This is a genomic window from Nocardioides sp. YIM 152588, assembly GCF_040191335.1.
In the GTDB taxonomy this organism is placed as follows: domain Bacteria; phylum Actinomycetota; class Actinomycetes; order Propionibacteriales; family Nocardioidaceae; genus Nocardioides.
Window position 1 is genome coordinate 1 of sequence record NZ_JBEGDJ010000005.1, and the last position, 109853, is coordinate 109853.

Annotated in this window: 110 protein-coding genes and 1 pseudogene (1 of these 111 running past the window's edge); 43 read left to right on the plus strand and 68 right to left on the minus strand. The window is 73.4% G+C overall.

Translation table 11 applies throughout. The features are described from left to right. The 4 genes from ABLM29_RS04295 to ABLM29_RS04310 all read right to left on the minus strand — a co-directional run. Positions 1-1187, minus strand: a 1187-nt coding sequence (locus ABLM29_RS04295) for a hypothetical protein (RefSeq protein ID WP_349712617.1), incomplete at its 3' end; no start/stop codon positions are given. Between the two features lie 108 nt (positions 1188-1295). Continuing rightward, positions 1296-2234, minus strand: a complete 939-nt coding sequence (locus ABLM29_RS04300) for a carbohydrate kinase family protein (RefSeq protein WP_349712618.1) — start codon at positions 2232-2234, stop codon at positions 1296-1298. A 459-nt stretch (positions 2235-2693) separates the two neighbouring features. Then, positions 2694-3125 carry a hypothetical protein gene (locus ABLM29_RS04305; RefSeq protein ID WP_349712619.1) on the minus strand — a complete coding sequence of 144 codons (432 nt, stop codon included), beginning with the start codon at positions 3123-3125 and terminating at the stop codon, positions 2694-2696. A gap of 113 nt (positions 3126-3238) precedes the next feature. Further along, positions 3239-3820 (minus strand): TetR/AcrR family transcriptional regulator, encoded by a 582-nt coding sequence (locus tag ABLM29_RS04310; protein ID WP_349712620.1) that lies wholly within the window; start codon positions 3818-3820, stop codon positions 3239-3241. Positions 3821-4037: 217 nt separating this feature from the next. Between ABLM29_RS04310 and ABLM29_RS04315 the strand changes: the two genes are divergently transcribed. The 4 genes from ABLM29_RS04315 to ABLM29_RS04330 are packed head-to-tail and all read left to right on the plus strand — an operon-like array spanning position 4038 to position 8782. After that, complete coding sequence (locus tag ABLM29_RS04315) at positions 4038-5540, plus strand: FAD-dependent monooxygenase (protein WP_349712622.1); 1503 nt, start codon at positions 4038-4040, stop codon at positions 5538-5540. Positions 5541-5596: 56 nt separating this feature from the next. Beyond that, positions 5597-6733: an alpha/beta hydrolase gene (locus ABLM29_RS04320; protein ID WP_349712623.1), complete on the plus strand. Its 1137-nt coding sequence runs from the start codon at positions 5597-5599 to the stop codon at positions 6731-6733. Between the two features lies 1 nt (position 6734). Beyond that, positions 6735-7541, plus strand: coding sequence for an amidohydrolase family protein (locus tag ABLM29_RS04325; RefSeq protein ID WP_349712624.1), 807 nt, complete (start codon positions 6735-6737; stop codon positions 7539-7541). Next, positions 7532-8782: an MFS transporter gene (locus ABLM29_RS04330; protein ID WP_349712625.1), complete on the plus strand. Its 1251-nt coding sequence runs from the start codon at positions 7532-7534 to the stop codon at positions 8780-8782. The genes ABLM29_RS04325 and ABLM29_RS04330 overlap by 10 nt, the downstream gene beginning before the upstream one ends. Positions 8783-8850: 68 nt before the next feature. Here ABLM29_RS04330 and ABLM29_RS04335 read toward each other — a convergent pair whose 3' ends face one another. From ABLM29_RS04335 to ABLM29_RS04350, 4 genes are all read right to left on the minus strand, one after another. Continuing rightward, entirely contained in the window at positions 8851-9714 is an 864-nt protein-coding gene (locus tag ABLM29_RS04335; protein WP_349712626.1) for a GIY-YIG nuclease family protein, read from the minus strand. A 142-nt stretch (positions 9715-9856) separates the two neighbouring features. Then, entirely contained in the window at positions 9857-10459 is a 603-nt protein-coding gene (locus ABLM29_RS04340; RefSeq protein ID WP_349712628.1) for a GIY-YIG nuclease family protein, read from the minus strand. A gap of 137 nt (positions 10460-10596) precedes the next feature. Then, positions 10597-11232, minus strand: coding sequence for an SHOCT domain-containing protein (locus tag ABLM29_RS04345; protein ID WP_349712629.1), 636 nt, complete (start codon positions 11230-11232; stop codon positions 10597-10599). A gap of 188 nt (positions 11233-11420) precedes the next feature. Further along, positions 11421-12698, minus strand: a complete 1278-nt coding sequence (locus ABLM29_RS04350) for an HNH endonuclease signature motif containing protein (RefSeq protein ID WP_349712630.1) — start codon at positions 12696-12698, stop codon at positions 11421-11423. Positions 12699-12848: 150 nt separating this feature from the next. Between ABLM29_RS04350 and ABLM29_RS04355 the strand changes: the two genes are divergently transcribed. Further along, a complete protein-coding gene (locus tag ABLM29_RS04355) occupies positions 12849-14456 on the plus strand; it encodes an AMP-binding protein (RefSeq protein WP_349712632.1) in 1608 nt (535 codons plus the stop codon). Between the two features lie 57 nt (positions 14457-14513). After that, entirely contained in the window at positions 14514-15167 is a 654-nt protein-coding gene (locus tag ABLM29_RS04360; RefSeq protein WP_349712633.1) for an HAD family hydrolase, read from the plus strand. A 22-nt stretch (positions 15168-15189) separates the two neighbouring features. Here ABLM29_RS04360 and ABLM29_RS04365 read toward each other — a convergent pair whose 3' ends face one another. The 3 genes and pseudogenes from ABLM29_RS04365 to ABLM29_RS04370 form a co-directional block, all read right to left on the minus strand. Then, complete coding sequence (locus ABLM29_RS04365) at positions 15190-15999, minus strand: PASTA domain-containing protein (RefSeq protein WP_349712635.1); 810 nt, start codon at positions 15997-15999, stop codon at positions 15190-15192. Between the two features lie 84 nt (positions 16000-16083). Further along, a pseudogene (locus ABLM29_RS22305) lies at positions 16084-16188 on the minus strand (DUF2510 domain-containing protein); the annotation flags it as partial. Beyond that, positions 16188-17366, minus strand: a complete 1179-nt coding sequence (locus ABLM29_RS04370; RefSeq protein WP_349712636.1) for a DUF4236 domain-containing protein — start codon at positions 17364-17366, stop codon at positions 16188-16190. The gene ABLM29_RS04370 and the pseudogene ABLM29_RS22305, both read right to left, overlap by 1 nt. 422 nt (positions 17367-17788) lie before the next feature. Between ABLM29_RS04370 and ABLM29_RS04375 the strand changes: the two genes are divergently transcribed. Further along, positions 17789-19219 (plus strand): NAD(P)-binding protein, encoded by a 1431-nt coding sequence (locus ABLM29_RS04375; RefSeq protein ID WP_349712637.1) that lies wholly within the window; start codon positions 17789-17791, stop codon positions 19217-19219. On the opposite strand, the gene ABLM29_RS04380 is transcribed toward ABLM29_RS04375, so the two are convergent. Together ABLM29_RS04380 and ABLM29_RS04385 are read right to left on the minus strand one after the other, a co-directional pair. After that, on the minus strand, positions 19203-20534 hold the full coding sequence (locus ABLM29_RS04380) for a DUF2254 domain-containing protein (RefSeq protein ID WP_349712638.1): 1332 nt from the start codon (positions 20532-20534) through the stop codon (positions 19203-19205). The two genes, ABLM29_RS04375 and ABLM29_RS04380, sit on opposite strands and share 17 nt — an antisense overlap. 35 nt (positions 20535-20569) lie before the next feature. After that, positions 20570-21466 (minus strand): DICT sensory domain-containing protein, encoded by an 897-nt coding sequence (locus ABLM29_RS04385; RefSeq protein WP_349712639.1) that lies wholly within the window; start codon positions 21464-21466, stop codon positions 20570-20572. A 56-nt stretch (positions 21467-21522) separates the two neighbouring features. Between ABLM29_RS04385 and ABLM29_RS04390 the strand changes: the two genes are divergently transcribed. Together ABLM29_RS04390 and ABLM29_RS04395 are read left to right on the plus strand one after the other, a co-directional pair. Further along, a complete protein-coding gene (locus tag ABLM29_RS04390) occupies positions 21523-21771 on the plus strand; it encodes a hypothetical protein (RefSeq protein ID WP_349712641.1) in 249 nt (82 codons plus the stop codon). 7 nt (positions 21772-21778) lie between these two features. Then, entirely contained in the window at positions 21779-22615 is an 837-nt protein-coding gene (locus ABLM29_RS04395) for an FHA domain-containing protein (protein WP_349712642.1), read from the plus strand. 121 nt (positions 22616-22736) lie between these two features. Here ABLM29_RS04395 and ABLM29_RS04400 read toward each other — a convergent pair whose 3' ends face one another. Next, on the minus strand, positions 22737-23627 hold the full coding sequence (locus tag ABLM29_RS04400; RefSeq protein ID WP_349712644.1) for a LysR family transcriptional regulator: 891 nt from the start codon (positions 23625-23627) through the stop codon (positions 22737-22739). Between the two features lie 70 nt (positions 23628-23697). Between ABLM29_RS04400 and gabT the strand changes: the two genes are divergently transcribed. The 8 genes from gabT (at position 23698) to ABLM29_RS04440 (ending at position 31046) form a co-directional block, all read left to right on the plus strand. Continuing rightward, entirely contained in the window at positions 23698-25044 is a 1347-nt protein-coding gene (gabT, locus tag ABLM29_RS04405; RefSeq protein ID WP_349712645.1) for a 4-aminobutyrate--2-oxoglutarate transaminase, read from the plus strand. Continuing rightward, the gene (locus ABLM29_RS04410) at positions 25041-26312 is read left to right on the plus strand and encodes a Glu/Leu/Phe/Val family dehydrogenase (protein ID WP_349712646.1); all 1272 of its coding nucleotides are present in this window, start codon (positions 25041-25043) and stop codon (positions 26310-26312) included. Before gabT ends, ABLM29_RS04410 begins: the two co-directional genes overlap by 4 nt. A gap of 23 nt (positions 26313-26335) precedes the next feature. Then, positions 26336-27712, plus strand: coding sequence for an NAD-dependent succinate-semialdehyde dehydrogenase (locus ABLM29_RS04415; protein WP_349712817.1), 1377 nt, complete (start codon positions 26336-26338; stop codon positions 27710-27712). A 172-nt stretch (positions 27713-27884) separates the two neighbouring features. Continuing rightward, entirely contained in the window at positions 27885-29426 is a 1542-nt protein-coding gene (locus ABLM29_RS04420) for a sodium-dependent transporter (RefSeq protein WP_349712647.1), read from the plus strand. After that, positions 29423-29551 (plus strand): methionine/alanine import family NSS transporter small subunit, encoded by a 129-nt coding sequence (locus ABLM29_RS04425; protein ID WP_349712648.1) that lies wholly within the window; start codon positions 29423-29425, stop codon positions 29549-29551. Before ABLM29_RS04420 ends, ABLM29_RS04425 begins: the two co-directional genes overlap by 4 nt. Next, positions 29548-29967, plus strand: coding sequence for a nuclear transport factor 2 family protein (locus ABLM29_RS04430; RefSeq protein WP_349712650.1), 420 nt, complete (start codon positions 29548-29550; stop codon positions 29965-29967). The genes ABLM29_RS04425 and ABLM29_RS04430 overlap by 4 nt, the downstream gene beginning before the upstream one ends. 29 nt (positions 29968-29996) lie before the next feature. After that, positions 29997-30326, plus strand: a complete 330-nt coding sequence (locus ABLM29_RS04435; protein WP_349712652.1) for a hypothetical protein — start codon at positions 29997-29999, stop codon at positions 30324-30326. 12 nt (positions 30327-30338) lie between these two features. Beyond that, the gene (locus tag ABLM29_RS04440) at positions 30339-31046 is read left to right on the plus strand and encodes a DUF4386 domain-containing protein (protein WP_349712654.1); all 708 of its coding nucleotides are present in this window, start codon (positions 30339-30341) and stop codon (positions 31044-31046) included. 17 nt (positions 31047-31063) lie between these two features. Here ABLM29_RS04440 and ABLM29_RS04445 read toward each other — a convergent pair whose 3' ends face one another. Further along, positions 31064-31750 carry a potassium channel family protein gene (locus tag ABLM29_RS04445; protein ID WP_349712656.1) on the minus strand — a complete coding sequence of 229 codons (687 nt, stop codon included), beginning with the start codon at positions 31748-31750 and terminating at the stop codon, positions 31064-31066. A 67-nt stretch (positions 31751-31817) separates the two neighbouring features. Beyond that, complete coding sequence (locus ABLM29_RS04450; RefSeq protein WP_349712658.1) at positions 31818-32642, minus strand: helix-turn-helix domain-containing protein; 825 nt, start codon at positions 32640-32642, stop codon at positions 31818-31820. A 132-nt stretch (positions 32643-32774) separates the two neighbouring features. Here ABLM29_RS04450 and ABLM29_RS04455 point away from each other — a divergent pair, with 132 nt between their 5' ends. Beyond that, entirely contained in the window at positions 32775-33197 is a 423-nt protein-coding gene (locus ABLM29_RS04455; protein ID WP_349712660.1) for a hypothetical protein, read from the plus strand. Between the two features lie 9 nt (positions 33198-33206). On the opposite strand, the gene ABLM29_RS04460 is transcribed toward ABLM29_RS04455, so the two are convergent. Beyond that, on the minus strand, positions 33207-33575 hold the full coding sequence (locus tag ABLM29_RS04460; protein ID WP_349712662.1) for a VOC family protein: 369 nt from the start codon (positions 33573-33575) through the stop codon (positions 33207-33209). Positions 33576-33656: 81 nt separating this feature from the next. On the opposite strand from ABLM29_RS04460, the gene ABLM29_RS04465 reads away from it, so the two are divergent. The 6 genes from ABLM29_RS04465 (at position 33657) to ABLM29_RS04490 (ending at position 38291) form a co-directional block, all read left to right on the plus strand. Next, on the plus strand, positions 33657-34142 hold the full coding sequence (locus ABLM29_RS04465; RefSeq protein WP_349712664.1) for a methyltransferase family protein: 486 nt from the start codon (positions 33657-33659) through the stop codon (positions 34140-34142). Between the two features lie 131 nt (positions 34143-34273). Beyond that, entirely contained in the window at positions 34274-35170 is an 897-nt protein-coding gene (phnD, locus tag ABLM29_RS04470) for a phosphate/phosphite/phosphonate ABC transporter substrate-binding protein (RefSeq protein WP_349712665.1), read from the plus strand. A gap of 5 nt (positions 35171-35175) precedes the next feature. Further along, positions 35176-36012 (plus strand): phosphonate ABC transporter ATP-binding protein, encoded by an 837-nt coding sequence (locus ABLM29_RS04475; RefSeq protein WP_349712666.1) that lies wholly within the window; start codon positions 35176-35178, stop codon positions 36010-36012. Next, a complete protein-coding gene (gene phnE, locus ABLM29_RS04480; RefSeq protein ID WP_349712667.1) occupies positions 35996-36856 on the plus strand; it encodes a phosphonate ABC transporter, permease protein PhnE in 861 nt (286 codons plus the stop codon). Before ABLM29_RS04475 ends, phnE begins: the two co-directional genes overlap by 17 nt. 47 nt (positions 36857-36903) lie before the next feature. After that, positions 36904-37671, plus strand: coding sequence for a tyrosine-protein phosphatase (locus tag ABLM29_RS04485; RefSeq protein WP_349712669.1), 768 nt, complete (start codon positions 36904-36906; stop codon positions 37669-37671). Then, complete coding sequence (locus tag ABLM29_RS04490; protein ID WP_349712670.1) at positions 37668-38291, plus strand: TetR-like C-terminal domain-containing protein; 624 nt, start codon at positions 37668-37670, stop codon at positions 38289-38291. The genes ABLM29_RS04485 and ABLM29_RS04490 overlap by 4 nt, the downstream gene beginning before the upstream one ends. Positions 38292-38402: 111 nt before the next feature. Here the strand turns inward: ABLM29_RS04490 and ABLM29_RS04495 are convergent, their stop codons facing one another. After that, positions 38403-39092: a PaaI family thioesterase gene (locus ABLM29_RS04495; protein ID WP_349712671.1), complete on the minus strand. Its 690-nt coding sequence runs from the start codon at positions 39090-39092 to the stop codon at positions 38403-38405. A 182-nt stretch (positions 39093-39274) separates the two neighbouring features. Beyond that, complete coding sequence (locus ABLM29_RS04500; protein ID WP_349712672.1) at positions 39275-39796, minus strand: DoxX family protein; 522 nt, start codon at positions 39794-39796, stop codon at positions 39275-39277. A 129-nt stretch (positions 39797-39925) separates the two neighbouring features. On the opposite strand from ABLM29_RS04500, the gene ABLM29_RS04505 reads away from it, so the two are divergent. The 3 genes from ABLM29_RS04505 (at position 39926) to ABLM29_RS04515 (ending at position 42821) form a co-directional block, all read left to right on the plus strand. Beyond that, positions 39926-41410 (plus strand): class I adenylate-forming enzyme family protein, encoded by a 1485-nt coding sequence (locus tag ABLM29_RS04505; protein ID WP_349712674.1) that lies wholly within the window; start codon positions 39926-39928, stop codon positions 41408-41410. A 118-nt stretch (positions 41411-41528) separates the two neighbouring features. Beyond that, a complete protein-coding gene (locus tag ABLM29_RS04510) occupies positions 41529-41921 on the plus strand; it encodes an ArsR/SmtB family transcription factor (RefSeq protein ID WP_349712675.1) in 393 nt (130 codons plus the stop codon). Between the two features lie 105 nt (positions 41922-42026). Further along, positions 42027-42821: an enoyl-CoA hydratase/isomerase family protein gene (locus ABLM29_RS04515; RefSeq protein ID WP_349712676.1), complete on the plus strand. Its 795-nt coding sequence runs from the start codon at positions 42027-42029 to the stop codon at positions 42819-42821. Between the two features lie 47 nt (positions 42822-42868). On the opposite strand, the gene ABLM29_RS04520 is transcribed toward ABLM29_RS04515, so the two are convergent. From ABLM29_RS04520 to ABLM29_RS04535, 4 genes are all read right to left on the minus strand, one after another. Then, complete coding sequence (locus ABLM29_RS04520) at positions 42869-43534, minus strand: hypothetical protein (RefSeq protein WP_349712678.1); 666 nt, start codon at positions 43532-43534, stop codon at positions 42869-42871. A gap of 143 nt (positions 43535-43677) precedes the next feature. Next, positions 43678-44718, minus strand: coding sequence for a LacI family DNA-binding transcriptional regulator (locus ABLM29_RS04525; RefSeq protein WP_349712679.1), 1041 nt, complete (start codon positions 44716-44718; stop codon positions 43678-43680). A 131-nt stretch (positions 44719-44849) separates the two neighbouring features. Then, a complete protein-coding gene (locus ABLM29_RS04530; protein ID WP_349712681.1) occupies positions 44850-46076 on the minus strand; it encodes a CaiB/BaiF CoA transferase family protein in 1227 nt (408 codons plus the stop codon). A gap of 73 nt (positions 46077-46149) precedes the next feature. Then, positions 46150-46446: a hypothetical protein gene (locus ABLM29_RS04535; protein ID WP_349712683.1), complete on the minus strand. Its 297-nt coding sequence runs from the start codon at positions 46444-46446 to the stop codon at positions 46150-46152. 178 nt (positions 46447-46624) lie between these two features. Between ABLM29_RS04535 and ABLM29_RS04540 the strand changes: the two genes are divergently transcribed. Beyond that, a complete protein-coding gene (locus tag ABLM29_RS04540; RefSeq protein ID WP_349712684.1) occupies positions 46625-48055 on the plus strand; it encodes a carboxyl transferase domain-containing protein in 1431 nt (476 codons plus the stop codon). Here the strand turns inward: ABLM29_RS04540 and ABLM29_RS04545 are convergent. Then, positions 48039-48800 carry a FadR/GntR family transcriptional regulator gene (locus ABLM29_RS04545; RefSeq protein WP_349712686.1) on the minus strand — a complete coding sequence of 254 codons (762 nt, stop codon included), beginning with the start codon at positions 48798-48800 and terminating at the stop codon, positions 48039-48041. The two genes, ABLM29_RS04540 and ABLM29_RS04545, sit on opposite strands and share 17 nt — an antisense overlap. A gap of 116 nt (positions 48801-48916) precedes the next feature. Between ABLM29_RS04545 and ABLM29_RS04550 the strand changes: the two genes are divergently transcribed. Genes ABLM29_RS04550 through ABLM29_RS04560 form a run of 3 tightly spaced genes read left to right on the plus strand, consistent with a single transcriptional unit; the run spans position 48917 to position 52387 of the window. Next, positions 48917-49738, plus strand: coding sequence for an SDR family NAD(P)-dependent oxidoreductase (locus ABLM29_RS04550; protein ID WP_349712687.1), 822 nt, complete (start codon positions 48917-48919; stop codon positions 49736-49738). Between the two features lie 10 nt (positions 49739-49748). Next, entirely contained in the window at positions 49749-50990 is a 1242-nt protein-coding gene (locus tag ABLM29_RS04555) for a CoA transferase (RefSeq protein ID WP_502889165.1), read from the plus strand. Further along, the gene (locus ABLM29_RS04560; protein WP_349712690.1) at positions 50987-52387 is read left to right on the plus strand and encodes an amidohydrolase family protein; all 1401 of its coding nucleotides are present in this window, start codon (positions 50987-50989) and stop codon (positions 52385-52387) included. The genes ABLM29_RS04555 and ABLM29_RS04560 overlap by 4 nt, the downstream gene beginning before the upstream one ends. 26 nt (positions 52388-52413) lie before the next feature. Here ABLM29_RS04560 and ABLM29_RS04565 read toward each other — a convergent pair whose 3' ends face one another. Both ABLM29_RS04565 and ABLM29_RS04570 read right to left on the minus strand, forming a co-directional pair. Continuing rightward, complete coding sequence (locus ABLM29_RS04565; protein ID WP_349712692.1) at positions 52414-53655, minus strand: acyl-CoA dehydrogenase family protein; 1242 nt, start codon at positions 53653-53655, stop codon at positions 52414-52416. A 23-nt stretch (positions 53656-53678) separates the two neighbouring features. Beyond that, positions 53679-54809, minus strand: coding sequence for an acyl-CoA dehydrogenase family protein (locus tag ABLM29_RS04570; RefSeq protein ID WP_349712693.1), 1131 nt, complete (start codon positions 54807-54809; stop codon positions 53679-53681). 129 nt (positions 54810-54938) lie between these two features. Here ABLM29_RS04570 and ABLM29_RS04575 point away from each other — a divergent pair, with 129 nt between their 5' ends. Then, positions 54939-55841 (plus strand): AAA family ATPase, encoded by a 903-nt coding sequence (locus ABLM29_RS04575; RefSeq protein WP_349712695.1) that lies wholly within the window; start codon positions 54939-54941, stop codon positions 55839-55841. Positions 55842-55858: 17 nt separating this feature from the next. Here ABLM29_RS04575 and ABLM29_RS04580 read toward each other — a convergent pair whose 3' ends face one another. Next, positions 55859-56539, minus strand: coding sequence for an alpha/beta fold hydrolase (locus ABLM29_RS04580; protein WP_349712697.1), 681 nt, complete (start codon positions 56537-56539; stop codon positions 55859-55861). A 50-nt stretch (positions 56540-56589) separates the two neighbouring features. On the opposite strand from ABLM29_RS04580, the gene ABLM29_RS04585 reads away from it, so the two are divergent. From ABLM29_RS04585 to ABLM29_RS04595, 3 genes are read left to right on the plus strand one after another with little or no spacing between them, the layout of a single operon-like run. Further along, complete coding sequence (locus ABLM29_RS04585) at positions 56590-57948, plus strand: VWA domain-containing protein (RefSeq protein WP_349712698.1); 1359 nt, start codon at positions 56590-56592, stop codon at positions 57946-57948. Between the two features lie 44 nt (positions 57949-57992). Then, a complete protein-coding gene (locus ABLM29_RS04590; protein WP_349712700.1) occupies positions 57993-58529 on the plus strand; it encodes an FAS1-like dehydratase domain-containing protein in 537 nt (178 codons plus the stop codon). A 12-nt stretch (positions 58530-58541) separates the two neighbouring features. Next, a complete protein-coding gene (locus ABLM29_RS04595; RefSeq protein ID WP_349712702.1) occupies positions 58542-58991 on the plus strand; it encodes a hotdog family protein in 450 nt (149 codons plus the stop codon). 96 nt (positions 58992-59087) lie between these two features. Here the strand turns inward: ABLM29_RS04595 and ABLM29_RS04600 are convergent, their stop codons facing one another. The 3 genes from ABLM29_RS04600 to ABLM29_RS04610 form a co-directional block, all read right to left on the minus strand. Continuing rightward, positions 59088-60023, minus strand: a complete 936-nt coding sequence (locus ABLM29_RS04600; protein WP_349712704.1) for a VOC family protein — start codon at positions 60021-60023, stop codon at positions 59088-59090. Continuing rightward, positions 60020-60880 (minus strand): 3-hydroxyacyl-CoA dehydrogenase family protein, encoded by an 861-nt coding sequence (locus ABLM29_RS04605; protein ID WP_349712705.1) that lies wholly within the window; start codon positions 60878-60880, stop codon positions 60020-60022. Before ABLM29_RS04605 ends, ABLM29_RS04600 begins: the two co-directional genes overlap by 4 nt. Positions 60881-61013: 133 nt before the next feature. Beyond that, positions 61014-62186: a thiolase family protein gene (locus tag ABLM29_RS04610; protein WP_349712707.1), complete on the minus strand. Its 1173-nt coding sequence runs from the start codon at positions 62184-62186 to the stop codon at positions 61014-61016. 119 nt (positions 62187-62305) lie between these two features. Between ABLM29_RS04610 and ABLM29_RS04615 the strand changes: the two genes are divergently transcribed. Continuing rightward, positions 62306-63088: an SDR family NAD(P)-dependent oxidoreductase gene (locus ABLM29_RS04615; protein ID WP_349712708.1), complete on the plus strand. Its 783-nt coding sequence runs from the start codon at positions 62306-62308 to the stop codon at positions 63086-63088. Positions 63089-63133: 45 nt separating this feature from the next. Here ABLM29_RS04615 and ABLM29_RS04620 read toward each other — a convergent pair whose 3' ends face one another. The 5 genes from ABLM29_RS04620 to ABLM29_RS04640 form a co-directional block, all read right to left on the minus strand. Next, positions 63134-64141, minus strand: a complete 1008-nt coding sequence (locus ABLM29_RS04620) for a DUF2889 domain-containing protein (RefSeq protein WP_349712710.1) — start codon at positions 64139-64141, stop codon at positions 63134-63136. Continuing rightward, positions 64138-65205, minus strand: coding sequence for an enoyl-CoA hydratase/isomerase family protein (locus ABLM29_RS04625; RefSeq protein ID WP_349712712.1), 1068 nt, complete (start codon positions 65203-65205; stop codon positions 64138-64140). The genes ABLM29_RS04620 and ABLM29_RS04625 overlap by 4 nt, the downstream gene beginning before the upstream one ends. A gap of 11 nt (positions 65206-65216) precedes the next feature. Further along, entirely contained in the window at positions 65217-66041 is an 825-nt protein-coding gene (locus ABLM29_RS04630) for an NAD(P)-dependent oxidoreductase (RefSeq protein WP_349712713.1), read from the minus strand. A gap of 98 nt (positions 66042-66139) precedes the next feature. Continuing rightward, positions 66140-67270, minus strand: coding sequence for an amidohydrolase family protein (locus ABLM29_RS04635; protein ID WP_349712714.1), 1131 nt, complete (start codon positions 67268-67270; stop codon positions 66140-66142). Between the two features lie 65 nt (positions 67271-67335). Then, positions 67336-68214 carry an NAD(P)-dependent oxidoreductase gene (locus tag ABLM29_RS04640; protein ID WP_349712715.1) on the minus strand — a complete coding sequence of 293 codons (879 nt, stop codon included), beginning with the start codon at positions 68212-68214 and terminating at the stop codon, positions 67336-67338. Positions 68215-68452: 238 nt separating this feature from the next. Between ABLM29_RS04640 and ABLM29_RS04645 the strand changes: the two genes are divergently transcribed. The 3 genes from ABLM29_RS04645 to ABLM29_RS04655 all read left to right on the plus strand — a co-directional run bounded on the left by ABLM29_RS04645 (position 68453) and on the right by ABLM29_RS04655 (position 71950). Beyond that, entirely contained in the window at positions 68453-70384 is a 1932-nt protein-coding gene (locus tag ABLM29_RS04645; protein WP_349712717.1) for a 2-oxoacid:acceptor oxidoreductase subunit alpha, read from the plus strand. Further along, entirely contained in the window at positions 70381-71463 is a 1083-nt protein-coding gene (locus ABLM29_RS04650) for a 2-oxoacid:ferredoxin oxidoreductase subunit beta (RefSeq protein ID WP_349712718.1), read from the plus strand. The genes ABLM29_RS04645 and ABLM29_RS04650 overlap by 4 nt, the downstream gene beginning before the upstream one ends. A 91-nt stretch (positions 71464-71554) precedes the next feature. Next, positions 71555-71950: an ArsR/SmtB family transcription factor gene (locus ABLM29_RS04655; protein ID WP_349712720.1), complete on the plus strand. Its 396-nt coding sequence runs from the start codon at positions 71555-71557 to the stop codon at positions 71948-71950. A 15-nt stretch (positions 71951-71965) separates the two neighbouring features. On the opposite strand, the gene ABLM29_RS04660 is transcribed toward ABLM29_RS04655, so the two are convergent. From ABLM29_RS04660 to ABLM29_RS04680, 5 genes are all read right to left on the minus strand, one after another. Then, entirely contained in the window at positions 71966-72997 is a 1032-nt protein-coding gene (locus tag ABLM29_RS04660; protein WP_349712722.1) for a substrate-binding domain-containing protein, read from the minus strand. Between the two features lie 86 nt (positions 72998-73083). Continuing rightward, positions 73084-74088, minus strand: a complete 1005-nt coding sequence (locus ABLM29_RS04665) for an alpha/beta fold hydrolase (protein WP_349712724.1) — start codon at positions 74086-74088, stop codon at positions 73084-73086. 75 nt (positions 74089-74163) lie between these two features. Continuing rightward, positions 74164-74880, minus strand: coding sequence for an ABC transporter ATP-binding protein (locus ABLM29_RS04670; protein WP_349712726.1), 717 nt, complete (start codon positions 74878-74880; stop codon positions 74164-74166). Continuing rightward, the gene (locus tag ABLM29_RS04675) at positions 74877-75725 is read right to left on the minus strand and encodes an ABC transporter ATP-binding protein (RefSeq protein ID WP_349712727.1); all 849 of its coding nucleotides are present in this window, start codon (positions 75723-75725) and stop codon (positions 74877-74879) included. The genes ABLM29_RS04670 and ABLM29_RS04675 overlap by 4 nt, the downstream gene beginning before the upstream one ends. Positions 75726-75798: 73 nt before the next feature. Then, on the minus strand, positions 75799-77772 hold the full coding sequence (locus ABLM29_RS04680) for an ABC transporter permease subunit (protein WP_349712728.1): 1974 nt from the start codon (positions 77770-77772) through the stop codon (positions 75799-75801). Between the two features lie 287 nt (positions 77773-78059). Between ABLM29_RS04680 and ABLM29_RS04685 the strand changes: the two genes are divergently transcribed. Continuing rightward, positions 78060-79277, plus strand: coding sequence for an ABC transporter substrate-binding protein (locus ABLM29_RS04685; RefSeq protein WP_349712729.1), 1218 nt, complete (start codon positions 78060-78062; stop codon positions 79275-79277). A 79-nt stretch (positions 79278-79356) separates the two neighbouring features. Then, the gene (locus tag ABLM29_RS04690; RefSeq protein ID WP_349712731.1) at positions 79357-79581 is read left to right on the plus strand and encodes a hypothetical protein; all 225 of its coding nucleotides are present in this window, start codon (positions 79357-79359) and stop codon (positions 79579-79581) included. A gap of 78 nt (positions 79582-79659) precedes the next feature. Here the strand turns inward: ABLM29_RS04690 and ABLM29_RS04695 are convergent, their stop codons facing one another. The 8 genes from ABLM29_RS04695 to fdxA form a co-directional block, all read right to left on the minus strand. Further along, on the minus strand, positions 79660-80859 hold the full coding sequence (locus ABLM29_RS04695; RefSeq protein WP_349712732.1) for an NAD(P)/FAD-dependent oxidoreductase: 1200 nt from the start codon (positions 80857-80859) through the stop codon (positions 79660-79662). A 70-nt stretch (positions 80860-80929) separates the two neighbouring features. Then, positions 80930-82384 carry an NAD-dependent succinate-semialdehyde dehydrogenase gene (locus ABLM29_RS04700; RefSeq protein ID WP_349712819.1) on the minus strand — a complete coding sequence of 485 codons (1455 nt, stop codon included), beginning with the start codon at positions 82382-82384 and terminating at the stop codon, positions 80930-80932. Positions 82385-82398: 14 nt separating this feature from the next. After that, on the minus strand, positions 82399-84063 hold the full coding sequence (locus tag ABLM29_RS04705) for a thiolase C-terminal domain-containing protein (protein WP_349712734.1): 1665 nt from the start codon (positions 84061-84063) through the stop codon (positions 82399-82401). A 95-nt stretch (positions 84064-84158) separates the two neighbouring features. Next, positions 84159-85538, minus strand: coding sequence for a cytochrome P450 (locus ABLM29_RS04710; protein WP_349712736.1), 1380 nt, complete (start codon positions 85536-85538; stop codon positions 84159-84161). Between the two features lie 49 nt (positions 85539-85587). Continuing rightward, entirely contained in the window at positions 85588-85773 is a 186-nt protein-coding gene (locus ABLM29_RS04715; protein ID WP_349712738.1) for a ferredoxin, read from the minus strand. A gap of 23 nt (positions 85774-85796) precedes the next feature. Continuing rightward, positions 85797-86660, minus strand: coding sequence for a mycofactocin-coupled SDR family oxidoreductase (locus ABLM29_RS04720; protein WP_349712740.1), 864 nt, complete (start codon positions 86658-86660; stop codon positions 85797-85799). 66 nt (positions 86661-86726) lie between these two features. Beyond that, positions 86727-88190, minus strand: coding sequence for an aldehyde dehydrogenase family protein (locus tag ABLM29_RS04725; RefSeq protein ID WP_349712741.1), 1464 nt, complete (start codon positions 88188-88190; stop codon positions 86727-86729). 130 nt (positions 88191-88320) lie between these two features. Then, positions 88321-88644: a ferredoxin gene (gene fdxA / locus ABLM29_RS04730; RefSeq protein WP_349712743.1), complete on the minus strand. Its 324-nt coding sequence runs from the start codon at positions 88642-88644 to the stop codon at positions 88321-88323. Positions 88645-88805: 161 nt separating this feature from the next. Here fdxA and ABLM29_RS04735 point away from each other — a divergent pair, with 161 nt between their 5' ends. Continuing rightward, entirely contained in the window at positions 88806-90365 is a 1560-nt protein-coding gene (locus ABLM29_RS04735) for an MFS transporter (RefSeq protein WP_349712744.1), read from the plus strand. Between the two features lie 55 nt (positions 90366-90420). On the opposite strand, the gene ABLM29_RS04740 is transcribed toward ABLM29_RS04735, so the two are convergent. From ABLM29_RS04740 to mftA, 9 genes are all read right to left on the minus strand, one after another. After that, the gene (locus tag ABLM29_RS04740; protein ID WP_349712745.1) at positions 90421-92022 is read right to left on the minus strand and encodes a GMC family oxidoreductase; all 1602 of its coding nucleotides are present in this window, start codon (positions 92020-92022) and stop codon (positions 90421-90423) included. A gap of 121 nt (positions 92023-92143) precedes the next feature. Next, positions 92144-93796, minus strand: coding sequence for an FAD-binding protein (locus ABLM29_RS04745; protein ID WP_349712747.1), 1653 nt, complete (start codon positions 93794-93796; stop codon positions 92144-92146). Between the two features lie 64 nt (positions 93797-93860). Further along, entirely contained in the window at positions 93861-95321 is a 1461-nt protein-coding gene (mftF, locus tag ABLM29_RS04750) for a mycofactocin biosynthesis glycosyltransferase MftF (RefSeq protein ID WP_349712748.1), read from the minus strand. Then, positions 95318-96118, minus strand: a complete 801-nt coding sequence (locus ABLM29_RS04755; protein WP_349712749.1) for a mycofactocin-coupled SDR family oxidoreductase — start codon at positions 96116-96118, stop codon at positions 95318-95320. Before ABLM29_RS04755 ends, mftF begins: the two co-directional genes overlap by 4 nt. Further along, the gene (mftE, locus tag ABLM29_RS04760) at positions 96115-96834 is read right to left on the minus strand and encodes a mycofactocin biosynthesis peptidyl-dipeptidase MftE (protein WP_349712750.1); all 720 of its coding nucleotides are present in this window, start codon (positions 96832-96834) and stop codon (positions 96115-96117) included. The genes ABLM29_RS04755 and mftE overlap by 4 nt, the downstream gene beginning before the upstream one ends. Before the next feature lie 5 nt (positions 96835-96839). Next, positions 96840-98084 carry a pre-mycofactocin synthase MftD gene (mftD, locus tag ABLM29_RS04765; protein ID WP_349712751.1) on the minus strand — a complete coding sequence of 415 codons (1245 nt, stop codon included), beginning with the start codon at positions 98082-98084 and terminating at the stop codon, positions 96840-96842. Further along, the gene (gene mftC, locus ABLM29_RS04770) at positions 98081-99328 is read right to left on the minus strand and encodes a mycofactocin radical SAM maturase (protein WP_349712753.1); all 1248 of its coding nucleotides are present in this window, start codon (positions 99326-99328) and stop codon (positions 98081-98083) included. The genes mftD and mftC overlap by 4 nt, the downstream gene beginning before the upstream one ends. Continuing rightward, positions 99325-99615 carry a mycofactocin biosynthesis chaperone MftB gene (gene mftB / locus ABLM29_RS04775; protein ID WP_349712755.1) on the minus strand — a complete coding sequence of 97 codons (291 nt, stop codon included), beginning with the start codon at positions 99613-99615 and terminating at the stop codon, positions 99325-99327. The genes mftC and mftB overlap by 4 nt, the downstream gene beginning before the upstream one ends. Beyond that, on the minus strand, positions 99615-99728 hold the full coding sequence (mftA, locus tag ABLM29_RS04780; protein ID WP_349712756.1) for a mycofactocin precursor MftA: 114 nt from the start codon (positions 99726-99728) through the stop codon (positions 99615-99617). The genes mftB and mftA overlap by 1 nt, the downstream gene beginning before the upstream one ends. 109 nt (positions 99729-99837) lie before the next feature. Here mftA and mftR point away from each other — a divergent pair, with 109 nt between their 5' ends. After that, positions 99838-100434 carry a mycofactocin system transcriptional regulator MftR gene (gene mftR / locus ABLM29_RS04785; RefSeq protein ID WP_349712758.1) on the plus strand — a complete coding sequence of 199 codons (597 nt, stop codon included), beginning with the start codon at positions 99838-99840 and terminating at the stop codon, positions 100432-100434. A 23-nt stretch (positions 100435-100457) separates the two neighbouring features. On the opposite strand, the gene ABLM29_RS04790 is transcribed toward mftR, so the two are convergent. The 11 genes from ABLM29_RS04790 to ABLM29_RS04840 form a co-directional block, all read right to left on the minus strand. Further along, entirely contained in the window at positions 100458-100991 is a 534-nt protein-coding gene (locus ABLM29_RS04790) for a glutathione peroxidase (RefSeq protein WP_349712759.1), read from the minus strand. Between the two features lie 100 nt (positions 100992-101091). After that, entirely contained in the window at positions 101092-102180 is a 1089-nt protein-coding gene (locus ABLM29_RS04795; protein WP_349712760.1) for an NAD(P)-dependent alcohol dehydrogenase, read from the minus strand. After that, positions 102177-102389: a ferredoxin gene (locus tag ABLM29_RS04800; protein ID WP_349712761.1), complete on the minus strand. Its 213-nt coding sequence runs from the start codon at positions 102387-102389 to the stop codon at positions 102177-102179. Before ABLM29_RS04800 ends, ABLM29_RS04795 begins: the two co-directional genes overlap by 4 nt. A 40-nt stretch (positions 102390-102429) precedes the next feature. Further along, positions 102430-103701: a cytochrome P450 gene (locus ABLM29_RS04805; RefSeq protein WP_349712762.1), complete on the minus strand. Its 1272-nt coding sequence runs from the start codon at positions 103699-103701 to the stop codon at positions 102430-102432. Positions 103702-103731: 30 nt separating this feature from the next. Beyond that, a complete protein-coding gene (locus tag ABLM29_RS04810) occupies positions 103732-105297 on the minus strand; it encodes an aldehyde dehydrogenase family protein (RefSeq protein ID WP_502889168.1) in 1566 nt (521 codons plus the stop codon). 100 nt (positions 105298-105397) lie between these two features. Continuing rightward, entirely contained in the window at positions 105398-105595 is a 198-nt protein-coding gene (locus tag ABLM29_RS04815; protein WP_349712765.1) for a ferredoxin, read from the minus strand. After that, positions 105592-106800 (minus strand): NAD(P)/FAD-dependent oxidoreductase, encoded by a 1209-nt coding sequence (locus ABLM29_RS04820; RefSeq protein ID WP_349712766.1) that lies wholly within the window; start codon positions 106798-106800, stop codon positions 105592-105594. The genes ABLM29_RS04815 and ABLM29_RS04820 overlap by 4 nt, the downstream gene beginning before the upstream one ends. A gap of 3 nt (positions 106801-106803) precedes the next feature. Continuing rightward, positions 106804-108030, minus strand: coding sequence for a cytochrome P450 (locus tag ABLM29_RS04825; RefSeq protein WP_349712768.1), 1227 nt, complete (start codon positions 108028-108030; stop codon positions 106804-106806). A 31-nt stretch (positions 108031-108061) separates the two neighbouring features. Beyond that, positions 108062-108568 (minus strand): HtaA domain-containing protein, encoded by a 507-nt coding sequence (locus tag ABLM29_RS04830; RefSeq protein ID WP_349712769.1) that lies wholly within the window; start codon positions 108566-108568, stop codon positions 108062-108064. 7 nt (positions 108569-108575) lie between these two features. Then, a complete protein-coding gene (locus tag ABLM29_RS04835) occupies positions 108576-109127 on the minus strand; it encodes a hypothetical protein (RefSeq protein ID WP_349712771.1) in 552 nt (183 codons plus the stop codon). Positions 109128-109275: 148 nt separating this feature from the next. Further along, on the minus strand, positions 109276-109853 hold the 3' portion of the coding sequence (locus ABLM29_RS04840; RefSeq protein ID WP_349712773.1) for a TetR/AcrR family transcriptional regulator. 67 nt of this gene lie beyond the right edge of the window; the window shows 578 of its 645 coding nt (coding positions 68-645); the start codon falls outside the window, past its right edge — the gene reads right to left on this strand; the stop codon is at positions 109276-109278.

The following is a 109853-nucleotide window of genomic DNA, read 5'->3' on the forward strand; positions in this document are numbered from 1 at the left end:
GGGGGCGGCGGCGCGCCCGGCACGGCGGGCTCGGGGAACGCGTCCGCGCGCTCCTCCCACCGGTCCGGAGGGGGCGGTGGCGCGGGCGCGGACGGCTCGGGCGCCGTCGGCTCCGGCTCGAGCTCCAGCTCCTCGGCGATGCCCAGGACGTCGCGGGCGAGGTTCCGCACGGCGTCGCCGTACGTCGCGAAGGAGACGCCGATCTCCACCGTGCCCACCGTGCTCGGCTCGGGCTCGGTCCCCCAGGTGAGGGTCAGCCGCCACCGGGGCGCGGCCGGCGGTGGAGCTGGTTCGGGTCCGGCCTGCTCGCCCGCCTGTCCGGCCTGCTCGCCCGCCCCTCCGGTCGGCGGTGCCGGCTCCGCGCGCCGGTGCAGGCGGGGCCGCTGGTCCGGGGTGAGCACACGCAGGAACGGCTGCGCCGGGGGCGCGAGCGGGTCGGTGGCGATCAGCAGCAGGAACGGCGGCAGGTCGACCGGCGGTGCCGAGCCGTTCGCCGCCGCCAGCAGGCCGCCGCGGAAGCCGAGCGCGTCGGCGCTGCGCCGCCCGAGGTCCAGGCAGGCGGGGCCGGCGTCGAGCAGCTGGCCCTCGGCGGTCCCGGTGATGTAGGCGCGGCGGAGGGCGTGCAGCAGCCGGCGCGGGTGCGGATGGGTGGCGCTGCAGGCGGTGAGGTGCGCCCAGACGGCGGCCTGCTGACGGGTGAGGGTCTCCGCGGGCGGCGGCTCGAAGACGTGCGCGGGTTCGGCCCACAACCGGACCAGCCCCTCCCCGACCTGCCACAGCGGCCCGTCGCGCCGCCCCTCCACGACCGTGCCGCTGAACGGCGCCCGCAGCCACGCGTGGCCGCCGCGCTCGGTGGCCACCTCGGCCAGCAGGTCCCCGGCGACCACGTCGGCGCCCGGCCGCGCGACCCGCGCCACCACGGTGACGGAGCGGGACCCGTCGGGCAGCTCGGGGATGGTGACGGTGACCGGGTCGGGCGCATCCTCGTCGAACGCGCCGTGCGCGACGTACCGCCACGGGTCGGTGGCGCCGGCCGCGCTCGCCCGGACGGACCGGGGGCTCCACTCCAGCAGCGCGGGCAGCGCGCCGCCCGGCTCCGCGGCGCGCGCCGCGGGCACCGGGACCATCTGCGCCGGTGGCTGGGTACGCCCCGACCGGTGGCGCTGGCGGTGCCGCCGCAAGGCCATCCTGGGCTCCTCCCCTGGTCCGATCGGTCGGCCGACACCCAAGCCGACGCCGCTGTCCGGGCGGTTGCTTTGCGGCGAGGTATGCCCGAATTTCGGTGACGGGCGCGGTCACCCGGTCCCGGGCGGCGTGGCCGCGCGGAGGTCGCGCTCCAGGGCCGCCACCTCGTCGCGGCCGGGCAGCCCGAGCCCGAGCCGGCTGACCGAGATCGCGGAGGCGGCGTTGGCGAACCGGGCGGCCTCCTCCCACCCCCGCCCCTCCAGGCGGGCGACCGCTAGCGCGGCCATGAACACGTCGCCCGCGCCGGTCTCGTCCGCGACCTCGACGGACGCGGTCGGCACCTCCCGCAGCCCGTCGTCGTCGAGCAGCAGGGCACCGGACTCCGACGTCTTGAGCAGCACCCGACGGGCGCCGGCGGCCCGCAGCTCGCGCGCCGCGGTGGCGCGCCACAGCCGGGAGGTGTCGGCGCGCCCCGTGAGCAGGGCGGCCTCGTCGAGGTCGGGCGTGACCACGTCGGCGGCGGCGAGGTGGTCACGGCGTACCCGGTCCGGCGGGGCGGGGTCGAGGAAGAGCGGTACGCCGCGGGCGCTCAGCGCCGTGGCCAGCGCGGAGAGCGTCGCGGGGTGGACCTCGGCCTGGGCGACCACGATGTCGTCGGCGGTGAGGCCGGCGACGTGCGGCGCGACGTCGTCCCAGGCGAGGCTCTCATTGGCGCCGGGCGAGAAGACCAGCGACCGGTGCTTGCCGTGCTGGAGGTCGATCGCCACGAAGCCGGTCGGCTGCTCGGGCGTCACGATCACCCCGGACGCGTCGACCCCGTCGCCGGCGACCGCGTCGAGGCAGTGCCGCCCGAAGTCGTCGTCGCCGACCCGCGCGACCAGGGTGACCTCCGCGCCCAGGCGCACAGCCGCGCGGGCCACGTTGCCACCCTTGCCACCGGGTTGGACGAGGTGGCGCTCGGCCACCAGCGGCGCCTGCCCGCCCGACTCCCGCAGCCCGAACAGGTGCAGGTCCATGTTCAGCCCACCGACGACCACCACCCTGCCCATCTCCGGACACCTCCTGCTCCGTGGTTACCACTCGGCCCGCGTCCGGGACAGGGCCGTCGGGCCCGGCATCGACAGCCACCGGGCCGCGGCCGAGTGTTCGACGATGGCGTCCTACGCCGCCGGACGACCCGACCGCGGGCTCGGGCGCGCTGGTGCACCGCCGTCGACCCGCGTCGAAGCGCCCACTTTGCTGCGGCCCGGGCGGTGCGACGTCACATGGATATCCGCCCCAGATCGGCCATTTCGGGGCGGATATCCATGTGACGTGACCTCGCCGGTCGTCTCAGGCGCCCGCGTCGAACCGCCGCGTGCGAGCGCACCCTCCCCCGCCCTGCCGCGAGGTGTTCCCCAGATTGAACCGCCGGACGGGTCCTTCGGGACGCGACATCGCCGTCGGCGATGAGCCCGACGGCGTGGGCACGATGGAGGCGGGACGACCGCGCGACGCGGACCGCCTCATCAGCCGTGACCGAGAGAGATCTTGATGGCGACAACCAGCATGCCGCCGGCCGCGGTCCCGACACACGTGATCCAGGTCGAGCGGGTGACCGGCCGACGGAGGTAGCGACTCACGAAGACACCGGTCAGCCCGATCCGAGCGATGCAGAAGAGCTCGGCAGCGCGGAGCGCGAGCGTCGGCCCCAGCACGTCCCACCGGGCCGCGAGCAGGATCAGCAGCGGCACGGCGGTAGCGGACAGGATGGGCAGGCTGTCGCGGAGCATCCTGAAGGGCGGTACGTCATCCGGGGTGTCGGCGGACTCGACCTGCGAGCCGACGATGTCGGCGAAGAGGTGGGCGATGAAGGTGGAAGCCCCGATGCCCGCGACGACCAGCACCGCCTCACCTCCGGCCACCGCGTCCACGGGCAGGGCCAGGAGTGTCGCGAGCACGAGCACCGTTCCGTAGATGTACGCCGCAAGCTGACGGGCGGCGTGCTCCGGCGCAGGGCGCTGGAGCCGCGACGGACGCCGACGCACCCGACCCTGACTCGACCTGGGCATGGTCAGCGGCCGGCGTCCGGGCTCGCGCGTCGCCGGCCCCGGAGTCCGTCGAGCATCAGGTCGAGGCCGTAGCGGAACTCCTCGCCCAGGTCGACCGAGCCGACGAGCCCAGCCTGCCGGCTCCTCTCGCCCTCGGGTCTCGCGCCGGCCGCGTCCTCGCCAGGCACTTGTACGCCGAAGCCGAGGACGTACCGCGCCAGGGTGGCGTAGGTCCGCACCGCGTCCACAGGGTCGAAGCCGTTGGCAGTGAGGACCGCGAGGCTACGTTCGCGAAGGCGCAGTGCGTGCGGCCCGGTCGGCAGCTCGCTGAGCAGCAGCGGCGAGACGTTCCGGTGACCCTCGAGGACCTTGAACATGGCCTCGGCGATGTGTCGCAGGGCGGCGTCCCAGGTCGCGTGCGCGAGGACGTCCTCATCGAGGTCGACCTCGGCGAACAGTGCGTCCACAACCGCACGGGTGAGCTCCGCACGCCCGGAGAAGTGGCGGTAGAGGGTGGCGGTGCTGCTTCTCAGCCGGGTCGCCAGCGAGCGCAGGGTCAACGCCTCGGCGCCGTCCTCGTCGACCATCTCCAGAGCGGTGCCCACGATCCGGTCGAGCGGGATCGGGGGCCTGCCCGGGCCCCGCCCGGCAGCGGGTCGGCCTTCGGCTGCTGGTTGCGACACGCCGCCAGTATGCCGACTGACGGCGTGCGGCTGGCCCCGTCTCCACATAACGGATACATTGTAGTCGGTATTGGTCGTCGTGGACCGCGAGCGTGCGCGACGACCGGTTGCGACCCGCTCGCTCGACCGGAGGTCCCCCGTGTCCACCACTTCTTCGACCGTTCTCGTCGTCGGCGCCGGCCCGGCCGGGCTCACCGTGGCCTGCGACCTGCTGCGCCGCGGCATCGACGTGCGCGTGGTCGGTGCCGCGCCCGGCGTCTTCGGCGGCTCGCGCGCCAAGGGGATCCAGCCACGCACCGTTGAGGTGCTCGACGACCTCGGCGTCCTCGAGGACCTGTCCCAGCACGCCACGACGTACCCGAAGCTCGGGCTCCACCTCGGGCCGATCACGGTGAAGCGCACGATGATCGCGCTGCACGAGGCCAGCGAGGACGTGCCGCACGCCAACACGCTGCTGGTCGGCCAGTACGACACCGACGCCGCCCTGTTCCGTCGGCTCGAGGCGCTCGGTGGCCGGGTCGAGTTCGACACCCGGCTGACGTCGCTCACCCAGGCCGAGAACGGGGTGACCGCGGTCCTCGACGGGCCCGCGGGCACCGTGGAGGCGCACGCCGACTACCTGGTCGGCGCCGACGGCGGCGCGAGCACCGTGCGCAAGTCGCTCGCCATCCCGTTCGAGGGGACCACCGATGAGGCCGACCGGATGATCGTCGCCGACCTGGTGTTGACCGGGCTGTCGCGCGACCTGTGGCACGTGTGGCCGGGCCTCGGTGGCCGGTTCATGGCGCTGTGCCCCATGCCGGGCGGCGAGCTGTTCCAGCTGATGCTGAAGCTCAAGCCCGGCGACGCGGCGGAGGCGACGCCCGAGGCGCTGACCACCCTGATCCACGCCTACCGCAGCGCCCGGTCGGTGCAGGTCTCGAAGGTCCGCTGGTCCTCGGTATGGCGGCCGAACATCCGCCTGGCCCAGCGCTACCGCGACGGCCGGGTGTTCCTGGTCGGAGACGCCGCCCACGTCCACCCGCCGACCGGCGCGCAGGGCCTCAACACCGGCGTCCAGGACGCCTACAACCTCGGCTGGAAGCTCGGCCAGGTGATCGCCGGCGCGCCCGAGGCCCTGCTCGACACCTACGAGGACGAGCGGCAGCCGGTCGCCGCCGGCGTACTGGGGTTGGCCAGCAAGCTCTACGAGAGCACCCGGACCCGCCCGGCCGCGGCGATGAAGCGCGGCGACCAGGAACGGCAGCTCTCGCTGAGCTACCGCGGCGGCCCCTTGGCCCTCGGCGTGGCCGACGACGCCGCCGGTGTCCGTGCCGGCGACCGGGCACCGAACGTGGAGTGGACCGACCCCGAGGCCGGCCCCCAGCACCTGATCGACCGGCAGCGGGGACCGCACTTCACGCTGCTCGCGATCGGCGACGAGGCGGTCGCCGGTCTCACGGACATCACCTGGCCCGACTCCGGCGCGGCGCTGCACACCGTCGCGATCCCCGACGCCGCAGCGGCCCACGTGGCACAGGCGTACGGGACCACGGCGCCCGCGCAGATCCTGATCCGCCCCGACGGCTACCTCGCCTACGCGACGACCGACGGATGGGGCGAGGCCCTCGCGGCTTTCGCCGGTGGGGCGCTGCCCGCGTAGCCGCTTCGCCATCCCCCATCAGCCCATCAGCCCATCAGCCTGAGGAGCACCCACCGGTGACCAAGCCCGCATCCGTCCAGACCCGTCAGTTCGTCGGCCGCCAGCCCGAGACCGAGGAAGCCCTGGCCGGCCTCCCGGAGATCTCCCAGGCGGCGCTGCGCCAGTTCTCCACCGAACGCACGATGGCCTACGGAGTCGACTACAGCGACGTCGTCGAGCTCCGCGGACGCGTGGTCGCCGGGGAGGACTGGCAGGAGGTGGCGCTCGACCTCGCGGCCACCTGCCTCGAGCACGCAGAGGGCGCCGCCGCGCCCACCCGCGTCCCCAACCTCCGTCGGGCCTCCGCGCTGCTGCGGATGAGCCAGATGATGAAGCTGAGCGACACCGACGACCGTCGCGCCACGTTCGCCCGCGCCGCCGACCTCTACCAGGAGGCGGCCGCGCTGGCCCGCGACCGCGAGCGGGTGACCATCCAGGCCCCCGGCGGCGTTCCAATGGCCGGCTGGTGGCTCTCGGGCGGCCCGTCCCCGCGCGGCGCGGTGATCGTGATCGGCGGCGTCGAGGGCTGGGCCATGGACTTCGAGTCCTCCGGGCTCGCGATGGCCGCCCGCGGCCTCGACGTGCTCCTGCTCGACGCACCCGGACAGGGCGAGACCCGGTTCACCCACCACCACTACCTGACCACCGACTGGCCGCGCGCGTTCGACGCCGCGGTCGACCACGTCGCCGAGCGCTGCGCCGGGCTCCCGATCGGGATCGTGGGCCACAGCATGGGCGGCGGGATCGCGATGGCCGCGACCGCACGCGACCCCCGCATCCGGGCCTGCGTCAGCAACGGCGGCCTCGTCTACCCCGGCCTCGTGCCGGCCAGTGTCGGGACCTTCTTCACCAAGATGGTCGCCTTCTGCGGCACCGAGGACCCCGAGCACTCGACGCCGGTGTGGGCGAGCGTCGACCCCACCGCGAGCGGCCCCAACGCCGGCTATCCCCTCCTGGTCGTCCACGGCGGCCAGGACCCGATGATCTCCGACGACCTCTCGAACCTGCTGCTGGACCTGGCGCCGACCGAGGCGAAGGAGATGGTCGTCTTCTCCGACGGCAACCACTGCGTCTACAACCACCTCCAGGACCGCGACATCCTCATCGGCGACTGGATGACCGCGCGACTCGCCGCGACCGGACAGGAGGCGTGAGATGCGGATCATCGACGCCCAGATCCACCTCTGGGCGGGCCCCGACGCACCCCCGCACCACACCCGGGCACCGTTCACCATCGATGACGCCCTGGCGGCGATGAACGAAGCCGGCATCGACCGCGCCGTCAACTGCCCAGCGGTGTGGGACGCCGACGCGAACGCCTACGCCGCGCTGGCCGCCACTGATCATCCGGACCGATTCGCCACGATGGCCTGGTTCCCGCTCGGCCCCGGCGGGGACCGGTCGCTGGTCGAGTCGGCGATGAGCGCGCCAGGCGCGGTCGGCCTGCGGTTCCTGCTCGTCGACCCCGCCGACGTCGCTCGCGCCGCCGACGGCGGCCTGGACTGGCTCTGGCGCGCCGCCGACGACCGCGAGCTCCCCGTGGCGCTGATGGTGCTGCCCGACGACCTTCCGGTGATCGGCACGCTCGCCGCCCGGTTCCCCCGGATGCGGCTGACCGTGGACCACCTCGGCGCGCTGCCGTGGCTCCGGCTGCCCGAGGCGATGGCCCACCTCGCCGCGCTGCTGGACCTCGCCCGACACCCCAACGTCGCCGTCAAGGCCACCGGCATCCCCGGCATGGCCACCGATCCCTTTCCGTTCCCCTCCACCCACGACACCCTGCGCCGGGTGGTCGACGCGTACGGCCCCGACCGGGTGTTCTGGGGCACCGACATCACCCGGATGCCGTGCACCTGGGCGGAGTGCGTGACTGCGTTCACCGAGCACCTCCCCTGGCTCACCGGGCGCGACCTCGAGCTCGTGATGGGCGACGCCGCCGCGGCCTGGCTCCGATGGCCCTGACCGACCCCCGGCGCAGCTCGCAGGACGGACCGACCCACGGCCGGGCGGTGCGGAACCTCGCCCTCGCGCTGCTGGCTCTCGCAGCGATCGAGACGCTCGCACTCTCCCTGCGCGCCGGCGTCGGCAGCCTGGGCGCGCTCCTCCCCGTCCTGCGCGACGACCTCGGACTCGGCCCCGCGGCCGTCGGTCTCCTGACCGCCCTGCCGACCCTCTGCTTCGCGGCGATCGGGCTCGGCGCGGGGCGGCTGATCCTGCGGTACGGCGCGCACGCCACGACGCTGCTCGTGCTCGGCACACTCGCTCTCGGCATGGTCGCTCGCGCGCTGACCGACTCGCCGACGGCGTTCATCCTCGCCACCGCTGTGGCGATGGCCGGCGCCGCCGTGGGCAACGTGGTCCTGCCGACCCTGGCCAAGCTCCACTTCCCCCACCGCGTCGTCGCGGTCAGCGCCCTGTACAGCGTCGCCATCAACCTCGGGGCCACCATCGCGGCCGCCGCCGCCGTACCGATCAGCACGCTCGCCGGATGGCGCACCGGGCTGGGCATCTGGGCCGCACTGCCCGTCTTCAGCCTGCTGCTGTGGATGCCGGTCGTCGCCCGCCGGCGCCACGGAGCACGGGCGCCGGACGCGAGCACCACCGACACCCCCGGAGCAGTTGTCGCGCGGACCCGGCTCGGCTGGGCAATGGCGCTGTGCTTCGGCGCCCAAGCAGCCCAGGCCTACGTGCAGTTCGGATGGTGGAGCACGATCATCACCGACGCCGGCGGCGACCCCGCACACGCCGGCGCCCTGCTCGCCGTCATCGCCGGCCTGAGCATCCCGATCACCCTGGCCCTACCCGCCCTCATGCGGCGCACGCACCGATCGGCCGCGCTGCCCATCGCCTTCGCCGCCCTCACCGTGCTCGGCTGGCTCGGCGTGCTCCTCGCGCCACTCACGCTGCACGGGTGGCCCTGGGCGATCCTCCTCGGCCTCGGATCGGGCGCCTTCGCCTGGACCCTGGTCATGATCGGCGTCCGCAGCCCTACGCCGGCCGATGCCGGACGGCTCTCCGCCTTCGCCCAAGGCATCGGCTACCTGCTCGCCAGCGCCGCCACCTTCGCGACCGGGCTCCTCCACGCTGCGACCGGCTCCTGGACGCCGTCGCTCCTCCTGGTCCTCGGACTCGCGGTCCTCATCGGTGCCGCCGGCACCGCGGTGGCCAGGCTGCCCGCCGTCACCAGGGGTGGGTGCAGCTGAGTCCGGCTCGCGGGACTCCGACCTACCTGCGTCGAACCGCCGCGATCCGGCACGTGCCGCAGGTCTCCTCAGTTCTCGTTCAGCCCATGACTGCGGGAGTCGAGGGCGTCCTTGTAGTGCTTCTCGACGGCGTTGATGTCGGCCTCCGCTGAGGATGGGTCGAGGACCCGCAGAACCGAGTAGCGGAACTTGGTCGCGTCGCGGAGCTTCAGGCCGACGTTTCCCCCATGACCGTTGGTGGCGTATGAGGTCCAGCGCTGTAGCAGAGTCTCGTGTCCATCGGCCTTTCCGACGTAGTGGCGTCCGTCCGAGGTGTCGGTGATCAGGTAGATCCCGATCACCGAGGACAGCGCCGTTCGCCACGCCGCATAGAGCGGTTCCCGGACGACGGCTTGGAGGCGCTCGTGGTCAATAACGAGGTGGTCGAAACCAGGGAACGGCTCGGGTTCGACATCGGCGATGTCGAGGACGGGGTAGTTCGCGACCGTTGTGCCATGGACCCACCACGCACGAGGCGAGCCCCACTGGACGACACACCGGCCCATGAGGTCGGGCAGCAGGTCGAGATCCCTCAGGCCGAAGGTCCGACGCGATTCGCTGGGCGGAGCCTCGCCCAGGTTCTCCACGATCCGCCACAGACGTGCTCGGTTTCCCTGCCCCGGCAGCAGGACCACCCAATACCGGGGCGGCTTCTTGGCGAAGCCGGTGAGGCTCTGTGTGCTGGTGTAGGCGAGGATCTCGTCGTCGGTCGAGTCGGCATGGATACCGGGGTCCCCGTCCTTGTGGATCTTCACGTAGGCGTGCCGGATCGCCATCATGTCGTTGAGCGGAATGCCCGTCTTGGCGAGGGCGTCGCCGAGGGTGAACGTCGCGATTGCAGGCAGTTTCGGGTCGGTGATCTCGACTGAACCGGCCTCGTCGCTGATAGTCATCCGGCCATCATGTACCGGCTCCTCGCTTCCAGGCGCTCGAAACGAACGACTGCCGCCGGCGTCGCGTGAGTCGCAGCTCACGCCCCACGAACGAGTGCTCTCTTGGTCCGGCGCTCTGCCTTCGACCGCGTGCAGATCACCACTACTCGCCCGAATACGCGGGCGCACTTGTGTCAGCGGCCCAGACCCTCGATGCCTCCGCCAGTGCACGTCGCGCTTCGCGCAACCGCTCACGCGGCTCGCCGACCTTGTCGAGGTTCAAGGGTGGACGGAGGCTCACCAGCACCGCTGTCTCAACATCGCCAAGCACGACGTCCGTGGGCTTCTGCCACGTCGCGAGCGTCAAGCGATCCTCCATCCACGCAGTCAGCCGCACGTCGCTCTCGGGATCGAGCGCGTAGTTGGCGCTACCGTCAGGCCGCAACCGGTTCCGCGGCACGGCCACGAGTCCAAGTCGATCCACGAGCAGCGCGGCGAGACTGCGCCGCACGGTGGATGAGCCAGTCTTTCCCGTAGAGAAATGCGTGCCGACATCCCGCCCGTTCAGGCTCTTCTCGGCCTTACCGATATACAGCGGCTGTCCGTCGAAGACCGGAGACAGACCGAGCTCAGCCCATGCCCGTTCGTCACCATAGAAGGCGTAAAGGCCCGGCGACGCCGGCACAACCCTGGCAGCATCGCCGCGGTCGTATCGGTCGCCCGCGAGATCTGCAAGTGCCCGAGCGACAGCTGACTCCAGTGACATTGAGACATCATGACCTCATCCAGCGAACCTCGGCCACGGCCGCCGGCGAGTGCGTCGATCCGCGAGTAACGCCCGGAATGTGGCGTTATGGGCACCCTGTAGTCAACTGAAGGAGTTCGAGGCGCAGCCCACTCGTCCTAAAGGCGACCGAGCAGCTCGGCCTTCTTGTCCGAGAACTCCGCGTCGGTGAGGATGCCTTGGGCGTGAAGCGACGCCAGTTTGGCGATCTGCGCGGTGACGTCCACCTCCGCGCCATCCACCATGGGCGCGGTCTGATTGCCCTTCGCCAGGACGGCCGAGGCCATACCCATGAACTTTTCGGCCGCGCCTTGACGTGCTGCCGGCTCCGGTTTCAACAGCCCTGCCGTGACGACCTTGCGATCCACCAGCATGACGGAGAAGACCATGAACTGCTTCTGGGGTAGCTCCAGGATTGACTGCTTGGCATCGGCCCAGTGGATCCGCACGATGTGCCCGGTGCTCAGCGCCGCCTCGACGCCCGCCCCCACGGACTTGCCTACCCTCCCCGGGAAAGCCACGCGCGCCGCCGCTTGACCGATGGCCGCGATGACGCTGGCCTTCGACTCAAGTTCCTCCCACTCCCGGACCGTTTCGGCGTTGATCCGGTGCCGTTTGAACGGGTTCGAACGGTGCTGGATCGTAAGGTCTCCATGCTTCGCAAACGGGGTGGCCCCACCGGAGACGATCGTGCCGGTCGAGAGGTGACCTCCAACCACCCGCCCTTGGCCCGACAGTTCCTGGAAGAGTGCCATGCAGGGACCTTAGAACACTGCCCCGACCGATCAGGCGAAGATACCGCCAGCACGTCAGCCTGCGATTCACGACGGAAAGTGGTGACACACGCGTCGATCCGCCGCGTGTGACTCGACCCCACAAACCCTGACGAGCACTGCGGTCGGGAAGGGCGGCACCAAGAGGTGACGTCGAAGGCGGGCGGAGATCAGCGCCGTCGGTGGTAGCGGTGGTCGCCGTTCGGCAGCCGGTCGGTCTCGTACGCCGGGTCGTGGGCCCGGTGGTGGTGGAACCCGCAGAGCAGGACGGCGTTGGCCAGGTCCGTGCCGCCGCCGTGGGACCACGGGACGTCGTGGTGGGCGTCGCACCAGGTGGCGGGGACGGTGCAGCCCTCCGCGCGGCAGGTGGTGTCACGCAGCCTCAGTGCCTTGCGCTGGGCTGCACTGAAGAGGCGCTGCCCGCGGCCCAGGTCCAGCACCTCCGACCTGCCGCCGAGGACCGCGGGAACGATCTTGGCGGTGCACGCCAGGCGGCGGGCGTGGGCGGCAGAGATGCGTCCGGTGCCGTCGGCGGTCCCGGAGTCGAGGAGGCCGGCGGCGCCGAGCCGCTTCTCGAGCTGGTCCAGCGGAACGGTGACCATGACGGTGGTGGCGTCGCCGCCGTGGTCCGGCAGCGTGCTGGGGTCGAGGCGGTCGAGCAGGGTGCAGAAGGCGTGCCCCAGCACCCGGTGCCGGGGCAGCCGCTCGACCTCGGGCGCGGTGGTCCGGGGCGAGGTGAGGGCGTCGAGGTAGGTCGCCAGCCTCGTCGCGGTGGCGTCGGGGAGGGTCATGGTGACCCGGGTGGCGCCGTCGCCGAGCGGCTTGATCCGCACCGACAAGGCGGCCTGGGCGTGGGTCTCCTCGGCGTGGAGGCGGCGGGCCTCCTCGTCCTCGGCGACCTCGGGGGCGACCACGTCCAGCACCCGCCGGCCCAGGACGCGCAGGTGCTGGGGCAGCATCCCGAGCCCGCCGCACTCGGCGGCGTCGCCGGTCCCGAGGGCGACCAGCCGCGCCTCCGCATCACCCCGGACCGCCGCGCCGACCCGCTCGGGCAGGGCGTCCAGCGCCTGCACCACGACCTTCGCCTGGTCCAGCGACAACCGTCCCGCGGCCATCGCGGAGCCCACGTTCGGCCAGCGCTGGTCGATCGCCCCCGCCACCCGGGCCTCGCCGCGGAGCCGGGCGACCTCCAGGTTCGTCCGGTGGGCCAGCCACCCGGCCACGTCCCGCGCGCCGTGGGCATCCGCGACATCGCCGGCGGCGGCCATCGTCCGCAGCCTCAGCTCGGCGACCTGGGCCTCCAACGCGACCAGCTCGGTGAGCACGGCTTCCTTCTCCCCCGCCCCCAGGAAGGCGGCCTGCGCATCCGCCACCCCGGCCAGCGCCGCGCGCGCGTCCGCCACGGCGCGGGTGATCCGGTGCGGGACGGGACCGGGGAGCAGGGTCATCGCAGGCCTTCGGGAGCGGTTCGGCGTACGCCGATTCTACGCGACAAGCGAACTGGTGTTCGATAACCAGAATGGGTGAGGTGGCGGCCTTGGACGAGCACCACCGCCCCCACCATTGACACCCGTGGCGCCGCGGCCGAGTGTTCGAGGATGGAGTCCTACGCCGCCGGAGACACCCACCCACCGCTGCTCGAGGAGACCATCGGCGCGAACCTCGAACGCACCGTCGCCGCCCACCCCGACCGCGAGGCGCTGGTCGAGGTCGCCTCGGGGCGCCGGTGGACCTGGGCCGAGCTCGACCGCGCGGTCGACGACCTGGCGATCGGCCTGGTCCGGGCCGGGATCGGCAAGGGCGACCGGGTCGGCATCTGGTCGCCGAACTGCGCGGAGTGGACGATCACCCAGTACGCGACGGCCAAGATCGGCGCGATCCTGGTCAACATCAACCCGGCGTACCGGACCCACGAGCTGGCCTACGCCCTCAACCAGTCGGGCACCCGCCTGCTGATCTCGGCGCCGGCGTTCAAGACCAGCGACTACCGGTCGATGGTCGAGGAGGTCATCGACGACACCCCGGTCGAGCGGGTCCTCTACCTGGGCTCGCCGGAGTGGGCCGACCACAACGTCCACGACCCCGGCGTCACGCTGCTCGACGTGCTGACCTGGACGGTGGAGGCGACCGACCCGATCAACATCCAGTACACCTCGGGCACCACCGGCTACCCGAAGGGCGCCACCCTCAGCCACCGCAACATCCTCAACAACGGCTACTTCACCACCGAGCTGATCGGGTTCACCGAGGAGGACCGGCTGTGCATCCCGGTGCCCTTCTACCACTGCTTCGGGATGGTGATGGGCAACCTCGGCTGCACCACCCACGGCGCGACGATGGTCATCCCGGCGCCGGGGTTCGACCCGGAGGTCACGCTGCGCGCGATCGCCGCCGAGCGGTGCACCGCCGTGTACGGCGTACCGACGATGTTCATCGCGATGCAGAACCACCCGACGTTCGCCGAGCACGACCTCTCCTCGCTGCGCACGGGGATCATGGCCGGCTCGATCTGCCCGGTGGAGGTGATGAAGCGCTGCGTCGACGACATGCACATGGCCGAGGTGTCGATCGCCTACGGGATGACCGAGACCTCGCCGGTGTCGTGCCAGACCCGCGTCGACGACGACCTCGAGCGCCGCACCGCGACCATCGGCCGGGTGCACCCGCACGTCGAGATCAAGGTCGTCGACCCCGTGACCGGCGCGGCCGTGGAGCGGGGCGAGGCGGGCGAGTTCTGCACCCGCGGCTACTCGGTGATGCTCGGCTACTGGAACGACCCGGAGAAGACGAGTGAGGCGATCGACGCGGACGGCTGGATGCACACGGGCGACCTGGCGGTGATGCGCGAGGACGGCTACTGCACGATCGTGGGCCGGATCAAGGACATGGTCATCCGCGGCGGCGAGAACATCTACCCGCGCGAGATCGAGGAGTTCCTCTACGGCCACCCCGACATCGAGGACGTCCAGGTGATCGGCGTGCCCGACGAGAAGTACGGCGAGGAGCTCTGCGCCTGGGTGCGGCTGCGCGCCGGGGCCGAGCCCCTGGACGCCGACGCCGTGCGCGCGTTCGCGACCGGCAAGCTGGCGCACTACAAGATCCCCCGCTACGTGATGGTGGTCGAGGACTTCCCGATGACCGTCACCGGCAAGATCCGCAAGGTGCAGATGCGCGAGGAGTCGGCGAAGGCGCTCGGGCTGGACTGATCGGGCCTGGCCGGGCTGGTCCCGGCGGCCGCACGGTCGCCGCCTACCCTGGAGGGCGTGGCAGACGGGCTGGTGGTCGGTTTCGACCTGGACATGACGCTGATCGACACCGCCCCGGGGTTCCGCGACGTGCTCGTCGCGCTGGGCGCCGAGCTGGGCGTCGACTTCCCCGTCGCGGAGATGACCGCGAGGCTGGGCCCGCCGCTGGACATGCTGCTCGAGCCGTACCTGGAGGCCGACGCGATCGCGGCGGCCGGCGACCGGTTCCGCGCCCTCTACCCCGACCACGCCATCGCCGGCACGCCCGCCTTCGGCGGCGCCCACGAGGCCCTCGCCGCGGTCCGGCGCAACGGCGGCCGGGTGCTGGTGGTGACGGGCAAGTACGGCCCCAACGCCCAGCTCCACCTCGACCACCTGGCGCTCGACCACGACCACCTCGAGGGCTGGGTGTGGGGCGTCGGCAAGGCCGACGTGCTGCGCCGCGAGGGCGCCAGCGTCTACGTCGGCGACCACGTCCACGACGTCGAGGGGGCGCTGGCCGCCGGCGTCACCAGCGTCTCCGTGCTGACCGGCGGCTGCACCCGCGCCGAGCTCGAGGCGGCCGGCACGCACGTGGTGCTGGAGAGCCTGCACGAGTTCCCGGCGTGGCTGGAGGAGTTCGTGCGGGAGGAAGCACCGGGCAGGACGGACCCGTCCGAGCGCTCGACGTGATGCCCAGGCACGTTGGTCGAGGTCAGTCGCAGCCGATCCCGTCGCCGTCCCGATCGAGGTCGTAGATGTCCGGGCCGTCGACCCGCACCGTCCCCGTGTAGGCCGGACCGTTGCCCGAACCACCCGCGCAGTCGTAGTCCGAGGCCGGAGGAAGACAGGGGGAGTATCCAGGCGTGCAGTTCTGGGGCTCGGGCTCGGGCTCGGGCGCCGGCGGCGGTTCATGCAGGTCGGAGACGACCACCTTCACCAGCGTGCCGGGGCGCACCTGCTTGCCGGCCACCGGCGACTGGCTCAGCGCCACGTTGTCGCGTCCGCTGGTGGTGCGTCGTTGCGTCACCCGTGTCGCGAACCCGGCGCGCTTCAACTGGCTGAGGGCGTTGGCCCGACCGAGCCCGACGACGTCGGGGACGCTCGGCAGCGGCGCCGCGACCCAGAGCTGGACGGAAGCGCCGGGGGCTACCTCCGATGCCTCGGCAGGCTGGATCCTCAGGATGGTGCCCGCGGGCTTCCGCGACGGCACCTTCTCTGCCACCACATCTCCCAGGCCGTCCGCTCCGAGCACCTCCTTCGCCTTCTTGAGGGTGAGGCCGGTGACCACCGGGACGGTCACGGTGGTGGGTGCGGTCGGTGTCGGCGGCGCGGAGGTCGTAGGCACCTCGGCCGGAGTCACGACAGAGTCCGCTGCGACCGGCGTGGGCTCCTCCTCGGACGGGACCGCCAGCGCCAGGCCCCACAGGGCGAGCGCCACGATCGTGACCCATGCCTTCGTCGTGGTGCTGGAGGCTGCTCGGCGCCACAGCCCGACGAGGCCGATCGGCAGGCACAGCAGCATCCCCGGGATGATGGCCCACCACCGCTGCCACCACGGCAGTGTGCGTCCACGTATCGCGGTCGGCGCCTCGAAACCCGGGGGCATCGGGCGGGACTCCCCCACCCAGGCCTGCCCGTCCCAGTACCTGGTCCGCAGGCGGTCCGTCGGGTCCGGGTACCAGCCCGCCGGGGCTCCGCGATCCTCCTGCATCAGCGTGCACGCCCTCCCAGGTCGTCGTCCGTCATCAGGTCGGTGAGGTCGATGAGATCGATCACGGCCGCGACGGCCGGCTCGGCCCGGAGATCGAGCGGCGCGAGCGCCCGCGTCACGCCCTTCCGCCGCAGCACCGTCTCGAACGAACAGTCGTTGAGCGCCGTGAGGGCGTCGATCCCCCTCCATGGCCGGGCGTCGACGGCCGACTTCCGGAAAGCCGCAGCCATCAACACCTCCGGCGGCCCATCCGGTGCGACGGCCCGCACCGCGACGATCCGCACAGCGTCGAGGAACGGCACCACCGCGAAGGCCTCCCGGGCGGTGAGCAGCACGTGTCCGCACACCAGAGACGTGTAGATGGCTGCCGCCTCGGTCTTCGACACCTTCTTGAGCGACAGGTTCCCGGCGGAGGTCGTGGTCGGCCGTCGATCGGGTACGACCTCGGGCCCAGGCACCCGCACGACGATGGACGCCTCGGCATGCTCGACCCCGACCGGCGCCGCGGGCGCCTCGTTGTCCTCGAAGGCGCGAGCCAGCGCCGCGAGCACCACATCGGGCTCGCACTCCGACAGCAGGCCCCAGGTCTCGTCGAGAGACGACTGCTCCTCGTACATCCCCTCCACGGCCGCCGCGACGGCTTCGGCGTGCTCCGACTCGGCCGCTCGGACGGCCGACGCCACAGCCGCCCGGCGCGCGGACAGGTCGAACACGGAGACGCCGGCCAGCGTCGCCTTCCGGTGGCGCCGTAGCAGGGACCAGTAGTCAACCGGGGCCGGCGGAGGGGCGAGCGGGCGCCGGCTGGGTTCGAACGTCACGTCGTTGAGGCCGGCGATCGCCTGGAGTTGAGAGGCCAGGCGCTGCGCCTCCGCCTCCTTGTCCGCGGCTGCCGCTCCCGGCGCCGCCCGGCCGGCCGGCGAAGTCGCGCGCCGTCGCGAGGACGATCCGGAGAGGGATGTGTAGTACGTGAACGGCCCGGCTCCGGTGGAGACACCCGGTCTGCCACTGCCGACGTGCAGGCGCGCCGCGCGCGGTCCGAGGCTGGTCCGCAGGCCGCGGCGCGATGCCCGCACGCTGACGCCTGGCGCGACCCTGAAGCGGAATCCCGCGCTCCCCACAAGCCGCCCCTCACGCTCGTCCGCGAGCGGCCGGCCGGCCACTCCCACGACCACTCCCACGGCCGCCTCCCGCCCACACCGTAGGCAGGCGCGGCGGCTCTGTCAGGACTTTGCAGATCGAGCCGGTACCCCCGCGCCGGTCTCCTGTCTCCTCGTTGTCTCCCCCTCGTCTCCCGATCCTCTCCAAGCGCTGCCCGGCGCCCGGCGGTTGGCTGAGGGGGTCGTCGCAGGAGCGTCGACCTGACGAAGGGGACAACCATGACCGTGGAGAGGCCGGCGCGACCGGACCGACCGACTCCCGCCGATCGGGATGCCGGCTGGCGGCACCACCGGCGCGTCGTCGAGCACCACCTGATCGACCACCACCAGGAGGGCCGGGCGACGGGTGTCCACCACCAGCCCGCGGCGCTAGCCTGGCCGGGAGCCGACTCCCGGCCGCACCGGCACCCCGCCCACGCGGCCGCGTCCGGAGGTGAGCGGCGATGAGGCGCGTCGAGACCGACTACCTGGTCGTCGGAGCCGGGATGGCAGGGATGGGGTTCGTCGACGAGCTCCTCGAGGTCTCCGACGCCGACGTCCTGATGATCGACCGCCGGCACGCGCCCGGCGGGCACTGGAACGACGCCTACCCGTTCGTGCGGCTGCACCAGCCCTCGGGCTGGTACGGCGTGGGCTCGGCCGTGCTCGGCGAGGACCGGATCGCGACGGACGGCCCGGAGGCCGGGCACTACACGCGCGTCAGCGGCGTCGAGATCCAGGCGTACTTCGCGGAGCGGATGCGCGACCGGTTCCTGCCGTCGGGGCGGGTGCGGTTCCTGCCCAAGACCGACTACCTCGGCGGCACGCCCGACGAGCGGGGCGGCGTGCACCGGATCCGGTCGCTCTTCGGCGGCGAGGAGACCGAGGTGGTGGTGCGCAAGCGGCTGGTCGACGCGACCTGGACCTCCTCGCGGGTGCCGCAGACCTTCCCGCCCCCGTTCGAGGTGGCCGACGGCGTACGGGTGGTCACGCCGACCGAGCTGACCCGACTCGGCTTCGGCGGGGAGGACACCGGCGACGGGCCGGTCGACGGGGTGACGATCGTCGGCACCGGCAAGACCGCCTTCGACACCGGCGTGTGGCTGCTGGAGCAGGGCTGCCCGCCCGAGTCGATCACCTGGATCCGGACCCGCGACGCGTGGCTCAACAACGTCCACTTCATGCAGCCCGGCAAGCTCTCGGACCTCACCGTCGAGGGGACGGTCGCCTTCCTGGAGGCGCTCGCCGCGCACGACACCCTCGACGAGGTGCTGGCCGAGGTGGAGCGCCGCGAGGTGATCCTGCGGATCGACCCCGACGTGGAGCCGACCATCTTCCGCGGGCCGACGATCAGCACCTACGAGGTCGACCAGCTGCGTCGCATCGACGACGTCGTCCGCCTCGGCCGGGTGCTGCGGATCGAGCCGGACCGGATCGTGCTGGAGCGCGGGGAGGTCCCGACCACCCCCGGCCAGGTGCACGTCCACTGCGCGGCGCCGGGCCTGCCGGAGCGCCCTCCGGTGCCGATCTTCGCCGACGGCCGGATCACCGTGCAGTACCTGACCCGGGCGAGCATGCCGCTCAGCAGCGGCGCGATCGCGCGCACGGAGGCCCTCGACCTCACCGACGAGGAGCGCAACGCGCTCTGCCCGGCGAACTTCATGGACCAGACCCCCCTCGGGTACCTCCAGATGCTGCTGCGCGGGCTGGCCACCGAGGGCACCTGGCGCGGGCACCCCGGCCTCAAGGACTGGTTCGCCACGACCCGGGTCAACGCCACCCGGTCACGGCCCGACGAGGACCGCGACCCGGCGCGGCAGGCGCTCTACGGGCGGCTGCTGGAGGCGATCGAGCCGGCGTACGCGACCCTGGAGCGGCTCACGCCGGCTCCGTGAGGCGCCCCTCGACCACCCGGAACAGCTCGTCGAGGCGGTGCCGCTCCTCGGGGTCGAAGTCCTGCGCGGCCGCGGTCGCGCGCAGGCGCCGCAGCTGGTCGTGGACCACGGGGCGGTCGTCCTCCGCGGCCCGGTGGCCCAGGCTCAGCAGCACCTGCCCGATCGCCGCGAGCAGCTGGGGGTCGGCGGCGCCGTACCGCCGCGGCTGCTCGATGCCGAGCTCGACGTAGCCGGCGAGGTCCGGCTGCAGCAGGGCGACCCGGGCGCGGTCCTCGTCGTCGCGGAGCACCGCGGGCCCGAGCTCGCGGTCGGTGAGCTCGCAGAGCAGCGCGGAGACGTGGCCCAGCGCGTGGACCGCCGTCGTCGGGTCGTTGATGCCCGGGGAGAGCGCCTTGTTCGCGACGTCGGCGAGCTGGCGCAGGCCGTAGCCGACGTCCTGGGCGGCGGTGCGCTCCGGGCCGGTGTGCAGGCACCCCGCGACGCGGTCGGCGATCCGCGCGGCGTCCTCGTCGCCGAACGCGCCCCCGCGCGCCGGCCACACCCGGCCGAGCGGCGTGCCCACCACCAGGAAGCTGCCCGGGTGCACGTCGAGCGCGACCTGCGCGTCCTCCTCGACGGCGACCCCGAGCAGCGACTCGCGGTCGACCCGGGTCAGGAAGCCGCCCTCGCGGACGAGGAGGGGCCGCACCTCCCCCACCGGGGCCGCGAAGGGCTGCAGCGGTGCGGCGTCGGGGTCCCGCTCGGGCAGCGCCGCGCGCAGCGTCGCGGAGGCGTCGCGGTGCACGTTGGCCAGCATGGTCTCGACCCGCAGCTCGCGGACCAGGTGCGCCAGGAACAGCACCAGCGTCAGCACGCTGGCCAGCGCCAGGACGAACGCGACCGACACCGCGAGATGGGGCACCACCCCCTGCCCGCCGTCGTCGATGCGGACCGCGCGCATCACGGTGAGCGCGTAGGTGAACGTGCCGAGGAAGGTCGCGAGCGTCGCCTGCACGACCTGGTCGCGGACGAAGGTCCGGAGCAGGCGCGGCGAGAACTGGCTGCTGGCCAGCTGCAGCGCCACCACCGTCAACGAGAAGGTCAGGGCGGTGACCGAGACCAGGGACGACGCGATCACGCCGAGCAGGGAGAGCGCCGCGTCCGCGTCGCCACCGAACAGCCAGCCGCCGGTCGTGCCGCCGATCTCGGGGTCGAGCGCGGCGTCGACCTCGGGCAGCCCGAAGCCGAGCGCGGCGGCGGCGACCACCGCGATGGTGGGCACGGGCCAGAGCCGGGCCTGGACGGCGTCGCGGGTCGTGGCCAACCAGGTGCTCATGGGCACACCCAACCAGAGCGCTCCCCGGACGGGTCTCAGGCGCCCCCGTAGCGGTCGACGTAGGAGAGCACGCGCCCGAGCATCGCGCTGACGGCGGTCAGGTCGGCGGCGCCCGGGGCAGGCTCGTCCGCCAGCGCGTACGACGCGGGTGCCGCCTCGGCCGCACCGGCGGCGCGGGCGATGCCGGCACAGGCGCGCGCGGCATCGCGCACGGCCACCGGGTCGATGGTCAGGATCGACTCGAAGACCCGCTCCCGGTCCGGGACCCGCTGCTGCCCGGGCAGCTCCCACGCGCTCAGCGCGGCCGGCAGGTCCACGGAGTCGCAGACCACGGCCCACTCCCGGACCAGCGGCTCGTCCGGCGGCAACGGCACCAGCACCGGCCCGCGGGGACCGTGGTCGCCCGTGGTCGGCCGGTCGAGGTCGGAGAACTCGGCGAACGCGAAGGCCGCCTGCGAGACCAGGGCGAGCTCGCGCCAGCGCTCGTGCGCGGCCTCGTAGTAGCGCTCCTGCTGGAACGCGCCGAAGAGCAGCGCCCGCTCGGCCTTGGCGCAGAACTCGTCCTCGATCGCCCAGGAGAGCGCGAGCAGCGTCCCCTTGCGGAGCCGTTGGACGGGGACGTGCGGGTGGCGGCGCCGCAGCTCGGCGTAGACCGACGGCACCCCCGGCGCGTCCTCCGCGAGCGCGTCCGCGATCGCCACGTCCAGCCGCACGCCGGCGTCGCGGCGGCGTACCACCCGGTCCACGGCGGCGACGTCGGCCTCGAGGTAGCGGCGGTGGCCGCTGTCCAGGCGCTGCGGCCGCGGGAACCCGTGCCGCTGCTCCCAGACCCGCAGGGTGGCCGGGCTGACCCCGGTGCGCTCGGCGAGCGCACCGATCGTCAGCAGCTCGTCGCCCTCGACCCCTTGCAAAAATGTCGACTCCGTGTTCATGCTTGAAAGCATATTCCTAGACAGAGTGTTTAGGAATACCCACCAAGGAGGCAGTCATGGCGATCAGCACGCAGTCCGTGGACGGCAGCGCGGGAGAGGTGGTGGACTGGACGGACCTCGGGCAGCGGATGTGGTCCTTCCTCACCGGCCGCGAGGCGGCGATCCACTACCAGTTCGCCGACATGGCGATCGAGGTGCCGCGCGACACCGGGGCCAACGCACCGCGCGCCACCTGGAAGCTCAACGGCACCCTGACCGTGACCACGACCGACGCCGGCGCCCCGGTGCCGCCGAACGCCGGCTGAGGCGATCATGGACCTCGAGGTCTCGGCCGACCTCCGCTTCGACCTCGACGTCGAGGGCGGGCCGGCCGTCCACGGTCGGCTGACCGGCGAGGCCAGCCGACTGGTCCTGGAGATCGACCGCCCCGGCGCGCTGGCCGGCGGGCGCGACGCCCCCGCGGTACGCGCGCTCGCCGAGGGCCTGGCCGCGCAGGGGGTGGCGATCCGTGTGGTCAGCGGGGGCCGGCACCTGGTCTCGATCGGCGCGGTCTCAGCGCCCTGGTGGCAGCGCCGGGTGACCGGCTCGCGGCGGATCCGGATCGGCAGCCTGCGCGGCGCGCTCACGTCCGCGCGGGCGCGGACGCGCGAGACGCAGCCCGCCCTCCCGGACGCCGCGCTCGCTCCCCCGGCCACCCTGTGGCCGCCGGCGCCGACGTTCCAGCGCCGGCCCCGGCGCCGCGTCACCACCACCCACGACCCCGCCGGCGGCGGCGGCCCGCGCCTGGTCCCGGCGGTCGAGACGGTCCTCCCCGGTGCCCGCCAGCCGGTCTTCTGGCTGGCCGACCGGGTCACGATCGGCTCCGGCGAGGGCGCCGACATCCGCCTGCCCGGGCTCGAGGAGGTGCACGCGGTGATCGAGCACGACGGGCGCGACGAGTACGTCGTCACCGCGGTCGCCGGCGTCACCCGGGTGCACGGCGCCCCGGTCGAGCGGGCCCTGCTGCGCACCGGCGCCCGGCTCGAGGTGGGCGACCACCGGCTCGTCTACTACCGGGAGGAGTACGCCGACCACGGCCGCCCCTACGGCGGGCGCCTCGGCGGGGAGGCCGGGTACCAGCGGCCGCAGCCGCCCCGCGAGGCCAGGTGACCCCGCCACTCGACGCATGCCCCGGAGCGCGAGTCGGCAGAAGCTGACGCCGCGCCGCCGAGTCGGCAGAAAGTTTCTGCCGACTCGCGCCGAACGGGTGACAGCTTGTGCCGACTCGGGCCTATCCCGAGGCGGGCGGCGAGTAGCGCCGCGCCACCCAGGCGTTGACCCGGCCGGCCAGCGCCTCCAGGGTCGGCGCGGCCACCGACGAGCCGTCCCAGGCGACGACCAGGCGGATGGCCAGCCGGCGGCCGCCGACGTCGATGCCCAGCGGCACCAGGTCGAACCGGGCGTCGTCGGAGACCACGGCGACGCCGCGGCCCGACGCCGCCAGCGCCTGGGCGATGGTGCCGTTGGCGGCCTCCACCAGGGTCGAGTACGACGTCCCGGCGGCCGCCACCGCGCGCTCCAGCGACTCGCGGGACGTGAAGGCGGGCGGCAGCCCGATCAGCGGCCGCTCCAGCAGCTCCTCCAGCCGCACGGAGCGCCGCCCGACCCAGGGATCGTCCGCGGGCACGTAGGCCCACACCGGGAACGTGGCCAGCGTCCGGGAGACCAGCGGCGGCTGGGGCCGCTGCATGCCGATCGCGAGGTCGGCGCCGGCGCGCAGCATCGCCTCCACCGTTGGCCCGTCCGCCACCCGTACGTCGACGACCGGGTCCTCGGGGGACATGGTGGCCACGAACGGCGAGACGATGTCGGTCAGCGTCGCGGTCGGTGCGGCGATGGTGACCCGCTCGACCCGGCCGCGCGCGTGCAGGTGCGCGGCGCGCTCGAGGGCGTCCGCGGAGGCGAGCAGCTCCCGCGCGGCGGGGAGCAGCGCGAGCCCGGTGCGGTTGAGCGCCAGGCGCCCCGGGCCGCGGTCGAAGAGCTGCACGCCGAGGTCGTGCTCGAGCTGGCGCAGCTGGCGGGAGAGGGCCGGCTGGGCGACGTGGACCCGCGCCGCGGCGGCGCTCACGCTCCCCTCCTCCGCGGTGGCCACGAAGTACTCGACGTGCCGCAGCTGCATCATGCCCTCCAGGCATAGGAATCGGACCTTTTGAGTCTTGGACAGCATAAGCCGGGCGGGTGAGACTTCTGCTATGAGCAGCACCACCCTTGAGCAGCGCACCGCCGTCGAGCAGCGACGGATCGTCAACGAGATCCCCGGCCCGCGCTCGCGCGAGCTGATGGCCCGCAAGCAGGGCGCCGTCGCCGCCGGCGTGGGCACCACCATGCCGGTCTTCGCGGTGGCCGCCGACGGCGGCATCGTCGTGGACGTCGACGGCAACCAGCTGATCGACCTCGGCTCCGGCATCGCCGTGACCACCGTCGGCGCCAGCGCGCCGCGCGTGGTCGCCGCGGTCCAGGAGCAGGTCGCGGCCTTCACCCACACCTGCTTCATGGTGACGCCCTACGAGGCCTACGTCGGCGTCGCCGAGGCGCTCAACCGCCTCACCCCCGGCGACCACGACAAGCGCACCGCGCTGTTCAACTCCGGCGCCGAGGCCGTCGAGAACGCCGTCAAGATCGCCCGGTCCTACACCGGCCGCCAGTCGGTCGTGGTCTTCGACCACGCCTACCACGGCCGCACCAACCTCACGATGGCGATGACCGCCAAGTCGATGCCGTACAAGCACGGCTTCGGCCCGTTCGCCTCCGAGGTCTACCGCGCTCCGCTCTCCTACCCCTTCCGCGACTCAGGCGTCGACGGCGCCGCCGCCGCGGCCCGGGCCATCGACGTGATCGAGAAGCAGGTCGGCGCCACCAACCTGGCCGCCGTCGTGATCGAGCCGATCCAGGGCGAGGGCGGCTTCATCGAGCCGGCCGAGGGCTTCCTCCCGGCGCTCGCCGCCTGGTGCCGCGAGAACGGCGTCGTCTTCGTCGCCGACGAGGTGCAGACCGGCTTCGCCCGCACCGGCGACATGTTCGCCTGCGACCGCGAGGGCGTCGTCCCCGACGTCATCGTCACCGCCAAGGGCATCGCCGGCGGCCTGCCGCTGTCCGCGGTGACCGGCCGCGCCGAGATCATGGACGCCCCGCACGCGGGCGGCCTCGGCGGCACCTACGGCGGCAACCCGCTGGCCTGCGCCGCCGCGCTGGCCGCGATCGAGACCATCGAGGCCGACGGCCTGGTCGCCCGCGCCCGCGAGATCGAGGACCTGATGCTGGGCCGCCTGCGCGCCCTGCAGGCCGCCGACGCCCGCGTCGGCGACGTCCGCGGCCGGGGCGCGATGATCGCCGTCGAGCTGGTGAAGGCCGGCACCACCGAGCCCGACGCGGCGCTGACCAACGCCGTCGCCGCGGCCGGCCGCGCGCAGGGCCTGATCGTGCTCACCTGCGGCACCTACGGCAACGTGCTCCGCTTCCTGCCGCCGCTGACGATCACCGGCGAGCTCCTCACCGAGGCCCTCGACCTCCTCGACGGCATCTTCGCGAGCACGAGGTGACGGCCGTCGCCCAGCCCGCGGTCGCCACCCGCGGGCCGCTCGACGACGCCCACGAGCAGCTCGCCGACGCCTGCCGCGTCCTCGGGTACGACGAGGGCACGATGAAGATGCTGGCCGCGCCCCGCCGCGAGGTCACCGTCTCCATCCCGCTGCGCCGCGACAACGGCGACATCGAGGTGCTGACCGGCCACCGGGTGCAGCACAACCTGTCCCGCGGCCCCGCCAAGGGCGGCCTGCGGTTCAGCCCGCACGTGGACCTCGACGAGGTGCGCGCGCTGGCGATGTGGATGTCGTGGAAGTGCGCCCTGATGGACCTGCCCTACGGCGGCGCCAAGGGCGGCGTGACCATCGACCCGGCGGGGTACTCCGAGGCCGAGCTCGAGCGCGTCACCCGCCGCTACACCTCCGAGATCCTCCCGGTCATCGGCCCCAACAAGGACATCCCGGCCCCCGACATCGGGACCGACGAGCGGACCATGGCCTGGATGATGGACACCGTCTCGGTGGCCAGCGGCTACACCGTGCTCGGCACGGTGACCGGCAAGCCCGTCAGCCTCGGCGGCTCGCTCGGCCGGGCCAGCGCCACCTCGCTGGGCGTCGCCCAGATCGCGTTCGCGGCGCTGAACCACCTCGGCATGGCGTACGACGCGACCACGGCCGCCGTCCAGGGCTTCGGCAAGGTGGGACGCGGCGCCGCCCGCTTCCTGCACCTGGCCGGGATCCGGGTGCTGGCCGTCAGCGACGCGTTCGGCGGGGTGTGGAACCCGGCCGGCCTGGACATCCCCGCGCTCGAGGCCCACGTGGACGGGACCGGCAGCGTGGTCGGGTTCACCGGCGCGCAGCCGATCGACAACGCGGCTCTGCTGACCGCCGAGGTCGACCTGCTGGTGCCGGCGGCCGTCGAGGGCGTGCTGCACGAGGGCAACGCCGGCGACGTCCGGGCGCGCCTGATCGTGGAGGGCGCCAACGGCCCGACCACGACCGCGGCGGACGCGATCCTCGCCGAGCGCGGCGTGCTCGTGGTCCCCGACATCCTGGCCAACGCCGGCGGTGTGGTCGTCTCCTACTTCGAGTGGGTGCAGGCCAACCAGGCGTACTGGTGGAGCGAGGCCGAGGTCGAGGCCCGGCTCGCCGACCGGATGACCAGCGCCTGGCACCAGGTGCTCGCCGAGGCGGAGGCGCTGGAGCTGTCGCTCCGTGCCGCCGCCACCTGCCTCGCGGTGCGCCGCGTCGCCGAGGCCCACCGACAGAGAGGGCTCTACCCGTGAGCGACACCCCCACCCCGACCGACATGTTCGACGTGCTCGACCCCGCCTCCCTCGAGGTCGTCGCCCAGGTCCCCGACCACGGCGTCGACGAGGCCCGGGCCGCGGTCGACCGCGCCAGCGCGGCGTTCGAGGAGTGGTCGCGGACCTCCCCGCGGCACCGCTCCGACGTGCTCCGCCGCGCGCACGAGTACATGCTGCGCGACAAGGACGAGCTGGCCGCGCTGATCGCCCGCGAGAACGGCAAGTCGCTGGCCGACGCGGCCGGCGAGGTCGTCTACGCCGCGGAGTTCTTCCGCTGGTTCTCCGAGGAGGCCGTCCGCCCCGGCGGCGAGTACGGCGAGGCGCCGGCCGGCGGCACGCGGACCCTGGTCTCGCACCGCCCGGTGGGCGTGGCCGCCCTGGTGACGCCGTGGAACTTCCCGGCCGCGATGGCGACCCGCAAGATCGGCCCGGCCCTGGCCGCCGGCTGCACCGCGGTGCTCAAGCCGGCCGCGGAGACCCCGCTGACCGCGCTCGCGGTGGCCCGGATCCTGGTCGAGGCCGGCGTGCCCGAGGGTGCGGTCGAGGTGGTCACCACCACCGACGCGCCCGGCGTGGTCACCGCCTGGCTGACCGACGACCGCGTCCGCAAGGTGTCGTTCACCGGCTCCACCGGCGTCGGCCGCGCGCTGCTGCACCAGGCCGCCGACCGGGTGCTCAACGCCTCGATGGAGCTGGGCGGCAACGCCCCGGTCGTGATCACCGAGGACGCCGACCTCGACGAGGCCGTCGCCGGCACGATGATCGCGAAGTTCCGCGGCGGCGGGCAGGCCTGCACCGCGGCCAACCGGATCTACGTGCACCAGTCCGTCGCGTTCGACTTCGTGGCCAAGCTCGGCGCCGAGGTCGAGAAGCTCGTCGTCGGCCCGGCCGCCGACGGCGCGGCCATCGGCCCGCTGATCAGCGCCGCCGCGGTGGAGCGGGTCAGCCGCGTGGTCGAGCAGGCGGTCGCCGAGGGCGCCCGCATCTCGCACCAGGCCGCGCTCCCCGACGCCGAGGGCTACTTCTTCCCGCCGACGGTGCTGGCCGACGTCGCGCCCGACGCCAGCATCCTCAAGGACGAGATCTTCGGCCCCGTCGCGCCGATCGTGGTGTGGTCCGACGAGGACGAGCTCGTCCGGCTGGCCAACGACACCGAGTACGGGCTGGCGGCGTACGTCTTCGCCGGCGAGCTCGGCCGCGCGATCCGGCTCAGCGAGCGGATCGACGCCGGCATGATCGGCGTCAACCGCGGCCTGGTCTCCGACCCGTCCGCGCCGTTCGGCGGCGTGAAGCAGAGCGGCCTGGGCCGCGAGGGCGCCCGCGAGGGCCTGCGCGAGTTCCAGGAGACGCAGTACCTGAGCGTCGACTGGCCGGCCTGACCCCCGGCACCACCCCGGACGCACCCACGTCAGTCACCCCGGGTGCCGCGAGGCCCGGGCAGGCATCCCGCCTGCCCGGGCCTCGTCGCACCTCCACACCCTTGCCGCCGGGCCGCCGGTGCACTAGTAGTGGAGGGACGGCACCGCGGTGCCGGACGAGGGAGGCGAGCCCATGGCAGAGCAGACCCCGACCGCCGACAGCGACGACGCCGTCCGCGGGTCCTTCGCCTCGCGCCGGGTGTTCATCCTGGCCGCCATCGGCTCGGCCGTCGGCCTGGGCAACATCTGGCGGTTCCCCTACGTCGCCTACGAGAACGGCGGCGGGGCGTTCGTCATCCCCTACCTGGTCGCGCTGCTGACCGCGGGCCTGCCGTTCCTGCTGATGGACTACGGCATCGGTCACCGCTACCGCGGCTCCGCCCCGCTGTCGTTCCGCCGGATGCACCGCGGCGGCGAGGTGCTCGGCTGGTGGCAGGTCGGGATCTGCGCGGTGATCGCGGTCTACTACGCGGTGATCATCGCCTGGGCGGTGCGCTACACGTTCTTCAGCATCGACCACACCTGGGGCGACGACCCGGCCGGGTTCTTCTTCGGCGACTTCCTCCACGTGGCCGAGAGCCCGAGCATCGGCCTGGACTTCGTGGCCGGGGTCTTCTGGCCGCTGCTGCTGGTCTGGATCGCGGTGATCGCGATCATGGTCGCCGGCGTCCAGCGCGGCATCGGCGCGATCGCGGTGATCTTCATCCCGGTGCTGGTGATCGCGTTCGTGGTGCTGGTGGTGCGGGCGCTCTTCCTGCCCGGCGCCGGCGAGGGGCTCGACGCCCTCTTCGCCCCCGACTGGGGCGCCCTGGGCGACACCTCGGTGTGGGCCGCCGCCTTCGGGCAGATCTTCTTCTCGCTCTCCGTCGGCTTCGGCATCATGATCACCTACGCCTCCTACGTCGGCCGGCGCACCGACATGACCGGCTCCGGCCTGGTGGTGGGCTTCTCCAACTCGGCCTTCGAGCTGCTCGCCGGGATCGGCGTCTTCGCCGCCCTCGGCTTCCTGGCGCAGGCCAACGGGGTGGCGGTCGACGAGGTCGCCAGCGACGGCCTCGGGCTGGCGTTCATCGCGTTCCCCACGATCATCTCCGAGGCGCCGGCGGGCGCCCTGATCGGCGTTCTCTTCTTCGGCTGCCTCGTGCTGGCCGGGGTGACGTCGCTGGTCAGCGTCATCGAGGTGGTGATCTCCGCGGTGCGCGACAAGCTCGCGCTGACCCGGGCGGCGGCCTCGCTGCTCGTCGGCCTCCCCACCGCCGCGGTCAGCGTGATCTTCTTCGCCACCACCACCGGCGTACCGGTCCTGGACACCGCCGACTACTTCATCAACCGGTTCGGCATCCTGCTGGTGGCGGTCTGCAGCATGCTCGCGGTGGCCTGGTGGTTCCGCGACCTCCACACGATCCGGCTCCACCTCAACGAGTTCGGCTCGTTCCCCCTCGGCAACTGGTGGTCCGCGCTGGTCGCGTTCATCACCCCGGTGGTGCTGGTCTACGTCCTCGTCCAGGAGCTGATCGACGCCCTCGACGAGCCGTACGGCGGCTACCCCGACTGGCTGCTCGGCTGGTTCGGCTGGGGCTCGGCGATCGGCGTCGTCCTCGTCGCCGTCGTCATCTCGCTCCTGCCCTGGAGCGGGCGGACCAGCCTCGACGTACCGGAGGAGGTGCACCGATGAGCGGGACCGCGGTGGCGATGATGATCGTGGCGATGCTGGTGATCTGGGGCGGCCTGGCCCTGGCGATCATCAACGTGATGCGTGCCGACCGGCAGGAGCCGCGGCGCACGATGCGCGACCTGTGACCGCCACGGGCGCGACCGGACCCGCCGAGGTGGTGCGGGCCTTCTACGCCGCCATCGAGGCGGGCCGCCACGGCGAGGACCTCGCCGGGTTCCTGGCCCCGGACGCCCGCACCGTGGAGCGTCCGAACGCGCTGGTCCCCGGCGGGCGGGTGAGCGGCCGCGCGGAGATGCTGGCCGCCTCCACGGCGGGCGCCGGCCTGCTGGCCGGACAGCGGTACGACGTGGCGTCGGTCGTCGAGTCCGGCGACCTCGTGGTCACCCGCCTCCGGTGGACGGGGGTCGTGGCCCGCAGCGTCGGCCCGTTCGCCGAGGGCCAGACCCTCACCGCCCAGATCGCCCAGTTCGTACGCGTCACCGGCGGGCTGATCAGCGAGATCGAGACCTACGACTGCTACGAGCCGTTCGACGGCGGGTGACCACCGCGGCGGCGTGCAAGGATGGCGGCATGGCCGCCCGACCGCGCGACATCCCGGATCTCTACCTCGCCCCGGTCGCCCTCGATCTGGACGAGCGACTGGCTCAGTTCGAAGGTCGGACCGACGACGAGATCAGCCACGACCTGGTGCTCGCCACCAACCGCGAGCCGCGGGGCACCGGCGAGCGCGCCGAGCTCGCGCTCGAGGCGGTGACGCACCTGGTCGACACCCACGGCTGGGAGGTCGGCTGGTGCCCGCGGGGCCTCAGGATGAGCCACGACGAGAACGAGCTGGTGCTCGGCGTGCCCGAGAGCCTGCGGCGCTACCTCGCCGACCCGGCCGCCGACGCGGGGCGCTAGGGCAGCGGCCGGATGCACGGCGAGACGGCCACCGCGCGCGCGACGGGAGCCTGGTACCTGGGGCTCGCCGTCACCGGCATGCTCGGCTTCCTGCTGGTGCGCCCGGAGATCTGGATCGACGGTGACCCCGCGGCCACGCTGGACCACCTCCAGGAACGGGAGTCCCTCGCGCGCCTGGGCGTCGCGCTCGAGATGGGCATCGTGCTCACCCAGGCGATGGCGGCGGTCTGGTTCTACAAGCTCTACCGCAACGTGAACCAGGTCGCGGGCGTGGCCGTCGCTGCGTTCGGGCTGGTCAACGCGGTGGCGATCATGGCCAGCGCCGTCTTCATGGCGACCGCCCTCGCCGTCGCCGCCGACCCCTCGCTGGCACCGGCGGGCGACGCCGCGGCGACCGTCGGGCTTCTCCATCGACTGAGCACGGACAGCTGGGGCGTCGGCGCGCTCTTCTTCGGTCTCTGGCTCATCCCGATGGGCTGGGGCGCGATCACCAGCGGCCGCTTCCCGGTCGTGCTCGGCTGGATCCTGGTGGCCGGCGGCCTCGGCTACGTGCTCAGCGCCTTCGCGGGCTACGGCCTCGCGGATGCCCCGGGCTGGCTGGTGGACGTCCTCGCGTTCCCCGCGACGATCGGCGAGTTCTGGATCCTCGGCTACCTCCTGGTCCGCGGCATCCGGCCTCAGGCCGGCGCGACGCCGGCGCGCGGCGGCATCAGCGGGTGACGCCGGTCCGCGACCACCTACGACGGGTCGTCGTCGGCGGACGGCACCGGGAACCGGGAGACGATGAGCGCGACGAAGACCACCAGGTAGACCTGCCCCACCAGCGCCTCGGAGACGAGCAGGAGCCGGCCGAGGTCGGTGGTCGCGGTGAAGTCGCCGTAGCCCAGCGTCGTGATGGTCTCCAGGCTCACGTAGGTGTAGACCGTCGTCGGCACCTCCTCCCCGAAGAGGTGCCCGGGCGTGACCGCGTCGAGCGCCTGGAGGATCAGCGAGTAGGCGACGGCGATCTGCACGTACGCCGCGACGGCACCCAGGATCGTCGCGACCGTCACGCGGCGGTGCTGCAGGACGCGGCGCGCGACGGCGATCGGGACGAGGGCGGCCGTGACCAGCCACAGGAACCCGACGTTCGTGGCCGGGTCGACGTCGGGAGAGACGTACGTGATCGCCACCAGCCCCGCGTTGCTGACCAGCGAGACGAGCACGACGACATCGGCGACGCGGCACCACCGCTTCCGCACCCCGCCGGCACGGACCGCCAGCACCAGCGCGAGCCCGCTGATGGACCACGAGACCAGCGCCCCGAGTGCGTGGTCCCGGACGTCGATCAACCCCTGGGCGCAGACCGTCGCCAGCACCACGATCAGGACCGCGCCGAAGCGGTCGAGGTAGCGGTACTCGGGCGGGGCTGCGGCGGTGGGCACGGTGCTCTCCTCGGACGGTGGACCGGTCGGCGGCCGGGCCCACGAGCGTGCCGCGGGCGCCACCACCCTAGGGCGACCTCCCCGCGAGGAGCTCGAAGAACCGGCGGCTCGCCTCGTCGGCCGGGTGGACCAGCTCGATGCGCAGCTCGTCGAGGGTGATGTCCGTCGGCGCGCCGAACTGCGCGACGACCGAGATCGTGCGGACCAGGTCGTCGCCGACCCGGAAGACCGGGCAGAGCACCCGGGGCGAGACGTCGCGGGTGGGTCGCGGCAGGTCGCCGGCCGCGTCCAGCGCGAGGTCGGCGAGCGCCGCCAGCTGCTCGTCGTGCGGGAACCGCGCCACCTCCGCCCGCAGCCGGGCGATCCCGACCCACGCGATGTCCGCCCAGTTGTCGATGAGCTCGCGCCACGCGCCGGCGTAGGTCAGGCGGACCACGTTGCGCTCGTCGGTGCCCTCGAGGAACCGCGCCGCGGCACGGTTGGTCCGGACGATGTCCCAGTGACCGTCGACGGCGTACGCCGGGAACGGCTCGTGGCTCTCCAGCATCCGGTCCACGACGTACCGGAACGCGGCCATCTCCTCGGAGTCGAGCGCGGACTCGGGGAAGGCGGGCGCGAGCCCCGCGGCCGCGAAGAGCTGGTTCCGCTCCCGCAGCGACAGGTCGAGCGCCTCGGCGAGCCGGCCGACCATCCCGCGGCTGGGCCGGGAGCGGCCGGTCTCCAGGAACGAGACGTGGCGCGACGTGGTCTCGGTGGCCACCGAGAGGGCGAGCTGGCTCAGGCCGCGCGTGGTCCGCCAGCGACGCAGGGCCGCCCCGAAGGGGGTCGTCTGCGGGGTCGCCCGCGGAGCCGGGGCGGGCGCCCGGCGTCGGTCGATCCCGTCGACGCTCACCCGTCCATCGTGGCGCACGGTGCGGGGCCGGACCATTCCCTCCGCGGGAATCGACCCGCGGCGGCGCCGGGCGCTTCAGTGGCGACCGGGCCGGGCAGCCGCCACGGCCGAGCCGGAGAACGGAGCAGCCCGATGTCCACCACCACGCGCACCACCACGAGCACCACCGTCCAGGCCGCCGGGCGGCGGACCCGGTTGGACCGCCTGGTCGCCGTCAACGCCGCCTTCTCCGGCGCGACCGGCGCGACGCTCGCCGCGGGCGGCAGCTGGTGGGCCGACCAGCTGGGCGGTCCCGCGCCCGTCGTGGTCACCGCGGTGGGCCTCGGACTGGTCGGGTACGCACTGCTCCTGGCGTGGGCGTCGGGCCGCGGCCTCACCGCCGAGGCCGGACGGGCGATCGCGGCGCTGGACGCCGCCTGGGTCGCGGGCACGGCCGTGCTGCTCGGGATCGCCGGCACGTCGTTCACCGGTCCAGGGCTGGCGGCCACGGTCGCGACCGGCGGGGTCGTCGGTCTCCTCGGCGTGCTCCAGTGGCGGGCGGCCGGGCGGCGGTGACGGCCGCCCTCACTCCTGGAGCGACAGCACGTTCCCGTCGGGGTCGGCGAACCAGGCGATCCGGGTGCCGCCCGGCGCCGTCCAGATGCCCCGCTCGTCCTGCCCCAGCCCGTCGTACCGCCGGAGCTCGACGCCGGCCGCCACGAGCCGGTCGACGGCGTCCTCGATGCCCTCGACCTCCCAGCCGTGCACGGTGTACGGCGCCGGGGCGACCTCACCGGCGTGGGTGATCCGCAGCTGCGACGTGGCGGTGCGGTGCACCAGGGCGAACGGGCGCGCGTCCTCCAGGGTCAGGCCGAGCACGCCCCCGTAGAACCGCTCGGCCGCGTCCAGGTCGCTCACCCCGAGGAATCCGACCTGTCGGCTCTCGTCGAGCATCCGCGCCTCCCCATCGCCGTCGCGTACCCGCCCCACGATGCCGGGCCGGGCACTGTCGGTCCACCCACCGACACTGGGGAGATGGCGCACGACACCGACCACCGGGGCGGCGGGGAGACCGTCGCGTTCCGCCTGTGGCCGCCCGTCGCGGTCGGCGCGCCGCTGCTCGCCGGCTGGCTGGCCACGCTGGCGTGGGGCGACCCGGTCGCGCTCGGTCCTTGGCGGCTCCCGCTCGGCTGGGCGTTGCTGGCGGCGTTCGCGGGGTGGAACGGCTGGTCGCTGTGGCTGTTCCGGCGCCACCGGACCGGGCTGCTGCCGGGTCAGCGGACCAGCGCGATGATCGAGGAGGGGCCCTACCGGCTCTCCCGCAACCCGTTGTACGTCGGCATGCTCGCCCTCTACCTCGCCCTGGCCCTGCTCGCCCCCACGCTGTGGGGCCTGGCGCTGTTCCCGGCCGCGGTGGCGCTGGTCCGCTGGGGCGCGATCGGGCCCGAGGAGAGGTTCCTGCGGGAGCGGTTCGGGGCGCCGTACGAGGCCTACGCAGACCGGGTGCGCCGCTGGCTGTGACCCGGCCCACCCCGGGAACCCGTTTGTTCACCGGGCATTTCGATACGAGTGCGGCGGTCTCGTAAATATCCTTCACCGGGGTTCACTTTCCTTCTCGTCGTCATCCCGACGACCAGAAGGAACCTCTGTTGATGTCCCCGCTCCGCCGCTCGCTCGCTGCCGCCGCCGTGCTCGCGATCGCCGCCTCCGCCGCCTCCGCCTGCTCCTCCTCCGAGGCCGCGGAGGACGACGGCACCATCGTCTTCGCCTCCACGCCGCTGAGCGACGACCCGACCGTCGAGAACCCCGTCGACGCCTTCGTCGACCTGCTCGGCGAGGCGACCGGCCGCGAGGTCGAGGTCATCGACGTGCCCGACTACCTGAGCGTCGTCGAGGCGATCCGCTCCGACCACGTCGACATCGGCATCATGAGCGGCTTCCCGTCCGCGCTGGCCGTCAGCACGGGCGAGGTCGACGCCCTCGTCGCCTGGCCCGGCAACGGCGACCCGGTCTCGACCTGCATGGTCCTCACCGACTCGCCGTACGAGGAGGCCGCCGACTTCGAGGGCGCGACCATCGCGATGGCCGACCCGGCCAGCAGCTCCGGCTACTTCATGCCCGTGCAGCTGCTCGACGCCGCGGGCCTGACCAAGGACGAGGACTACGAGGTCGTCTTCGCCGGCGGCCACGACGCCGCGATGGTGGCGCTGAAGAAGGGCGACGTGGACGCCGCCTGCACCTCCACGATGCTGCCGCCGCTCTCGATCGAGTGGGGCATCTTCGAGGAGGGCGAGTTCCGCACCGTCGGCGCGAGCGACGCGATGTCGGTCTCGATGAGCGTGCTCGGCAGCCAGGAGCTCGACGAGGAGACCCGCGCGCTGCTCGAGGAGGCCATCCCCGAGGTCTTCTCCGAGGAGAACGCCGACCGCCTGGGCGTGCTGATGGAGGGCATGACCGAGGGCCCGGTCGTCTCCCCCGGCGCCGACATGTTCACCCCGATGATCGACGTCGCCGCCATCTCCGGCGCCGACCTCTCGGACCTCGAGTGAGCGTCATGAACCCGCCCGCCCCCACCACGAGCGCGCACACCACGAGCGCGCCGAGCGGCGGCCACGCTCCGGAGGCGCAGGCGCCGCTGGTCCGCGTGCGCGGGCTCGAGGTCGCCTACGACACCACCCCGGTGCTGCACGGGGTCGACGTCGACCTGCGCCCCGGCGAGGTGGTCGCCCTGCTCGGTGCCTCCGGCTCGGGCAAGTCGACGCTGATGCGGTCGCTGACCGGCTTCGCGCCGATCACCGCCGGCACCGCGGAGGTGGCCGGCCGCGACGTCACCGCCGCGCGCGGCCGCGAGCTGCGCGCCCTGCGGGCCGACGTCGGCCAGGTCTTCCAGCAGTTCAACCTCACCCCGCGCCTCTCGGTGCTGACCAACGTGCTCGCCGGCTCGCTGCACCGCTCCGCGGCCTCGACGTGGTTCGGCCAGTTCCCGGCCGCCGAGCGCAAGCGGGCGCTGGAGCTGCTCGACCGCGTCGGCATCGCCCACAAGGCGATGGCGCCGGCGCGCTCGCTCAGCGGCGGCCAGCAGCAGCGCGTCGCGATCGCCCGGGCCCTGATGCAGCGGCCGCGGGTGATCCTCGCCGACGAGCCGGTCGCCTCGCTGGACCCGCGGCTGGCCGACTCCGTGCTCGGCCTGCTGCGCGGCATCGCCCAGGAGGACGGGATCCCCGTCCTGGTCAGCCTGCACGTGCTCGACCTCGCCGTCGCCCACAGCGACTGGATCGTCGGGCTGCGCGACGGCCGGGTGCTGCTCTCCGGCGCCCCGGCCGACCTGGCCCGCACCGACCTCGACGCCCTGTACTCCGGAAAGGAGGACGTCGATGTCGACGCTCTCTGACCTCGACCCGCGCCCGCGCACCGCCGAGCCGCCCCGGACCGGGGAGACGCTGCCGCCGGCCGAGCGGCACCGGCTCGAGCGCACCGTGCTGTGGCCCCGCGGCCGCACCCTCATCACGCTGCCGCTGCTGATCGGCGTGCTGTGGTGGTCCTCGAAGGGCGCGGAGTTCGCCCCGACCGAGCTCGGCGAGGGCATGGTCAACATCGGCGAGTACCTCTCCCGGCTGTGGCCGCCGGACTTCTCCGAGCTCGGCACCATCGTCCGGCTGCTGATCGAGACCCTGCAGATGGCGATCGTCGGCACCCTGCTGGGCGGCGTCCTCGCGCTGCTCGTCGCGTTCGCCGCGACCGCCACCCTGGCGCCGCGCTGGGTCTACTACCCGGCGCGCTGGACCATGAACGTGATCCGCTCGATCCCCGAGCTGGTCTTCGCGCTGATGTTCGTCTCCGCGGTCGGCCTGGGCCCGTTCGCCGGCATCCTGGCGATGACGCTGGCCTCGATCGGCTCGATCGGCAAGGTGTACGCCGAGGCGATGGAGTCGGTCGACCAGGGCCCGCTGACCGCGCTCCGCTCCGTCGGCGCCTCGCCGCGGCAGGTGATCCAGTTCGGCGTCCTGCCGCAGGCGGCGCCGCTGCTGGTCTCCTACACGCTGCTGCTCTTCGAGGGCAACGTCCGCGGCGCGACCATCTTCGGCCTCGTCGGCGCCGGCGGCATCGGCCTGGAGCTGACCACCGCCATGCGCATGTACGACTACGGCCACCTCAGCGCCATCGTCATCAGCATCATCGTGCTGGTCACGGTCATCGACCAGTGCAGCGCGCTCATCCGGCGGCGGCTCACGTGAACGCCCCGACCGCCCCCGCCACCGCTTCCCTCCACGAAGGACCCACCGTGACCACCCAGGCAACCCAGGCCACCCACCCGCTCGCCAACCTCCGCGACCTCGGCGGCATCCCCGTCGACGGCGGCCGCGTGCGCACCGGCGTCCTCCTCCGCAGCGACGACGTCGCGCTCATCGACGCCGACGGCGCCGAGGCGCTCGTCGCCGAGGGCCTCTCCCTGATCCTCGACCTGCGCTCCGGGGACGAGCTGGCCGCCACCGGCCGCGGCGTCCTCGAAGCCCACCCGGTCGAGCACCGGCACCTGCCGCTGATGGGCGACGTCACCCAGCCCGCCGCGGACGTGCGCGCCCTGTTCGTCGACGTGGCCGACCCGCTGGCCGCCATGGGCGAGATGTACGCCGGCATGCTGCGCACCCGCGCCGAGCAGTTCGTCCTCGGCCTGACCGCCATCGCCGACGGCACCGGCGGCGCGCTCTTCCACTGCGCGGCGGGCAAGGACCGCACCGGCGTCTTCGCCGCGACCGTGCTGTCGCTGCTCGGCGCCGCGGAGGAGGACATCGTCGCCGACTACGCCCGCACCACCGAGGCGCTGGAGGGGATCATGGCGCGGATGAACCGCGACCACCCGGCGGGCGGCGCGGCCGACGCGTGGAAGGACGTCCCGGCGGTGCTGATGACCGCGGACCCCGGCACGATGCGCGCGATGCTGGCGACCATCGCCGAGGAGTTCGGCTCGATCCGCGCGCTGCTCGACGCCGCCGGCTACGACGACGCGCTCCACGCCCGCCTGCGCGAGCGGCTGGTGGAGCCGGCGTGACCTCGCCGGTCAGCACCCCCGCCGCGGCCGGCCGGCGCCCCGGCCGGCCGCGGCAGGAGGACATCGAGGAGCGGGCGATCGCCGCGACCCTCGCCCTGGTCGACGCCGGGGAGGCGATCACGCTGAACCGCGTGGTCGCCACCAGCGGCGTCAGCCGGGCGGCGGTCTACCGCCGCTGGCCCTCGCTGACCGCCCTCCTCGCCGCGGCGCTCGACCACGGCCGCACGACGCCGGACGTCGCCCCGGGCGGGTCGCTGCGCGAGCGCCTGCTCGGCACCTACCTGACCGGGGCGAGCGAGGCGCTGCGGGACTACCCGGACGGCCGCTTCCGGCGCCGCCTGGCGCTCGGCCTGGCGGACCGGGAGCTGCAGACGACGTACTGGGAGAGCCACGCCCACCGGCGCCGCGAGCCGGTCACCGCGCTGCTCCGCGACGGCGTCGCCCGCGGGGAGCTGCGCGCCGACCTCGACGTGGAGGCGGCGATCGACCTGATCAACGGCGTCTTCTACTACCAGGTCGTGGTCCGCGGCGACTCGGTCACCGATCCGTCCGTCCAGGCGCGGTGCGCCGCGGCGCTCGACGTCGTGTGGCGCGGGATCGTCGCGCCCGGCACCGCCTGAGGGGCGGGCGCACAGGCTCATCGTCACATCCGGATTGGCCCCATTCTGGGCCGAAAAGGGGCCAATCCGGATGTGACGAGGGGGACGACCGGCCTGCGCCAGTCGACGGAGTCAGTCCAGCGAACCGACGCCGGGCGGGGCGGCGTCGCCCTGCGCCCACCGCGGCACGATGAACAGGCCCTGCGCCTCGATGGCCGGGGCCGCGCCCGCCTCGGGATCGCCCGGTCCGATCTGGGCGAGGACCGTGATCTTGCGGCCGGCCTCCTCCTCGATCCAGGCCCGCAGCCACACGGGGCCGAGCGGCAGCGGGGTCGCGTAGCGCAGGGTCAGGGTGCCGGTCACGGTCATCCGGGTGTGCCCCGCGCTCGCGGTCTCCCCCATCAGGTGGTCCAGCATCAGCGCCGAGACGCCGCCGTGCACGCAGCCCGGCGGTCCCTCGTACGCCGCCCCGAGCTCGGCGTCGGTGCGGACCACGCCGTCCTCGCCGCGCGCCAGCCGCAGCGGCGGCGCGACCGCGTTGCGCACGCCGACCACGGCGTTGCCCCAGTTCCACGAGCGGCCCTCGTGATTGAAGTGGATGCCGGCCGGGCCCGCCTTCGCCTCCTCAGCGAGCAGCTCCTCGGCACGCCGCACCAGCGCCCGCGCCTCCTCGACCCGCCCCGCGTCGACCTCGGTACGGATGACGACGTCGACCAGCCGGCGTACGTCGTCGGCGAGGCCGCCGTAGAGCCGCTCGGCCGCCTCGACCTCGGCGGTGGACAGGCTGGACGCGACGAACGACCCCAACGAAAGACCAGACACCTGTCCAGCCTACGGGGTCGTCGCGCTCGCGTTCGCCGGTCGCCGCACGCGGGGTGTCCCGCTCACGACACAGGACCGGCCTCCGAGCGGAGCCCCCGCTCACCGCGTGGCGGTCACTCCGCCGACGGCATGCCCACGGCGTGGAAGGTCGAGATCGGCCGCGGAGCCGCGGCCCCGAAGGGCTAGGCGGACGTCGCCACGTCCGCCGCCGGCTCGCGCACCGGCCGCCAGGTGGCGGCCAGGAGGCCGAGGGCGGAGAGCACGCCGACGCCGACGGCCACCGCGCCGCCCGCCCAGCCGTCGAGGACGATGCCGGCCGCGGCGTCCAGCGACAGCTCGCCGGGGCCGACGACGGCCAGCGACGCCGCCACCACCGCGAGGACCAGCACGTACTCGTAGCCCTCCTTGAACACGAAGAAGCCGTTCGGGCGGTGTGCCAGCAGGCCCGCCACGAGCATCACGCTCACCACCGCCGCGCAGGCCAGCGGCGTCAGCAGGCCGAGGATCAGCAGCGTGCCGGCGCCGATCTCGGTGACCACGCTCGCCCAGGCCTGCAGGCGGCCGTGGCGCAGGCCGAGGCCCTCGAACCAGCCCGCGGTCCCGGCGATCTTCCCGCCACCGCGCCAGTGGTTGTAGCCATGGGCGATCATCGTCACCCCGACCACGACCCTGATCGCGAGGAGCCCGGCGTCGACAGCATCCATGTGTGAGCCCTCCCAGTGCGCGCCGGAACGGCGCTTGCCTAATGATGCAATTAGTTTACTATATGACCTGTTAAGGACAAGAGGTCCGGGCACGCCCGACGCCCGGACGCCCGACCGAGGGGATGCGCCGTGGATCTGTTGACCCTGCTCGAGATGACCAGCTCCGGCATGGAGGACCGCGTCCTGCTCGGCACCCGCGAGCACGGGATGACCGGCGGCGAGCTGCGCGAGCGGAGCCTCGCGGCGGGCGCGATCCTGGAGTCGCACGGCGTCGAGAAGCTGCTCTACCTCGGCGGCAACGGGCCGGCCTTCGCCGTCTCCCTCTTCGGGGCCGCGGCCGCCCACGTGCCCTTCCTGCCGATCAACTACCGGCTCAGCGACGAGCAGCTGGTCGACATCGTCGCCCGGCACCCCGGCCTGATCGTGGCCGACGACGTCGAGCGCGCCGCCACCCTCGGCGACGTCCCGGTGATCAGCACCGACGACATCCTGAGCTGGACCGCCGACAGCACCCCGGCCGAGCCCGTGCCCGCGGACCCGGGGTCGATCGCGGTGCTGCTGATGACCAGCGGCACCACCGCCGCCCCCAAGAGCGCGGTGCTGCGGCACCACCACCTGACGTCGTACGTCTTCGGGTCGGTGGAGTTCGCCTCGGCGGAGGAGAGCGACGCCACGATCGTCAGCGTCCCGCCGTACCACATCGCCGCGGTGGCGAACCTGCTGTCGAACCTGTTCGCGGGGCGCCGGGTCGTCTACCTCGACCGGTTCACCCCCGAGGAGTGGCTCGATGTGGTCGAGCACGAGGGGATCACCAACGCGATGCTGGTGCCGACGATGCTCGCCCGCATCGTCCGCGTGCTCGAGGAGTCCGGACGCAAGGGCCCCGAGACCCTGCGCGGCCTCTCGTACGGCGGCGCCAAGGTCGCCCCGACCATCCTGGAGTCGGCCCTGCGACTCTTCCCCGAGACCGGGTTCGTCAACGCCTACGGGCTGACCGAGACCTCCTCCTCCATCACCGTGCTGGGCCCCGAGGACCACCGCGCGGCGCTGGCCGCGACCGACCCGGAGGTGCGGGTGCGGATCGGCTCGGTGGGCCGCCCGCTGCCCGGCATCGAGATCGAGGTCCGCGACGCGCTCGGCGCCGCCGTCCCGGCCGGCGTGGCGGGCGAGATCCACGTCCGCGGCGCCCAGGTCGCCGGCGAGTACCTCGAGGCCGGCACGCTGGGCGAGGACGGGTGGTTCCCGACCCGCGACCGCGGTCACCTCGACGCCGAGGGGTACCTGTTCGTCGAGGGCCGCGCGGACGACACGATCATCCGCGGCGGCGAGAACATCGCGCCCGCCGAGATCGAGGACGTGGTGACCCGCCACGAGGCCGTCCTCGACTGCGCGGTGGCGGGCGTGCCGGACGAGGAGTGGGGCCAGGTGATCGCCGCCTTCGTGGTGCTGCGGGAGGGCCACGACCTCACCGCGGAGGACCTCCGCGGCTACGTGCGGGAGCACCTGCGGGGGCCCAAGACGCCGGACCTGGTCTCGTTCCTCCCCGAGCTGCCGACGACCCCGACCGGCAAGGTGCTGCGCCGGGAGCTGGTGGCCACCGCGACCGCGGGCTGACCCCACGACGGCGCCACGCCGTCGTTTCCAATTGTTTACATCCTTTGCAGGATCGTCGCGTCTCGCTATCCTCGGCCCAGCACCCAACCCCGGGTGCGCGCGAACCGAGGAGCGAGGCGTGAGCGGCGAGTCGTCCGGCACCACCGAGGTGTTCAAGGCGCTCGGCGACCCCATCCGCTGGTCGATCGTCGCGCAGATGGCCGAGGCCGGGGAGCTCGCGGCGAGCACGCTCGAGGAGACGCTGCCGATCTCGAAGCCGACCATCTCCTACCACGTCAAGGTGCTCACCCAGGCGGGTCTGGTCGCCGTGCAGAAGCGCGGCCGCAACTACTTCTACTCGCTGCGGGGCGAGGTGCTGCGCGAGACGCTCGGCGCGCTGTCGGGCCTGCTGCCCGGCGAGGCGCCCGAGCGCTCCCCGATCGCCGCCCTGCCGGTGGCCGCGCCGGCACCCTCCGCGACCTACGAGGCGCGCGACCTCAAGGCGGCCTCCGGAGATCTTCCGACCTGGTGACGCGCGACGCCGCACGCCGTCGTACGGCAGCGACGGAGCACCCAGCCCTGACGCCGGTCCCGCGGACCAGACCCGCGGCCCCGGCCTGAGCACGAGGAGGACGAGATGGCGACGGACACCGGACAGCCGGTGCTGCTCACCGAGCCCAGCCCCGGGGTGCGGCTGCTGACGCTCAACCGCCCGGGCATCCGCAACGCGATGACCGCGGAGCTCACCGCCGCCTGGGACGAGGCGCTGGCCACCGTCCGGGCCGACCCCGACGCCCGCTGCCTGGTGGTCACCGGCACCGGGACGTCGTTCTGCGCGGGCGCCGACCTCTCCTGGCTCGACCAGGCCGAGGACGACGCCACGATCGACCGGCTCCGCGAGCGGATGCTGCCCTTCTACCGGAGCTGGCTCGCGCCGCGGGAGCTGCGGATCCCCGTGATCGCCGCCGTGAACGGCCCGACCGTCGGCGCCGGCGTCTGCCTCGCGCTCGCCTGCGACCTGCGCGTGGCCGGCCCCTCGGCCCGGTTCAGCACGCCGTTCGTCTACCTCGGCACGCACGGCGGCATGGGGGCCACCTGGCTGCTGCCGGAGGCGATCGGCGTCCCCCGGGCGCGGGACATGCTCTTCACCGGCCGGGAGCTCTCGGCGCAGGAGGCGCTCTCCTGGGGCCTGGTCGGCGAGGTCGCCGACCCGGTCCTCGACCGCAGCCTCGCCCTCGCCGCCCGGATCGCCGCGGCCGGCCCGATCGCGGTCCGGCTGACGAAGACGGGCCTGGCGCAGTCCGCGGCGGGCCTCGAGGCCTCGCTGCAGTGGGAGGCGATGGCGCAGCCGGTCACGATGACCACCGCGGACATCCACGAGGGCATCGCGGCCGTGCGCCAGGGCCGCAGCCCGCGGTTCTCCGGGCGCTGAGTCCCGGTCCGAGGCAGAGCCGTTCCACCCTCAGCGTGGATCCAGGCTCACACCACGAGCGACAGCGTCTCCTCCGGCGCACCGAGGGCGCGGCGGCCGCCGCCGGCCGCGCCGTCCGACGCCACCAGGGAGCGGGTGAAGTCGACCAGGTCCGCACGGTCGGCGACCGTGTAGAGGCCGGGCACCGGCCGGCCGGCCGCGTCCTTGATGACGCCGCTCATGGTGTCGGCGACCAGGCACCCGGTGCTCGCGGGGCCGTACGTCGCGTCGTGGGTCGCGCACCAGCGCCGCACCCGGAGCTCGGGGTCGTCGACGGCGGCGTCCGCCTCCGCGTCCTCCTCCGGCCGCGGCCGGCCGCGCTCGATGCACCAGGCGGCGGAGCCCACGAACTCCCAGTGGCTGCGGCCGAGCGCGAGCACCACCGAGGGGGCGCTCAGCCGGCCCACCACGTCGCCGCTCCGGTCCGCGTAACCGGCGCCCACGATCCGGCCGTCCTCCACCACCAGCTCGTGGACGGTCGTCCCGAGCCGGACGCCGGAGACCAGGGGCGCGACGCGCTCGAGGCGGTCGAGCCCGCGCTCCCCGAGCTCGTCCCGCGATCGGCGCTCCAGGATCATCACCCGCAGGCCGGCCAGCGAGGCCGCGGTGGCGGCCAGCTCGCCGAGGCCGCCGAGCCCGATGATGACGACGTCGGGGTCTCCGGTGAGCGACATCGGCTGCTCCTCTCCTCGCACCCCACGGCACCGTGGGACGCGCCTCTACGACCGATCGCGAATGTGATGCTAGACACATCTAGTGACGCGCGTCAACGCTCGAACTCGGGACATTGCGTCCCGGCTCCCCGGGCGGGACGGCGTCAGGTCGTGCCGCCCTGGACCACCTCGAAGACCTCCGCCGCGGGACGCTGGGCGCCGTCCACCTCGAGGCCGTAGACGGAGGCCAGCCGGCTCGAGATGAAGGCGACGCCGGCGTCCACGTCCGCCGCGAGACTCGTCAGCCGGGGCGCCACCAGCTGGCCGACCGGCGACCCGGCGAAGCCGATGATCCCCACCTGGCCGGGCACCTCCACCCCGACCTCACGCGCGCCTGCCAGCACGGCGATCGCGACGTCGTCGCTGAAGCAGGCGACCCCGAGCGCGGGGCCGTCGCCCCCGACGAGCGTCCGCACCGCCTCGCGGGCGCCGGCGCGGTCCAGCGGCACCTCCAGGTGGGCCGGCGGGTCGAGCCCGAGCTCGGCGCAGAGCGCCGCCACGCCCGCGGCCCGGTCCCGACCCCAGGGGTCGCGCCGGCCGTCGTCGAGCGAGGCGTAGGCGAGCCGGCGGTAGCCCTGCGCCACGAGGTGCTCGGCCTGGAGCCGGCCGATCAGCACGTTGCCGTCGGACATCGGCCCCGCCTCCCGGACGCCGTACTCGGCGACCACGACGGCCCCGGACGCCCGCAGCCGCTCGGCCTGCTCGGGCGGCACCGCCTCACCGAGGTCGAGGACGCCGGCGGGGCGCAGCATGTCGACCAGCGCCGTGAGGCCGGCCGTCCCCGACGCCGCCCCCTGCGGACCCGCGAAGTGGACGACCGTGGCGAAGCCGAGGTCCTGGAGCTGGGCGGAGACCGCCTCGATGACGTCCTGGAGGTTGCTCAGCGTGGTGTCCGGGACGACCAGGATCACGATGTCGCTGTGGCCGAGCGCGAGCGCGCGGGCCGCGGCGGACTTCACGTAGCCGAGCTCGGCGGCCGCGGCGAGCACCCGCTCCACCGTGCGCGGGGTGAACCGCTGCACCTGGTGGTTGAGGATGTGGCTGACCGTGGCCCGGGAGACCCCCGCGAGCCGCGCGACGTCGACGCTGGTCACCGGGCGTCCCGGCGCCCGCTCCGCCGCCTGTTCCTCCGCCTGCTCCGCCACCCGGCACCCCCGTCCGCCTCCGACACCACCCAGCCTGCTCAGGACAAGTCCTATCCTGCCGCGCCCGGCGACGGCGAAGGGCCCCACCGAGCGCTGGGCTCGACGGGGCCCCGGACCTGACCTCGGGCACGTCAGGTGGCGGCGCCCGCGATCTTGAGGTTGATCAGGTCCTCGTCGGACTTGCCGAGCCCGAGCAGGATCTCGTCCGTGTGCTCGGCGAAGAGCGGGGCCCGGGTGATCTCCAGCGGCTTGCGATCGAACTGGACCGGGCTGGCGACCAGCTCCCGCGGCACGCCCTCGGCGTCCACCACCGAGGCGATCTGGCCGTTCTCGCGCAGCTGGACGTCCTGGGCGAGGTCCCAGGCGTTCTGCACGATCGACCACTGCCCCTCGATCTCGCCCAGCACCTCGACCCACTCGTCGCGGGTGCGGGCGGCGAACTCGGCCTCGAGGATCTCCACCGCCGCGTCCGCGTTCTCCATGATCAGGTCGGCGGAGGCGAAGCGCGGGTCCTCGGCCAGGTCCTTGCGGTCGATGGCGGTGACGAACTCCTCCCAATACCGGCCCGGCTGGAGCATCACCAGCTGGATCCAGCCGCTGTCCGAGGTCTGGTAGACGCCGGTGAGCGGGTTCTTCGAGGGCATCTTCTTGGGGTGCTTGGGCAGCGGGCCGCCCATCATCATCGCGAGGTTCACGTTGAACTGCGTCGCCCAGGCGCCGACGCCGAGCAGCGACACGTCGACCACGGGCGCCTCCCCCGTGCGCATCCGGTGGAACAGCGCCGCGGTGATGCCGCCGGCGATGGTCATCCCGCCGATGTTGTCACCGTAGGCACCCCCGGGCATCCGGGCGAGGAACTCCGAGTCCGAGGGCGTCGCACCGTCGGCGCTGCCCCCGCGCGCCCAGAAGGCGGTGCCGTCGTACCCGCCCTTGCCCGCGTCGGGGCCGTTCGGGCCGAAGCCACTGCCGAGCGTGTAGATGATGTCGGGGTTGATCGCGCGGATGTCGTCCACGTCGATGCCCAGGCGCCGACGGGCGTCGGGCAGGAAGTTGGTGAGGAAGACGTCGCTGGAGCGCACCAGCTCGTAGAGGACCTCGCGGGCCTCGTCCTTCTCCAGCGCCAGGCCGATGCTGCGCTTGCCGCGGTTCGGCCCCTCCATGATCGGCACGAAGGTCGAGCCCTCGGACGCCGACTCCAGGCCGAGCACCTTGAGCAGGCCGCGCTGGGCGTCGCCCTTCTCTGCGTGCTCCACCTTGATCACGTCCGCGCCCCAGTCGGCGAGCACCGCGCCCGCCGCGGGGACGAAGGTGAACTGGGCGACCTCGAGGACGCGGATGCCCTCCATCGGTCTGGTCATGCTGGTCTCCTTCTTCGGATGTGCTGCGGAAGTGGCCGTCGGCACTGCCGACGGGGCCGGACGCCGCGACCGATCAGTCGGACGCCGGCAGCGGCTTGGCGGACTTGAGGACCAGCTCCGTGTCGCCGAACGTCAGCGGCCCGGCGCCGGGCTTCACGCACAGCACCTCGAGGCCCGTGCCCTCGTCGACGTACCGCTTGCCGAGCGCGATCTGCGGTCCGGCCGCGGCGGCGGACTGGCCGGCGACCGCGTCGACCGCCATCGCCTCCCCTCCGCACAGCAGGGGCTGGTCTGTGGTGGGGACGGAGACGACGACGACCTCGCACGCGGAGGTCGACGACTTCAACCGGCTACCCGTCGTCAGCGGCATCGGGGCTCCTTCGGTCTGCCTGGATCGGCGAGTGATGAACGTAACAGAATGAGGTTATTCAGTGCAATAATTCTGCTCTACTCGCAGAACCTTTCCCCTGGATCGCCTCATGGTTTTGCGTATATACAACTATCGAAACAATACGTACCATCGACGCTCGACGGAAGGGAAGAGCGGCATGACGACCGAGATGCACACCGGCCGGCCCGACGACGGGGAGGTCGAGGTCCTGGCGTGGTGGGACGACCACCTGCGATCGGGCAACCCCCTGGTGTTCCCCGGGTACGAGCCCGCCGTCGGCGAGGAGGAGTCGGTGCGCACCGCCGCCGTCCGGCTGCACGGCACGGACGCGGTCTGGATCGACGCGGACTTCGCTCGCTCCGGCGGCACCATGGGCGTCGTGGCCGGCGAGCGCATCGTGCGGGCCCTGGACAGCGCGACCGCGCTCCGGCAGCCCGTGGTGATGACGGTCTCCACCGGCGGCGCGCGCCTCCAGGAGGGCATGTACGCGCTCGTGCAGATGGCGCGGACGGCCTCGGCCGTCGCCCGGCACCGCGCGGCCGGGCTGGTCTCGGTCGCCCACCTCGCCCACCCCACGACCGGCGGGGTCTACGCCTCGTGGGCGTCGCTGGCCTCGATCCGCGCCGCCGCCCCGGGCGCCACCATCGGGTTCGGCGGGCCACGGGTCGTCGAGCAGGTCACCGGCCACCGGCCACCGGCGGACTCGCACACCGCGGAGGCGGCGTTCCGGCACGGCCTCGTCGACGCGCTGGTCCCGACCGCCGAGCGGTGGTCCTGGATCGCCGCGGCCATCGGGGCCCGGCCCGCGCCCCGGCTGGCCACGCGGGCGGCGCGCCCGGCCGGCCGGGTGTCGGCCGCCTTCACCGACGACGCCTACGCGCGGCTGCTCGAGACCCGGAGCAGCGACCGTCCCTCGGGACTGGAGTGGGCCGCCTGGATCACCGACTCCTGGGTCGAGCTGAACGGCTCGGACGCCGGCATCCGGGCCGGCATCGCCACGATCGAGGAGCGGCGGGCCGTGGTCGTCGCGATGGACCGCCATGCCCTCGGCGGGACCCACCTGCCCGGGCCGGGCGCCTTCGAGCTGGCGGTCCGCGCGATCGACCTGGCCGGCCAGCTCGGGCTGCCGGTGCTGACGATCATCGACACGCCCGGCGCGGACCCGTCACCCACCGCCGAGGCCGCCGGGGTCGCGGGCGCGATCGCGCGGACGCTGCTCGCGCTGGCCGAGCTGCGCACGCCGTCGGTCGGGCTGGTCGTGGGCGAGGGCGGCAGCGGCGGCGCGATGGCGCTCGCGCACACCGACCGCCTGCTGGCGCTGGACCGGTCCACCTTCGCGGTGATCGGCCCCGAGGCCGGGGCCGCGATCCTCTACCGGGACGCCGGCCGCGCGCCCGAGCTGGCGCGCTCGTTCGCGCTCCGCGCCGAGGACCTGGCCGACCGGGGCATCGTGGACGTGCTCCTGCCCGAGGACGTGGACCAGGTCCGCAAGGTGGTCGCCGCCGAGCTCGCCGGCACCCGTGCGCCGCAGAAGGACGACCGGTGGGACCGGGTGACCGAGCGTGCCGTGCTCAGTACTCGCCGGTGACCTCGACGAGGGTGCGCCCCCGGTGGCTCTCGTGCACCAGGTCGCTGACGCTCATCATCTGGTCGGTCCAGTAGGCCTGAGCCTCCGCGCCCTTGCCCTCGTCGACCAGGTCGAGCGCGCGCACGAAGGCGTCGAGCGGGTCGCGCGGGCGACCGGTGGCGGCCGGCGAGCTGACCACCAGCGCGTCCTCGAGCTCGCGTGCGACCACGTCGGTCAGCGCGCCGTAGAGCAGTCCCAGGGAGCGGTTGCCGCAGGCGTCGAAGATCGTCTGGAACAGCTCCATCCAGAGGGCGGCGTACTCCTTGGCGCCGGTCACCTCCGCGAGCCGGGCCACGATCGCGCGGGTCGCCTCGACGGCCTTGGCGCGGTCGTCGCGACCGGCCAGGAGCCGCAGGCCGAGCGGCTCGATCATCGCGCGGGCGACGAAGACGTCGCTGAGCTCGACCCGGTCGAACTCCATGATCAGGCCGAGGTAGCGGGCGGCCACGGCGAGGTCGGGCCGGGTGGCCCGCGCTCCCCCGCGGGCGCCGCGGCGCACCACGATCAGCCGCTCGGACTCCAGGATCCGGAAGGCCTCGCGCAGGGACGGGCGGGACACGCCGAACTGCTCCATGAGGGCGGCCTCGCTCGGCAGCGGCGCCCCCTCGGCGATGTCGCCCCGCACGATCTGGGTCCGCAGAGCACGGGCGACCACCTCGGCGGTCTTCGGAACCCGGACGCGCTCGATCCCCACGGTCTCGGCCATGGTGCCACCTCGTCTCAATCAACTACCTGAATACGTTCAACATACTGAATCACCCCGGGCGGGACCCGGGTGCCGCGCCCCGGGCGTGGCACCCGCGTCGGCGCCTGCCCGGATCCATGGATCGTGGAGCCTATATTGAGTTTAATTATTTTGCTAGTTTCGCAGCCGCGGAGGAGAGGAGGTACGACGTGGGCGAGCTGACCGACAGGGTGGCGCTGGTGACCGGCGCCGGGCGACGGGTGGGCGCCGCGATCGCCGGCAGGCTGGCCGAGCGCGGCGCCGCGGTCGCGGTCAACGACCTCGATCCGGCGCGCGCGGAGGCGGTCGCGGCCGAGATCCGTGCCCGCGGCGGCACGGCGGCCGCCGCCCCCGCCGACGTGACCGACCCCGCGGCCGTCGAGGGCCTCTACGACCGCGTCGCCGGCGACCTCGGAAGCGTCGACATCCTGGTCAACAACGCCGGGATCCCGGCCACCGGCATCTCGCTGTCCACGTTCGCCGACTCCGCGCCCGAGGACTGGGCGCCGCTGGTCGCCCTCAACAGCACCGGCGTGATGGCCTGCACCCGGGCGGCACTCGGCCCGATGATCGCGCGCGGCTGGGGCCGGATCGTGACGATCGGCTCGGACTCCGCCCGGGTCGGGGACCCCGGGATGGCCGTGTACGGCGCCACCAAGGCCTCCGCGGCGGCGCTGATGCGGGCCGTGGCCCGCGAGGTCGGCCCGCACGGCGTCACCTGCAACACCCTCCTCCTGGGCACGATCCGGACCCCGGAGATGACCGACGACCTGCACGACCGGCTCGCCCGCCGCTACCCCGTGGGGCGCCTGGGCCTGCCCGAGGACGTGGCGGCCGCCGTGCTGTGGCTGGCCTCCCCCGCCTCCGCGTGGCTCACCGCCCAGACCATCCCGCTCAACGGTGGCTACGCCGCTGGCTAGCATGCGCCGGGTGACCGACGCCGACGCCGACGCCGACGCCGTCGCCGCGTGGGCGGCCTCGGGCGCGATGGCGCTGACCGGGCGGGCGGACGGCCCGCCCCGGGTCGCGCCGGGGGCTCCCGCGCTCCGGGTCCGCGAGGCGCTGGCCGCAGTCGCGCGGAGCACCGAGGCACGCACCGGGCGGGCGCCACGCCTGCCCGGCGTCGGGCTGCTCGGCGAGCGGGCCTCGATCGCCGGCCTCGGCCGGCGAGGTCCGTGGTCCTGCGGCGGCTCCTTCCGCGCCTTCCCGGCCGCCGACGGCTGGTTCGGGATCTCCCTGCCCCGCGACGACGACCTCTCCCTCGTGCCCGCGCTGGTCGAGGCCGACCCCGCCGGCGACCCGTGGGCCGCGGTGGCGGCCTGGGCCCGGGACCGGAGCGCGGCGGAGGCCGAGGAGCGCGCCGCGCTGCTCGGGCTGGCCGGCGCCGCCGCGCCGCCCGACCTCGGGGGCCACGCGGGCACCCGACCCGGCGTGGTGTCCACGCCCGGCGGCGTACGGCGCCTGCCCGAGCGCCCGCTGGTGCTCGACCTCTCCTCGCTCTGGGCCGGGCCGCTCTGCGCGCACCTGCTCGGCCTCGCCGGCTGCCGCGTGGTCAAGGTCGAGAGCACCGGCCGCCCGGACGGCACCCGGCGCGGCCCCGCGGCCTTCTTCGACCTGCTCCACGGTGGCCACGACTCGGTCGCCCTCGACTTCGGCGACGCCGACGAGCGCCGGCGGCTGGCCGACCTGGTGGCGCGCGCGGACCTGGTGATCGAGGCCTCCCGGCCACGGGCGCTCGCCGGGCTCGGGATCGACGCCGCCGCGCACGTGGCCGCCGGCACCACCTGGGTCTCGATCACCGCCCGCGGCCGGGACTCGAACACGATCGGCTTCGGCGACGACGTCGCGGTCGCCGCCGGCCTCGCGCTCCCCGACGCCGACGAGCTGCTGCCCGTCGGGGACGCCCTCGCCGACCCGCTCACCGGGGTCGCCGCGGCCGCGGCGGCCACGGCCGCGCTCCTCGGCGAGACCGCGACGCTGGTCGACGTCTCCATGCTCGACGTCGCCCGCGCTGCCGCGGGCACCGTCCCCGAGGCCGCGGTCCACCGGCACGACGGCCGCTGGTGGGTCGAGTCGGCCGGCGGCCGGCACCCGGTCGCCGGACCGGAGCACCGACGGCCCACCGGCCCCGGCCCCGTCCTCGGCGCCGACCGCGGGCGGTGGGTCCGGTGAACGTGGTCGTCCGGGACGCCCGCGTCGACGGGCGCCGCCGCGACCTCCGCGTCGAGGGGTGCGAGGCCGTGGTGCTGGACGGCGAGCGGCTGCCGACCGGTGGCCGCGGCTCGGCGCCCGACCTCGTCGTCGACGCGGCCGGCGGGGCGTGCCTGCCCGGCCTGCACGACCACCACGTCCACCTGCTCGCCGCCGCGGCCGCCGCGGCGTCGGTCGACGTCGCGGGCGCGGCGGACGCGGCCGCGCTGGCGGGCCTGCTGCGGCCACCCGGCGCCGGCTGGGTGCGGGCGCTCGGCTACCACGAGTCGATCGCCGGCCCGCTCGACCGCCGGGCCCTCGACCGCCTCACCGGCGACCGGCCGGTGCGCGTGCAGCACCGCAGCGGCGCGCTGTGGATGCTCAACTCCGCGGCGCTGCGCGAGGTGGCCGGCGCGCTGGACGACTCCGCCGACGTCGAGCGCGACCGCGACGGCGCCCCGACCGGCCGGCTGTGGCGCTACGACGCGCGGCTGAGGCCGGCGCTGCCGGCGATGGCCCCGGACCTGCGCGCCCTCGGCGACCGGCTGCTTCGGCTCGGCGTCACGGGCGCCACCGACGCCACCCCGGACCTGGCGCCGGACGCCGTCGACCTGCTCGTGGGCGCGCGGGCCGACGGCCGCCTCCCCCAGCGGCTGCTGCTGATGGGGGCGCCCGACGGCTGGGCCCCGCCGCCCGGCTCCGGCGTCGGCGCCGGTCCGGCCAAGCTGCTGCTGCGCGACCACGACCTGCCGGACGTCGCGGAGATCGCGGCCTGGATCGACGCGCGGCACCGGCACGGGCGGCCGGTGGCGGTGCACTGCGTGACCGCCGACGCGCTGGCGCTGGTGGTGGCGGCGCTCGACCTGGTCGGACCGCTGCCCGGGGACCGGCTCGAGCACGCCGCCGTCGTACCGGACGGGCTGCGGGGCGACCTGGTCCGGCTCGGGCTGCGGGTGGTCACCCAGCCGGACTTCCTGCGCACCCGGGGCGAGGAGTACCGGCGCGAGGTGCCCCCGGACGAGCTCGGCTTCCTCTACCCGTTCGCCTCGCTCCGCGACGCCGGCGTGCCCGTGGCCGCCTCCAGCGACGCGCCGTTCGGCGACCTCGACCCGTGGCGGGTGGTCCGCTCCGCCGCCCGCCGGGAGACGTACGCCGGCACGGTGCTGGGCCGCGCGGAGCGGGTGGACGCCGCCGTGGCCCTGGCGGGCTACCTGGCGCCGCCGGACCGCCCCGGCGACCCGCCGCGCGCCCTCCGGACCGGCGGGCCGGGCGACCTCTGCCTGCTCGGCGTCCCGCTGGCCGAGGCGCTGGCCGCCCCCGACGCCGCCGCCGCGGTGCGGCTGACGGTCGTCGGGGGCCGCGTGGTTGCCCTGGGCTGACCGGGTCGCCCGGGGCCCGGGCGGGGTCAGCGCCCCTGGCGCACCTCGTTGAACGGCACGTCCCGGTCGGCGGCGTACTCCCGCGGCATGCCCAGCACCCGCTCGCTGATCAGGTTGCGCGCCATCTCGGTGCTGCCGCCGCCGAGGCTGGCGCCCTGCCGCATCAGGAACTCGCTCGCCTGCATCTGGAGCGGGCGCTGCTGCTCGCCCCCGACGCCGACGATCTGCGAGCCGGCGATGGCGACCGCGACGTCGCGCTCGACCCAGGAGGCCTCGGCGTGGAAGAGCCGCATGATCGAGGCGGCTGGCCCGGGGTGGGTGCCCGCGGCGATGCCCTGGACCACCCGGCGGCTCAGGTGGTGCTGCACGCGGTCGTAGGTCCGCCAGCGGCCGACCAGGTCCTGGACGACCGGGTCGTCCGCGCGGCCGAGGTCGGCGGCGAGCTCGGCGGGGGTGCGCCGGTTCTTGTCGGGCGTGCGCAGCCGCCGGCCGGAGGTGTAGGGCGACGCGCCGCCCATCGCGGTGCGCTCGTAGACCAGCTGCCGGCTGGCGACGGTCCAGCCGTCGTTGACCTGGCCGACCACCGAGTCGGCGGGGAGCACCACGTCGTCGAAGAACTCCTCGCAGAAGTCCGACGCGCCGGCGACCATCCGGATCCGACGCAGCGTCACGCCCTCGTGGTGGATCGGCACGATGAACATCGTCAGCCCGCGGTGCTTGGGTGCGTCCCAGTCGGTGCGCGCCAGGCAGAGCGCGTAGTCGCCGGCGTAGGCCGAGGTGCTCCAGATCTTCTGCCCGTTGAGCACCCACGTGTCGCCGTCGCGCTCGGCGCGCGTGATGACGCCGGCCAGGTCGGAGCCGCCCTTGGGCTCGGAGAGGAACTGCACCAGCACGATCTCCCCGGAGATGGCGCCGCGGATGTACTTCTGCTTCTGCTCCTCGGTGCCCAGGTCGAGGATCACCGGGGCGCAGATGCTGAAGGTCGGGGTGTTGAGCCGCAGCGGCATCTCGTAGCCGTCGGCCTCCTCGGTGAACGCCGCCTGGTGCTCGCCGGTGAGGCCGAGCCCCCCGTACTCCTTCGGGTAGCAGATGCCGGCGAAGCCGCCCGCGTAGAGCTTCTTCTGGAGCTCGCGGTTGCGCAGCCAGTCCGCGTCGTCGTCCTCGCCCTCGGCGGCGGCCGCCTCGGGGTCGATCCGCGGCATGTTCTCCGCGAGCCAGGCGCGGGCGCGCAGCCGGAAGGACTCGACGTCCTCGATCGTCTCGGTCATCGTCTGATCCTTTCGGGGCGGGGTCAGCCGGCCAGCTGCCGGGCGAGGCGCTGACGGTGCTCGGTCGGGGTGCCGTAGAGGTATCGGTTGGCGGTGGCGCGGCGCAGGTAGAAGTGCGCGTCGTGCTCGTAGGTGACGCCGATCCCGCCGAACAGCTGGACGGTGTCCTGGATGACCTCCACGGCCCGGTCCCCGACGTAGGACTTGGCCACGCTGACGAGCTCGGCGGCGTCGTCGGTCCGCGCGCCGACCGCGCGGACGGCGGCCTCGGTCGTCGCCAGGCTCGCCTCGAGCCAGGTCTTCTGGTCGGCCCACCGGTGCTTGAGTGCCTGGTACGACGCCAGCGGCCGTCCGAAGGAGTAGCGGTCGAACGCCCACTGCACGGAGAGGTCGAACGCGCTGCCCAGCGCGCCGCAGGTGTCGGCGAGCTGGAGCGCGAGGGCCACCTGGAGCTGGCGCTCGACCAGTGCGGCGACGTCGCCGGCGGGGCCGACCATCGCGGAGGCGGGCACCTCGACGCGGTCGAACCGCACCTCGGCCAGGTCGCGGGTCAGGTCGATGCCGGGCGTCGGCGTGATCGTGACGCCGGGCGCGGAGGCGGGCACCAGGAACTGGCTCGTGCCCTCGGGCGCGGAGGCCAGGACCAGCAGCAGGTCGGCCGAGCGCGCCACCTCCACCCGGTCCTTGGTGCCGTCGATGAGGAAGCCCTCGGCCGACGGCTTGGCGACGGTGCGCGGGGCCAGCGGCGCCCACTCCTCGCCCGGCTCGTAGGCCGCCCAGGTGGCGACCGCCTCACCGGCCAGCAGCGCCTCGACGGTCTCGGCGTGGTGCGGCTGGTCGGGCACGACCTCGACCAGGCCGGCGAGGACCACGTTGACCGGGATCAGCGGCCCGGGCACCACGCCGCGACCGAACTCCTCGGCGATGATCGCGAGGTCGCGCAGGCCCTCGCCGGAGACGGTGCCGCCGCCGAGCTCCTCCGGGACGAGCATCGCGGTCCAGCCGAGCTCGGCGCCGGCCGCCCACCAGTCGCGGTCGAAGGGCTCCCCGGCCTCGACCATCTCCCGGATCCGGGTCAGGGGCACCTCCTTCTCGAGCGCCTTGCGCGCCGTGGCCTGGAAGGTCTTCTGGTCTGGGGTGAGGTCGAGCTGCATCTCACTTCCTCGCTGTCTCTGTGCTGTCTCGGTGCCGCACCCGCGTGGTGCGGCGGTGCCGTCGCTAGAACGCACAATTATATTACTGTATAAACGAAATAAGATGAAGGCCCTAATCGAGGAGACGCGATGCTGACCGCCACCCCGGAGACCGTCGAGGAGATCGACCGCGCGCTGCGCCGGGAGGGCTACCTGCCCACGGAGGAGATCGCGACCGCGGTCCTGCTGGCCCTCCACCTCGGCCGCCCGCTGCTCGTCGAGGGGCCGGCGGGCACCGGCAAGACCGAGCTCGCCAAGGCGCTCGCCCGGGCGATGGGCGCGCGCGTGATCCGCCTGCAGTGCCACGAGGCGGTCGACGAGTCGCGCGCGCTCTACGAGTGGGACTACCGCAAGCAGCTGCTCGCCATCCAGGCCGCGGGCGCCGAGCGGGGCGCGGGCGAGGCCGTCGGCCTGCGCGACGTGTACGGCGAGGAGTTCCTGCTGGCCCGGCCCCTCCTGGAGTCGCTGCGGGCCGAGGACGACGCGATCCTGCTCGTCGACGAGGTGGACCGCCTCGGCATCGAGGCCGAGGCGCTGCTGCTGGAGCTGCTCGCCGAGCGGCAGGTGACCGTGCCGGAGCTGGGCACGATCCGGGCCCGGCGCGCCTGCCCGGTCCTGCTCACCTCGAACAACTCGCGCGAGCTCTCCGAGGCACTGCGGCGCCGCTGCCTCTTCCTGCACGTCGACTACCCCGACCCCGAGCGCGAGCGCGCCATCGTGCTCGACGCGGTGCCCGGCCTCGACGCCGACACCGCGGACCGCGTCACCACGGTGGTCGCCACCCTCCGCTCGCTGGACCTGCGCAAACGACCGTCGGTGGCGGAGACGCTGGACTGGGCGCGCTCCCTGCTCGTGCTGCACCGGGCCGGCCGGGCCCCGGACCTCGACCTCGACCTCGACACCGTGCGCAGGGGGCTGCCGCTGCTGCTCAAGAGCCGGCACGACATCGACCTGGCCACGCGCGCCCTGACGGACGCCGCCGCCGTGGGCTGACGGCCCGCGCGGCGCGGTCAGGCCGGGGCGGCGACGTCCGCCTCGGCCAGGAAGTCGAGCACCGCCTGCTTGGCCTCGAAGCGCTGGGTGGTGGAGAAGTGGTCGGTCTCGCGCAGCACGACCAGCCTGCCCTGGGGCAGTGCGGCGAGCACGCGGTCGGCGCGGCCGACCAGGTCGAGCTCACCGAGGACCAGCAGCACCGGTCCGCGGACCCGCGCCAGCGAGTCGAACGTGGGCGGCGGGCCCGTCTGGAGCGCGGAGGCGAGCACCGCCTCGACGTCGTTGCCCGCCCGCTCCGCGGCGAGCCGGATGCCGCGCATGATCGGCGCGTCGGGGTCGCTGAGCCCGGCCGCCTTCGACTCGGGCGTGGTCTGCAGCTGCGCGTCGGCGAGCCCGAGCAGCGCGACCCGCCCGAACAGGTCGGGGCGCTCGACGGTCGCGGTGAGCCCGAGCACCGAGCCGGCCGAGAAGCCGACCAGGTCCACCGGGCCGATCGAGGCGCACAGGTCGACCAGCCGACCCGGCCCCGTCTCGCCCGCGCCCAGCAGCGGCGCGGCGCCGTGCCCGGGCATGTCGAAGCCGACCACGCGACGCCCCTCGGCCTCGAGGAGGTCGACCCAGCCGTGACGGCGCCAGTTGTGCTCGAAGGTGCTCCCCAGGCCGTGCACCAGCACGACCGGCCGTCGCTCGTCGCTCATGGCCCGAAGGTAGCAAAATGAGAACTAAAAGACGTATTATTTATCTCATTGTGCGAACCGACCTGCTGCCGCTCACCCAGCACCTCCGCTCGATCGGGGTCCCCGTGTCGACCGGGGAGGTGCTCGACACGCGCGCCGCGCTGCGCCTGGTCGGGGACGACCGCGCGACCACGGTGCTGGGCTGCACGCTGGTCAAGACCCTGGAGCACCGGCGGGCCCTGGCCAGCGTCGCCGACCTGTTCGCCGGCGCCGCCGAGCGCGACGAGGCGGTCGCACAGCGGCTGCGCGACCTCGACGAGGAGCAGCTGCACGGATTCCTCCTCGGCGTCCTGGCCCGCGAGGACGGCCACGGCCTGGACGCCGCCGCCGCCGAGGTCGTCGACCGCTCCGTCACGATCCGCCCCGGCGCGCCCGTCGCCGGCACCGTGCACGCGCTCCGCGCCTTCCGCGCGGCCCGGCCCGACCGGCTGCGCGGCGACCTCTCCGCGCTGCTCGGCGACGGCGTCGACGACCCCGCGGACCCCCTCCGCGCGCTGCGCCGGCGCCGCCACGAGGCCGAGGTGGAACGGCGCCTGGACCTCCTCCGGCACGCCCTCGAGCGCCAGGTCCGGGCCCGCCTGGTCACCGACCGCGGCGCCCTGTCGGTCGCCCGCGCGGTCCGCGCCACGCTGCCCGACGACGTGGACCTCCTCACCGGCCCGAGCGCCGAGGTCGACCGCCTCGGCACGGTGCTGTCGACGCTCGCCTCGCGGCTGGAGCGACGGCTGGCGGCCGACGACGCGACGACGCCGTCGGGCCGGATCGACGTCCGCGCGACGCTGCGCGAGGCGATGGCCACCGGCGGCGTGCCGCTCACCCCGCGGTTCGAGCCGCGCCGGCCGCCGCGGCCGGACCTGGTCGTCCTCGCCGACATCTCCGGCTCCGTCGCGCCGTTCGCGCGCCTGACGCTCGCCCTCACCCGGGCGCTGCAGCGCCGGTTCCACGGCCTGCGCAGCTTCGTCTTCGTCGACGGCGTCGACGAGGTCACCGACGTCGTCGGCCGGTGCACGAACGTGGTCGACGTCGCCGAGGAGATCGACGCGCGCGGCCTCGGCGTCCACCTCGACGCCCGCTCCGACTACGGCCGGGCCCTCACCTCCTTCTGGCGCACCTGGGGCCACCAGGTCGGCCCGCGGACCGTCGTACTGGTCCTCGGCGACGGGCGCAGCAACTACCGGCCGGCGATGGAAGCGAGCCTCGCCGCCCTGTCCCGGCGCGCGGGCCGCGTCTACTGGCTCAACCCCGAGCGGCGCGCGACCTGGCACGACGGAGACAGCCTGATCGCGACCTACGCGCCGCACTGCACCGGCGTCCACGAGTGCCGGACGCTGCGCCACCTCGAGGAGTTCGTCCACCGCCACGTCCGCTGACCGCGGCCGGGGACCGTCCCCGGCGCACCCGAAGGGAGACCACCTTGTCCGACACCACCCTGTCCGACGCCCCACCCACCACCCACGTCTCCGCGGCGATGGCCGACGCCGTCGGCACCGAGATCGGCCGGTCGGTCAGCCACCCGGTGACCGACTCCGACATCCGGCGCTGGGCGATCGCGGTGTACTGGCCCGATCCCCCGCCGAGCCGCTTCCTGGAGCCCGCTGCCGACGGTGGCCCGCTGGTCGCGCCGGAGGAGATCAACCCGTTCGCCTGGTCGGTGGCCAGCCGGTCCGAGGACCCGCTGGAGGGCACCACGGGGCACGACCCGGACCGGACCGAGAAGCAGGTCGGGATCGAGGGGCCCGGCCTGACGAACATGCTCAACGGCGGCCTCACCGTCGAGTACGGCGTGCCGATCCGCGCCGGGGACGTGATCACCAGCGTCCGGCGCCTCGGCCCCTACTCCGAGCGCGAGGGGCGGCTCGGCCTGATGCTGTTCAGCCGCACCGAGGACACCTGGACCAACGCCGACGGCGAGGTCGTCCGGCACACCGTCAACACCCTGATCCGCTACTGAGGAGGCCCGGAGATGACCACCGCAACGACCAGCACCACCAGCACCGGCCCCTCCCCCGCGGCCGAGGTCGGCGCCGAGATCGGCCCGTTCGTCCGCGAGACGGGCTTCGACAACTGGAACCGCTACGCCGCAGTCAACGACGAGTTCGTGCCGATCCACATGGACGACGAGGCCGGCCGCGCCGCCGGCATGCCCGCCGCCTTCGGGATGGGCAACCTGCAGTGGTCCTACCTGCACAACCTGGTCCGCGACTGGGTCGGCGAGCACGGCCGCATCGTCCGGATGGCGTGCGAGTTCCGCACCCCCAACCTCAAGGGCACGGTCACCGCGCGCGGCCGGGTCGCCCGGGTCGAGCCCGGGGAGGACGGCGCCACGCTGGTCCACCTCGAGGTCTGGACCGAGAACGCGGCCGGCAGGCCGATGGCCCCGGGCACGGCGGTCGTCGAGCTGGCCGCGGGGTGAGCCCCGGCTGAGCGGCGGCCCACCGGGCCGCCGCGAGCGACGGGGCCGGCGGAGGATCCTCGATCCCCCGCCGGCCCCGTCGCGACCGCACCCCTGTCAGCCGGCGAACGGGTCGCCCTTGATCTCCTCGTCCGAGAAGAAGAACGGCACGCCGAAGCTGTCCGCGGTGTCGGTGACCAGCAGCCCGGGGCGGGGACGGTGGGTGCCGACCCCGTTGGAGTTCAGCCAGCGCTCGGCCGAGTCGACGTCGAGCACCTTGAACCGGAGGCTGTAGATGAAGTTGCCGTACTGGGCCACGTGCCGGCCCAGCGCGGAGTCGGGGTCGGTCGGCGCGGCCAGCTGGAGCAGGCAGTCGCCGAGCTGGACGGTCACGTAGCGGCACCCGAGGTCGGGGTCGATCCCCTCCTCGACCGGCACCGCCTGCATGGTGTCGACGTACACCTGCACGGCGGGCTCGAGCTCGCGGACGCCGAGGGTGACGTAGGAGAACCGCTCGATCGTCAGCGGGTGCAGCTTCCACAGCTGCACCTGCGAGGACCACGAGTCGAGGTCCCGGGGGTCGTTGGGCATGTCGTGCTGGCAGAGCTCGACCATCAGCCCGGCGGTGTCCTTGGGGCTCGGGTAGAAGTAGGCCACGTCGGGGTCCATCTTCTCCAGCCGGCCGCCGCCGGGCTTCCCGATGTAGATGCCGCGCTCGATCATCCGGTTGCCCAGGCCCTCGAGGTCCTCGACCTTGTAGCCGACCGAGTGCAGGTGCTGGCCGAACTTGGTGAAGAACCGGCCGACGGGCTTGGCCGGGTCCGCCGGCATCTTCGGCGCCATCACCTCGACGCAGAGGTCGCCCAGCATCCACAGCGTGGCGTAGCGGTCCTCGATCGGCAGGTAGTTGGGCTCGTCCGGGCAGAAGTAGCCGAGCCCGCCGAGCACCTCCTGGTAGAACTTGTTGAGCGTCGACACGTCCTCGGTCATGTGGATGACGTGCACCATCTGGCCGATGCCGTAGTCGCCGGTGGTCTGGGGCTGCTTCTTCATGACGCGTCCTCGTAGGTGTAGAAGCCCCGCCCGGTCTTGCGGCCCAGCAGGCCGAGCCGGACGTACTGCTTGAGCAGCACGGGGGGCACGAATCGGGGATCCTGGTACTCCTCGTACATCGACGCCGCCATGTCGTGGACGATGTCGAGGCCGATCAGGTCGCTCAGCCGGAACGGACCCATCTTGTGGTTGAAGCCGAGCGCGATCACGTCGTCGATGGACTCCATGTCGGCCACGCCGCGCTCGTAGGCGCGGATCGCGTCGAGCAGGTAGGGCACGATCAGCTGGTTGCCGACGAAGCCGGGCACGTCGTTGACGACGACGGGGCTCTTGTCGAGGAAGCGGGCGAAGTCGACCATCGCCTGCACGTGGTCCGGCTCGCTGACCGGCGTCTTGATGACCTCGACCAGCTTCATCGCGGCGACCGGGTTGAAGAAGTGCAGGCCGACCACCTGCGGGGCCCGGTTGGTCGCCGCGGCCAGCACGACCAGCGGGATCGTGGAGGTGTTGGAGGCGATGAACGCCTCGGGCGCGACGATCTTGTCGATCTTCCCGAGGACGTCCTTCTTGAGGTCGACGTCCTCGTAGACGGCCTCGACCACGAGGTCGCTGCCCGCGATCGCGTCGAGGTTGTCGGTGAACGTCGCGCGCGTGCTCGCCGCCTCGGCCTGCTCGGCGGTGATCTTGCCGCGGCCCAGCGTGGCCGCGAGCCCCTCGTCCAGGCGGGCCCGGGCGCTCTCGGCCTGGCGCCGGGTCCCCTCGACCCCGACGACCTCGAGACCCTTGGTGGCGGCGACCTGGATGATGCCGCTGCCCATGGTTCCGCAGCCGACGACGGCGAGTCTCTTGATCTGCATGCGCTCTCCTCCTGTGTGACGGGCTGTGTGACGGGCTGTGTGACGGTCTGTGTGCTGTCCGCGGGCGTGCGGTCGTGCCGGCCGGGGTCGGTCGGCGGTGCGGCACCGGGACGGGACCGGGCGGGCGCCCGGCTCAGTCGACGCGGACCACCACGGCGCCGCCCTGGCCGCCGCCGGCGCACATCGTGGCCACGCCGATGCCACCGCCGCGCCGGCGCAGCTCGTGCACGAGCGTGGTCAGCATCCGCGCGCCCGAGGCCGCGACCGGGTGCCCGATGCTGCAGCCGCTGCCGTGGACGTTGACCTTCTCCTCGTCCAGGCCCAGCACCCGGCAGGCGGCGACGGGGACCGAGGCGAACGCCTCGTTGATCTCCCACAGGTCCACGTCCGCGGCCGCGAGACCGGCCCGGCCCAGGACCTTCCGGGCGGCGTCGATGGCGCCGTCGCCGGTGAAGCGCGGGTCGACGCCGACGGCCGCCCACGCCTCGATGCTGGCCAGGGCCTCGAGCGACTCGGACCGGGCGAGCTCGTCGCTGGTCAGCGCGAGCGCGGCGGCCGCGTCGTTGGCGCCGCTGGCGTTGCCGGCGGTGATCGAGAAGCCCTCGATCTCGGGGTGCAGCGGCTTCAGCGCCGCCAGCCGCTCCATCGAGGTGTCGCGCCGGGGGTGCTCGTCGACCGCGAACTCCGCGACCGAGCCGTCCTTGAGGGTGACCTTGAGCGGCGCGATCTCGTCGTCGAAGGCGCCGGCGTCGATGGCGGCGACCGCGCGCTGGTGCGACCGCAGCGCCCAGGCGTCCATGTCCTCGCGGGTCAGCCCGTACTTCTGCGCGATGTTGAAGCCGACCGAGAGCGTGACGTCGTCGGTCGCGTCCTCGGTGAACGGGAACGTCGGCGGGGTGTGCTGGCGGTACTCGTCGACGGTGCCGGGCGTGCGCCAGCTCAGCACCGGGCTCAGCGAGGAGCTCTGCACCCCACCGGCGATCACCGCCCGCTCCATGCCGGAGATGATCGAGGCCGCGGCGAACCCGGTGCTGGTGAGGCTGCTCGCGCAGTGCCGGTTGAGCGCCACCCCGGGCACCCGGGTCATCCCGGCCGCGACCGCCGCGTAGCGACCGACGTCGCCGCCGCCGTAGAGCGACTCGGCCATGACCACGTCGTCGAAGCGCTCGGCCGGCAGGCCCGACCGGCGGACGGACTCGGTGACGACGTGGGTCGCGAGGACCTCCGCCGGGGTCTCGGTCAGCGATCCCTTGCGCGCGGTCCCCACCGGGGTGCGCACGGCGCTGACGACAACAGCCTTGGTCACAACGTCCACCTCTCCGTCTTCGTCTGTCTTCGCTCTCCCACATCGCCGACCGGCGACCCTTGGCAGGCTAGGTGAATAGGTATATACATGTAAAGAGGTTAGATAATTAAGGAGATCTCATGGACCTGACTGGTGCCAGCGCCGTCGTCATCGGCGGAACCGGCGGATTCGGCAGCGCGACCGTGCGGCGGCTCGTCGCCGCCGGCGCGACCACGGTGATCGCGGACGTCCGCGACGACGCCGGCAAGGCGCTCGCCGACGAGCTCGGCGAGAAGGCCGTCTACGCGCACACCGACGTGACCAGCGACGCCTCGGTCGCCGAGACCTTCCGTGTCGCCGAGGACCTGGGCCCCGTCCGCGCGGTCGTGGTGGTCCACGGCGGTGGCGGCGCCGGCGGCCGGCTGCTCGGCCGCGACGGCACCCCCGTGCCGACCGAGCTGTTCGCGCAGAGCATCGACATCTTCCTCAACGCCACCTACCGGGCCCTCAGCATCGCCGCGGCCAGCATCGCGAGGTCCGAGCCGCTCGACTCGGGCCAGCGCGGCGTCGTGGTCACCACCGCCAGCATCGCCGGCCTCGAGGGACAGGTCGGGCAGACGGCGTACGGCGCGGCGAAGGCCGGCGTCATCGGCCTGACCCTGCCCGCGGCCCGCGACCTGGCCCCGGTCGGCATCCGGGTGGTCACCATCGCGCCGGGCACCTTCTTCACGCCCGCCTTCGGGATGTCGGAGGAGGAGGCCTACCAGCGCTTCGGCACGGCCATCCAGAACCCCAAGCGGATGGGGCGCGCCGACGAGTACGCCGCGCTCGCGCTGCACATCGTCGACAACGACTACCTCAACGGCGAGACCATCCGGCTGGACGGCGCGCTGCGCTTCCCCGCCAGCCCGAAGAAGGGCTGACCGCCCGCCGACCACCACGGCACGCACCGTTCCTGCTCGCCGCCGCTAGGGCGTGCCCGCGGCGGCGAGCAGGAACGGCACCATCCGCAGGGAGCGGAGCTCGTCGTTGAGGTGGGTGCACGCGTGCACCCCGCGCAGCTCGGTGCGGACCGAGCCGTCGATCGCGGCGACCTCGCTCCCCGCCAGCCGGGAGAGGCCGGCGGTGGCCAGCGGGCAGTACTCCATCGGCAGGTCCCCCGGCCGCGCCTCGACCCGCTCCACGACCAGCGGGTCGCCCGCGAGGCGGGCGCTGACGCCGTACTCGTGGATGATCAGGTCGGAGCCGTTCGGTCGCCGGAAGGTGTCCCGGAAGTAGCCGTCGAACGCGACCGCGCCCGACGGCTCGCGCGCCACCTCGACCAGGCGCCGGCGGCGCACCGCACCGGGCGGCAGGGGCTCCTCGCGGTGCCAGACCAGCGGGTCGTCGGCGTCGACGAACTCCTCGGCCCGGGCCCGGTCGAGGAAGCGTCGGGTGGAGAACTCCTCGTCGTGCTCCGCGAGCTGGTGGAAGCCCACGCAGACCGTCCGCACGGGACCGCGCAGGCGTCCCTGCGGCCCGGCCACGACCCCCTCGTAGAGGCGCCCGTAGCCGCTGGCCACCAGGAAGCCCGGCACGTCGTCGAGGATCGCGTCCCGGCGGTCGCCGACCGCGCCGACGGCGCGCCGGCGCCCCGGTGGTGCGTCGTGCCGGGAGCGCTCGGCCGCCAGCGCCTTCCGCAGCCCCCGCTGGGCCGGGAGGCCCACCAGCAGGTCCTCGAGCTCCGGCTCGCCCGGGCAGCCCTCGACGACACCGGACGGATCCAGCTCGCAGACCACCCCGTCGTACGCCGTGGCCAGCTCCCTCGCGGGGCCCGGGCGCCGGCGCAGGTCCCGCACCGACGCGCTCAGGACGCTGCCGCGCTCCCAGGAGCCGCGCGGGGCGACCTGGAGCGTCACCGTCCGGCGCACGGCCCCGGCGGCGGTCGGCTCCAGCCACGCTCCCCCGCCGGGGAGGGCGTCGGCGGAGGCGGTCATGCGCGCGCTCCGGCGACCGGGACCCGGGGCGCGACGGCGGGCGGCCCGTCGAGGGCGTCCACCAGGCCCCAGTCCCGCGCGGTGACGGCGTCCAGGGTGGCACCGGTCAGCATCAGCCAGTTCGCCCGGTGCCGACCGAGCCGGCGGACCAGCGAGCAGGTGCCGCCGGCGCCGGGGATCAGCCCCATCGCGACCTCCGGCAGCCGGAAGGTCGCGTCGGGCGCCGCCAGCACCCGGCGCGCGAACGCGGCCAGCTCGACGCCGGCCCCGACGCTCGGGCCGTGGACGCGCGCGGTGACGCGGTCGGCGACCCGGGACAGGGCCAGGGCCGGGTGGCGGGTGGCGCGCACCGCGTGCGCGGTCGCCGGGTCGTCGACGCGACCGAACTCGGACAGGTCCCCGCCGGCGGAGAAGCACGCGCCGGCGCCGCTGAGCTCGGCCTCGACCTCGGGCGCCACCTCCAGCAGCTCCAGCGCCGCGACCAGGTCGTCGCGCATCCGCGAGTCGATCGCGTTGCGCACGTGCGGACGGTTGAGCCGGATCCGCACCAGGCCCTCGTGGTGCCGGACCTCCGCGGCGTGCTCCGGCTCCGGCCGCTCGCGCGGCGCGGGACGCGCCGCCAGCCAGTCGCGGTAGGCGTTGCTGCCGAGCAGGGTCGAGTACGTCGCGGACTCGGCCCAGATCGCCTCGGCCGGCGCCAGCCGCTGGGAGACCCGGGTGAGCGCGACCAGCGCGTGGCAGGCGAGCGGCTGGGCGGCCACGACGGCGGCGAGCGCCTCCGGGTCGGCGTGCACCCACGGGGCCGGCGGGTCGGCCCGGGTGCTGAGGCACACGTCGGCCGCGGCGAGCAGGGGCGCGGCGGAGGCGGGCACCCGGTCGGGGTCGGCGAGCAGCACCACGACGGTCGGCAGGTCGCCGACGGCCCGCGCGACCGCCTCCGGCTCCGGCGGCCACTCCTCGGGCGCCAGCACCAGCGGCTCGCCGGTGCCGAGGACGCCGAGCTCGGCCGCCAGGGTCGAGCGCCCCACGCCGCAGGCCAGGGTGCGCAGGTCCGTGATCCGCATGGCCGCGGCGATCAGCGTCCCGCGGCCGCCGGCTGGGAGCGGATCGCCCGCATCGCCTCGTACATCGGCTCGAGCTCGTCGAGGCCCGCGCCGAGGTCGGCGAGCAGGGACGCGGCGACGCTGACGTCCTTGTCGACGAACTCCGCCGTCGACTCGGAGAAGCCGCGGACGGTGGTCCGGTTCGCGATCATGCCGAGGACCGCGCTGTTGCCGCTGCCGTGCTGGACGGCACGCAGCAGCGCGCCCTCGTCGAGGTCGAGGCGCTCCGCGAGCCGCGCGGCCGCGGCGAGCACGCCGATGTTGGCCCCGAAGACGGCGTTGTTGAGCAGCTTGACCTTCATCCCGGTGCCGGCCGGGCCGAGGTGGATCACCGGGTCGCCGTAGGCGGACAGCACGGGCTGGGCCTGCGCGAACGCCGCCTCGCTGCCGCCGACGAAGAGGGTGATCTCGCCGGCCGCGATGTTGTGCGGGCCTCCGCTGACCGCGGCGTCGACGTAGGCGCAGCCGCGGGCGGCGCAGGCCTCGGCGAGCAGCTCGGAGGTGCGCGGGCTGCTGGTCGTGTGGACCACCAGGAGGGAGCCGGGCGCCAGCCCCGCGACCAGTCCGCCGTCGAGGCAGACCTCGCGCACCTGCTGGTCGCTGTAGACGTTGACGACCACCGCCTCGGCGCCCACCGGGACGTCGCGGAGGTCGGGGGTGATCTCGGCGCCGTCGGCGGTGAACGCCTCGACCTCCCAGTCGAACCGGTAGTGGACCCGGACGCTGTGCCCGGCGGCGATGAGCCGCTGCAACATGGGGCGCCCCATCCGCCCGGCACCGACGAAGCCGATCTGCATGTGTCTCTCCTCTGGATGCCGCTCGCTGCGGCTGGATGCCGGGTCCCGCCGCCTCTCGGGAGGTGACGGCGGGACCCGGCGGCTCGGGTCGGTGCGGGTCAGGCCGGGAAGTTGAAGATCCGGCGGGCGTTGCCCTCGACGATCAGGCGGGCCTCGTCCTCGGGGACGTCGGCCAGCTGCTCGGCGAGGAGCTTGCGAGTGTGCGGCCAGTTGCAGTCCGAGTGCGGGTAGTCGCTCTCGAACAGGATCTGCTCCACGCCGATCTGGTGCCGCTGGTCGATGCCCACCTGGTCGGAGACGAAGCACCCGAAGATGTGGTCCTTGAACAGCTCGGACGGCCGCTGCTCGGCGTTGATGTTGCACCAGTAGCGGTGCCGCTCCCACGAGTAGTCCGTGCGCTCGAGCAGGTAGGGCATCCAGCCGGTGCCGCCCTCGGCGAGCACGAACTTGAGGTTCGGGAACTTGTGGAAGACCGGCGAGACCAGCAGGTCCACCATCGCCATCATCGAGTTCATGCCGAACAGCGCGATGGTGATGAACATGTCGCCGTCCGGCGCGGTGCCCAGCGGCACGCCGCCGGAGCCGAAGTGCGCCGACAGCGGGAGGTCGGCCTCCTCGGCCGCCTTGAAGATCGGGTCCCAGTGGTCGGTGTGGAACGACGGCAGCCCGAGCTTGTGCGGGGCCTCCAGGAAGGTGACCGACTTCGCGCCCTTGGCGGCGGTCCGCTCGATCTCCTTCACCGACGCCTCGACGTCCCAGAACGGGACCATCACGAGCGGGATCTGGCGCCCCGGGTCGAAGGCGCACCACTCGTCGAGGATGAAGTCGTTGTAGGCCTTGACGCACTCCAGGGCCAGCTCCGGGTCCTTCGACTTCCAGAACGTGGAGCCGGCGAAGCCGCCCATGTTCGGGAAGCACATCTGGGCGTGGACGCCCTCGATGTCCATGTCGGCCAGGCGCGACTTGATGTTGTGGCAGCCGTCGCGCATGTCGTCGTAGGAACGGGGGTCCATGCCGAACTCGCGCGGGTGCTTGCCGGCGACGGCGTTGAGCGCGAAGTTGCCGGAGGCCGCGCCCTCGAAGATCCAGGCGTCGTTGCCGTCGGGCAGGCGCTCGATCCGGGGGGCCTCGTCCTTGAACTTGGCGGGCATGCGGTCGAGCCACACGTTCGCGTGCTCGATCACGTGGTCGTCGACGGAGATGATCTTCGCGTCGTCGGGCAGTCCCATGGATGCCTCCTCTTTCCTTGGTGTGTCGCGGGCTGGTGTTGGGGCGGGTTCGGGGGCCGGGCGGCTCAGCGCGGGAGGCCCATCGACTCCAGCGCGGAGTCGGCGGCGTCGAGGACGACGCCGGGCTTGGCGCCGACGCCGGCCGCCAGGTCGGCGAGCAGGCGGGCGTCCTTCTGCAGCAGCGGGCCGGCGAACTGCGCGGCGCCGGCGAGGTCCCAGTCGTCACCGCCGACCATCGACACGCCGAAGCTGCGGCCGGAGCCGTTGCTCATCACGACCTGCAGGTTCTCCGGGTCCACGTCGAGCTCCTTGGCCAGGGCGAAGGCGCTCGCGGCGACGCCCATGTTCGCGGCGAGGACCAGGTTGTTGATCAGCTTGGCCCGCTGCCCCGCGCCGACCGGCCCGAGGTAGGGGATCGGGTCGCCGTAGACCTCCAGCAGCGGGCGGACCCGCGCCACGACCTCGGGGTCGCCGGCCGTCATCACCAGCAGGGACCGGGTCTCGGCGGCCTGGCCGCCGCCGCTGACGGGGGCGTCGACGATCCCGACGCCGTACTTCGCGGCCTCGCTCTCGAGCTCCACGGCCAGCGCCGGGTGGATCGTGCTGTGGATGACCACCACCGAGCCGGGTCGCATCGAGGCGATCGGCGGCCGGTGGGTCAGGCCCATGGTCCGGCTGTGCTCCGTCCCGAGCAGCACCTCGCGGACGTCGTCGTCGCTGCGCACGACGAGGAACACCACGTCGGACTCCATGAGCAGCCCGAGCGAGGTGGATGCGGTCGCGACCGGCACGTCGGCGTACTCCGCGAGCGCCTCGGGGCGCCGCGCCCACAGCGTGACCGGGGCCTTCCCCGAGGCGGCGAGCACGCGGGCCATGGGGCCGCCCTGGCTGCCGAGTCCGATCCAGCCGACCTTGAGGTCGGTCTTCGCCGAGGTGTCCGTCAACGTCGTCTCCGTTCCGGGAGGGCCCGCGGCCCTGTGCGAGTCGGGATGTGACCACTGCCACGTTTCGATGACCGTACAACGAAGTATTCATCGAACTCAAGGCTTGGGTATCACGCGTTACTGCGGCGATACTGCCGCCCTGCTCGCCCCGTTCGCAACCCCATCCGGATTATCTTTGCAAATCCATCGAAGTATGTGCTTGGCTAGCCGAACCGCACCCCACGGACCCGGAGGCAGGATGAACAACCAGGTGGCCGACGCCGGCACAGCTCCGCGCGAGGACACGGCGTCGCGCGAGGACGTCGTGGCGGACTCCCCCGCGGACGGGTCCGTCGAGCGGGACCGCGTCGTCATCCGCTTCGCCGGCGACTCCGGCGACGGCATGCAGCTGACCGGGGACCGGTTCACCTCCGAGACGGCCCGCTTCGGCAACGACCTGGCGACGCTGCCGAACTTCCCGGCCGAGATCCGCGCGCCCGCCGGCACGCTGCACGGCGTCTCGTCCTTCCAGGTCCACTTCGCCAGCAGCGACATCCTGACGCCCGGCGACCGACCCGACGTGCTGGTCGCGATGAACCCGGCCGCGCTCCGCGCCAACCTCCCCGACCTCGTCCCCGGCGGCATCCTGATAGTCAACACCGACGAGTTCTCCGCCCGCGCCTGCACGAAGGTCGGGTACGCCGCCAGCCCGCTCGAGGACGGCTCGCTGGACGGCTACCAGGTGCACGAGGTGGCGATGGCCAGCCTCACCATCGAGGCCCTCTCCGCGACCTCGCTCTCCCGGAAGGACGCCGCCCGCGCCAAGAACATGTTCGCGCTCGGCATGGTCACCTGGATGTACGGGCGGCCGACCGAGGGCACCGAGCGCTTCCTTCGCACGAAGTTCGCGCGCCGGCCCGAGCTCGCCGAGGCCAACGTCCTCGCCTTCCGCGCGGGTCACGCCTACGGGGAGACGACCGAGGCGTTCGCCTCGACGTTCCGCGTGGCCCCGGCCCCCCTCGAGCCGGGCAGCTACCGGCAGATCACCGGCAACGCGGCACTGGCCTACGGGATCCTCGCCGCGGGGCACCTCTCCGGCCTCCCGGTGGTGCTCGGCAGCTACCCGATCACGCCGGCCTCCGACATCCTCCACGAGCTCAGCCGGCACAAGGCGATGGGCGTCACGACCATCCAGGCCGAGGACGAGATCGCCGGCGTCGGGGCCGCGCTGGGTGCGTCGTTCGGCGGCGCCCTCGGCATCACCACCACCAGCGGTCCCGGGGTGGCGCTCAAGGCCGAGGCGATCGGCCTGGCCGTGATGATCGAGCTCCCGCTGCTGGTGGTCAACGTGCAGCGCGGCGGCCCGTCGACGGGGCTGCCGACCAAGACCGAGCAGGCCGACCTGTCCCAGGCGCTGCACGGGCGCAACGGCGAGTCGCCGGTGCCGGTGATCGCCCCGAGCACCCCCGGCGACTGCTTCACCACCGCGCTCGAGGCCGCCCGGATCGCCGTCACCTACCGCACGCCCGTCATCCTGCTCTCCGACGGGGCGCTCGCCAACGGCTCGGAGCCGTGGCGGATCCCGCGGGTCGCGGAGCTCGAGCCGATCGACCCCGACCTGGCCACCGGGCCGAACGCGCCCGACGGCAGCGGCACGTTCCTCCCCTACCTGCGCGACCCGGAGACCCTCGCGCGGCCGTGGGCCGTGCCCGGCACCCCCGGCCTGGAGCACCGCGTGGGCGGCCTGGAGAAGGAGAACGGCTCGGGCGGCATCTCCTACGCGCCCGACAACCACGACGAGATGGTGCGGCTCCGCGCCGCGAAGGTCGCCGGCATCGCCGTCCCCGACGTGGCCGTCGACGACCCGACCGGAGACGCCGACCTGCTCGTCCTCGGCTGGGGCTCCACCTACGGGCCGATCCTCGCCGCCGTGCGACGGCTGCGCCGCCGCGGCCTGCGCGTCGCCCACGCGCACCTGCGCCACCTCAACCCGCTGCCCGGCAACCTCGGCGGGGTGCTCGACCGGTACCGGACGGTCGTGCTGCCGGAGATGAACCTCGGGCAGCTCGCCGAGGTGCTGCGGGCGCGCTACCTCGTCGACATCCACAGCCACACCAACGTCAGCGGGCTGCCGTTCCGGGTCGAGGACCTGGAGGACGTGCTGCTCGTCCACCTCCAGGAGGGCGCATGACCGCCATCGACCTCGGGATGCCCGCGCGTGGCGGGCTCGACGGCGTACCGGCCGCCACCGGGCCGCTGACCGCGAAGAGCTTCACCTCCGACCAGGAGGTGCGCTGGTGCCCCGGCTGCGGGGACTACGCGATCCTGGCCACCGTCCGGGCCCTGCTGCCCAAGCTCGGGATCCGCCGGGAGAACACCGTCTTCGTCTCCGGCATCGGCTGCTCCAGCCGGTTCCCGTACTACCTCGAGACCTACGGCATGCACTCGATCCACGGCCGCGCGCCGACGATCGCCACCGGCCTCGCCGTGGCCCGGCCCGACCTCTCGGTGTGGGTGGTGACCGGCGACGGCGACGCGCTCTCGATCGGGGGCAACCACCTCATCCACGCGCTGCGCCGCAACGTGAACCTGAAGGTGCTGCTCTTCAACAACCGCATCTACGGGCTGACCAAGGGGCAGTACTCCCCCACGTCCGAGACCGGCAAGGTCACCAAGTCCACCCCGCTCGGCTCCGTCGACCACCCGTTCGACCCGGTGACGCTCGCGCTCGGCGCGGAGGCGACCTTCGTGGCGCGCGCGCTCGACTCCGACCGCGCGGGCCTGAGCGCGGTGCTGGAGGCCGCCGCGCACCACCGCGGCACGGCCCTGGTCGAGATCCTGCAGGACTGCCCGGTGTTCAACGACGGCAGCTTCGACGCGCTGCGCCGCCCGGAGACCGCCACCGGACGGCTGATCAGGGTCACCGACGGGCAGCCGATCCGGTTCGGCCCGCCCGGCGAGGACGGGCTCGGCTCCCTGGCCGTCGTCCGGTCCGGCTTCGGCCTCGCCGTCGCACCCGTCTCGTCGGTGGCTGCCGAGGACGTCGTGGTGCACGACGCCCGCGACCCGCACCTGGCCCACGCCCTCGCCCGGCTGTCGACGACGGACCTGGAGCGCGTCGTCACCGGGATCTTCCGCTCGACCAGCCGGCCGGCGTACGACGACGTCGTCCGCGACCAGGTGGATCGGGCGGCCGCGGCGGCCGACCGGCGCGGCGCGGACGCTCTCCAGGGGATCCTGGACGGCCACGACACGTGGGCGGTGGACTGACCACCGGCCGAGAGGCCGCCCGCGCGGCGGGGGACGCGCGGCCGGTGCCTGTAGATTGTCTGCGGCGGAGCTGCCGGGGACGAGGTGAGAGATGCAGCACGACGACGCGAACATGCCGGAGGCCTTCAAGGCGCTCGGCGACCCGATCCGCTGGGCGATCCTCCAGCAGATCGCCGCGCAGCCCGAGCTCGCCGGCTCCACCCTGGAGGACTCGCTCCCGGTCTCGCGGCCGACGATCTCCTACCACATCCGCATCCTCGCGCAGGCCGACCTGATCGAGATGACCAAGCGCGGGCGCAACCACTACTACTCGCTGCGCCGCGACGTGCTGCGGGACCTGATGACCGCGCTCGAGGCGCTGCTGCCGGGCCTGGCGCTCGTCCCGAACGAGCCTGCCGCGGGCGCACCGCCGGAGCCCGGGCTCCCGGCGGCCGGCGCCGAGGAGCGCCCGACCGGGTCGTCCACCGACGCGCTGCCGACCTGGTGATCCGGGGCGCCCGGATCAGGTCGTCTCGCCCTGGACGACCTCCAGCGAGCTGAAGTCGACGCCCGCCGGCTCCTCGGTCCCCGCGCCGTAGGCGGTGGCCAGCGCGGCGCGCATGCTGCCCAGCAGCACCCGCATGTCGAACCAGACGGACGACAGCCTCGGCCGCATCATCTGGCCGAGATCGCTGCGCCCCAGGCCCAGCACCGCGACGTCGCGGGGGACGTCCAGCCCCAGGGAGGCGGCCGCGAAGACGGCGCCCATGGCGACGTCGTCGCTGAACCCGGCGATGCCGACCCTGCCGGGCAGGCTCCTGAGCACGACCGACAGCGCGTCGGCCGCGCCGTCCGGGTCGAGCGGGAGGCCGAACAGGTACGGTTCGGGCAGCCCGGCCGCCGCGCACGCCTCGCGCGCGCCGGCGACCCGGAGCGCGTCGAAGGGATGGCCGCGCTCGTCGGAGAGGAAGGCGTAGGCGATCCCGCGGCAGCCGCGCGCGACCAGGTGCTCGACCTGGAACCGTCCGATCACGTGGTTGCTCACGGCCCCCTGCGCGTCGGCCGTGGTGCCGATCACCGGGCAGAGCCGGCGCAGCTCGGCGTCGTCCTCCGGGGAGAGTCCGCCCAGGTCGACGACGCCGGCCGGCTGCATCGCCTCCACGGCCGCCCGGAGCCGGCGCTGGCTCTGCGAGCCCGGCGGGCCGCCGAACTGCACCAGCGAGGTGAGCCCGAGCGTGGCCAGCTCCTCGCCGAGGACCTCGACGAGGTCCTGCAGGTGCGGCAGGGTCGCGTAGGGCACCACGATCAGCACGACGTCGCTGCGGCCGCGCACCAGCGCCCGCCCGGCGGCCGAGGGCACGTAGCCCAGCTCGGCGGCGGCGGCGCGGACCCGCGCGACGGTCGCCGGCGTGAACCTCCCGCCCCGGTCGTTCAGGATCTGGCTGACCGTCGCCCGGGAGACGCCCGCGCGGTGGGCGACGTCGACCGCACGCGGCTGCCGGGCGGGGACGCCGTCCCCGCCCGGCACGTCGCGCACGGCGTCGTCGAGCGTCACGGATCCTCCTGGCCAGGCCCGCCGCGGTCGCGGGACATGGCCAGCGTACCGACGCCGGCCCGGCTCGGACCGACCTCGGCCCCGGATCAGTCCTTGTCGCCGCTCATGCTGCCGGCCATCGCCGCCATGCTCGTGTCGGAGACCTTCCGGTCGTGCGTGGAGGCGTGCATGACGAAGGTGTCCAGGCGCTTCCACAGCTGCTCGCGGTGCTCGCTGAAGGTGTGCAGGTGCCCCGTCTCCGGCAGCGTGAACCCGGCCACGTCGGTCGAGCCGCTGAACGCGGCTGCCTCCTCCTCCGGCGAGCGCGTCACGTCACGCTCCGCGGCGACGAGCAGCACCGGCGAGGTGATCCTGGCCGCGTACGATGCGGAGACGCCCGGTGCCAACGCCTCGCCGACGTACGGCGGGACGGCGCTGCTCGACCACGGCACGGAGCCGGTGCGCACCGGGCAGCCGGCGGCGACGTCGACGCCGGCCAGGGTGGCCAGGTCGGTGGGCGTGACGGACGCGTCCACCTCCGGCACCTCGCCCCAGTGCCACACCCAGACGTAGTCGACCTCGGCCAGGTCCGTCACCGTGCCGCCCGCCCGGGTCGGGAACGTCGTGCCGGCCACGCTCGCACCCAGGGTGACGATGCCGTTGAAGGTGCCGTGCTCGCCCTGGGTGGCGACGACGACGTGCCCGCCGAGCGAGTGGCCGGCCGCGACGAGGCTGCCGTAGCGCACCGGGCCGAGGCCGGCGAGCAGGTTGCCCTCCGCGAGCCGGGCGGCGATGTAGGTGACGGCGTGGTGGGTCGACGCCGCGGCGTCGGCCAGCGTCGCGCCCTCCGGGGCGCTGCTCTCGCCGGCGCCGAGGTAGTCCAGCGCCACCACGATGTTGCCGCGGCCGGCGTGGTACATCGCCTCGCTGAAGCCGGGCACCGGCAGGTTGAAGTACCCGCGCCCGTAGGCCGCCCCGGGGAGCAGGAACAGGATGTCCGGGCCGGAGGCGAGGGCGAGCGCGCGCGGCAGGTAGATCGTCGCCGCCACCTCCCACGCCTCGTCGGCGGCGCCGGGCGCCGGGACCCGCACATCGTGGACTTCGATCGACATCGTGGTGCACCTCTCGGATGGGGTTTCTCGTGGACGGTTCCGGGCCGGGGCGACCCGGGGTCGGCGGGGAGCGGCTCAGACGCCGGCGCCCTCGCCGAGGTAGCTGCGGACCAGCTCGTCGCCGGCGGTGTCGGCGGAACCGGACCAGACCAGGGAGCCGCGCTGGAGGATGATCGCGCGGTCGGCGAACGCCAGCGCGCGCCCGGCGAACTGCTCGATCATGATCACCGAGCTCCCGGCGTCGCGGGCGCGCTGGAGGCTCTCGAAGACGACGTCGACCATCTTCGGCGCCAGGCCGAGCGACATCTCGTCCGCGATCACCACCTTCGGTCGCACCATCAGCGCCCGGGCCAGCGAGAGCATCTGCTGCTCACCGCCGGAGAGGGTGCCGGCCAGCTGCCGGCGCCGCTCCCCCAGCACGGGGAAGATGGAGAAGACGAGGTCGAGCCCCTCGGCGCGCGCCGCACGGTCGACGGTCAGCCCCATCCGCAGGTTCTCCAGCACGGTCAGGCCCCGGAAGACGCCGCGCCCCTCGGGGAGGTGCACCACCCCGGCGCGCCGGATGGCGTGCGCCCGCCGGGAGGTGATGTCGGCGCCCTCCAGCGAGACGGTGCCGGAGCTCGCCGGCACCAGGCCCGACAGCGCCCGGGCCAGCGTCGACTTCCCGGCGCCGTTGGAGCCCAGCACCGCGAGCGCCTGGTTGGCGCCCAGGCCGAACGAGACGCGGTCGAGGGCGAGCGCCTCGCCGTACCGGACGCTGAGGTCGGCGACCTCCAGCAGCGGCGCGCTCATGCCAGCTCACCCCCGGGGGCGACCAGCTCGCCGCCGGACGGGAGGTCGTCGACGTCCTCGCCGAGGTAGGCGGCGCGGACCGCGGGGTCGTTGCGGATCTCCTCCGGCGTGCCGGCCGCGATCTTCTGTCCGAAGTCGAGGACGTGGACCGTGTCGCAGAGCCCGAGCACCAGGGGCACGTCGTGCTCGACCAGCAGCAGGGAGACCCCCCGCTCGGCGACCACCTTCCGCATGGTCGCGGCCAGCGCCTCGGTCTCGGTCACGTCCAGCCCGGAGGACGGCTCGTCCATCAGCATCACCAGGGGGTCCGTGGCCAGCGCCCGGGCGACCTCCACCAGCCGGCTGGTGCCCAGCGGGAGCCCGAGCACCGGCTGGTGCTGGACCTCCGTCAGGGAGAGCTCCTCGACGAGGGCGTCGACGTGCTCGGTCTCGTCCCGGTCGGCCCTGCCGAGCAGGCCGCGCCCGTCGAAGAGGTCGGTGAGGATGCGCCGCCGGTGGTGGCGCATCCGGTGCGCGAGCGCCACGTGCTCGCGCACGGTGAGCGAGGCGAACAGCTCCGGGTGCTGGAAGGTGCGGGCGAGTCCGCGGCGGGCGCGCAGCTGCGGCGGCGCCGCGGTGACGTCGGCGCCGAGCATGCGGACGCGGCCGGCGGACGGGCGGAGCAGGCCGGAGAGGACCCCGAAGAGCGTGCTCTTGCCGGCGCCGTTGGGGCCGACCAACCCCACGATCTGGCCGGCCGGCACCGCGAGGTCGACCTCGCTCAGCGCCACCAGGCCACCGAACCTCATGGTCACCCCGCGGGCCTCGAGCCGCGGCTCCTCGCTCTGTGCGTGCTTACCGGTCATCGGTTCTTCCTCCCTGTGACGGACGTGCGGGTTCGTCGGTCCCGCCCGGCTGGCGCCGGGCCGGTCCGGGCGGTCATGCGAGCTCCCCGACGCCGGCCTTCTCGGGCGCCGGCGCGGCGGCGAGGCTCCGGCTCCGCCGGACCTGGCGCCGCGCCCGGGACCGGGCGATGTTCCCGGCGGTCTGGGCGATCGCGCCCTCCGGGTGCGCGGCCAGCGCGATCGCGCCGACACCGAAGAGGATCACCGGCACCTCGCCGAGCTCGACCGGCAGGTAGGTGGCGAAGATCCCGGGCATGAGCGCGTACAGGAGCCCGGCCAGCAGGGCCGCCATGATCGACCGGGCGCCGAGCGTGAGCAGCACCGCCAGCCAGACCATGCCGGCGAACGGGGCCCAGGAGTCCGGCAGCGTGCTCTGGTAGTTCATCGCCATGAACCCGCCGCCGAGCGCGGCGACGTAGGTGGCGAACGCCGAGACCAGGACCTTCGACTGCACCACGCTGATGCCGATCGTCCGGGCGCCGTCCTCGCTCCACCGGACGGCCCCGAGCGCCATCCCCGCCGTGGAGCGGCGCAGGTTGAGCACGAGCAGCCCGAACACCACGAAGGCGGCGAGCGCGAGGTAGGCGAACGCGGCGTTCTCCAGCGCGAAGGTGGGCCGGGAGACGAACACGCCCGAGCCGTAGTTGTAGAACCGGTCCTCGGTGATCACCAGCGTCTGCGCCAGCAGTCCCGCGGTGAGCGTGACCAGGGCGACGTAGAGCTCGCCGAGCCGGATCGTGAGCAGGCCGATCAGCACGCCGACGGGGACCACCAGCAGCGGCGCCACGACGACCGCGACCAGCGGGTCCCAGCCCCGGGTGGTCGCGAACTCCCCGACGAGCAGCGCCCCGATGCCGGCGAAGCTGATCTGGCAGAGCCAGACCATCCCGCCCTCTCCGGTGACCAGCGTGTAGGAGAGCAGGATGATCCCTAGCACGATGCCGGTCGCCACCAGGCCGGTCCAGTAGACGTCGAGGACCTGCGGCAGCAGGGCGACCACGCCGACGAACACCACGGGCAGCGCGACGCCGAGGTTCACCCGTCCGAACCGCAGCGCGGGGGCCGGCACCGCGCTCGGGTCCCCACCCTCGGCCTTGATGGCCCGGTCCAGCGGCCCGCCGGTCTGCACGTCACCGGTCATCCCCCGCAGCGCGTAGTAGACCAGGGCGACGAACATGAACAGGAACGGCACGCTCGGGATGAACGCCTGCGCGAAGGCACCGTCGGGGGTGATCCACTTCTGCGGCACGGTGGTCACCAGCCCCATGGCGAGCGCGATGCCGATCGCCAGGGGCAGGTTGCGCAGCCGGGCGGCGACCACCGCGGCGAACGCCGCCGCCATCAGCCCGGTCATGCCGGCCACGTGCAGCCCCGCCGTCGGCGCGATCAGGATGCCGGCGAGCCCGGCGAGCGTGGTGCTCACCGCCCACACCCCCATCGAGATCCGCGACGGGTTGCTGCCGCTGAGGCTGGTGAGCGCACCGGAGTCGACCAGCGCGCGCACCTTGAGGCCGACGTCGGTGAAGCGGAGCACGCCGACCCCGACGACCAGCACCACCGCGAGTCCGACGTACGTCGCCACCTGGTCGGCGTTCACCGTGGCGCCGAAGACGTGGAACACCTTGAGCGGCAGGGGCGCGAGCCCCGGCGCGGTGACCGCGGTCAGCTTCCCGAGGGCCAGCTCGACCAGCGGTGGCAGCGCGACCGAGAGCCCGACCGTCGCCATCAGCTTGACGACGGTGGAGCGTCCCTGCAGGAAGCGGAAGAGCAGCGCGTAGAGCAGCGTGCCGAACAGCGGCGCGAAGACCAGCAGCGAGAACGCCGCCGATCCGACGATCCCCCACTCGTGCTCGACGTGGAGCTCGTAGTAGACGCGAGCGACCGTGAAGGCCATCGCCGCGAACGCGAGGTTGAACACCCCCGACGCGATGTAGGTGACGACGAGGGACCCGGCAGCGATCGCGTAGATCGAGCCGAGTGCGAGGCCGGCGAGCAGGTACGAGAGCAAGACAACTCCCAACGTTCGAGGTCATGGTCCAGCCGGTGAGCGCGGTGGCCGACCGGGCGAACGGGCTCACCGAGTGTTGCCCCGCGATGTGACATAGGTCAATAGTTTCATTCATTTTGCTGTGACTGGGGCCACATGGGCGGCCCCTTGCTCACCCGTCGCCCCGATTCGCGGTGTTCGGAAAAGATTCATCGAACCTTGGGGGTGACACCCGTCACATCATGAGGCACTATGCAGGTCAATCAGTTTGATTATTCGACACTTCGTGATTGGACATGGAGATGCGCATGAACACGAGAGCAGCGGCAGTGGCGGCGTCCCTGGCACTGACCCTGCCGCTGGCGGCCTGCGGCGAGAACGCCGCCGCCGGCGACGCCGCGACCAGCGGGCCCATCAAGCTCGGCGTCTTCGCCTCGCTGACGGGCCCGGCCAGTGCCACCTTCAAGGCCACGCCCGCCGCCGCCGAGGCCCGGATCAAGGCCTACGAGGCGTCCGGCGGCGAGTGCGCGGATCGCGGCTTCGAGGTGGTCGAGGCGGACGACACCTCCACCACGGAGGGCGCGCTCAAGGCGGCCCAGAAGCTGGTGCAGCAGGACAAGGTGTTCGCCGTGCTGCACTCCAGCTCCTTCTTCTACGGCGCCTCCCAGTACCTCACCACGCAGGCGAGCGGCACCCCGGTCTTCGGTGGCGGCTTCGACGGCGCGCCCGAGTACAACGACGTCGAGAGCAACCTGTTCGGTGTGCTGCCGCCCCTCGGCGACTACAGCGCGACCTACAGCCTGGCCGGCGACTACTACAAGAGCCGCGGGGTCTCGAAGATCGCGATGGTCGCCTACGACTCCCCGAGCGCGGCGAACGGCCTGGACCAGACCAAGCGGTCCGCCGAGGCCGCCGGGCTGGAGATCGGCTACTACAACAAGGCGGTGCCGTTCGGGACCACCGACGTCGGCCCGATCGTGCAGGGCATCATCGAGTCCGGGGCCGACGGCCTCTACGGCGCGATGAACCCGGAGACCACCTTCGGCATCGTCGGCGGCCTCCGGCAGGCCGGGTACGACATGAAGATGATCCTGCTCGCCACCGGCTACGGCGCGGACCTGCTCAAGTCCGAGCCGGCCGTCCAGGCCGCGCAGGGCGTCACCTTCAGCATCGGCTGGCGGCCGAGCGAGCTCGGCGGCGACGCCGTCGAGGCGCAGAGCGAGGCCCTCAAGGAGTACGCCGGCAGCGAGAGCGGCGTGCCCAGCTTCTCCGAGGCGATGGGCTGGATGACGGCCGACATGTTCCTCTACGCGCTGGAGAAGGCGGGCTGCGACGCCAGCCAGCAGGAGGTGATCGACGCACTCCGCGACGACGACGGCTGGGACGCGGGCGGCCTGATGGCGCCGCCCCGCGACTTCGGCTCGGCGGAGGCCGACGAGCAGTGCTCCTACTACCTGACGCTCGAGGACCACGCGTTCGTCCCTGAGGAGGACGCCAGCCCGGCGTGTGGCGGACTGATCGAGTGACGTTCGCCGTTCCGGCGTCCGCCGGTTCCCGGGCTGCTGCCCGGGGACCGGCGGACTCGTCGTTCGAGGAGGAGGGCCGATGACCGACGAACCGCAGCGCGCGCCGGACGACGACTGGGTCGTCGGCGACCGTGTCGTGTACGTGCCGCGCTACAGCTTCGACGCCTCCTACCACCGCGGCGTCATCGTCCAGATCGAGCCGGCGGCCGACGGCGGCGCCACGACCTACGTGGTCCAGGCCGAGCCGGAGTGCGGCTTCGGCCGCGTCCGTCTGGAGCGCTCCCACCTCCAGCGTCGCTGGTGACCACCCGGACGTGCGACGACCCCGGCACCGTGCGGTGCCGGGGTCGCTGCCGTTCCGGACCTGGGATGCCGAGCGGCGTCAGTCCTCGATCTCCTGGGCGACGGTGGTGATCGCCTTCGTGCCGGCGACGACCTCGTCGCGGAACCCGACGAACCTGGCCGGCGCGCCGAAGGAGACGACCCCGACCAGGTGGCCGTCCTTCCGGTAGCCGACGACGGTGCCCTTGACCGGGCCACCGTCGAGGCCCTCGCCGGCGAGCGGGACGACCTCGTCGGCGATGTCCGGGCGCCCCAGCACCTGGATCTTCAGCCCGAACTGGTCCGACCACACGTACGGCGGGGCCAGCGTCGGCGTGTCGAGACCCAGGATGTCGGCGGCGACCATCGCCGCCTGGTCGCTCGCGCTCGTCCAGTGCTCGTTGCGCGCGTAGCGGCGGCGCGGCTGGTCCCACCAGGAGGTCGCGTCGCCGAGAGCCCACACGCCCGGCAGCGGCGGCACCCGGCCGGTGCCGCCGGCCAGCACGCCGTCGCCGATCGGCAGCTCGCTGCCGGCGAGCCAGTCGACGTCGGGCACCGAGCCGACGCTGACCAGGATGTGGTCGGCCGCCAGCTTCTCGCCGCTGTCGAGCTCGACGGTGTTCGCGTCGACGAATCGGGCGATCGCGCTGCCGGTGCGCAGGGTGACCCCGGCGTCGCGGAAGAGCCGCCCGACCAGCTCTCCGGCCTGCGGGCCGAGCGCACGCGAGCAGGGGTGCTCGAGCGCCTCGACGACCGTCACGTCGACGCCGGCGGCGACCGCGGCCGTGGCCACCTCGGCGGCGATGAACCCGCCACCCACGATCAGGAGCGTGTCGATCTGCGCGAGCTGCTCCTTCAGGTTCCGCGCGTCGCCGAGTGTGCGCAGCGTGGACACCCCGTCGGGCTGGCCCGGGAGCACCCGGGGCACGGCGCCCGTCGCGACCACCGTGGCGCCGGTGCGCAGCACGGTGCCGTCGTCCAGCATCACCGACCACACGCCCAGTCCGGTGGCCTCGCCGGTGCGGACCTCCACCCCGAGCTCCGCCAGCGCCGCGCGGTCGCAGAGCGCCGCCCGCTCCGGCTCCCAGGAGCCGGTCAGCACCTGCTTCGACAGCGGTGGCCGGTCGTAGGGCAGCTCCTCCTCCTTGCTGACGAGCGTGATCCCACCGCGGTAGCCGTGACCGCGCAGCTGCTCGACCGTGCGCAGGCCTGCGAGGCCGGCGCCCACGACGACGACGTCGTCGGGGATGACGTGACCCATGTGCGTGCTCCTTCCACTCTGTCCGGACTTCTCTCTGGCTGGTCTGGTCTCTGGCGGGCCTGGCGGGCACCTACAGGGCGGTGCCGATCAGCTTCACGTCGAGGTACTCGTCGAGGCCCTCGACGCCGCCCTCGCGCCCGAGGCCGCTGACGCCGACCCCGCCGAACGGCGCCTGGGCGCCGGTCGGGTTGATGTCGTTGACGCCGACGATCCCGAAGCGCAGCGCCTCGCTGACCCGCGTGGCGCGGCCGAGGTCGCGGGTGTACAGGTAGGAGGCCAGCCCGTACGCGGTGTCGTTCGCGCGGGCGACGACCTCCTCCTCGGTGTCGAACGGGATCACCGCCGCCACCGGGCCGAAGGTCTCCTCCCGGTAGATCAGCATCGTCTCGTCGATGTCGGCGAGCACCGTGGGCGCGAAGAAGCAGCCCCGGTCGAGCCCGTCCTCGGTCAGCCGGGTGCCGCCCAGCACCAGCCGCGCGCCGCGCTCGACCGCGTCGTCGACCTGGCGCTGCACCTTCGTCAGCGCGGCGTCGTCGACCAGGGGGCCGATCGAGACGCCGGGACTGGTGCCGGGGCCCGCGCTGAGCGTGGCCGTCCGGGCCACCAACGCCTCGGTGAACGCCTCGACGACGCCGCGCTGCACATAGATCCGGTTGGGGCTGATGCACGCCTGGCCGGTGTTGAGGAACTTCGCCAGGGTCGCGCCCTTGGCCGCGTGCACGGGGTCGGCGTCGTCGAAGACGATCATCGGCGCGTGGCCGCCGAGCTCCATCGAGACCCGCTTCATGGTGGCGGCCGCGCCCGCGGCCAGCCGCATGCCGACCTCGGTGGAGCCGGTGAACGTCAGCTTGCGGACCCGTGGGTCGGCCAGCAGGCGCTCACCGACCGGCTCCGGGCGGGCGGTCGTGACCAGGTTCGCGACGCCGGGCGGCAGCCCCGCCTCCTCCAGCAGCGCGAGCACCGCGACCGCGCACAGCGGGGTCTGCTCGGCGGGCTTGAGGACGATGGTGCAGCCGGCCGCCACGGCCGGGGCGACCTTCCGGGTGATCATGGACATGGGGTAGTTCCAGGGCGTGATCCCGGCGACCACGCCCACGGGCTGCTTGAGGACCTGGAACCGGTGCCCCCGCCGGTTGGAGGGGATGGTCCGGCCGTGGACCCGCTTCGCCTCCTCGGCGAACCACGCCAGGAAGTCCGCGGCGTAGCGGACCTCGTTCCGGGCCGCCTTGAGCGGCTTGCCCTGCTCGGTGCTCATCAGCACCGCCAGGTCCTCCGCGCGCTCGAGCATCAGGTCGTGGGCCCGGCGCAGCACGTCGGCCCGCGCGTACGCCGTCTCCGCGCTCCAGGGCCCGAACGCCGCCGCGGCCGCGTCGATGGCGCGGTCGGTCTCGGCCGCGCCGGCGTCGGCGGCGCGGCCGATCAGCTCGCCGGTCGCCGGGGCGGTGACGGGGAACGTCGCGCCGTCGTCGGCCTCGAGCCACTTGCCGTCGATGAGGAGCGTCGCCGTGTCGGCCGCGGGGTACATGTCCACACCCCGCCTCAGCGATCGCTCCGCAGCAGCAGCACGCCGCTCGGTGTCAGGCCCCCGCTGCTGACCACCGCGGTCCGCGCGTCCGCGACCTGCCGCTCGCCGGCCGCGCCGCGGAGCTGGAGCACGGCCTCCTCGACCAGGCCCATGCCGTGGGTCCGGCCGTGGGAGAGCTGGCCGCCGTGCGGGTTGAGCGGCAGCAGGCCGTCCCGGGCGATGTTCTTGCCCCCGTCGAGGAAGTCCTTGGCCTCGCCCACCTCGCAGAACCCCAGCCCCTCGATCCAGGACAGGCAGTTGAAGGTGAAGCCGTCGTAGAGCAGCGCCACGTCGACGTCGTCGGGGCGCAGGTCCGTCCGGCTCCAGAGGTGGGCGGCCGGACCGAAGACCTGCGGCTCGTGCGTGGAGGTGCTCTGTATCCACTCCGGCCGCTCGATCAGCTGCGTGCCGGCGGCCTCGATCCGCACCGGCGGGTTCGGCAGGTCGCCGGCCACGTCGACGGCCGACACGATGACCGCGATGGAGCCGTCGCAGGGCACGTCGCAGTCGTAGAGGCCGAACGGCGTCGTCACCGGGCGGGCGCCGAGGTAGTCGTCCATGGTCAGCGGGTCGCGGTAGATCGCGTCGGGGTGCAGCGCCGCGTTGGCGCGCTGGTTGAGCGCGATCCAGCCGAGCGTCTCCCGCGTCGCGCCGTACCGGTGGAAGTAGCGCTGCGCGTGCTGGCCGAGGACCTGGGCCGCCGACATCACGCCGGCCGACGCCAGCCAGCCCATGTCGCCGGCCATCGGGGAGCGACCCAGCGACAGCTTGCCGGCGCGCAGCAGGGTCTCGTGGGTCGAGGCCCACAGCGTCCGGAAGCAGAGCACGTGGCGGGCCAGACCGGCCGAGACCGCGGCGATCGCCGCGATGATCGACCCGCTCGGGCCGAAGGTGTCGCCGCCGCCGTTGTACCAGGTGGGCCGGATCCGCAGCGCGGCCTCGAGGGCCGTCACGCCGCCCTCGCCGAAGCCGCTCTCCAGACCGCCGCCGGGGTACGTCGACAGCCCGTCGATGTCGTCGACGGTCAGCCCGGCGTCCGCGATCGCCGCCTCGGCGGCGTCCATCGTCAGCTCCAGCGGGTCCACCATCAGCCGCCGGCCGAGGCGGGAGTGGCCCACGCCCGAGATCACCGCACGGTCCTCGAACCTGTCGGTCCCCACCATCGGGCGGACGTGCTCGTGGACCCGCTCGGCGGGCAGCTCGTCCTCGGGGAGCTGGGGCGACTCCGGCTGCTCCGCAGCGGGCGCGAAGACCGGCACGAAGTACTCCCCCGAGGCGACGAACCGGACCTCCATGACCATGCCGAGCCGCAGGTCGTCGGCGGCCGCGTCCACGACCAGCGCGGCGATCCGCACCCGGGTGTCCTCCTCCACCGCGACCGTGCCGGTGATCACCGGGTTCGGCAGGCCCGGCATCGCGAAGCGGGTGCTCTCGCTGAACCCGACGAGGATCCCGCGCCCGGAGACGGCCTCGGGCTCGACGCCGCGCCCGCGGCAGTGCGGGCAGCGCGGCTTCGGCGGGTGGACGAAGCCGGAGCAGTCCCGGCACCGCTGGACCCGGAGCAGGCCGTCGGCGCCCGAGGTGTAGAAGAACTCGCTGACCGGGGTCAGGAACGGGACGGGGAGCTGGAGGTCGGACATCGGTCTCCTCTCGGGCGCCGGGTCGGCGCGGGATGGGCAACGGCACCGCCCGGTGCCCTGTGCGGGCCCCGGGCGGTGCCGTGGTGGCATGCGGCCTACAGGCTCGCGGTGTCCCGCTTGCGCGTGACCGGCTCCGCCAGGCCCTGCTCGTCGCAGGCCTTCTGCACGGCGGCGATCGTCTCCTCGAGCCCGGGCCCGAGCCGCTTGCCGGGCGTGAAGGTGGCGGGCAGGTGCTTCATGCCGTTGATGACGCCCGTGGTGTCGTAGTGGACGGCACCGGCGGGGTCACAGACGAAGTCGGGCATCCGGTCCATCACGTGGGTCACCATGGTCTTGAACGCGGCCCGGGCGACGTTGGACCCGATGCAGCGGTGGATCCCCAGCCCGAAGCTGGCGTGCCGGTTGCCGGTGCGGTCGAGCTGCACGTCGTGCGGGCACTCGAACACCTTCTCGTCGCGGTTGGCCATCGCCCAGGAGAGCCACAGCCGCTCGCCCTCGCGGAACCGCACACCGGCGATCTCGGCGTCGGCCGAGACTGTCCGCCCGTCGCCCACCGCCGGTGTGTAGTAGCGCAGGAACTCCTCGGTGGCGCTGTCGAGCAGCGTGGCCCGCTCGCGGCTGAGGCGCTCCCGCTGGTCGGGGTGCTCCGAGAGCCACTCCAGCGAGTGCGCGGTCAGTGCCGTGGTGGTGTCGAAGCCACCGCCGATCAGCAGCATCACGACGCCGATCAGGTCCATGTCGCTCGGCGTGGTCCCGCCGATGTCGGCCTTGATCAGCGCGTCCACCAGGCCGGGCCGCGGGGTCTCCTTGATCTCCGCGATGGACTCGAACGCGCGCATCCCCATCTGGATCGACAGCGCCTGGATCCGGGCGTGGTCCGGGTCGTCCGGCGAGGTGTAGACGCTGGCGTGCGCCGGCTCGCAGTAGATCTCCCAGTCGGCCATCGGGAACCCGAGCAGACCCATCGTCAGCACGGCGGGCACGATGTTGGCCAGGTCGTCGACGAAGTCGATCCGCCCGGACTCGATCACCTCGTCCAGGCAGGCACGGGTCAGCTCGTCGAGCACCGGCTGCCACCGCTGCACGGCGGCCGGGGACAGGTAGGGGTTGAGCGCCTGCCGGTAGTACCGCTGGGCGGGCGGGTCCATCTCGAGGAACCCGCCGATCGTGGTGCGCTCCTCTATCGCCGGCGGCGGGATCGAGATCCCCTGGTAGCCACGGCGCTCGCCGTGGATGTCGGCGTCGTTCGACAGGAGGTCGGCCCGGCGGGCGACGTCGAACAGCTCCTGGTTGCCGCTCACGTACCAGTAGCCGCCGTGCGTGTCGTTCCAGGCGATCGGGCAGCGGCCGTGCAGCTCGTCGGTGTTCTTCTCGAAGTCGAGCCGGTAGCCGGCGTCGTGCCGGTTCATGCTGAACGTCAGCTCGTCACGCTGCTCGTCCGTGCTCTCTGTGCTCTCGGTCTTCTCGGTCGTCATTGGTCCTCGCTCCCCCTCGGGTCGCTGGTCTGGGTCCTCCGGGTCGTGGTCACGAGAGCGTGATCGCCTGCTCCGGGCAGGAGCGCGCGGCCTCGCGGGCCGCGTCCTCCTGGTCCACCGGCACCTCGCTCGCGATCGGCTGGGAGTGCCCGTCCTCGTCGCTGAGGACGAACACCTTCGCCGCCGCCATGGCGCACAGCGTGTGCCCCTGGCAGAGGTTGTCGTCGACACTCACCTTCATCGCCGCTGCCCCCGTCCTCAGACCGAGAAGTTGTTGAACTTGAGGAACGAGCCGGCGTCGACCCGGAGGTTCATGCCGGTCACGTAGCGGGACTCGTCGGAGGCCAGGAACAGCACCGCGTTGCTGATGTCGACCGGCTCGATGAACGGGATCGGCATCGCCTGCTGGACCGGGAACGCGAGCACGGCGTCCTCGTACGTCGGGTCCTCGAGGTCGGGGCGGAACGACTGGTACATCGGCTTGCTGGTGAGCATGTCGGTGTTGCAGTTCGTCGGGTGCACGACGTTCGCGCGGATCTTGCGCGGCGCGACGTTGCGGGCCAGCTCGAACATGAACGCGGCGATCGTCTGCTTGGTGAAGGTGTAGGAGGCGCCGCCCGGGTCCTCGCCGGGGGTCTGGGTGCCGACCATGCCCATGAAGGCGGCCACGGAGCCGGTCGCGATGATCGACGCCCCGTCCTCGAGGTGCGGGAGCGCGGCGTGCACGGCGTTGATCACGCCGAGCAGGTTGACGTCGACACCGTCGACCCAGGCCTCCAGCGAGCCGTTCGACTTCATCGCCGCGATGCCGGCGTTGGCCACCACGATGTCGACGCGGCCGAGCTCGGCGATGCCCTCCTGCAACGCAGCGGCGAGCTGGCCGCGGTCACGGACGTCGGCCTCGACGGCGACGATCTTGCGTCCCGTCGCCTCCACCAGCGCGACGGTCTCCTTGAGGTCGGCCGAGGTCGCCATCGCGTACCCGACGGTGGCGAAGTCCTGGCAGAGGTCGACGGCGATGATGTCCGCGCCCTCCTCGGCGAGGCGCACCGCGTGGCTGCGGCCCTGGCCCCGGGCGGCGCCGGTGATGAATGCGACCTTGCCCTCAACGCGTCCGGACATGTCTGTTCTCCTGTTCCTAGTGGGTGTCGTGGTGACGGTGGGTGACGCGAACTGCGCGATCGGGGCTCAGGCGCCCGCGGGGTAGGCCATGGTCTTGATCTCGAGGAAGTCCTCGAGGCCCTCCGTGCCCCACTCGCGGCCGATGCCGCTCTGCTTGTAGCCGCCGAAGGGCGAGCCGGGGTCGAACCAGTTGCCGCCGTTGACGCCGACCGTTCCGGTCCGGATCTTGCGGGCGAAGTTCAGCGCCCGGTCCAGGTCGGCGCTGAAGACCGCGCCGGAAAGCCCGTAGACGGAGTTGTTGGCGATCGCCAGCGCGTCCGCGTCGTCGTCGTAGGGCAGCACCACCAGGGCGGGGCCGAAGATCTCCTCCTGCGCGACCGTCGCCTTCGGGTCGACGTCGGCGATCAGCGTGGGCTCGATGTAGTAGCCCTTGTCGAACCGGTCACCGGTGCCGCCGCCGCGCACGATCCGGCCGTCGCGCCGCGCGGACTCCAGGTAGGCCAGGATGCCGTCGCGCTGCCGGGCGTTGATGACCGGACCCATGATCACGTTCGGGTCCGTCGGGTCGCCCCACGGGATCAGCTCCATGGTCGCGGACGCGATCGCCAGCACCTCCTCGTACCGCGAGCGGGGCACGACCAGCCGGCTCAGCTGCGCGCAGCCCTGACCGGCGTGGGCGCAGATGCCGCCCGCCAGCATGGGAACGACGGCGGTGAAGTCGGCGTCGTCGAGGAGCACCGCGGCCGACTTGCCGCCGAGCTCGAGGGTCACCCGCTTGATGGTGGGCGCCGCCGCCTCCATGACGCGGGCGCCGGTCCGGGTCGACCCGGTGAGCGTGACCGCGTCCACGTCGGGGTGGCTGGTGAGGATGCTCGCGATCTCGTTGTCGCTGGTCGCGATCACGTTGAGTACACCCGGCGGGAGGTCCGTGCTCCGGACGGCGATCTCGCCGATGGCCAGGGCGCTCCAGGGCGTGTCCGGAGCGGGCTTGAGCACCACGGTGCAGCCGGCCGCCAGGGCCGCCGAGAGCTTGCAGACCGCCAGGTAGAAGGGGTAGTTCCAGGGCGTGATCGCGGCGACGACGCCGACCGCCTCGCGACGCACGATCCGGTCGGTGGGCGCCCCCATGATCGTCTTGGTCGGCAGCGGGCGCTCGAACTCGTAGCCCTGGAGCAGCTCGACGTAGTGGTCGATGTAGCCGATCGCCTCGTCGAGCTGGATGCTCTGCGTCAGCGCGACCGGCGACCCGCCCTCGGCGACGACGATCGAGCGCAGCTCCTCGGCGTTGGCCCTCAGCGCCGCCTGCAACTGCTGCAGCACCCGGATCCGCAGCTCGGTGTCGGTGGACCAGTCGGTGGTGTCGAAGGCGCGGCGCGCCGCCCCGATCGCACGCTCGACGTCCGCGGCGTCCGCGTCCGGGGTCTCCCCGAGCACCTCCTCGGTCGCCGGGTTGATGTTGGGGTAGCTGCGGCGCCCCTCCGGCCCGAAGAGCTCGCCGTCGATCAGCAGGTGTTGGCCAAGTTCGGTCACGGGGTCGCTCCTCGGGTGCGCTGGGTGGTGTGCTGCGTGTCACAGATCCGGGATGTGACGCTACTCACGCAATCATCGAAGTGTCAATGATCTAACTCAATGATTCTTCGATGGATATGAAAATACTTGCTCAGGCCTGGTTCTGCGGCTCGAGGGCCGCCACGACGGCGGCGTCCCGGTCCACCGGACCGAGGACGCTGGCGCCGCCCGGCGACCCCAGCTCGTCGAAGAAGCCCGCGTTGACGCCGAGGTAGTCGACCCACTGCCGCGGCACGTCGTCCTCGTAGTAGATCGCCTCCACGGGGCAGACGGGCTCGCAGGCGCCGCAGTCGACGCACTCGTCGGGATGGATGTAGGCCATCCGTCCGCCCTCGTAGATGCAGTCGACCGGGCACTCCTCGATGCAGGCACGGTCCTTGATGTCGATGCAGGGATGGGCGACGAGATAGGTCATGGCGGGGATTCCTCGGGGCTTGCTCGGGGGCGCGGGGCCGGCTCTTCGGTCCGGCCGGCGCGGTCGGACGGAGATCACCTGGCGGTTGGGGTATAGCCAAGACCCGATGATAGATAGCAAACTTTGAAACTATCAATGGCCCAATGGCGGGAGGCGACCACATGCTCGACAGCGGCCCAGGTGAGCGCGCGGCCCCACCCGACGCACCGGACGCGGAGCCGACCCACCGGGAGATCGTGGTGGCGATGTCGGGCGTGATGCTGGCGATGCTGGTAGCCCTGATCTCCGGGACGATCGTCATCAATGCGCTCCCGCTGATCGTGCCCGACCTCGGTGGCGGCCAGGTGGCCTACACCTGGGTCGTCGTCGCCAACTCCCTCACCCTCACCGCGTCGATGCCGCTGTGGGGCAAGCTCTCCGACCAGTTCGACCTGGAGCGGCTCGTGCAGTGCGCGCTCCTGGTCTACGTGGCCAGCGGCGTCGTCTCGGCGGTCGCGCCCGGCATCGGGGTGCTCGTCGCCGCCCGCGCCGTGCAGGGGGTGGGCATCGGCGGCCTCGTCGCGCTGTCCCAGGCCGTCATCGCGCGCCTCGCGCCGCCGCGCCAGCGCGGCCGGTACGCCGGCTACATGAACGTGTGCTGGGCCGTCGGCACCATCTCGGGCCCCCTGATCGGCGGCATCGTGGCGACCTCGCCGCTGGGCTGGCGCGGCTGCTTCCTGGTCGGCATCCCCTTCGCGCTGGTGGCCCTGGCGCTGATGCGCCGGACGCTGCGCATCCCGCACGTCCCGCGCCCGGTGGAGGTCGACTACCTGGGCGGCACGCTGATCGTCGGCGGCGTCACCGTGCTGCTCGCCCTGATCTCACTCGGCGGGACCCGCTTCCCGTGGACGTCGGCGCCGGCGCTGCTGCTGGCCGGCGGGGCCGTCCTGATGCTGGCGCTCGCGCTCGTGATCGAGGGCCGGTTCGCGGCCGACCCCGTCGTCCGCCTCGGCCTGTTCCGGAGCCGGACGGTCGCGCTGTGCACCGTGGGCGCGTCGCTGATCGGCGTGACGGTGATGGGCGCGACCATCTACCTGACGGAGTACTACCAGTTCGGCCACGGGCTCAACCCGACCCAGGCGGGCCTGCTGATCGCGCCGATGGTGGTCGCGCTGGCCGCGACCGGCATCGTGAACGGCCGCGTGGTCGCCCGGACCGGATGCTGGAAGCCGATGTGCCTGTTCGGCTGCGTCGTCCTGGTGCTCGGCACCGCCCTGCTCGGCACCGCCGACCGCGGCAGCCCCGTGGCGCTGGTCGCGGCCAGCAGCGCCGTGGTGGGCGTCGGGCTCGGCGCCACGTCGGCGAACCTGGTGCTCGCCGTGCAGAACGTGGTGCCGGTCGCCGAGGTCGGCTCGGCGAGCGCGCTCGTCGGCTTCTTCCAGTCCCTCGGCGGGAGCATCGCGATCGCGGCGCTCGGCACCGTGCTCGGCAACCGGGTCGCCGCGGCGGTGCCGGAGGTCGGCCACGCCCTGCCCGCCCCGGCCAGCCTGCCGACCGCGATCCGGGAGCGCTACCAGGACGCGATCGGCAGCGGGGTCGGCGAGCTGTTCCTGCTGATGGTGCCCCTGATGGGGATCGCGCTGCTGCTGGTCGCGCTCGTCCCCGGGCGGTCGCTCCACGGGCCCGAGGGGCACCGCGAGGAGGTCCGGGCCGGCGGCGCCGGGGCGCGGAGGCGCCGCTGACCGCCGGCGCCGCCCGGGCGAGCCCGGCGAAGCCGCCGAGCCCGCCGAGCGGTGCTCAGCGATCCGCGAGGATGAGCTCCGCCGCCCGCCACGCCATCGCCATCATGGGGGCGTTGAGGTTGCCGGAGACCATCCGGGGCAGCACGGACACGTCGATCACGCGCAGGTTGTCCACGCCCTTCACGCGGCACCTCGCGTCGACGGGCTCGGCGTCGGTGGGCCCCATCGCGACCGCGCCGGAGGCGTGGTACCCGGGGCCGCCGAACATGGCGGCGTGGGCGAGCACGGCCTCGTCGCCCTGGATGAGCGGGCCGGGAACGGTCTCGATCACGACCTCCTCGGCGATCGGTGACTGCTCGACGAGCCGGCGCATCGTGGCGAACATCCCGAGCGACACCTCGCGGTCGTGGTCGGTGGCGAGGTAGCTCGGCTGGAGCCGCTGCGGGACGTTCGGGTCCGCCGAGGCGATGTGGACCGAGCCCAGGCTGTCCGGGCGGAGCGCGAAGCCCAGCATCTGGAAGCCGGGGCGTCGCTCGACCTCGTACTTGGTGATGCCGACGCCCATCGACATGGGGGTCACCAGGACCTGCGCGTCCGGCCGCTCGGCGCCGGCGGTCGCCTTGAAGAACCACAGCATCTCGTACGCCGGCGTGGCGATCGGCCCCTTGCGCGTGAAGAGGTACTTGAAGCCCTCCCAGTTCTGGTGCAGCCCGTTGTAGATCAGCTTGTTCTGTCCCAGGTCGCTCTTGAGGCGGACCTGGAGCGGGAGGCAGCGGTGCTCGCGCAGGCCCTCGCCGACGCCGTCGGACTCGACGACGACGTCGACCCCGGCCTCCTTGAGGACCGCTGCGGGACCGATGCCGGAGAGCTGGAGCAGCTTGGGGGAACCGAGGCTGCCCGCCGAGACGATCACCTCGCCGCCGCGGCCCGTGCGGAACTCGACCGAGGCACCATCCGCGATGCCCGTCACTCCCACGGCCGCACCGTTCTCGACGACGACCTTGGTGATCTCGACGCCGGTCCGCACGGTGAGGTTCTCGCGTCCGGTCGCCGGCTTGAGGAACGCCTTCGCGGCGCTCTGCCGCCGTCCCCGCCGGATGGTGCCGGGCGTGTAGCCGATCCGCTCGTCGTCGGAGGCGTTGACGTCCGCCACGCGCTGGTGACCGAGCCGGGTGGCGGCGTCCATGATCAGCGGCGACAGGTCGTCGTCGTAGGTGCGGACACCCACCTTGAGCGGGCCGCCGGCGCCTCGGGTGGCGCTCGCCCCGAGCTCGTGGTCCTCGATCGTCCGGTAGACGCGGAGCATCTCGTCCCAGCCCCAGCCGGGGTTGCCCTGCTCGACGATGCCGTCGAAGTCGGCCTGGAAGCCACGGTTGTAGACCATCCCGTTGATCGCGCTCGAGCCACCGAGGCCGCGGCCCCGGAACCAGGTCTCCTCGATGCCGAAGGGCGCGATGGGCTGGGTCTGGTTGAAGATCGCGTACGTCGGGTCGCTGCTGACCTTGGTCAGGCCCTTCGGGATCTCGACCCAGGGGCTCTTGTTCTCACCTCCCAGCTCCAGCAGCAGGACGGTCGTGCTGCCGTCGGCGCTCAGTCGGTCGGCCAGCACGCAGCCGGCCGAGCCGGCTCCGACGATGATGTAGTCGTACGTCGCCACGATGGCTCCTCGGGTTCTCTGGGACGCTCCGGCGGCAGGCGCCAGGGTGCGCCGATGCTATGCCCGCGCGGACCATTAAGGCTATAGATCTGCCTGATTGATCCGATTGGATTCCCGCCGCTCAGGCCGCCGCGGTCGCCGCATGCTTCGCGGCGGTGTAGCCGAAGACCATCGTGCTCGCGATGCTGGCCCCGGCGCCGAGGTAGGACCGCCCCATCACGCCGGCGGTCAGGTTGCCGGTCGCGTAGAGGCCGGGGATCGGCTGCTCGTCGGCCCCGATCACCCGGCCGTGCTCGTCGGTGAGCACGCCACCCGACGTACCGACGTCGGCGGGGATGATCTCGGTGGCGTAGAACGGCGCCGTCGCCACCGCGTCGACCGACGGGTTCGGTCCCTTGCCCGTGTCGCCCATGCAGCGGTGGTAGGCGGTGCGCCCCCGGCCGAACTGGGGGTCGTCGCCGCGGACCGCGTCGGCGTTGTAGCGCGCCACCGTCTCGGCGAGCACCGCCGGGTCGACCTCGATCTGCGCGGCCAGGCCCTCGAGGGTGTCGGACCGCTTGACCAGGCCCTCGGTCACCCACTCCTCGGGCAGCACGCCGGGCCGCTCCTTGCCGTTCGCGTAGCGGCGCCGGTAGACGTCGTCGGTGATCGCCCAGCACCGGCCGCCGCTCTCGGCGTAGATCGCCTTGCCGACGACCATCATCGAGTCGGCCTCGGAGACGAAGCGGCGCCCCTCGGTGTTGACCAGGATCGCGCGGGGACGGTGCCGGGCCTGGCCGAGCGTCGAGCCCGCCAGCTGGGGCACCGCGGACGGCAGCCACCACGCCTCGTCCATCTGCGCGGTCCGGGCACCGAGGCCGACCGCCATCTCCAGCACCTCGCCGGTGTCACCGGGGTTGGCGAAGGAGTACCGGCCGTCGTTCGGCTGGTCGCCGCCGTAGCGACCGCGCATCTCGGCGTTGTGCCCGAAGCCGCCGGCCGCGAGCAGCACGCCCCGGCGGGCGCGGATCCGGGTCGGGGCGCCCTCGTGGACCACCACGGCGCCCACCACGCGGCCGTCCTCCACGACCAGCTCGCTCAGCGGCGCCTCCCGCCACACCGGGATGCCGCGGTCCGCCGCGATCGCCAGCAGGTTGCCGACCAGGGCGGCCCCGTTGGAGAGCACCGTCCTGCGCCGCACCTTCGCGAGCATCGTGCGGGCGAAGACCCGGATCGCGACGAGCAGGCTGCGCAGCGACCGGTTGAAGTACTGGATCGAGCGGAGCTCGTTGGTCAGCACCACCATGCCGATGCTGGAGGCGAGCCCGGGGATCACGTTGTCCTGGAGCTCGCCGAGCCGCGCCGCGTCGAAGGGCGCCGGCTCGATCGAGCGGCCCCGCTCGTGGCCGCCCTTCGCGTCGCTGTGGTAGTCGGCGTAGCCGTCGGCGCGCAGGAAGCGGACGCCCTTGGCGCGCAGCTCCTCGACCATGGCGTTGCCCTCGACGATGTAGGCCTCGCGCCGGGCGTCGGACGAGGCCGGCCCCACGTCGCCGACCACGGCCTCGAAGTGCGCCAGGCCGTCCTCGACGGAGTCCGCCACCCCGGCCTCGCGCATCAGCGGGTTGTCCGGCAGCCAGAGCACTCCACCGGACATGCCGGTCGACCCTCCGACCACGGGCATCTTCTCCACCACGATCGTCTCCAGCCCGGCGTCCGCGGCCGTGATCGCCGCGACCAGCCCGCCTCCCCCGCTCCCGACGACGACGAAGTCGACCTCGCGGTCCCAGTCCGGCATCACGCGCCTCCTCAATAGGTCAATCAGTTAGTTCTTTGCACTATGCCACGAGGAGGCGGCGTCGTCATCGCCCCCGTCGCCGCCGTGGGACGCCGCGTTCGCCGTGCCACCGCACCCGCAGGCAGGCGACGCTGTGCCGACGCAGCGCGCCCCACCACAGGCCCGCGCCGTAGGCGAGGTCGTCGAGGCGGCGGGCGACCAGCGCCGTCGGCAGCCCCACCCCCGGCCGCTCGCGACGGAAGACCCACAGGTCGACGACCAGCGCACCCAGCACGGCGCGGCGGACCGGCGGGCTCAGCGCCGAGCCGACCAGGCCGAGCGGCCACCAGTGGCGCAGCAGCAGCGCCGACTCCTGCCGCACGGCCCAGCCCAGGCCGCGCACCGACAGCCGGGCCGCCACGGCGGTCGCACCCCGCTCGACCGGCAGCTCGCGGGCGAGGCGTCGGGTGGTCAGCGCGACCGTGGCCACCGCCACCGGCAGCGACCAGCGGCGCCGCTGCAGAACCGCCGCGGCGCTGGCCGCGGTCAGCACCGTGAGCGCCGCCGGCGCGACCCGGTCGCCGTGCCGCGCCGCGAGGTCGGCGCCGCCGGTGCCGTAGACGAACTTCCGCCCGAGCCAGCCGCCGACCGTGCCACGCACGTCGTGGCGCGCCCGCTCCGTCGGGTCGTAGCGGACCACCAGCCCCCGCTCCACCAGCCGCCAGACCAGGTCCACGTCCTCGGCGACCCGCAGGTCCGCGGCGAACCCGTCGCCGAGGTGGGCCACCCGTCCGACCAGGCAGGCCGACGGCAGCCAGCCGATCGCGGCGCCCGGCCGCACCAGCCCGCCGACGCGGCCCAGGTCGAGCGAGGAGGCGGCGGCGTCGTACCGCTCGAACCAGCGCGGCCGGTCGCGGCGCGGCTCCCCCGCGACCACCGGTCCGACCAGCGCCACCAGCGGGTCCGCGCAGTGCCGCGCGAGCCGGAGCAGCGCGTCGGCGGCGACCACCACGTCGGAGTCGACGAAGGCGACCAGCGGCGTCGCGACCCGGGCCAGGCCCGCGTTGCGGGCGCCGGCGGGGCCGCGGTTGACGGGCAGCGGCACGAGCGCCGCGCCGTGGCGCGCCGCGACCGCCGCCACGGCGGCCGGGTCGCGGGAGGCGTCGTCGACCACGACCACCGGGAGCCCGGCCAGCGCGGCCAGGCAGCGGTCGAGCTGGTCCGCCCGGTCCCGGACGGGTACGACGACCGTCAGCCCGCCGCGCGGCGTCGGGACCGCGTCGAGCACCGGGTCGGCCAGGTTCCCGTCGAGCAGGCGGCGGGCCAGCAGCGCGGAGGCGCGACCGGTCACCGTGAGCCGGTCGCCGTCCAGCAGGCCGCGGGCGCGGTCGCCCAGCCGCAGGGCGCGGGTCGGCGAGCCGCCGATCAGCACCGCGCCGCCGTCCGCGCGGACCAGGTCCGGCCGGAGCCGGACCTCGAACCCGGGCGGGAGGAGGCCGGGGTCCGTCGAGCCGGTCGGGGCGGCCGGGACCGCCGCGGCGGTCACGGGGCGAACCCGCCGTCGGCGTGCACGACCGTCCCGTTGAGCACCGCGGCCTCGCGGGTGCAGCAGTGCGCGACGGTGGCGGCCACCTCCTCCGGGCCCAGGAGGCGGCGCAGCAGCTGGTTCTCGGCGAACTCCTCGACCCCGTCCAGGCCGTAGAGAGCGGCCGTGGCGTCGAGCATCGGGGTCCGGGTGGAGCCCGGCGAGACCGCGCACGCCGTCACCCCCGTCCCGACCAGGTCGGCGGCCAGGCCCTTCACGAGCCCGACGACGGCGTGCTTGGCGGCGCTGTAGCCGGCCAGGCGGTGCAGGCCGTGGGTGCCGGCAGCGGAGGCGAGGGCCACGAACCGGCAGCCCGAGGGATCGGGGCCGGCGAGCATCGCCGGCACGGCGACGGCGGCGGTGTTCCACACGCCCCGGACGTCGACCCCCCAGAGCAGGTCGAGCTCGGCCTCGGTGGTCTCCCACAGCGGCCGGCCGCCGGCGATCACCGCGGCCGCGGCGACGACGGCGTCGAGCCGGCCCCAGCGGTCGGTCGCCGCGGCGACGGCGTCGGCCAGCGCCGACCGGTCGCGCACGTCGGCCACGTGCCCGACGACCTCGGCTCCACCGCCGGCCTCGCCGACCAGCGCGTCGAGCTCCTCCCGCGTGGCCAGCGGGTAGGGCAGGCCGGCCGCGCCGCCGGCGCAGGAGTCGACGGCGAGCACGCGGTCCCCGCGGTCGCGCAGCCGGCGTACGGTCGCGGCGCCGATGCCGCGCGCCGCGCCGGTGACGAGCACGACCCGGGGCGTCCCGCTCACGGCTCGAGCCGCTCCCACCGCGGCTCGGCCTCCGCCACGCGGGCGACGACGTCGCGCACCAGGGCGGCGAGCAGCCACCTGCCCTCCCCGGCGCTCGCGCCGGTCGGGTCGCCGAGTACGCCGTTGTGGGAGACCGCCTTGACGCCGCCCTCGCGCATCAGCGGCAGCAGCTCCTCCAGGGTGCCGGTGTTGCCGGCCTCGGCGCGGGACATCCGAACGTCCCAGGGATGCAGGTGCAGCATCAGCGAGGTCTCGGTCCGGCCCGCGTGCAGGTCGCCCTCGCCCTCGGTCACGCACGGCACCCAGTCCACGTCGTGTCCCTCCTCGGTCAGCTGCGCGACCACCGAGCGCAGTGCCGCGACGTTCCCGCCGTGGGCGTTGACGAAGACCACGCGCCGGGCCCAGGTGCGCATCGACCGGGTCAGCTCCACGAGCACGACGCGCAGCGCCTGGCTGCCGATCGAGCTGGTGCCGGCGAAGTCCTGGTGCTCCCCGCTGGCGCCGTAGCTCAGGGCGGGCGCGACCAGCACCCGGTGCCCCCGGTCGGCCAGCTCGGTGGCGGCACCGGCGGCGACCGCGGCGGCGATCACCGAGTCGGTGTCCAGCGGCAGGTGCGGCCCGTGCTGCTCGACCGCGCCGACCGGCACCAGCACGCACGCCTCCTCCTCCACCACCGTCGAGGTCGCCGACGCCAGCGTCGGGGCGTGCCGGATCATCGCCGTCACCGCAGCGCCGGGGCCGGCTCGAGCGACGCGCCGAGGGCGCGGTCGAAGCCGTCCGGGACCAGCAGGTGCTCGGGGCCGAGCTCCGCCGTGGAGGAGAGCGCCAGCCCGCGCAGCGCCGAGTCGATGCCGCCGGAGAGGACGTCGAGGACGTTCTCCACGCCGGCCTGGCCGTTGGCGGCGAGGCCCCACAGGTAGGCGCGGCCGATCAGGACCGCCTTCGCGCCGAGCGCGAGCGCCTTCACCACGTCCGAGCCTCGGCGTACGCCGCCGTCCATCACCACGTCGACCTGGCTGCCGACCGCGCCGGCGATCGGGCGGACCATCCGGATAGCGGCCGGGGTGCCGTCGAGGTTGTTGCCGCCGTGGTTGGACACCGAGATGCCCGCGACCCCGGCGTCGACCGCGCGCAGGGCGTCGTCGACCCGGCACACCCCCTTGAGCACGAACGGGGTGCCGGAGATCTGGGCCCAGGTGTCGCGCATCCACGCCACGTCGGCCCAGGTCGGCGGCGGGGTGGTCATCCACTCGTAGTAGGCCCCGAAGAAGGTGGGCGCGTCTCCCCCGGGCGGCGCCAGGTTGGGCGCGGTGAGGTCGGGCAGCCGGCCGGTCTCGCGGTACTGGCGCCCGAACTGCCACAGCCAGCGGCCCTTGGTGGCCACCTGCGGCGCGAGCCGGACCATCGCCTTGAGGTCGACCTTCTCCGGGATCTCCGGGCTGCCCCAGTCCCGGCCCATCGAGAACGACCAGTCCAGGGTCGCGATCAGCCCGGCCACGCCCGCGGCGTGCGCGCGCTGCATGCGCTGCACCATCGTGTCCCGGTCCCCGGTCCAGTACATCTGGAAGAACGTCGTGGCGCCGGTGGCGGTGACCTCCTCCACCGACTTCGAGGCGAAGTTGGACAGCCCCATGATCGTGCCCCGCGCGGCCGCGGCGCGGGCCACGGCGACCTCCCCGTCGGGGTGCACCGCCTGGACCCCGGTGGGGCTGATGATCACCGGGCTGCCGATCCGCTGCCCGAACACGGTGGTGGCCTGGCTGCGCTCGGCGGGCTGCCCGACGACGTGCGGGGCGAGCCCGATCTCGGCGAAGGCGGACTGGTTGTCGGCGACGCTCTGCCCGCGCTCGCTGCCGGCCACCAGCGCGCCGTACACGGGCGCGGGGAGCCGCTTGCGGGCCCGCTCCTGCGCGACCGCCACCGACTCGAACCAGGGGTTGGCCTTCCAGGGGTTCTCGATCCTCATCGTCGCTCTCCGTTCGGGTCGAATCCGGCCAGCGGGCTCTCGGCGCACGCCGAGACCGGCGGCGCCGTGCGGGTCGTGCCCAGCCGGAGCATCACGGGCTGGTTGCGCGTGGGCGCGCTCTTGGAGTGGTCCTGGCTGGCGGGCGGGACCACCCGGTCACCGGCGAGCGCCGACTCGCCGTACCCCTGCACGCACTCGGGGTCGGGGCCGTCCAGCGGCAGGCCGGTGAAGAACTTCGCGGCCATGCAGCCGCCGCGGCACGCGTCGAAGAACTGGCACGAGGAGCAGGCGCCCCCGGTCTGCGGCGAGCGCAGGTCGGCGAAGAGGGCCGAGTCCTGCCAGACCTTCCGGAAGCCGCCGTCGGCGAGCAGGTTGCCGGCCAGGAACTCGTCGTGGATCGCGAACGGGCAGGCGTAGACGTCGCCGATCGGGTCGATCAGGCAGACCACGCGGCCGGCGCCGCACAGGTTGAGGCCGGGGAGCGACTCGCCGAACGCGGCGAGGTGGAAGAACGAGTCGCCGGTCAGCACCTCCTCGCCGTGGGCGAGCAGCCAGTCGTACAGCTCGCGCTGCTGCTCCGGCAGCGGGTGCAGCTCGTCCCACACGTCGGCGCCGCGCCCCGACGGGCGCAGCCGGGTCAGCCGCAGCGTGGCGCCGAACCGGTCGGCCAGGGCCTTGAACTCGTCGAGCTGGCCGATGTTCTGCCGGGTGCAGACGACCGAGATCTTCGCGTCCGCGAAGCCGGCGTCCCGCAGGTTCGCCAGGGCGCGCAGCGCGGTGTCGTAGGAGCCGGGGCCGCGCACGTAGTCGTTGACCTCGGCGGTCGCGCCGTCGAGGGAGATCTGCACGTCGACGTAGCCGTTGCAGGCCGGCGAGGCCAGGAAGCGGGCGCGCTCGGGGGTGAGCCGGACGCCGTTGGTCGAGAACTTCACGCCGACGTCGTGGGCCACCGCGTACTCCAGCAGCTCCCAGAAGTCGGGACGGATGGTGGGCTCGCCGCCACCGATGTTGACGTAGAAGACCTGCATCCGCTGGAGCTCGTCGATGACCGCCTTGCACTGCTCGGTGCTCAGCTCCCGCGGGTCGCGCCGCCCGCTGCTGGAGAGGCAGTGCGCGCACTCAAGGTTGCAGGCGTAGGTGAGCTCCCAGGTCAGGCAGATCGGGGCGTCGAGGCCGAGCTCGAACTGCTGGACCAGCGTGCGGGGGGCGGGGGTGTCGGCGGGTCGCTCGGGGGCGAGGGTCATCGCGGGACCTCCGGGTCGGTCGTGCGCGGGCGGATCATGTCGGCGGCGGCGAGTCCGCGGAGGGCGGCGGCGAAGGCGCCGTGCTGGGAGGCCGGGACGCCCGCCTCGGCGAGGGCCGAGCGCACGTCCGGGGCGGACCGGAGGCCGCGCACCACGGCGACCAGCTCGGGCCGCTTGAGGAACGTGAGCCTGCGGTTGCCGAAGTGGTAGGCCAGCGCCCCGAAGGGCTCGGGCCGCAGCGCCACCGACGGCGTCAGCTCCCACGGCTCCCCCAGCAGGGCGTCCATCAGTAGACGCCGCACATGCCGTCGATCGAGACCTCCTCGATGAGGTCCTCGGCCACCAGCTCCGCCGCCCAGTCCTGGTGCGGGTCGACCTGCTGCGCGTTCTCCGGGTTCATGGCTCCTCCTTGCCTCGGGGTGTCGCGCGTCACATTATTGGCACTCGTTGCACAAATGCAATGATTTAACTTGATGTCCCCATTTTCGGTCAGCGATAGGTTGCGACCCGTGAGCAGTCCCGCCCCCGCCAGCCCCCGCGGCCGCCCGGAGGCGACCTCCCACACCGCGATCGAGCAGGCCGCCTTCCGACTGTTCGCGCGCCGCGGGTTCAGCGCCACCACGCTGGAGGAGATCGCGGCCGAGGTCGGGGTCGGCAAGCGGACGCTGTTCCGCTACTACCCCTCGAAGAACGACATCCCGTGGGGCCAGTTCCAGCGGACCCTCGACGACCTGCGGGCCACGCTGGCCGCGATGCCCGCGGACCTGCCGGTGCACGAGGCCGTGCACCGCGCCGTCCTGGAGTTCAACCGGTTCCCGCCGGACGCCGAGCCCGGCCACCGCGACCGGATGCGGCTGATCCTGACCACCCCCGAACTGCAGGCGCACTCCGTGCACCAGTACGCCGCCTGGCGGGGAGTGATCGCCGAGTTCGTCGCCCGGCGCCGCGGCTGCGCGCCCACCGACGTCGCCGCCCGGCTGGCCGGCCACGTCAGCCTGGCGCTGGCCATCACGGCGTACGAGGTCTGGCTCGACGACGAGGCCGCGGACCTGGCCGAGGTGCTCGGCCGCACGCTCGGCGAGCTCGAGCGCTACCTCGCCGAGTGAGCGCGGACCGGGTCAGTGCGGGGTCAGAGGCGGGTGCGCAGGTCGGCGAGGATCTCCTCCGGGGGCACCGGCGACTCGTAGCGCTTCACGACGTTGCCCTCGGGGTCGACCAGGAACTTGGTGAAGTTCCAGCGGACGTCGCCGGGCTCGGCATCGGGCTGGATGCTCGAGATCGCCTCGTAGAACTTCCCGTACTTCGGGCCGAAGTCCCCCGGCCGCTCCGCGCGCAGGAACCCGTAGAGCGGGGCCGCCCCCGGGCCGTTGACCTCGACCCGCGACAGCACCGGGAAGGTGACGTCGTAGGCGGTCCGGCAGAACTCCTGGATCTCGTCGTCGGTCCCCGGCTCCTGCTCCAGGAACTGGTTGCAGGGGAACCCCAGGACCTCCAGACCGTCCCCGCGCAGCTCCCGGTAGAGCGCCTCCAGTCCCTCGTACTGCGGCGTCAGCCCGCACTTGCTGGCGGTGTTGACGATGAGCAGGTGCTTGCCGGCGTAGTCGGCCAGCGAGACGGTGCTGCCGTCCGCGGCGGTGACGTCGAAGTCGTGGACACTCGTCACGGGGGCGCTCTCCTCAGCTCCGGCGACCGGTCGGCCGCGAGGGGTGAAATCGTAGGCCGCATTGCGCGTCGTCCGCCGGGGAACGATCCCGCCAGGGCGCTCAGGGCAGCAGCACCGGCTTGATCGCGGTGCCCGCCTTGGAGTCGGCCTCGGCCCGGTTGATGTCGGCCAGCGGGTAGGTGGTGATCAGCTCGTCGAAGGGGAAGCGTCCGGCCTGCCACTGCTCGACCAGGTAGGGGATGAACTCCTGCGGGTCCGCCTCCCCCTCCAGCATGTAGGTCACCTTCTTGCCGGTGAGCTGCGTCGGGTGGAGCGTGATCATGTCGACGCTGGCGCCGAGCAGCGCCACCTCGCCACCGGGGCCGGTGGCGGCGATCGCCGCCTCCATCACCGACGTCACCGCGGTGGTGTCGATCGCGTAGTCCAGGCCCGGCCCGCCGGCGACGATGGCGGCCACCAGCTCGGGATCGGCACCGTCGACGACCCGGGTGGCGCCGTACTTGGTCGCGAGCTCGAGGCGGCTCGGGTGCAGGTCGACGGCGACCACCTCGCCGGCGCCGGCGATCTTCGCCGCCATCACCGCCGCCAGGCCGACCGCCCCGGCACCGAAGACGACGATGCTCTCGCCCGGCTGGACGTCGAGGCCGCGCAGCACGGTGCCGGCGCCGGTCTGGATGCCGCAGCCGAGGGGGCCGAGGAGCTCGAGCGGGAGATCGGTGGCGACCGGGACCACGTCGCGCTGGTCGATGACGCAGTGCTCGGCGAACGAGGACTGGCCGAACCACCGGTTCGCGACGGGCTGGCCGGCCGCGTCGGTGGCCGAGGCGGTCCCGTCCAGCACCCCGCCCATCATGTTGAGCGCGATGAACTCCGTGCAGTACGCCGGCACCCCGGCCTTGCACTGGGCGCAGGTGCCGCAGGAGGCGTAGGTCAGCACCACCGGGTCACCCACCGCGACCCGGGTCACGTCGGCGCCGACGGCGGCGACGGTGCCGGCGCCCTCGTGGCCCAGGACCGCCGGCAGCACGTAGGACGCGAGCGACCGGGGCACGACGTCGGTGTGGCAGAAGCCGGCTCCGACGAGGGTGACGAGCACCTGGGTCGGCCCCAGCTCGGCAAGGGTGATGTCTTCGATGGCGAACTCGCCCTCGGCGTCGCGGAGGACCGCGGCCTTGGTCTGGGTGGTCATGCGGGGGTCCCTTCCTGGATGGTGAGCGCCGCGGCGGGGCAGCTGCCGACGGCGCGCTCGGCGAGGGCACGGTCGGCCTCGGCCACGCGCTCCTGGTGGAGCAGGAGGCTGCCGTCGTCCTCGACCTCGAAGCGGTCGGGGTCGATCGACTCGCAGATGCCGAGGCCGGTGCACCGACCACGGTCGACGACGATGAGCTGCTCTGCCATGGGTTCGTCCTTGCTGATGGGAGTGCGGGGTGGCGCCGGCTCAGCCGACGTTGACCGGGAGGTGCTTGATGCCGTTGATGAAGTCGCCGACCAGCGGGGTCGGCTCGCCGACCTCGAGGTTCGGCAGCTTGGTGAGGATGTTGCGGAACAGCGCCCGCAGCTGGGCCTTGGCGACGCCGTTGCCCAGGCAGTAGTGGACGCCGCCACCGCCGAACGCGAGGTGGGGGTTGCGCTCGCGGGAGAGGTCGAACCGGTCCGGCGCCTCGAAGAGCCGCTCGTCGCGGTTGCCGGAGCAGTAGAAGATGCCGACCTTGTCGCCGGCGAGGATCCGCTGCCCGCCGAGCTCGGTGTCCTGGGTCGCCGTCCGGGCGAACTGCATCACCGGGGTGGCGTAGCGGACGAACTCCTCGATCGCCCCGCCGATGCGGCCGTCGAAGTCCTGCAGCAGCCAGTCGCGCTGGTCGGGGTTCTCGGCGAACGCCTTCACCGTCCAGGAGGTGGTCTGCTTGGTGGTGTCGTTGCCGGCCGTGCTGAACAGCAGCATGATCATGAGGATGTCGGTCTCCTCCAGCGGCTTGCCGTCGACGGTGCCGTTGGCCAGGTGGGACATCAGGTCCTCCTGGGGCTTGCGCCTGCGGTCGGCGATCAGCTCCATGCCGAGCTCGGCGTAGAAGCCGAAGGCGCTGGCGGAGATCGCCATCCGCTCCTCGAACGTGTCGGCCGCGTCGGGGTCCTGGAGCGCGAAGAGCCGGTCGCCGTGCTCGCGGAACTCCTCCATCTGCGACTCGGGGATGCCGAGCAGGTCGGCGACGGTGAGCATAGGGAGCCGGGAGGAGACCCGGTCGACGAAGTCGATGCTGCCGGCGCCGACGACGTCGTCGACGATCTGGCCGGCCCGCAGGTCGATCTTGTCCACCAGCCGGGTGACCGCCTTGGGGGTGAAGAACGCGCTGATCAGCCGGCGGTACTCGGTGTGCTGCGGCGGGTCCATGTCCAGGAACGCCGCCGGCGCCCGGAACTCGGACATCAGCGGGTGCAGGGAGGTGAAGCCGAGCTGGGAGCTGAACAGCTCGTGGTGGGAGCTGACGTAGGAGATGTCCTCGGCCCGGACCACCGCCCAGTAGCCCCGCTCGCCGTGGTCCTCCGGCGAGTGGTCGAGGTCCTCCATCGGCGCGTGCCAGCTGACCGGGTGGTCCTTGCGGAGCTTGGCGAACGCCTGCTCGCGGACCTCGAAGGGCTGCGACCAGAACTTGAGGCTGGAGATGTCGATGTCGGTGGTCAGGTCGTGCTCGTTCGCGAAGAGCGCGGTCATCGGCGGATCCTCTCGGGATGGGGTGGGAGCTCAGGACTGCGTGTCGGCCGACTTGCCGCGCAGCATCTTGTTCTTCTTGTCGGTGAAGGGCGGCTCGGCGAACCGCATCAGGTTCGGCCCCCTGCCCTTGATCAGGACCGAGCGCTCGTGACTGAACGCGCGCACGCTCGCCTCGCCGTGGTAGGCGCCGTAGCCGCTGGCGCCGACCCCGCCGAAGGGCAGCGCCGGCACACCGATCTGGATCAGGTTCGCGTTGACCGCGACCCCGCCGGAGGAGGTGCGGGCCAGGAAGGCGTCGACGACCTCGCCGGCGCGGGCGAAGAGGTACATCGCCAGCGGCTTGTCGCCGGCGTTGACGTGGTCGATCGCTGCGTCGTGCCCGGCGACGACCATGACCGGCAGCACCGGGCCGAAGATCTCCTCCTGCATCGCGGGCGAGGCCGGGGTGACGTCGGTCAGGACCGTCGGCGCGAGGTACCGGTCGTCCCGGTCGTGCTCGCCGCCGAACGCGACGGTGGCACCGTCGAGCAGGCCGACCAGACGGTCGAGGTGTCGCTGGTTGACGATCCGGCCGTAGTCGGGGTTGTTCCGGATGTCGGTGCCGTAGAGCGCGGTGATCTCCCGTCCGAGGGCCTCGACCAGGCGGGGCGCGACCTCGGCGGTGGTCATCACGTAGTCGGGCGCGACGCAGGTCTGGCCGGTGTTGAGCAGCTTGCCCCAGGCCAGCCAGTGCGCGGCGGCGTCGACGTCGGCGGACGGGTCGACCCAGACCGGCGACTTGCCGCCGAGCTCGAGGGTGACCGGGGTGAGGTGCCGGGCCGCCGCGGTGGCGACGATCCGGCCGACGGTGCCGTTGCCGGTGTAGAAGATGTGGTCCCACGGCAGCGCGAGCAGCGCGGTGGTCTCCTCGACGGCGCCCTCCACGACGGCGACCGCCCGCTCGTCGAGGTACGTCGGCAGCACCTCGGCCATCAACGCGGACGTGGCGGGGGCGAGCTCGCTCGGCTTGAGCACCACGGCGTTGCCGGCGGCGATCGCGCCGACCAGCGGCATCAGCAGCAGGTGCACCGGGTAGTTCCACGGCGAGACGATCAGCACCGTGCCCAGCGGCTCGCGCTGGATCCGCGCCTTGGACGGGAACATCGCGAGGCCCGCGCGGACGGCGCGCGGCTTGGTCCACCGGTCCAGGTTCTTCAGCGCGTGCTTGATCTCCGTCCGCACCGTCCCGGACTCGGTGATGAAGGTCTCCAGGCCGTGCTTGCCCAGGTCGAGGTGGATCGCCTTCTCGATCGCGGCGCCGTTCTCGACCAGCATCCGGTCGAGCGCCTCCAGCTGCGTACGGCGCCAGGCGAGCGGCCGGGTGAGTCCGGAGGCGAAGCCCGCGCGGACCCGCGCGACGACGGACTCGACGGCATCTTCCACGGACTCCGTGCTCGCGGCGGTGGTCATGGTGCTCCTCGTGGTGACGGGATCGGGTGGGTTTCCTGCGGCTGGTCGGCGGCCTGAGAGCCACCACCGAGATCCACAATCGGAACCCGGTTCTATGTGATGGGGACCACTTTGCGGACGTCGTCCGGTTTTGTCAACACCCTCCACGGCGCGCCGGACACCGGGCCAGGCCGACCGGTCCCTGCAGGACGACGACGGGGGCGCACCGCCACAGCGGCGCGCCCCCGATCCGGACCCTGGCGACCGACTACTCGACGATCGTGATCACGTTCGCAGGGCAGACCGCGGCCGCCTTGCGGGCCTCGGCCTGCAGCGTCTCGCCCTCGGGGTGCTCGTTGAGGATGATGGCCACGCCGTCCTCGTCGCGCTGGTCGAACAGCTCCATGCTGGCCAGCACGCAGTTCCCGGCCGCGATGCAGCGGTCCTCGTCGATCTCGATCTTCATGGTGTGACTGCCACTTCCTTGTTGAGGTCCATCTCGAACTCGTTCTGCAACGCTCGTCGCCAGGTCAGCAGGGGCTTGCCCGCGCCGCGCCCGACGAAGGCGACCAGGCGCCCCTCCCGTCGGCAGACCGCGATCCACCGCTCGTCCTCCGGACTCCCCCCGTCGACGAACTCGATCTCGTCGCCGGGCCGAGCGATGCCGAAGGCCTGCACCTTGGCGTCGTACTGGTCGGTCCAGAAGAACGGGACCGGTGCGTACGGCGCCGCGCCGCCGGTCAGTGTCCGGGCCAGGTGGAACGGCCCCTCGGTCGCGTTCGTCCGCGTCTCCATCCGCAGGTGGCGGCCGTAGACGGGGTGGTAGCCCTCGGCGACGTCGCCGACGACGTAGACGTCCTCGGCCGCCCGCTGGTGCTCGTCGCACCGGACGCCGTTGCCGAGCTCGAGGCCGCTGGACTCCAGCCACCCCGTGTTCGGCGTGGCACCGACGGCGACCAGGACCTCGTCGACGGGGATCTCCGCGCCGTCGCTGAGCGCGAGGGCGGCGACCGACGAGCCCGCGGTGACGGTGTCGGCCACGGTCCGCCCGAGGCGCAGGTCCACCCCGTGCCCACGGTGCAGGTCCATCAGCCAGCTCGACACCGGCACGGTGAGCCGCTCGGCCAGCGGCAGCTCGGCCGGCTCGACCACCGTCACCTCGAGACCTCGCTTGCGGGCGGAGGCGGCGACCTCCAGGCCGATCAGCCCGCCGCCGACCACGCCCAGCCGGCGGCCCGGCCGCAGCGCCCCGGCGAGGCGGGTCGCGTCCCGGTCGGTGCGGATCGCGTGGACGTTGTCGAGCCCGTCGAGCGCCGGCAGCCGCCGGGGCGAGGCACCGGTCGCGATCACCACCGTGTCGTACGCCAGCTCCTCGCCGCCGTCGAGCAGGACCCGGTGGCCGACCGGGTCCAGGCCGGTGGCGCGGGCCCCGAGCAGCACGGTGATGCCGTTCTCCGCGAGCTGCTCGGCGGTGGCCAGCCCGATCTCGCCGATCGCCTGGGTGCCGAGCAGCACCCCCTTGGACAGCGGAGGGCGGTCATAGGCGAGCACGGGCTCGTCGCCGACCAGGGTGATCGGCCCGGCGTGCCCGGCCCGACGCAGGTTCAGCGCCGTCGCCGTGCCGGCGGCCGCGGCCCCGACGACGACGACGTGGGCGTGGGTGTCGGTCATCGATCAGGCCCGTTCCCAGGTGACCCACAGGTCGGCGGGGCCCTTCATGCGGCGTCGACCCCGCCAGCCCTCGCTGGGCTCGACGTTCTCGAACCTCGAGTACCGCTTGAACAGCTCCTCCAGCGCGACCCGGATCTCCATCCGGGCCAGCTGGGCGCCGACGCAGGCGTGCTCGCCGTACCCGAACGCCATGTGCGGCGCCGGGTTCTCCCGGTCCAGGTCGAACTCGTTCGCGTGCGGGTAGATCCGGTCGTCCTGGTGGGAGGAGACGATGTTGCCGCCGACGGCCTCGCCCTTCTTGATGCTGACCCCGCCGTAGTCCTCGATGTCCTCCAACGCGATCCGACCGCGCGCCATCCCGAAGCCGACGGTCACGAGGCGGAAGAACTCCTCCATGGCGCGGGGCAGCGCCTCCGGCTCGTCGCGCAGGCGCTCGTAGAGCTCCGGCTCGTAGGAGAGCCACTCCAGGATGCCGTTGAGCATCGACCCGGTCGCGTCGTGGCCGGCCGCGAGGAGGGTGAAGCCGAAGCTGCTCAGCTCCTCCTCGGTCCAGTCCTCCGCCGCGGTGTCGTGGATCAGCGCGCTGAGCAGGTCCTCGCCCGGGTTCTCCTTCTTCCAGGCGTAGAGCTCCTGGAAGTAGGTCTGGATCTTGACGTAGGCCTCCATCATGTCCTCCGGCGTCATCGCGCGGGAGTCGACGAGCAGGTAGGAGGCCTCCAGCACCTCGGGGTCCTCGATCGGCGGCGCGCCGAGCAGCGCGCAGAGCACCCGCACCGGGAGCAGACGGCCGAGGACGTGGGCGATGTTGCCCGGCCCACCGGGCTCGCCGGTGGCCTCGAACTCGTCGAGCGCGTCGACGACCATCTCCCGGGTCGCATCCTGGAGCTTGAGGACCTTCTTCATGGTGAGGTGCTTCATCACCACGGCGCGCTTCTTCTGGTGCTTCGCGCCGTCGTACTGGATGAAGGACGCCCCAGCGGACTTCTCGATCTGCCGGACCCGGGGGTAGTCGTCGAGCGACTGCATGATCTCGATGCCGAAGCGCGGGTCGTTGTAGAACTCCCGGGTCAGGTCGTAGCGCAGGGTCATCCACCCCTCGCCGCCGAACGGGAAGTCGATCCGGACGACCTCGGCGCCGGTCGCGCGCAGCTCCTGGTAGTCGGCCTTGATGTCCTCGGCCACCAGGAGGTTCTGCGCGGCCTGCATCTTGTACGGGGTGGTCACTGCCATCTGGTCTCTCGTTTCGTTCGGTTCGTGTCGTTCAGCTGGTGGTGGAGGTCGCGTCGGCGGGGATGAACGTGTCCGCCAGCTCCTCGGCCGTCGTGGGAGCCAGCCGCAGGCGGGCCCGGTCGAGCTCGGTCCCGACCGGGTAGTTGCCGCCGAAGACCGACGAGCCGACCCCGGAGACGCGGAGGTCGAGCAGGACCTCTCCGTCCCCGGCGGCGCTGACCGCGCCGGCAGCGATCTCGGCCCGCTTGTCCGGCCCGGTGCCGACCGCCACCGTCATCACCCAGCGGTCGCCGTGGCGGTGCAGCCAGGGCTCGACGAGCGGCACGTGCAGGAGGCCGCCGTGGCCGCGGAAGAGCACGCCGCCGATGAACCTCAGCACCGCCGCCGGCGCCGCCTCGACCTCGATGAGCGGGAAGCCGTAGCGCCCCCCGCCCGGTAGCGCGATCTCGCTCGAGACGTCGCAGCAGCCGTCCGGCAACGCGGCGACGTAGCGGCGGAAGCTCTCCTTCACGCCCCACTCGAGCAGCCCGGGTCCCATCGCGGCCTCAGTCCGACTCGCGCACGAAGTGCTTGTCGATGATGAGCTGGCCGCCGGGGGTCAGGACGTGCCCGTAGAGCTTGGTGCCGTCCTCGGAGAGGCGGCTCTGCATGATGTACTGCGTGGTCCCGTCGAGGTTCTTGCTGAGCCGGACCTGGGTCCACGGGTCGATGTAGAGGATCTTCACCCAGGCGATCGGCTGGCCGATGATGGTGCCGCCCTTGAGCAGCTTGCCGTCGCCGGGCGCCAGTCGCGGGTCGTTCGGGTCGCCGTCGATCGAGGTCACGGCGTAGGGCACCCAGACGGTGTCGTTGAACCGGACCCGGTACTCCATGTGCGTGGTCAGGTCGGGCGCGATCCGGACGTGCATCTTGTAGTCCATGACGTCGCCGACGGTGCGCCGCTCGACCCACTGGTCGGTGAGCGTCTCCGCCGTCATCTGACCGGTCTCGTCGTCCCGGATCGTCGAGTCCGCCTTGGCCAGGCGCCACACGCCGTCGAACCGCGTGGGGTCGAAGTCGACGTCGACACTCTGGGGTGAAACCGTGTTCTGACTCATGTTCTGTGACGGTACTCACGTCGCCAGGGGTCGTCAAGCACTTCGCCCGTACGTTTCCGGGACAGAGATTCGCCGCTCGACCGACGGCAGGAGCGGGTACGCCGGAAGGGCGCACAGGCCGGGGCCGTGCGCCGTGACCGCGGCGGGGTCAGGCGGGCTCGCCGGGCTCCATCGAGGACCCGACCGACGGCGCAGCCGACGGGTCACCCTCACCCGCGGCCGCCAGCTCGAAGAGCGCGTGCAGAGCGTCGACGACCGCGCCGACCTCGATCTCGGGTTCGTAGAGCAGCCGCAGCTGGAGCCCGTCGACGACGGCCCCCACCAGCACGGCGAGGACCGACGGATCCACGCCGGTCGGCGCCTGGCCGACCGCCTGCAGCCGGACGACGTCGTCGACCCCCTCCCCCGCGAGCCGCTCGTAGCGCTCGGCGAAGAACGGGTGCGCGACGTTGGCGGGGTCCGACGCCTCCGCCGAGAGCCGGACGTAGAGCTCGGTGAGCGCGGGCGTCGCGCTCGCCCCGGCGATCGAGGCGCGCATCGCGTCGAAGAGCCCCTCGGGCATCGCCTCGCGCGTGGCGGCCAGGCCCGGCTCGTCGCGCCGGGTCAGGAGCGCGGTCAGCAGCTCGTCCTTGCTGGCGAAGTGGTGGGCGACGCCGGCCTTGCTCAGCCGCGCCTGGTCGGCGACACCGCGGATCGTGACCGCGCCGTACCCCTGCTCGGCGATGA

What these genes read in the sequence shown, in the direction of transcription:
- ABLM29_RS04300 (WP_349712618.1), bottom strand. Translation starts at nt 2,234, where the DNA reads ATGGGCAGGGTGGTGGTCGTCGGTGGGCTGAACATGGACCTGCACCTG.
- ABLM29_RS04325 (WP_349712624.1), top strand. Translation starts at nt 6,735, where the DNA reads ATGCGGATCATCGACGCCCAGATCCACCTCTGGGCGGGCCCCGACGCA.
- ABLM29_RS04330 (WP_349712625.1), top strand. Translation starts at nt 7,532, where the DNA reads ATGGCCCTGACCGACCCCCGGCGCAGCTCGCAGGACGGACCGACCCAC.
- ABLM29_RS04335 (WP_349712626.1), bottom strand. Translation starts at nt 9,714, where the DNA reads ATGACTATCAGCGACGAGGCCGGTTCAGTCGAGATCACCGACCCGAAA.
- ABLM29_RS04340 (WP_349712628.1), bottom strand. Translation starts at nt 10,459, where the DNA reads ATGTCACTGGAGTCAGCTGTCGCTCGGGCACTTGCAGATCTCGCGGGC.
- ABLM29_RS04345 (WP_349712629.1), bottom strand. Translation starts at nt 11,232, where the DNA reads ATGGCACTCTTCCAGGAACTGTCGGGCCAAGGGCGGGTGGTTGGAGGT.
- ABLM29_RS04350 (WP_349712630.1), bottom strand. Translation starts at nt 12,698, where the DNA reads ATGACCCTGCTCCCCGGTCCCGTCCCGCACCGGATCACCCGCGCCGTG.
- ABLM29_RS04355 (WP_349712632.1), top strand. Translation starts at nt 12,849, where the DNA reads ATGGAGTCCTACGCCGCCGGAGACACCCACCCACCGCTGCTCGAGGAG.
- ABLM29_RS04365 (WP_349712635.1), bottom strand. Translation starts at nt 15,999, where the DNA reads ATGCTGCTGTGCCTGCCGATCGGCCTCGTCGGGCTGTGGCGCCGAGCA.
- ABLM29_RS04375 (WP_349712637.1), top strand. Translation starts at nt 17,789, where the DNA reads ATGAGGCGCGTCGAGACCGACTACCTGGTCGTCGGAGCCGGGATGGCA.
- ABLM29_RS04380 (WP_349712638.1), bottom strand. Translation starts at nt 20,534, where the DNA reads ATGAGCACCTGGTTGGCCACGACCCGCGACGCCGTCCAGGCCCGGCTC.
- ABLM29_RS04385 (WP_349712639.1), bottom strand. Translation starts at nt 21,466, where the DNA reads ATGAACACGGAGTCGACATTTTTGCAAGGGGTCGAGGGCGACGAGCTG.
- ABLM29_RS04390 (WP_349712641.1), top strand. Translation starts at nt 21,523, where the DNA reads ATGGCGATCAGCACGCAGTCCGTGGACGGCAGCGCGGGAGAGGTGGTG.
- ABLM29_RS04395 (WP_349712642.1), top strand. Translation starts at nt 21,779, where the DNA reads ATGGACCTCGAGGTCTCGGCCGACCTCCGCTTCGACCTCGACGTCGAG.
- ABLM29_RS04400 (WP_349712644.1), bottom strand. Translation starts at nt 23,627, where the DNA reads ATGATGCAGCTGCGGCACGTCGAGTACTTCGTGGCCACCGCGGAGGAG.
- gabT (WP_349712645.1), top strand. Translation starts at nt 23,698, where the DNA reads ATGAGCAGCACCACCCTTGAGCAGCGCACCGCCGTCGAGCAGCGACGG.
- ABLM29_RS04415 (WP_349712817.1), top strand. Translation starts at nt 26,336, where the DNA reads ATGTTCGACGTGCTCGACCCCGCCTCCCTCGAGGTCGTCGCCCAGGTC.
- ABLM29_RS04420 (WP_349712647.1), top strand. Translation starts at nt 27,885, where the DNA reads ATGGCAGAGCAGACCCCGACCGCCGACAGCGACGACGCCGTCCGCGGG.
- ABLM29_RS04425 (WP_349712648.1), top strand. Translation starts at nt 29,423, where the DNA reads ATGAGCGGGACCGCGGTGGCGATGATGATCGTGGCGATGCTGGTGATC.
- ABLM29_RS04435 (WP_349712652.1), top strand. Translation starts at nt 29,997, where the DNA reads ATGGCCGCCCGACCGCGCGACATCCCGGATCTCTACCTCGCCCCGGTC.
- ABLM29_RS04440 (WP_349712654.1), top strand. Translation starts at nt 30,339, where the DNA reads ATGCACGGCGAGACGGCCACCGCGCGCGCGACGGGAGCCTGGTACCTG.
- ABLM29_RS04455 (WP_349712660.1), top strand. Translation starts at nt 32,775, where the DNA reads ATGTCCACCACCACGCGCACCACCACGAGCACCACCGTCCAGGCCGCC.
- ABLM29_RS04460 (WP_349712662.1), bottom strand. Translation starts at nt 33,575, where the DNA reads ATGCTCGACGAGAGCCGACAGGTCGGATTCCTCGGGGTGAGCGACCTG.
- ABLM29_RS04465 (WP_349712664.1), top strand. Translation starts at nt 33,657, where the DNA reads ATGGCGCACGACACCGACCACCGGGGCGGCGGGGAGACCGTCGCGTTC.
- phnD (WP_349712665.1), top strand. Translation starts at nt 34,274, where the DNA reads ATGTCCCCGCTCCGCCGCTCGCTCGCTGCCGCCGCCGTGCTCGCGATC.
- ABLM29_RS04475 (WP_349712666.1), top strand. Translation starts at nt 35,176, where the DNA reads ATGAACCCGCCCGCCCCCACCACGAGCGCGCACACCACGAGCGCGCCG.
- phnE (WP_349712667.1), top strand. Translation starts at nt 35,996, where the DNA reads ATGTCGACGCTCTCTGACCTCGACCCGCGCCCGCGCACCGCCGAGCCG.
- ABLM29_RS04500 (WP_349712672.1), bottom strand. Translation starts at nt 39,796, where the DNA reads ATGGATGCTGTCGACGCCGGGCTCCTCGCGATCAGGGTCGTGGTCGGG.
- ABLM29_RS04515 (WP_349712676.1), top strand. Translation starts at nt 42,027, where the DNA reads ATGGCGACGGACACCGGACAGCCGGTGCTGCTCACCGAGCCCAGCCCC.
- ABLM29_RS04520 (WP_349712678.1), bottom strand. Translation starts at nt 43,534, where the DNA reads ATGTCGCTCACCGGAGACCCCGACGTCGTCATCATCGGGCTCGGCGGC.
- ABLM29_RS04530 (WP_349712681.1), bottom strand. Translation starts at nt 46,076, where the DNA reads ATGACCAGACCGATGGAGGGCATCCGCGTCCTCGAGGTCGCCCAGTTC.
- ABLM29_RS04535 (WP_349712683.1), bottom strand. Translation starts at nt 46,446, where the DNA reads ATGCCGCTGACGACGGGTAGCCGGTTGAAGTCGTCGACCTCCGCGTGC.
- ABLM29_RS04540 (WP_349712684.1), top strand. Translation starts at nt 46,625, where the DNA reads ATGACGACCGAGATGCACACCGGCCGGCCCGACGACGGGGAGGTCGAG.
- ABLM29_RS04545 (WP_349712686.1), bottom strand. Translation starts at nt 48,800, where the DNA reads ATGGCCGAGACCGTGGGGATCGAGCGCGTCCGGGTTCCGAAGACCGCC.
- ABLM29_RS04550 (WP_349712687.1), top strand. Translation starts at nt 48,917, where the DNA reads ATGGATCGTGGAGCCTATATTGAGTTTAATTATTTTGCTAGTTTCGCA.
- ABLM29_RS04565 (WP_349712692.1), bottom strand. Translation starts at nt 53,655, where the DNA reads ATGACCGAGACGATCGAGGACGTCGAGTCCTTCCGGCTGCGCGCCCGC.
- ABLM29_RS04570 (WP_349712693.1), bottom strand. Translation starts at nt 54,809, where the DNA reads ATGCAGCTCGACCTCACCCCAGACCAGAAGACCTTCCAGGCCACGGCG.
- ABLM29_RS04575 (WP_349712695.1), top strand. Translation starts at nt 54,939, where the DNA reads ATGCTGACCGCCACCCCGGAGACCGTCGAGGAGATCGACCGCGCGCTG.
- ABLM29_RS04580 (WP_349712697.1), bottom strand. Translation starts at nt 56,539, where the DNA reads ATGAGCGACGAGCGACGGCCGGTCGTGCTGGTGCACGGCCTGGGGAGC.
- ABLM29_RS04595 (WP_349712702.1), top strand. Translation starts at nt 58,542, where the DNA reads ATGACCACCGCAACGACCAGCACCACCAGCACCGGCCCCTCCCCCGCG.
- ABLM29_RS04600 (WP_349712704.1), bottom strand. Translation starts at nt 60,023, where the DNA reads ATGAAGAAGCAGCCCCAGACCACCGGCGACTACGGCATCGGCCAGATG.
- ABLM29_RS04605 (WP_349712705.1), bottom strand. Translation starts at nt 60,880, where the DNA reads ATGCAGATCAAGAGACTCGCCGTCGTCGGCTGCGGAACCATGGGCAGC.
- ABLM29_RS04615 (WP_349712708.1), top strand. Translation starts at nt 62,306, where the DNA reads ATGGACCTGACTGGTGCCAGCGCCGTCGTCATCGGCGGAACCGGCGGA.
- ABLM29_RS04620 (WP_349712710.1), bottom strand. Translation starts at nt 64,141, where the DNA reads ATGACCGCCTCCGCCGACGCCCTCCCCGGCGGGGGAGCGTGGCTGGAG.
- ABLM29_RS04625 (WP_349712712.1), bottom strand. Translation starts at nt 65,205, where the DNA reads ATGCGGATCACGGACCTGCGCACCCTGGCCTGCGGCGTGGGGCGCTCG.
- ABLM29_RS04630 (WP_349712713.1), bottom strand. Translation starts at nt 66,041, where the DNA reads ATGCAGATCGGCTTCGTCGGTGCCGGGCGGATGGGGCGCCCCATGTTG.
- ABLM29_RS04635 (WP_349712714.1), bottom strand. Translation starts at nt 67,270, where the DNA reads ATGGGACTGCCCGACGACGCGAAGATCATCTCCGTCGACGACCACGTG.
- ABLM29_RS04645 (WP_349712717.1), top strand. Translation starts at nt 68,453, where the DNA reads ATGAACAACCAGGTGGCCGACGCCGGCACAGCTCCGCGCGAGGACACG.
- ABLM29_RS04650 (WP_349712718.1), top strand. Translation starts at nt 70,381, where the DNA reads ATGACCGCCATCGACCTCGGGATGCCCGCGCGTGGCGGGCTCGACGGC.
- ABLM29_RS04655 (WP_349712720.1), top strand. Translation starts at nt 71,555, where the DNA reads ATGCAGCACGACGACGCGAACATGCCGGAGGCCTTCAAGGCGCTCGGC.
- ABLM29_RS04665 (WP_349712724.1), bottom strand. Translation starts at nt 74,088, where the DNA reads ATGTCGATCGAAGTCCACGATGTGCGGGTCCCGGCGCCCGGCGCCGCC.
- ABLM29_RS04670 (WP_349712726.1), bottom strand. Translation starts at nt 74,880, where the DNA reads ATGAGCGCGCCGCTGCTGGAGGTCGCCGACCTCAGCGTCCGGTACGGC.
- ABLM29_RS04675 (WP_349712727.1), bottom strand. Translation starts at nt 75,725, where the DNA reads ATGACCGGTAAGCACGCACAGAGCGAGGAGCCGCGGCTCGAGGCCCGC.
- ABLM29_RS04685 (WP_349712729.1), top strand. Translation starts at nt 78,060, where the DNA reads ATGAACACGAGAGCAGCGGCAGTGGCGGCGTCCCTGGCACTGACCCTG.
- ABLM29_RS04690 (WP_349712731.1), top strand. Translation starts at nt 79,357, where the DNA reads ATGACCGACGAACCGCAGCGCGCGCCGGACGACGACTGGGTCGTCGGC.
- ABLM29_RS04695 (WP_349712732.1), bottom strand. Translation starts at nt 80,859, where the DNA reads ATGGGTCACGTCATCCCCGACGACGTCGTCGTCGTGGGCGCCGGCCTC.
- ABLM29_RS04700 (WP_349712819.1), bottom strand. Translation starts at nt 82,384, where the DNA reads ATGTACCCCGCGGCCGACACGGCGACGCTCCTCATCGACGGCAAGTGG.
- ABLM29_RS04705 (WP_349712734.1), bottom strand. Translation starts at nt 84,063, where the DNA reads ATGTCCGACCTCCAGCTCCCCGTCCCGTTCCTGACCCCGGTCAGCGAG.
- ABLM29_RS04710 (WP_349712736.1), bottom strand. Translation starts at nt 85,538, where the DNA reads ATGACGACCGAGAAGACCGAGAGCACAGAGAGCACGGACGAGCAGCGT.
- ABLM29_RS04720 (WP_349712740.1), bottom strand. Translation starts at nt 86,660, where the DNA reads ATGTCCGGACGCGTTGAGGGCAAGGTCGCATTCATCACCGGCGCCGCC.
- fdxA (WP_349712743.1), bottom strand. Translation starts at nt 88,644, where the DNA reads ATGACCTATCTCGTCGCCCATCCCTGCATCGACATCAAGGACCGTGCC.
- ABLM29_RS04735 (WP_349712744.1), top strand. Translation starts at nt 88,806, where the DNA reads ATGCTCGACAGCGGCCCAGGTGAGCGCGCGGCCCCACCCGACGCACCG.
- ABLM29_RS04745 (WP_349712747.1), bottom strand. Translation starts at nt 93,796, where the DNA reads ATGCCGGACTGGGACCGCGAGGTCGACTTCGTCGTCGTCGGGAGCGGG.
- mftE (WP_349712750.1), bottom strand. Translation starts at nt 96,834, where the DNA reads ATGATCCGGCACGCCCCGACGCTGGCGTCGGCGACCTCGACGGTGGTG.
- mftD (WP_349712751.1), bottom strand. Translation starts at nt 98,084, where the DNA reads ATGAGGATCGAGAACCCCTGGAAGGCCAACCCCTGGTTCGAGTCGGTG.
- mftC (WP_349712753.1), bottom strand. Translation starts at nt 99,328, where the DNA reads ATGACCCTCGCCCCCGAGCGACCCGCCGACACCCCCGCCCCCCGCACG.
- mftB (WP_349712755.1), bottom strand. Translation starts at nt 99,615, where the DNA reads ATGGACGCCCTGCTGGGGGAGCCGTGGGAGCTGACGCCGTCGGTGGCG.
- mftA (WP_349712756.1), bottom strand. Translation starts at nt 99,728, where the DNA reads ATGAACCCGGAGAACGCGCAGCAGGTCGACCCGCACCAGGACTGGGCG.
- ABLM29_RS04795 (WP_349712760.1), bottom strand. Translation starts at nt 102,180, where the DNA reads ATGACCACCCAGACCAAGGCCGCGGTCCTCCGCGACGCCGAGGGCGAG.
- ABLM29_RS04800 (WP_349712761.1), bottom strand. Translation starts at nt 102,389, where the DNA reads ATGGCAGAGCAGCTCATCGTCGTCGACCGTGGTCGGTGCACCGGCCTC.
- ABLM29_RS04805 (WP_349712762.1), bottom strand. Translation starts at nt 103,701, where the DNA reads ATGACCGCGCTCTTCGCGAACGAGCACGACCTGACCACCGACATCGAC.
- ABLM29_RS04815 (WP_349712765.1), bottom strand. Translation starts at nt 105,595, where the DNA reads ATGAAGATCGAGATCGACGAGGACCGCTGCATCGCGGCCGGGAACTGC.
- ABLM29_RS04820 (WP_349712766.1), bottom strand. Translation starts at nt 106,800, where the DNA reads ATGACCGACACCCACGCCCACGTCGTCGTCGTCGGGGCCGCGGCCGCC.
- ABLM29_RS04825 (WP_349712768.1), bottom strand. Translation starts at nt 108,030, where the DNA reads ATGGCAGTGACCACCCCGTACAAGATGCAGGCCGCGCAGAACCTCCTG.
- ABLM29_RS04830 (WP_349712769.1), bottom strand. Translation starts at nt 108,568, where the DNA reads ATGGGACCCGGGCTGCTCGAGTGGGGCGTGAAGGAGAGCTTCCGCCGC.
- ABLM29_RS04835 (WP_349712771.1), bottom strand. Translation starts at nt 109,127, where the DNA reads ATGAGTCAGAACACGGTTTCACCCCAGAGTGTCGACGTCGACTTCGAC.